Below are 115,343 nucleotides of genomic sequence, written 5' to 3' on the forward strand. Positions count from 1 at the left end.
CCGGCCTCGTGGACGTCCTGCCCCGGGCGCACCACCCCGTGGGCCCGATGACCGCCGAGGAACTGCGGGCGGCGATCGTCCGGCCCGCCGCCCACGCCCGGCTGACCGTCGAAAGCGCCCTGCTGACGACCCTCATGGCCGACGCCCACGGCCGGCCGGGGGCGCTGCCCCTGCTGTCGCACGCCCTGCTGGAGACCTGGCGCCGCCGGCGCGGCAACGCCCTCACGCTGGCCGGGTACCGGGCCGCGGGTGGCTTCGAGGGCGCGCTCACGCAGACCGCCGAGGCGTTCCACCACGCCCTGAGCGACAGCGGGCGGCTCGCCGCGCGGCGCCTGTTCCTCAGGCTCGTCGCCCTGGGCGAGGGCACCGAGGACACCAAGCGCCGTGTGCCGCGCCACGAACTCGACGACGGCCCCGACACGGCGCCGGTCCTCGAACAGGCCACCCGCGCCCGCCTGCTGACCGTCGACGGTGACCACGTGGAGATCGCCCACGAAGCGCTGATCCGCTGCTGGAACCGGCTCGGCGGCTGGCTGGACGAGGACCGCAACCAGCACCGTCTGCTCCGCGCGCTCACCGAGGCCACCGCACTGTGGGAGTCCCTGGACCACGACGACGACATCCTGTACCGCGGGGCGCGCCTCGCCGCCGTGAAGGACATCCCGCCGCAGGCGCTCACCGCCCGGGAACGCGCCTTCGTCGACGCCAGCGAGTCGGCGGCGCAGGAGGCGCACCGCCGCGACCGCCGCAGCCTGCGGCGCCTGCGCAGGCTGGTCGCGGCCCTGGTCGTCCTCCTCGTGTGCGCCGTGGCCGCCGCCGGTTTCGCCGTACAGGCACAGAGCACCGTCACCCGGCAGCGCAACGAGGCGGTGGTCCTCCGGGCCGCCGACGAGTCCGTGCGCCTCAGCCCCCACGATCCGTCACTCGCCGCCCAGATCGCGCTGGCCGCCTACCGACAGGCCCCGCGGAAGCGCACCCGGGACGCCCTGCTCAGCACCCTGTCCGTCGCGTCGGCCGACCCCCGGGCGACCGGCCCCGAACCGGCCGGGCACACCCCGGCCGTGGCCCCCGACGGCCGCACCCTGGCCATGGCCGACGGCTCACAGGTCTCCCTGTGGGACATCGGCGATCCGCGCCGCCCCCGCCGGCTCGGCATCATCGACGGCGACGGCACCGGCATGAACAGCATCGAGTTCACCCCCGGCGGCCGGACGCTCCTCGGCGCGGGCGGCGACGGCACACTCCGGTCGTGGGACGTGACCGATCCCCGCCACCCGGTGCTGCTGTCGAAGCGGCCCACGGGGCACTCCGACGCCATCTACTCCGTCGCCGTGCGCCGGGACGGCCGTATGGCCGCCACCAGCAGCTACGACGACACCGTCCGCCTCTGGGACGTCACCGACCCGGCGCGCCCCCGTCCACTGGGCACGCTGAGGGGGCACTCCGCCAACGTCAAGCCGCTGGCCTTCAGCCCCGACGGAGCGACCCTGGCCTCGGGCTCCGACGACCGGTCCGTCCGCATCTGGGACGTGACCCGCCCGCGGCACGCCGCCACCGTCGCCGTCCTGAAGGGACACCGGCACTTCGTCGACGCCCTGGCCTACAGTCCCGACGGCCGCACCCTGCTGAGCGGCAGCGACGACCGTACGGCGAAACTGTGGGACATCGGCGACCTCCCGCACCACCGTGAGCTGGGCGAACTGGCCAGACACGCCGACATCGTCGCCGGTGTCGCCTTCGCCCCCGACGGCCGTACCGCGGTGACCGTGGGCGTGGACGGCGCGGTGAACACCTGGGACGTGACCGACCGCGCACGCCCCGCGCCGCTGGCCTCCCTCACCAACCCCGGCGGGTCGGTCAAGGAGGTCCGCTACCTCAGGGCGGACGGCACGATCCTCACCGTGACCGCCCACCGCAACGTCCAGGTCTGGTACACCGACCTCGCCCGGGTCCTCGCCGACGCCTGCGACCGCTTCCCCGGCACCATCGGCCGCGCCCAGTGGGCCCGTCACTTCCCCCGCCTCGACTACGACCCGCCCTGCCCGCGCCACGCGAGGGCCGACCCGGCCTGAGACCCCGTCAGCGCCGCACCCCGCCGGCCCCGCACCCGCGACACCGACAACGGCACCGCCCCGCCCGGACGCCGCCGGTACGGACCGTCCCGCTCGACGGTCAGCGCCCCGGCCCGGGGTCCGGCCGTACCGCGGTGGCGATCCCGGCGCGCGCCGCCTCCAACTGGGCCGCGAACGCGATGCCGAGGAAGAGCGCGACGGCGGTCAGGTTGGCCCACAGCAGCAGGGCGACGAAGGCGGTGAGCGGCCCGTACAGGGCGCCGAACGCGCCGCTCCCCTCGACGTACAGTGCCAGCAGCCACGTCGCCGCGACCCACAGCAGGATGTGAACGGCCGAGCCGAAGGCGAGCCATGTGTAGCCGGGCTGGACCCGCCGGGGCGACCAGCGGAAGATCACCGCGGAGGCGATCCACGCCAGCGCCAGCCCCACGGGCAGGTCGAGCGCGCCCCACCATCCGGTACCGCTGCCCGGCCCCCCGGCCACGCGGGCCACCGCGTCACCGACGGCGTCCCCGGCGACCAGCACGACGAAGCCGAGCACCAGCGGCAGACCGGCCGTCAGCGCGAGGACGACGGCCCTGCCGTACTTGCGGGGGAAGGGGCGGTCGCGCTCGATGCCGTAGATGCGGTTGGCGCCGCGTTCGATCTGGCCCATGGCCGAGGCCAGGTTCAGCAGGGCGAACCCCAGACCGAGCCACAGCGCCAGCGTGCCCCAGACGTCGCCGTGGGCACTGCGCCGCGTCCCGTCGAAGGCCTCCTCCACCAGGTCGGCGCTGGCGCCGGGCACGATCCGGCCGAGGGTCAGCTCGATGACCCGGCCCACCCCCTCGGTGTGCACCGAGGTCGCCAGCCCCACCAGCGCCACGGTGCACGGCACCAGGCCGAGCACGACCTGGAAGGCGAGCGCCCGGGCGTTGGTGAAGCCGTCCGCGTAACGGAAACGGGCGAAGGAGTCGATGAGCAGCCGCAGGCTCCCGTAGTGCCGCAGCGCGGCGAACGCCTCGTCGCCGGAGAGTTCGTCCCCGATCATGTCCCGGGTCTGCGGGACGTGGACGACGGTTCCCATGCGCGCACTCCTCGCCACAAGAGGGTTCTGCTCCAGCTATTGATCGCCCCTTTTTTTCACCTCACACCTCCCGCGGGGTGAGGGAGGGGGCGGTAGAGGTGGTGCGTGCGGCCCGCCGGTCGCGGACGGCACGGCTCAGCCGCGGCCGACGGGCGGCACGGCGCGCGGGCGGAGGACCATCCGCGAGTCCTCCGGGGCCGCGACCATGGCGAAGGGGAACCGGTCGAGTTCGAGGCAGAGCGCGACGTCGTCGGGATGGACTCCTTGACGCACACCCTCCCGGAGCTCGGCGGCGGCCCGCGAGGCGCCGGCGCGGCGGAGGAACCCGGCCGCGTCCGTCCCCGCCCCGGTGGTGCTCCGGGCGATGTACTGGGCGCACGCCAGATCCTCGTCGGCGCGCCCGTCTTCGCCGGTGACCACGAACGTGACCCGGTCGCACCCGTGTGCGCGCAGGAGCCGAGCCGTTGCCCCCGCCACCACGAAGCCGGCGCACAGCACCAGCGACGCCTCCTTCACCGCGAGGGCGCCGACCGTCCCCGCCGTGGTCTTCTGCACGACGGTCCGCCCGCCCAGGTCGAGGGACCGCAGCAGGCCCGGTGAGTTGACCAGGTCGAACCCGGGCGCGAGCGGACCGTCCTTGAGCGCCGCCCACTCCGGGTGGCGGGCTTTGAGCTCCAGGGCTTCGTCCAGCGACTCCGCGAGCACGATCTTCTCGGCCCCTCGGGCGAAGGCCCAGGCAGCCACCGTGAAAGCACGCATGACGTCGACCACGACCGCCACGGCCGGGGCCTCGGCCAGCTCCGCGATGCCGAGGAAGCGAGTCTCCATGCCGGTCATGATCGCGGATGCCCGCCCCAAGGAACGCCGACAGTGACGCGGACCACATGCGGCCCGCTGCTGCGGACCGGAAGCGGCCCTGTGCCCCAGGGCGAGCGCTTCCGGCCCGCAGCGCCCGGCGGGCGGTGGGCGCTGCCAGACCCATGGCCGGCCCGTCGAGCACGGCGGCACCGTTCGACGCGATCCACCGCCCGGACGCTCGCCCACTCGCGTGTTCGATTTAGTGTTCGATATCGTGAGGGTGGGAGGTGGCTGTGATGACCGCAAAGCGAGGACCGGCGCGCGAGGTGCCGACGGTGATGCATGTGCGCTGTCCGGACCGGCTGCCGGAGGAGATCTACCGGCAGGTCCTGGAACAGCTGGCGGACCTGTCGCCGGTGGTGCAGGCGCTGCCTCCGTCGGCGGCACTGGTGGAGCTGAAGGGCGCCCTGCGCTACCACGGTCCGGACACCCGGCGGCTGGGCGAGACGCTGAGGGTCCGCACGATCTCCCGCCTCGGCGTCGACGTCCGCGTCGGCATCGGCCCGACCGTCACCGTGGCGGCCACCGCTTCCGCCCAGGTCCCGGAACCGGGAGGCGTCCTCGTCGTCACCCCCGCCCAGGCCGCCGACTGGCTCGCCGCCCTGCCCGTCCAGGCACTGCACGGCATCGGCCCGCGCCAGGCAGAGGCCCTGCACGACTACGGCATCCACACCGTCGGCCTGCTCGCCGCCGTCCCGCCGGCGACGGTGCAGCGCCTGCTGGGCGGCACGGCCGGCCGGGTGGCCGGTGAGCGGGCCCGCGGCATCGACCCGCGCCCCGTCGTTCCCCGCTCGCTGCCGCCCTCCGCGGCCGTACGCCGGACCTTCGACCAGCACGCCCTGGACGGCGCCACGGTCCGCGCCGCCCTTCTCGACCTGGTCGTCCAGCTGGGGCGGCTGCTGCGCCGCCGCGGTCAGGCCGCCCGCGCCCTGACCCTCACCCTGCGCTTCGCGGGCGGGACCGGTTGGGAGAAGTCCCGCCGCCTCGTGGAACCGTCCGCACACGACGAGGACCTGCGGACCCTCGCCTACCAGCTGATGGACGCGGCGGGCCTGCAACGAGGCCGCCTCACCGGGCTCGCGCTCCGGGGCGAGGACCTCGTCGACGCCGACCGGGTCGCCCAGCAGATCAGCCTGGACACCGCCCGCGAGGCACGTCTGGTCGCCGAAGCGGCCGTGGACCGCATCCGCGACAAGTTCGGCCCCGGAGTCATCGGCCCCGCCGCCACCCGCCACGCGTCCTGAGCATCGCCCGCTGCACCCTGCCGGGCCCGGGCGCCTCACTCAAGCCGCGTTCACGGCTTCCCGCGTACTGGGTACGGCGGGGCGGCAGTGCCCATACGATGATCGCATGACCGCCCGCCGCACCCTCGGCTCCGGCCCCGACAGCTCCGCGCCCATCGGCGCGGCCCAGGCCGATCTGCTGGACGACCTCCCCGGTATCCGGCTGCCCGACCTGGCCGAACTGCGCGCCAGGGGAGTCCTCGCAACCCACAGCGCCAGGCCCCCGGCCGCCCGCCGGGTGCTCGGTTCGGGCGGCCACCCGGACACCCGGCCCGGCGACACCCCCGCCTGACGTTCCGGGGGTGTCGTACTCACCCAGGGCCTGAGCCCGCGCGGAAGGTCATCCGTCAGCGCCGCGCTCACCGCACTGAGCGCCCACGCCGAGATGCCGCGGAGGCGTGAGCACTGCCTCCGACGCTCGATCCGTTGCCGAGGCGGCTCAGGCGGCGGTGCGTGTCCGAAGGACTCCTTCGATGCCCTGGAGCAGGGTTTCGCAGACCAGTTGAGGGTCGAAGAGGCAGCCGGCCGCCATGGCGCCGTCCCGGAGCATGACGACGAGCCGGGCTGCCTCGTCGGCGGGGGAGCAGCCGGTCCGTGCCATCAACTCCGTGACGGTGTCGAGGAACCATTGCCGGTGGGCCAGTACGGCTTGATGGACGGGGTGGGCCGGATCGGGGTATTCGGCCACCGCGTTGAGGAAGGCGCAGCCGCGGAATCCCGGGGATTGGATGCCTTCGGCGATGGACCGTCCGACGGCCCTGACCTTGTCGACCGGTGACTCGGCGCTTCCCTGGGCGGCCGTGATCTGTGCCCGGATTCCCCGGTCGGCCAGGTCGAGGTAGGCGAGGATGAGTTCCTCCTTGCCCGAGAAGTGCCGGTAGAGGGTCGCACGGGTCACCTGCGCCTCCGCGATGATCCGGTCGACGCCGACGGAGTGGATCCCTTCCGTGTAGAAGATCCTCGTCGCCGTACTGAGCAGCCTGGCCCGCGCCTCGGACGTGCTGCCGTTTCCTGTGCCCCGACTCATGGACCCGAGGGTACCAAAGGCGTGAGGGAGAACGTTCGGTCTTGACAGTGACCGCGGCCGCCCTCTTGGATACTCACGAAGAGACCGAACGTTCTCCCTCGGTCGTCACCGTTCCTCAAGGCCGGCGGTGTCCTCCTCACCACCGCCGACGGCACGTCACCGACATCCACGCACGGCTACGTCACTCCCTCCGCGCACGGTTACTGGAAGGCACCCTCATGGACACCGCCCTCATCGACCCGACGACCCCCACCAGCGTTCCCGCCGCCCTGCGGAAGCTCTACCTCACGCGTTTCGCGTTCGCCGCCGTATGGGCCCTGCTGCTGTTCGCGACCGCCGACACACTCGGCCGGTTGAGCGTGGCGCTCCTGGTGATCTATCCCCTGTTCGACGTGGCCTGCGCCGTCGTCGACGTCCGGTCCGCCAAGGCGAACGACGGCCCGGTGCGCCACCTGTACCTGAACATCGCGCTCAGCGCGCTCACGGGCGTCGGCCTCGCCGTCGCCGCCACCTCCGGCATCCCGGCGGTCCTGAGGGTCTGGGGCGTCTGGGCCGTCACCGCGGGCCTCGTCCAGCTCGTCGTCGGTGTCGTCCGACGCGGGCTGGGGGGACAGTGGGCGATGATCGCCAGCGGTGCCATCTCCACCGTCGCCGGCGCGTCCTTCTTCGCCCAAGCGGGCAAGGACGACGCGTCCCTGGTCAACCTGGCCGGCTACGCCTTCCTCGGCGGCGTCTTCTTCCTCGTCTCCGCTCTCCGCCTGAGGCGCGCCGACAGGACCATGTGATCCGGCTCCGCTCAAGCTCCCCGCGTCCCACGGGAGTTCTCCGGCGCCGACCGCCCCCGCCCAGGGCTCCCCGTAGCGCGAGGCCAAGCAGCCGCGCTGCGGGGAGCCCTTGTGGCCGAGGGGCGAGGTCGTGCACGGGCCCGCCGCTCCGTCGGTCAGCCTGTCGTCGGGTCCTGCGGACCCTCCCCTCGCACGAACCCATGACTCCGCTCCACTTTCGCCACGTGCAGCGTGTAGCTCTGATACCACTCGGCCCGCCCGCGCTTCTGCGCCGCGCGGTGCTCGGCGTTGGACCGCCACTCCGCCAGGGCGTCGGCGTCGCGGAAGTACCCGACGGTGATACCGAGCCCCCCGGGAGTCTGCGCGTGGTCCATCCCCAGGTACCCGGGGACGTCCTTCACCAGGTCCTCCATGCGGGCGTTCGTCTCGCTGTAGCCGCCCTGCTCCTGGCTGCGCACCGTGGTGAAAACCGCTACGTAGTACGGAGGTTCATAGGCCCCGACGGGAGTGACAGGTGCTTCTGCGTGATCGCTCATGGCGTCACTGTAGGGCGGGAGGTGCCCGACGACTCGTCGCCTTTCCTGAACGGATACCTCGGGACGCCGACTCCTGACCAAGGCGTCCGAGCCGGCGTCCTCGGGCCGCTTCACGGTTGGCCCGGCCTCCCGTTCCTCTGGTCAGCGCAGGGCGATGCCGTTCGGCCGAGGATGTCGTCCCGCGCCGGCGGCGTCGTCGGCAGGCGGCTGTAGCCGATCCGCCGGCCGACGGCCCGTGTCGAGATGGGCGGCCGCCGGGTCCGGGACCGGAACGGGAAGCGCGACCGGGGCGGGGTGCACGGGACCGGCTCACTGAGGAGCCGAACAGCGTGACCCCGTCCGGCTTCTGACGGTGGTGCTCACCGGCCCGCCGTGAACGGTCGCCCCCGCCGGCCGCCCCGGGCGCTCACAGCATCCCCGCAAGCATTCCGCATAGTTGCAGACGCAACAAGATTCACTTCAATGTTACGTTCTCACCAGCCGGTCCGTATACACACGGTAGTAGGTTGCATACACATGAGCACCACCTCGCCCGACAGCCGCCGCGTCACCGCCTTCGCCGATTGGATCGACAGAAGTCCGGAAGAAGTCGCTGACATGGTGTTCAGAGCCTGCGTCGCGGCCGTCCCCTCCTTCGTCACCAACGGCCCCGAGGTCGAGCGTGCGTTCCGTACGACGTGCTCAGCGTTCCTGCCGTTCGTCAGCAAGGCCGTTGCCACGGGCGAAATCACCCACGGAGCCGCGCTTCCCCCGGAGGCGGAACATCTGACGCGCCGGCTTCCCGCGGCGGGGATCAAGCTCGTCGATCTCGTCCTCACCTACGACGTGGCCGGCAACGAACTGCTCGACGCCTTCGGCAAGGAACTGCGCGCCGGCTCCTGCCGGCCGGAGGGCGACCGCGCCGACACGCTGTCGGTGGTGATGGGCCGGCTGTTCCGGTTCCGTCAGGCCGCGCTGTCCCAGGCGATGGCGGTCTACCGCCAGGAACAGGAAGTGCTGCGGCGCTGCGAGACCCCCGACGTACGGGAAGCCGTCCGGCAGACGCTGACCGGCGAGCTGGGCGACGCCGAGGCGGAACAGCGACTGGGCTACCGGATGAACACCCGGCACGTCGGATTCGTGGTGTGGGGCCACGAAGCCACCGAAGCCGCTCTCAGGCAGGTCGCGGCGCGGTTGTGTGCCTCACTGCGTGCGGGAGCGGACCTGATCGTGCCGTCGGACGGACACGCTCTGCACGGGTGGCTCAGCGTCCCGGAGAACGCCCCCGGTGTGGACGTACTGCGGGCCCGCCTGTCCGTGCCCGAGGGCATCCGCATCAGTCTGGGCATGCCCCACTACGGCAGCGACGGCTTCCGGATCACCCATCGTGAGGCGCTGGAGACCCAGTCCCTCGCCGATCGGGCCATGCCGCAGCCCGCGCGTCCCGACGCCCCGGCCGAAGCCAGAAGTATCGTTTCTTTCTGCGACGTCGTCGCGCTGGTCTTCGCCAGCCGCGACGTGGAACTCGCTTCGCACTTCGTCCGCTGCCAGCTCGGCGGCCTCGTCGAGCCGCGCCACTCGGTCCTGCGCGAGACGCTGCGTGTCTGGTTCGAGGAACTCGGCAGCCCGACCCGGGCCGCCCGACGCCTCAATGTTCACGTCAACACCCTCGTCAAGCGCCTCAACCGGGTGTCGGAGATCGTGGCCCGGCCCCTGGACGCCGGTGACTTCGCCTTCCGCTTCGCCTTCGAGCTGTCCAGGACCCACCACGCGAACGGTGTGAGCGAGCCCCATGCGAGGGGCCACCGAGGCACCGGCCCCGGCCGGTGACGCGGAACTCCTGGCGGGAGCAACCGCGTCACCGGCCGGGGCGCCGGCCGTACGGGGCCGGCACGTGCCGTCCGATCGCGTCGCTCACCTGCCCGGGCGTCGCGCCCTCAGCAGGGAGGCGATGTCGTCGTCCACGGTGAGGTACTGGCCGGACAGCGGATCGGCTTCACCGGCGGCCAGGCGGACGAGCATCCGCGCCGAACGACCGGGGTCGACGAGCCGCCGGCTCTCGCGCTGGGCCAGCAGCCATGCCCTGACCTCGTCGCTCCACCGCTCCCCGGTCACCCCGCCCTCGATCTGCCGCTGGGTGATGCCGAGGTCGACCAGACCGGGGTGGTAACTGAACACCGACACTCCCGTCCCCTCCAGTTCGGGCGCGAGGTTCTCACCCAGCTTGATCAACGCGGCCTTCGACACGGAGTACCCGGAGACGAGGGGCCACCGGTGCTTCCCCGCCGAGCTGACGATGTTGACGACACGGCCACCGCGCCGCTCGATCATGCCCGGCAGGACGGCACGGCACGCGCGGGTGCTGCCGCGGAGGTTGACCTCCATGGCGTGCCACCACGCGTCGTCGTCCGTCTCCCACAGGGGACCTGCCGGGCCGGTCACTCCCGCGTTGTTCACCAGGACGTCGACCGCGTCGAACCGTTCACCGACCGCCGCCAGCAGCCGCGGCATCGCGTCGCGGTCACCCAGATCCGACGGCAGCGCCAGGACGTCGGCCTGCCGCTCCCGCAGCTCGTGCGCGAGGCGGTCGAGCGTGCCCGCGTCCCGCCCGGTGACCACGAGGTTCGCCCCGGCCTCCGCCATCGCCGTCGCGAAGAGCTGCCCCAGCGCTCCGGTGGCCCCCGTCAGCAGGACGGTCCGTCCCCTCAGGGGGAGCACCGGCTCGGGCACCGCGGGTGCCTCGTGCACGCGCTCGACGACGCCCACCGCAGGCCGCGGCGTCTCGGCCGGCACGGTGATCTGCGTGTGCAGGTACCGTGCCAGGGCGTCCGCCGTGGGGTGGTCGAAGACCACGGTGGCCGCGAGGGGCTGTCCCATCAGCTTCTCGACCCGGTTCCTGAGTTCGAGAGCGGTCAGCGAGTCGAACCCGATCTCGAAGAAGTTGCGGTCCGCCTCGACGTCCTCCGTGGTGGTGAACCCGAGGACCGCCGCGACCTCCTCCGCCACCGCCGACTCCAGCAGCTTCGCCCGCCCGTCCTCGTCCAGCGGGGCCAGCAACTCCCCGAGCGGCCTCACGGCTTCCGCGCGGCCCGACGGCCTCGCCGCGTCCGCCGTCTGACGCACATGGTCGCGCAGCAGCGGCGTGAGGGGCGACGCCTCGGTGTCCGACAGGTTCCGGGTGTCCAGCCGCAGCGGCAGCAGGACCGGGTTGTCCGCTTCCAGCGCCGTGTCGAAGGCCGTCAGCGCGTCGGCGGTGGCGAGGGGAGCGATGCCCAGCCGGGCGAGCCGGCGCAGGTCGCCGCTGTCGAGATGGCCGCTCAGTTCGCTGCGGTCCTCCCACAGCCCCCACGCCAGGGACAGTCCCGCGTGTCCCGCCGCACGGCGCCGCTGCACGATGGCGTCGACACACGCGTTGCTCGCCGCGTAGTTCGCCTGCCCGGCGCTGCCCCACCAGCCCGCGGCCGACGAGCACACCACGAACCACTCCAGCGGGAGATGCCGGGTCAGCTCGTCGAGATGGTGCACGGCGTCCACCTTCGACGGCAGCAGGTGCTCCAGCCCCTCCCACACCAGCTGGCGGAAGGTGCCGTCCCGCGTCGTGCCGGCCGCGTGGACGACACCGCGCAGCGGACGGTCCGCCGGTACGGCCGACAGGACGCTCGCCAGCCGGTCGCGGTCGCCGACGTCACCCGCCTCGACCGACACCGTGGCACCGAGGCCACGCAGTTCGTCCGCCAGCCCCGCCATGCCGGGAGCCCGCTCGCCGCGCCGGCTGAGCAGGACGACGTGTCCCACACCATGTGCGCGGACCGCGTGCCGCGCGAGCGCCGAACCCACCACGCCACCCGCTCCCGTCACCAGCAAGGAAGCGGTCGCCCAGTCGGTGCCGGGGTCCGCCGCGCGGGCGCCGGCCGTCGCCTGTCCGGGAGCGTCCGCCGCCGCCGTGACCAGCCGGGGAACGTACGCCTCGCCGGCCCGGAGAGCGATCTGCGGCTCGTCGTCCGCCAGGAGTGCCGCCAGCCCGTCGGCCGACGCGGGGTCCGCGTCGACATCGGCCAGCAGCAGCCGCCCCGGGTGCTCGGTCTGCGCCGTGCGGAGCATGCCCCACACCGCGGCCTGCGCGGGGTCGGCGCCCCCTGACTGCCCGTCCGTCATGACCGCGTCCCGCGTGACGACGACCAGACGCTCCCGCGGATCCCGCTCCTCGGCCAGCCACGCCTGCGTCTCCGTCAGGACGGCGGCCAGCGCGGCGCGTACACGGGCGGGGACCGGCGCGTCACCGTCGAGGCACCTCAGGACGCGCACGTCCCCGCCGTCCCGCGCCACGCGGGCGGCGACCGTGTCCGCCTCGGCGTCCCCGGCCAGCACGAGGTACCGGTGCGCCGGACCGTCGGCCGTCCGCGGCGCCGCCGGGACCGGCACCCACCTGACTTCGTGGAGGAACTGCTGGGACGTGCTCCGCAGGGCCCCGAGTTCGTCCGGCCCCATCACCCGCAGGGTCAGGCCCTCGGCCGTCATCACCGGATTGCCGTCCGGGTCCCATGCGGTGAACGCCACGGTGTGGTCACCGGTGCGCACGAGCCTGACGCGCAGGCGTGCGGCGCCGTGCCGGTGGATCTCCACACCCGTCCAGGAGAACGGCAGCCGCAGTCCCGCGGCGTCCGGCAGCACTCCCGGCACCGCCAGCGGATGGAGGGCCGCGTCGAGCAGGGCCGGGTGCAGCAGATAGGTGTGCGCTTCCTGCCTCACGTCCTCCGGCAGTTCGACCTCGGCGAAGACCTCCCCGTCACCGCCCAGGACGGCGCCGGCGCCCCGGAAGGCGGGTCCGTAGCGCAGGCCCTGCCATGCGAGGTCGGCGTACGCCCCCTCCAGGTCGAGGGGCTCCGTTCCACCGGGCGGCCAGGCCGGCATCGCGCCCGCCTCCGGAGTCGTCCCGTTCTCCTGCGCCGTGAGCCGGGCCGTCGCGTTGTCGGTCCACGGCACGTCGTCCCCGGCCGCGGCGGGCCGGGAGTGCACGCTCACGTCATGCGGCCCCTGACCGTCGGACGGCGACACGAACAGCTGGACGTCCAGGTCGTCGTCCGGGGGAATCACCATCGGCGCGCGCAGGACCAGTTCGGCGACGCGCGGCGCCCCGGCCCGCTGACCTGCCACGGCCAGCATCTCCAGGATCGCGGTGCTCGGCGCGACGACGGCATCGCCCACCTGGTGGTCCGGCAGCCATGCGGCGCCCGCGGTGGACAGCCGGCCGGTCAGGGCCACTGCCCCGCCCGCGAGGTGGATCGCCGAGCCCAGTACCGGATGTCCCAGCTCACCGGGCAGGTCCGCGGCGCGGCGGGCGGCGGGGGCGGGGGAGGGGTCGAGCCAGTACCGCTCGCGCTGGAAGGCGTAGGTGGGCAGTTGCAGCGGCGGCTGGGCCTTCCCCGCCTCACCGAGCACCTCACCCCACTGCACGGGGGCGCCCTGCACGAACAGCCGGGCCACCGCCTCGAGCAGCGCCCTGTCCTCGGGGCGGTCCTTGCGCAGCGCGGGGACCAGCGTGGCCGCGGACGGCTCCCGCAGGCACCCGGCGGCCAGGGCGGACAGCGTGCCGTCCGGCCCCAGCTCCACGAGCGTCCGCACCCCCCGCTCCTCCAGCGCGCGCACGCCGTCGTGGAACCTGACGGGCTCACGCACGTGCGTCACCCAGTACTCGGCCGAGGTGAAATCACCGGGCCCGGCCTGCGCGCCGGTGAGGGTGGAGACCAGCGGGATCCCCGGCACGCCGAAGTCCATCCGGGCCACGACGGCGCGGAACGCGTCGAGCATGGGCTCCATGAGCGGCGAGTGGAACGCGTGGCTCACACGCAGCGCCCGGGTCCTGCGGCCGCGCCGCTCCAGTTCCTCGACGATGTCCGCGACCTGCCCGCTGTCGCCCGACACGACCGTGGAGGCGGGCCCGTTGACCGCCGCGACACCGACGGCGTCATGACCCGCCAGCAGGGCCCCGACCTCGTCCTCCGGAGCCCGGACCGCGACCATGGCGCCGCCGTCGGGCAGTTGTTGCATCAGACGGCCGCGCGCCGTGACCAGTTCGGCGGCGTCCGGCAGCGACAGCACGCCGGCCACGTGCGCCGCCGCGATCTCGCCGACGGAGTGGCCGGCCAGGTACGCCGGACGCACCCCCCACGAGGTGATCAACCGGAAGAGGGCGACCTGAAGGGCGAACAGACACGGCTGCGCGTACTCGGTGCGGTGCAACAGCGCGGCCGCCTCGGCGTCGTCGGCGTCCGCGAACACGACGTCCGACAGCCGGCGGTCCAGGTGGACCTCCAGGGCCGCGCTCACCGCGTCGAACGCCTCGGCGTACGCGGGGAACGCCCGGTACAGCTCGCGGCCCATCGCCGGCCGCTGACTTCCCTGACCGGAGAACAGGAACGCGGTCTTCCCCGCCTCCCGGGTGTCGTCCGGGAGAACGGCGTGGGGATGCCGGTCCCCGCGCGCGGCGGCGGACAGCCCGCCGACGAGCTCCTCGTGACCGGCGCCGAGCACGACCGCGCGGTGCCTGAAGACCGCGCGTCCCGACGCCAGCGTCGCGGCGACCGCGTGGTCGTCCGCCTCGGTCCGCCCGTCGGCGAAGTCGAGCAGACGGGAAGCCTGGGCCGCGAGGGCGTCGCGCGTCGTCCCGCTGAGCACCCACGGGAGCACACCCGTCGCCCGCTCCTTCGGTACGGGGTCCACGGGGGCGGTGTCCGCCGGATGCTCCAGGATCACGTGGGCGTTGGTTCCGCTGATGCCGAAGGAGGAGACGGCCGCCCGCCGCGGACCGTGCTCCGCCGGCCACGTCCGCTCCTCGGTCAGCAGCCGGACCGCCCCGGAGCTCCAGTCGACGTGCGGCGTGGGCTCGCCCACGTGCAGCGTGCGCGGCATGACACCGTGCCGCATCGCCATGACCGTCTTGATGATGCCGCCCACCCCGGCGGCCGCCTGGCTGTGCCCGATGTTGGACTTCAGCGTGCCCAGCCACAGGGGCCGTTCGCGGTCGCGTCCGTACGTCGACAGCAGCGCCTGCGCCTCGATCGGGTCGCCCAGGGCGGTGCCCGTGCCGTGCGCCTCGACCACGTCGATGTCCTCGGGGGACAGGGCCGCGTCGGCGAGGGCCCGCCGGATGACGCGCTGCTGCGCGGCACCGCTCGGGGCGGTCAGTCCGTTGGAGGAACCGTCCTGGTTCACCGCGGAGCCCCGCACGACGGCCATGATCCGGTGGCCGTTGCGGCGGGCCTCCGACAGCCTCTCGACGACGAGCACCCCCACGCCCTCGGCCCATCCGGTGCCGTTCGCGTCGCTCGAGAAGGCCTTGCAGCGCCCGTCCGGGGCCAGTGCCCGCTGCCGGCTGAAGTCGATGAACGTGCTGGGCACGGCCATCACGGTCACCCCGCCCACGAGGGCCAGCGAGCACTCCTCGCGCCGCAGTGCCTGACTCGCCAGGTGCAGGGCGACCAGAGAGGACGAGCACGCGGTGTCCACCGTCACCGCCGGCCCCTCGAACCCCATGACGTACGAGACCCGGCCCGACGCCACGCTGCCCAGGCTGCCGTTGATCAGATAGCCCTCCATGCCGTCCGGGGTCTCATGGAGGCGGGAGCCGTAGTCGTGGTACATGATGCCGGCGAACACGCCGGTCGGTGAGCCCTTGAGCGTCTGCGGATTGATGCCCGCGTGCTCCAGCGCCTCCCAGGACGTCTCCAGCAGCAGCCGCTGCTGGGGGTCGGTGGCGAGCGCCTCGCGCGGGGAGACACCGAAGAACTTGGCGTCGAACAGCGCGGCGTCGTGCAGGAAGCCACCGGTCCGCGCGTGGCTGGTGCCCGGCAGGTCCGGATCGTCGGCGAACAGCGTCTCGAAGTCCCAGCCGCGGTCCGTGGGGAACGGCGTCACGCCGTCGGAGCCGCTCGCCACCAGGTCCCACAGGTCGTCGGGGGACTCGACGCCTCCGGGGTAGTGGCACGCCATGCCCACGATGACGATCGGATCGTCCTCCTCGGCCGTGGCGGTCTCGGCCCGCGGCACCCGGGCCGCGGCCGGTTCCTCCGGTTCCTCCTCTCCACCGAGGGTCCGCACGAGGTGGTCGGCCAGCGACGGAAGCGTCGGGTGGTCGAACAGGAGGGTGGGCGGCAGCCGGAGCCCCGTGGCGGTGTTCAGGTGCTCGCGCAGTTCGAGCGCCATCAGCGAGTCCACGCCCAGCTCCGAGAACGCCGCGTCCAGCTGGTCCTCACGCAGGTCCCGCCGTCCGAGGACGGTGGCGGTGCAGCTGCGGACGAGGTCCGCCAGGGCCTGACGCCGCTGCTCTCCCGGGGCGGGCTGTGCCGTCGGCGAAGGACCGGCGGGGGCGGCCACGGGGCGCGTCGGCTGCGCCTGTGCCGTCTGCGTACGGGCCGGGACGCGCGCGCCGGCGGCAAGCGGCGCGAGGAAGGGCGGAAGGGAGCCCGGGACGGCACCCGGAAGGCCGGCCGCGCCCAGCCGGACCGGCGCGAGGACCGGTTCCCGCCGCGCCAGCGCACGGTCGAAGGCCCGCAGCGCGTCCGCCGTGGACAGCGGCTCGATGCCCACGCGTGCCATCCTGCGGATGTCCACGTCGCTCAGGTGCCCGGAGAGTTCGCTCCGCTCCTCCCACAGCCCCCAGGCGAGCGACAGCGCGGGGTGGCCGGAGCGGTGCCGGTTCTCGATCAGCGCGTCCACGCACGCGTTCGCCGCCGCGTAGTTCGCCTGGCCGGCGGTTCCCCACCAGCCGGCCACGGACGAGCACGTCACGAACCAGTCAAGCTCCAGGTCGCGGGTGGCCGCGTCGAGCACGTGCACCGCGTCCACCTTGGCGTCGAGGACGGCGTTCAGCCGCTCGACGGTCAGCGAGTCGAAGATGGTGTCCGCCAGCGTCCCCGCGGCGTGGATGACACCCCGCAACGGGTGCGTGGCGGGAAGGTCCGCCAGGACCGCGGCGACCTGCTCGGGGTCGGCCGCGTCGCAGGCGGCGACGGTGACCGTGGCCCCCATCTCCCGGATGTCGTCGGCGAGTTCGGTCACACCCGGCCCCGCCGCGCCGCGCCGGCTCACGAGGACCACATGGCCAATCCCCCGGGTGGCCACGACATGACGGGTGAGTGCCGAGCCCACCACGCCTCCCGCGCCGGTCACCAGCACCGAGGCGTTCGCCCGCCCGGGTCCGGTCTCACCGCGCGGGGCTTCGGCCGGTGTCCCGACGTGCTCCAGCAGCGGAACGAGAAGCTCGCCGCCGCGCACCGCGAGCTGCGGTGCCGCGGCGCCCACCGCCGAGGAGAGCCCCTCGGGCACGTCCCGCGTCCCGTCCACGTCGATGAGCCGCACCAGCCCGGGGTGCTCGGTCTGCACCGTCCGGACCAGGCCCCAGACGGCCGCGTGCAGCGGATCGACCGCCGCGTCGGTACCGGCCGAGGACGCCTGCCGGGTGATCACCACCAGACGCTCGTCCTCGGGCCGCGGCCCGGCGAGCCACGACTGGATCCGCTCCAGCACGGCGGCCAGCCCGGCACGCACCCGCTCCGGTTCCGCGCCCGCGAAACCGCCGACACGGTCGGCCACGGCGGCGGTGCCGGCCAGGTGGCCGAGCACCGCCTCGGCGACGGGACCGTCGCCGACCACCAGGCACCGTTGCGCCGACGGAGCCCGCTCACCGCTCGCGGCAGCCGCCCCGAGAGGTCCCCACACCATCCGGTACAGCGGCTCCTGCCGGCCGGCCGACACCGCCGACCGCAGCTTCTCCGCCGGCACCGGCCGCAGTACCACGCCGGCCTCGGCCACGGGAGCGCCCTGCGGGTCCCAGGCCGTCAGGTGAACCGTGTCGGAGCCTTCCCTCCGCATCCGCACCCGCAGGGCCGGGGCCCCGTGGGCGTGGTGGCGTACGGCGGACCAGGAGAACGGCAGCCGCGCGCCCTGCGCGTCGGGCAGCAGCTCGCCGGCGGCGAGCGGGTGCAGCACCGCGTCCAGCAGGGCGGGGTGCAGCAGGTAGGCGTCGCACCGCGCCGCACCGGCGTCCGGCAGCCGCACCTCGGCGAACAGCTCGTCGTCGGCGCGCCACACCGCCCGGACACCGCGGAAGGCCGGACCGTACGCGAGGCCGCGCGCCGCCAGTTCGTCGTAGTGGTGCGCGACGTCCAGCGCCTCGGCGCCGGCCGGGGGCCACGCGGTCAGGGGCTCCGCGCCGGCGGGCTCGGCGGCCGGTTCCCCGCCCAGTGTGCCCGTGGCGTGCGTGGTCCACTCGTCGCTGCCGTCGCACCGGGCGAGCAGGCGGAGCGCGGAGACACCGGGGGTGTCCGTCGGCTCGACGCGCACCTGGACGTCGGCCGCCCCGCCGTCGGGGACGACCAGCGGAGTGTGCAGGAGCAGTTCCGTGACCCCGCCGTGGCCGGTCTGTGCGGCGGCCCGCGCCGCCGTCTCCAGCAGCGCGGTACCGGGCACCACGACGGCGCCGCCCACCCGGTGGTCGGCGAGCCAGGGCAGGCGCCGGGTGCAGAACCGGCCGGTGAGCACCGTTTGGTCGTCCACCCGCACGGCCGCCGCCAGCAGCGGGTGTCCCACCGGGACCAGACCGGCGGACGCGAGGTCCGCCTCCCCGGCGGGCGTCTCCAGCCAGTACCGCTCGTGCTGGAACGCGTACGTCGGCAGTTCCACCACGCGGGCGCCCGTGCCCGCGAAGCAGGCGGCCCAGTCGATCTCCGTGCCCGACGCGTGCAGCTGCCCGACGGCGAGGGCCAGCGCCGTCCGCTCGGGCCTGTCCCCGCGGAGCACCGGCACGATCAGCTGGTCGGTGTCGTTCAGGCAGCCCTGTGCCATCACGCTGAGCACGCCGTCCGGGCCGAGCTCCAGGAAGCGGGTGACGCCCCGCTCCCTGAGGTGGCGGACGCCGTCGGCGAAGCGGACCGTGTCCCGCACGTGCGCGACCCAGTGCCCCGCGTCGCCCAGTTCCCGCGCGGACGCCTCGCGCCCGGTGAGGTTGGACACGAGGGGGATGGCCGGGGAGGCGTAGGTGAGGCTCTCCGCGACGGTGCGGAAACGTTCCAGCATGGGTTCCATCAGAGGCGAGTGGAAGGCGTGGCTCACCGCCAGCCTGCGCGTCCTGCGACCGCGCCGCGCCCACTCGGCGGCGAGCGCGAGGACCGCTTCCTCGTCGCCGGACAGAACGACCGACTCCGGACCGTTGACGGCCGCGACGCCGACCCGGTCGGTGAGGTGCGGAAGCAGCTCCTCCTCCCGGGCCTGCACGGCGACCATCGCTCCTGCCGCGGGCAGCGCCTGCATCAGACGGCCGCGCTCGGCCACCAGCAGCGCCGCGTCCGGCAGGGACAGCACCCCGGCCACGTGCGCGGCCGCCAGCTCCCCGACCGAGTGGCCGGTGACGTAGTCCGGCCGGACACCCCAGGCCTCCAGCAGCCGGTACAGCGCCACCTCGACGGCGAACAGCGCCGCCTGGGTGTGGACCGTACGGTCCAGCAGCTCCCGGTCCGTACCCCAGACCACCTCGCGCAGCGAACCGTCCAGATGGCGGTCCAGCTCGTCCACCACGGCGTCGAACGCGGCGGCGAACACCGGGTACGCGGCGTGCAGTTCCCGGCCCATGCCCAGGCGCTGGGCGCCCTGGCCGGTGAACATGAAGGCCAGTTCGCCGTCCGGCAGGACGTGTCCCTCACCCACACCCGGGGCCCCGCGGCCCTCCGCCAGGGCCTCCAGCCCGGACAGCAGCTCCTCGTGGTCGCGGCCGGCCACCACGGCGCGGTGCGGGAAGGCGGTACGCGCGGTGGCCAGCGAGTACGCCACGTCCGACGGCCGCAGTCCGGGCCGCGCCGCGACGAAGGCGCGCAACCGCTCGGCCTGGGCCGCCACGGCGGCCGGGGACTTCCCACTGATCACCCACGGAAGGGCCGCCCGCGCCGCCGGGGGCTGCGCATCGAGGCCGTCGGCCGGCTCGTCCGACGGCGCCTGCTCGACGATGACGTGGGCGTTCGTGCCGCTGATGCCGAAGGAGGAGACCGCGGCACGCCGGGCCCGCTCGACCTCGGGCCAGGGCTGCGCCCGGGTCAGCAGCGCGACGGCGCCCGCACTCCAGTCGACCTTCCGCGAGGGCTCCCGCACGTGCAGCGTCCGGGGCAGTACGCCGTGCCGCAGCGCCATGACCATCTTGATCACGCCCGCGACGCCCGCCGCCGCCTGGGTGTGACCGATGTTCGACTTCAGCGAACCCAGCCACAGGGGGTGCCCGGCGTCGCGTCCCTGCCCGTAGGTCTCCAGCAGCGCCTGCGCCTCGATCGGGTCGCCCAGCGCCGTACCGGTGCCGTGCGCCTCCACCGCGTCGACCTCGGCCGCCGACAGGCCGGCGCCGGCCAGCGCCTGCCGGATCACCCGCTGCTGCGAGGGACCGTTCGGCGCGGTCAGGCCGTTGGAGGCACCGTCCTGGTTGACCGCGGACCCGCGCAGCACCGCGAGGACGCGGTGACCGTTGCGCCGGGCGTCGGACAGCCTCTCCACCACCAGGACACCGACGCCCTCCGCCCATCCGGTGCCGTCGGCCGCCTCCGAGAACGCCTTGCAGCGGCCGTCCGCGGCGAGCGCCCGCTGACGGCCGAACTCGGTGAACATCCCGGGCGTGCTCATCACCGTCACGCCGGCGGCCAGCGCCAGGGAGCACTCGCCCTGACGCAGCGCCTGGGCGGCGAGGTGGAGTGCCACGAGGGACGACGAGCACGCCGTGTCCACCGTGAGGGCAGGGCCCTCCAGCCCGAGGCTGTACGCCACCCGGCCCGACACCACGCTGGACGCCAGGCCGGTCAGCAGATGTCCCGCGACGTGGTCCGGGCCTTCGTGCAGACGTGTCCCGTAGTCCCCCGCCATGGCCCCGGCGAAGACTCCCGTCCGGCTGCCCCGGAGGGTGTCCGGCACGATGCCGGCCGCCTCCAGCGCCTCCCACGACGCCTCCAGCAGCAGTCGCTGCTGGGGGTCCATGGCGAGCGCCTCGCGCGGCGAGATGCCGAAGAACTCGGCGTCGAACCCGGCCGCGTCGTACAGGAAGGCGCCCTTGCGGGGCCCTCCCTCTTCGGCCGGACTCCCGGCGAGGGGGTCCAGCACGTCCCAATGGCGGTCGTCGGGATAGTCGCCCAGGGCTTCTCCCTCGTCACGCACCAGCCGCCACAGGTCCTCCGGGGAGCGGACGCCCCCCGGGAAGCGGCAGCTCATGCCGACGATGACGACGGGGTCGTCCTCGGCCGGTGCCGCCGGGGCCCGTACGGCCTCGGCCACCGCCGCGGAAGCGCCGCCCGCACCGCGACGGGCCGCTATCTCACCGGCCAGGCGTTCGGGGGTGGGGTGGTCGAAGACGACGCCGGACGGCAGGGTGAGTTCGGTGGCGGCGTTGAGCCGGTTGCGCAGCTCCACGGCCATGACCGAGTCGAACCCCTGGGCCTTGAACGACCGGTCGACCAGGACGTCCGCCGGATCCGTGCGCAGGACCAGAGCGGCCTGCGCACGGACGAGTTCGAGCGCGGGGGCCCTCGTGTCGGTTTCCTGCCGCTCCGGCCCGGCGCCGTGCTGCCGCGGTGCGGCGGCGGCCGGGGCGGGTCCGGGGCGCGCGGGCCCGGCGGTGATCCAGTGCCGCCGCCGCTGGAACGCGTACGTCGGCAGCTCGTGCGCCGGCAACGGCTCGACGCCGGCGGGAAGGAACTCCGCCCAGCGCACGGGCGCGCCTCGCACGTACGTCTCCGCGAGGCAGGTGAGGAACCGCTCCGGCCCCCCGTCGTCGCGCCGCAGCGAGCCGGTCGTGAAGACGTCCGGTACGGCTGCCTCGTCGGCGATGTCGGCGACGGCCGCCGTCAGCACGGGGTGCGAACTGCACTCGACGAAGTTCGTGTGCCCCGCGGCCAGCAGCTCCCGGACCGCCGCGCTGAAGCGCACCGGTTCGCGCAGGTTGCGCACCCAGTACCCGGCGTCCAGGGTGGAACCGTCCAGCCAGGCGCACTCCACCGTCGACATCAGGGGCACCCGCCCGGCGACCGGCGCGATGCCGGCCAGGCCGCCGAGGAGTTCGTCCCGCAGGGAGTCCACCTGCGGGCTGTGCGAGGCGTAGTCCACGGCGATGCGCCGGACCTTGGTGCCGGCCCGCTCCCACTCGGCCTCGAGGAGCGCGAGAACCTCCGGATCGCCGGAGAGCACGGTCGACCTGGGGCCGTTGACCACGGCCACCGAGACGCCCGGGTGGGACCGGATCCGCGCGCGCACCTCGTCGGCCGGCAGGCCGACCGAGGTCATGGCTCCCTTGCCGGCCAGCCGGCCGGAGATCAGCCTGCTGCGCAGCACCACGACCTTCGCCGCGTCCTCCAGGGACAGCGCGCCGGCGACGACGGCGGCCGCGATCTCCCCCTGGGAGTGGCCGATCACGGCGTCGGGTGCCACGCCCGCCGCCTCCCACATGGCCGCGAGGGACACCATGACGGCCCAGGAGACGGGCTGGACGACGTCGACCCGCTCCAGTCCCTCCCCGCTGCGCAGCACATCGCGCAGCGACCAGTCCACATGGGCGCCGAGGGCCCGCTCGCAGCGGGCCACGCAGTCGGCGAACACGGGGGAGGAGGCCAGGAGTTCCCTGCCCATGCCCGCCCACTGGGCGCCCTGGCCGGGGAAGACGAAGACGTGGCGGGCGTCGCGCGAGGAGTCCGCGCGCCCCACGACGGCACCCGCCCCCGGGACACCGCGCGCCATCCGGTCGAGGTCCGCCAGCAGCGCGTCCCGGTCCGGTGCCAGGACGACGGCCCGGTGGTCGAAGAGCGTACGGGAGGAGAGCAACGGGGAGGCGACGGCGACGGGGTCGACGCCGGGCTGCCGCCGAAGGAACGCGTGGAGTCGCGCGGCCTGGCCGCGCACGGCCGCCGCGCTCGTGGCGCTGAGCACATAGGGCACCGGCGTCCCACCGGCGGCCGCCGGAGCGGCAGGCACCTCGGCCGGGGCGGGGGGCGTCGTCCGGGGCGCACCGGCCAGGACGACATGGCAGTTGGCCCCGCCCATGCCGAAGGAACTCACGCCGGCCAGCCGCTCGTGGGCCGGGTGGCCCCAGTCGGCGAGCTCCGTCTGGACGCGCAGCCCGAGTTCCGCGAAGGGGATGCGGGGATTCGGCCGCTCGAAGTTGAGGCTCGGCGGAAGCTGCCCGTACCGGATCGCCAGCACCGCCTTGAGCAGCCCGGTGATGCCCGCGGCGCCCTCCAGGTGGCCGACGTTCGTCTTGGCCGACCCCACGGCGAGCGGTGCGTCGTCCGCCCGCCCGGGGGCGGTGACCGCGCCCAGCGCGGCGGCCTCGATCGGGTCGCCGACCTTGGTGCCGGTGCCGTGCAGTTCGACGTACTGCACCCTGCTCGGCTCGACGCCCGCCCGCTCGTACGCGGTCCGCAGGACGGACTCCTGCGCCGTGGCGTCGGGGGTGGTGAGACCGTCGCTCGCCCCGTCGTTGTTCACCGCGCTGCCGCGGATCACGCAGTACACGGTGTCGCCGTCGGCCAGTGCCTTCCGCAGGGGCTTCAGGACGACCAGGCCGCCGCCCTCGCCCCTGACGTACCCATTGGCCCGCTCGTCGAAGGTGTGGCAGCGCCCGTCGGGCGACAGCCCGCCGAACTTGGCGGCGGCGGCGGTGCTGTCGGGCGCGACGTTCAGGTGCACGCCGCCGGCCAGCGCCAGTTCGGATTCGCCCGACCGCAGGCTCTCGCAGGCCAGGTGCACGGCGACGAGCGAGGAGGACTGGGCGGAGTCGACGACGAAGCTGGGGCCCCGCAGTCCCAGCGCGTAGGACACGCGGTTCGCGATCAGGCCACGGCTCAGGCCGGCCATGGTGTGGTGGTCGACGCCCTCCGGGCCCTGCTGCCCGGTGAGCGTCGCGTAGTCGGTGCCGATCGCGCCGGCGAACACGCCCACGGGCGCTCCGCGCAGCGTGCCGGGCACCACCCCGGCGTTCTCCAGGGCCTCCCAGCCGAGTTCGAGCATGAGCCGCTGCTGCGGGTCCATGGCGGCGGCCTCACGGGGGGAGATGCCGAAGAACTCCGCGTCGAAGTGGCCGACGTCCTCCAGGAAACCGCCCCGGTGCGAGGAAACGCCGTCCGGACGGCCGGAGTCGGCATCGCGGAGCGACGACGTGTCCCACCGCTCGTCGGGGGTCTCGGTGACAGCGGTCTCACCGGCGCTGAGCAGGCGCCAGAAAGCCGAGGGATCCTTCGCGCCGGGCAGGCGGCACGAGAGTCCGATGACCGCGATGTCATCGCTGGGGCCAAGGGGTTCCGGAGACGCGCTCATTGCACTGTTCCCATCTTGCGGCAGTGACGAAATGCTGGCGGGTCGGTGACCCGCGGTGTGGAGAAGCCCAGCGCGAAGGAGGGCACGAAAGGAGGTGCCCATTTCGTCGTGGGAAAAAGGGGACGGCGGGACGAAGGGACGGGTCCGCGTGTCGTTTTCCGTTCGTTCGCGGCGACGTCATCCAGGAACACGTCATCCAGGAAACGGACACGGACATCACGCGCACTGCCCCATTGCCGTGCCGTGAGAAGAACAGCGGATTCCGAGCGAGCAACGCATCACAGCGACGCATCACCCGAGAGGTGAGCTTCCCCCTTCAGGTGTCGTGCCGGCCGAACGGCTTTCCGGTGCGTGCGTGATCAACGTTAGGCATGCCGGCGATACGTCATCAAGGGGCTCTCCCTACACCGCTGGGTGGTGTCAGCCGCCCCCCTGCCTCGGTGTTGTGGAGGTTGCGTGGACGAGGCACCCGGCACTTCTCACGTCGTCCACGGCAGGACGACCGGCTGTCCCGGACAACTGGACAGACCGGCGGAGCCGTGTGAACAATGACCCGTCCCCGCGTCGCCGGACACTGTCGGCCACTCCCGAAACGCCGGCAATTCGGTTCGGACAGCGCTGTCCGGCCGGGTCGACACCCCCAGCCGCCCGACTTCCTGTCCGCATGCGTCGAAGCACGATCTGCGTTCGTCGCAATGCACCGTCGGTATCGCCGCCGTCCGGCGCAATGCCGGTGCGAAGGAGAGGGAACGCGGCGCCCCGACGATCCTCCCGCCGGAGAATGCCCTCGGGCGGGTCTTCAGCCGTCACGGACCCACCGTCGAGGAGCAACATGGTGAGCCACGCCGCCCGCGTCACGAGCAAGGCAATACAGCGGTTCTCTTCGTCCCCCGGCGCGGAAGCGGCCCTGGTGTGCTTTCCGCACGCCGGCGGTGCCGCGAGTTATTACCGGCCCTTTTCCACCGAGCTGGGGACCGACATGGACGTCTTGGCCGTCCAGTATCCCGGGCGCCAGAACCGCAGAAGCGAGCCGCTTGCCCGCACCGTCGACCAGCTGGTCGACGACAGCGTGGAGGCACTGCGACCGTGGGCCGACCGGCCGCTCTCCCTGTTCGGGCACAGCATGGGAGCGGTGGTCGCCTACGAGGTGGCCCGACGGCTGACCGCGGCCGGCGGTCCGCCCGTCACCCTCGTCGTCTCCGGCCGTCGCGCCCCCGGTGACGAGCAACGGGGCGAGGTGCACCTGCGGGACGACGACGGGGTCCTGGCCGAGATCGGGAGGTTGGGCGGCACGGACCTGCGTCTGCTCGAAAGCCCGGACATGCGCGAGCTGTTCCTGCCGGTCCTCCGCGCCGACTACCAAGCCGTCGAGACCTACCGGCACACCCAGGGACCGCCGCTTCCCTGTCCCGTGCTCGCCCTGGCCGGCGAGAGCGATCCGGTGGCGTCCCCGGCCGAGATGCGTCACTGGGCCGGGCGGACATCGGCAGGGTTCGACGTACTCGCCTTCAGCGGGGGCCACTTCTACCTTGCGGAGCACCCCGCGGCGGTGGCGTCCGCGGTACGCGCCCACATCCTCGCGCTGACCCGCTGACCCGCTGACCCGCTGACCCGCTGACCCGCTGACTTGCTGACCCGCTGAACCCGTCAGCGAACCGCCACCACGACCGACCACCCCCGTATCGAAAGCACCAGGCCGTCCCCCCTCTCTTCCTGCTGCCTCCGCCGCGTCAATGCCCGCGCGACCTGCATGCGATCGCAGTACCTGATCAACGGTCCCGCAGATCATTCGCCCCTCCCGGGCCGTGACGATCTTCCGATGGGTCGTTCCGTCGTGGTGCTCCGGGCATCAAGGCGGTCGCCCGCATGCTGCGGATCTCCCAGCGCACCGTCGAGCGATCCGTGAAGGACCAGATCAAGAAACCCCGCCCGGACCTCGCCGCGCGCCTGGAACGGGAGGTGAAGAAGCGGTGGCAGCCGCAGATCCGGGCCAGTGCCAAGGAGCGCGCGGCGACGACCGGCGGCATCGTCATCGACACCCGCGCCCGGATCGGCTGTACCGCGCCGATCGGCTCGACGCCCGGCTCCGGCACCTGACCGTGTGCCGGCGGGCGCGCGACGCGGCGACGACGAACCCACCGTCCGGCAGGCGGTCCAGGTCCGGCTGCGGGCTCGCACGGCGCTCAGCTCGGTGAGTTCGACGCTGCCGCCCGGATCGACGGAGCCGACCAGCGCGTCGAAGGGCAGGACATCGCCGCCGGGCTGCGGAGCGCGCTCGGCAAGCAGCCAGTGGGCTGCGCCGAAGACGTCGACGGTACTGGTCAGCACGTGGCGGTCGTGGTGCGCTCGGGGCAGGTGGGCGTAGGGAATGAGGGCTGTCTTCTGCACGGGCGGGCTCTCCTTGGTGGGCGGTCACGGCCATCGGTCGCTGCGGTGAGTTGCGGTCGGCGGCGCGCGAGCGGTGGAGAGCGGAGCGGGGTGCCTAGAGGGCATGGCCCTTTCTGGTCGTCATGAGGTGATCGTCGTCGACAGCCAGCCTCATGACAAACCCTTCCGGCGCACTGCCCTCGTTGAATGAGCGCGGGCCGGCGCCCTCCGCGCGAAGACCGGCGCGTAAGATCACCGCCCGAGGGGTGGTGGCATGACCATGAGGAACTACCGGTGGTGCGTGGCGACCGCGGCGGCACTGCTGCTGACCGGCTGCGGCGGCGCGGAGAGCGACACCGGGAACGCCAAGGCGGTGGCACTGACGAAGGATCAGGTACGGGAGACACTGCCGGACGGCGAGGCCATGGGCGGCTGGAAGGAGTCCGCTCGGCCCACGGCCGTCGAGATGGACAAGCTCTACCGTTCGCAGGCCTGCCCCATCAAGGACAACGCGGGCTGCGAGAACTCCCGCTTCTACGGCGCCTCGACCTTCCGGCACGACGACACTGCCGCCACCGCCACCTTTCTGGTCGTCGCCTACGACAGCGAACAGGCCGCCCGGGAAGCGTACGACGTGCTCTGGGACGGCTACTACGGCAAGAGGGCGGGACAGAGGGCGAAGACGTTCGAGCTCGGCCCGATCGGCGACGAGCGCGACGCCCGGTTCGGTTCCTCCGGCTTCCGCGGCGAGCCGGGCGCCGTGACCCAGACCCGGGTCGGCACAACGCTGCTGTGGACCCTGGCGGCTTCTGCGGACAAGGGCGGCATCGACGAGGACGGTGTCCGTGACCTGGCCACGGTGCTCGCGGAGCGGGCCGAGCAGGTCCGGAACGGGGACGCGCCCACCGCCGCGCTCGGCGACTGACCGCATCCGGTGACCCTGATCGTCGACTCCCCGTCGGTCAAAGGCGCATCCACCGTCGGCGAGAACTGCTGCGGCTACGAGAGGAGGCGAGCAACCCTGCGAGTCGCTCCTCGGCCGAAGTCCATCTGTCTGCTGCCGCGTGTCCGTTGGCGGTCCAGCCGTGGGACCATCCCCGTGGTGTGAGTCATGACGAGCATCCTGGCAGCCGCCGTTGACATCACCGTTGGCCATCACCCATTCCCGGCAGGCCGGACTCTCGTCCGGCCGCCAAAATTCCCCGGAAGACGCTCTTGTGTCGGGGGACGCCACCCGCTGACGACAGTGCCCCGGTCAGCGGGTGATCAGCGCGGCGGCGAGGGCGGCAACCGCGACCAGCGACGCATCACCGGCCAGCCGGAGCCGCGTCATCTTCCACAGCACGACCCGGCTGAGAACCTGGACCCGGGCGAGGCGCCGGTCCTCCTGCATCCCGGCCTGGATCTCGTCCTGGGTCGCGGTGGCCCAGTAGGCGAAGCCGGCCCGGTCCTGGACCCCGGGCGACCCGAGACGGGGCCGGATCGCCAACAGGGCCAGCACCACGGAGACGACCAGGGCTACCGCGCTCACCGCGACCAGCGCCAGCGTCACGCCGGTGACCGAACCGAGGAGCCCCAGCGCCGCGACCAGCAGCCCATCCAACGTCAGCAGTACACCGGCCTTGCTGTCGGTGCGGCCCAGCTCGCTCAGCGTCTGGTCGATGGCGGCCACGAGATTCGCGTCGGCCTGAGACATGTGATCCTCCTCGATCCGAAGCGCGTCTCCCGCGGCTCCGGTTCCCCCTCGTGCGCTCCGACGGCCTGTTGCGCGTCGCGGACGCCTGCGGTGTACTTCCCGCCCTTCCCGGGCGGGGAAACCGCGCGGCTGGACCGGGCAGCCCCATGACACTGAGTGAGCTGTCAGGGGCGGCCGACCGCGGTCTGGGATGATCGCGCGGTGAGTGATGCGAGGCTGCTGGCCGCGGAGGCTGTCGAGTCACATGTCCGGGTGTTCTTCGAGGGGCACTCGGTGGAGGTCGTCGACTACGACCTCGGACCGGCACGGCGACAGGTGGCGCCCGATCTGCGCATCCTCGTGGTGGGGCCCGGCCCCCGCAGCGACGGTTGGGCCTATGTGACCGCCGGGTGCTGGGCCGCGAGGGAGAAGGACGGTCGTGGACTCGAGTTCGTCATGACCGCCCATGTCCGTGACCGGCGGTTCATCGATCTCATGGCGATGATCGCCCACTACCACTGCGGAGGACATCAGCTCGACCTGGAGCACAGCATGCCGATCGGTGAGCCGTGGGTGCCGGGTTCGACCTGCGATCACCTACTGATCAGCCTGCCCTACCTCCACGGCCCCGATCTTGAACACTGCCCGCTTCCTGGGGGACACGCTCGGATCCTGTGGACGCTGCCTGTGACGACCGCCGAGATCGAGTTCCGCAGGCGTCACGGGCACGAGGCGTTGGAGCAGCTCTTCGACGAGGCGCAGATCATCCCCACCGATCCTTTCAGGGCGTCGGTCGCCTGAGTTTCCGGCCTCCGGCGGTTACTGTTTGTGGGTTCACCTCGGGCCGCTGTCTGACACCGCTGCCGCGGCCGAGGACCTCATGAGGCAAGCCGGAGCCCGCGCATGGATTCAGCACCTGTCCGGTGGGTCAGGAACAGGGGCGCCCACACCGGCCGCCATGAGGCGCTTCAATGACCAGGTGGTGAACTGGGCGCCTGTGCGCGACTGCTACGGGGAGGTCGACCGCGTCCCCGCGCTTCTGGAACAGGTGGAGCTCCAGGACAACCTGGAAGCCTGGCAGGAACTGGGATACCGGCTGGTCCTCGAACACGACCTCGTCTTCCCCGCCGGCTTTGCCGCCCTGCCGCGCCTGATACGGCTCGCTTCGGAGAGCGCACCTGCGCGGGGACTGGCCGGGTCGATCCTGCGGTGCGCGGCAGGGCACCACGGCTGCGACGACTTGCTCGCGGACTGCGCCGACGCGATCGCGGAGTTCCGCGAACTGCTGGACCGGCACCTGCAGACGCGGCCGGTCGACTACCTCACGCCGTTCCGCGATCTGCTCGCGGCAAAGGAGCAGTACCACTGGAGCGCCGTTCTGGGGGACTTCACGGACGACTGCTACCACCTGCCCTGCCCCCACTGCGCCGTGGAAGTGACGATCGCCGTCGGGGACTACGGGCGCTATTCAGCGATCCGGGACTGGCACCAGGGCGACGTGGACCGCCGTGGTCTAAGGCCGGCGCCCTCCGAGGAACTCTCCGGCATCGGCCGATGGATGCATGAGACCGCCGTCCGCGATGGGCGCGAGGCCCTCGCCGACGGAATCGCCCACCTCTTCGGCAGGGCCGAATGCCCACGCTGTGCCAGTGTGTTCAACATCGCCGACGAGTACACGTCCGCCAACTGTCCCGTCCTGCGATAGTCCGGGGCGAACCGGAAGCAAGTGGGAAGGGCTCAGGAGCGGAGTCACAGCCAGCCAGTGAACCCCCTGGTCGACCTGAACCGGGCGGCCCCGGGCGAGCGCCGGGAAGCCCTGCTTGATCACCGGGGTGCACCCGACGTTGCGTCCCGTCAGCGACGCGGAGTTCGGCGATGGCGGTGCGGATCACCAGCGTGGTCGCGATCACGGCCGCCGGAAGGATCAGCCCCGTGTCCCTGCCGGCGCCTCCCGGTCGCCGGTCCGGTCGACCAGGCGCCGGTGGTGGCGGCTGCGGCGTCCCAGCACCATGGCGGCGATCAGGGCGGCGGCGGCCGAGGCGAGGAGGACGGCGCCCTTGGCGTCGGTGAGGTGCACGTCGCTGCTGTAGGAGAGTTCGGCGATCAGCAGGGAGACGGTGAACCCGATGCCGCCGAGAATGCCCGTGCCGGCGATGTCAGGCCAGGCCAGCCGCGGGTTGAGGTGAGCACCGGTGAACCGCGCGGTGAGCCAGGTGGCACCGAAGATGCCGGCGAACTTGCCCGCGAGGAGCCCGGCGAGGACACCCCAGGTGATGCTGGACGTCCAGAAGCCGCCCGCGCCGGACAGGGAGACACCGGCCGACGTCAGGGCGAAGACCGGCAGCGCGATCCCGGCGGAGAACGGCCGCAGGACCTCCTCCGCCCGGTGCGACGGGGAGACCGTCTCGCCGTCGCGGGCCCGGGTACGCATGAGCAGGCCCATGGCGACGCCGGCGATGGTGGCGTGCACACCGGAGGCGTGGGTCAGCGCCCAGATGACCACGGCGAGCGGCCCGAACAGCAGTCGGCCCGGCACTCCCGACCGCAGCCGGGTCACAGCGCGTCCGGCACCGTTCTGCAGGTAGCCGAACACCACGAGGCCCGCCGCCGCGGCGGCGAGGGCGGCCATGTTCAGGCCGGTGGTGTAGGCGACGGCGATGACCAGAACGGCGCACATGTCGTCGACGGTGGCCAGGGTGAGCAGGAAGGTCCGCAGCGGGGCCGGCAGGTGCCGGCCGACCACGGCCAGGACGGCGAGGGCGAAGGCGATGTCGGTGGCCATCGGGATGCCCCAGCCCCCGATCGCCGCCCCGCCCGCGGTCGCGTTCACCGCCAGGAAGACCAGCGCCGGCACTGCGACGCCACCGAGCGCGGCGGCGATCGGCAGCGCTGCCCGCCTCGGGTCGCGCAGCTCGCCGTGGACGAGCTCCTGCTTGAGCTCGGTGCCGACGATGAAGAAGAACACCGCCAGCAGTCCATCGGCGGCCCAAGCTTCCACGGACAGGTCCAGGTGCAGGGCGGCGGGGCCGACGGTGAACGAGCGCAGAGCCTCGTACGAGGGGGAGAGGGGTGAGTTCGCCCAGATCAGCGCGGTGAGGGCGGCGCCGATCAGGAGCGAGCCGCTGACCGCGTCCGAGCGCAGGGCAGCGGTGATCCACGAACGAGCAGACATGGAGAGACGTCTCCGGAACTGGTGCGAAGGGGCATGAGAACGCACCGGCGACGGCCGGTGGTGTGCCTCCGCGGAACGCGCGGTGGGCTCAGCAGCCCTTCGGTGGGCAGACGCTCGTCACAGCGCCCCACGTGCTGACGTAGCCGTTCGTACCGATCGGCCGCCGCTCCACGGGTCGCAGGACACGGACGCGGGCGGCCGCCAGCCGCGAGGCGGGCGAAGTGAAACGGTCGGTCACGGCGACGCCTCCTTCGCTTCCGGTCCGCGGTGCTCTCGACGACACCCTAACAAGGCCCGGCCGCTCGTTCGGCGGGCCGCAGTCGGAGCAGCGCTACCAGGCACCGGTGCCAACCGTCGATCGCCGGACCATGCCTCGTCACGCCGGAACGCGTCCGACGGTACTCCCTACTCCTGAGGCGGACGATCCCCACCGGGAAGCCCCTGCCAACCCGCCATCACGACGCGTCCTGGGACGCCATCCGGAGCTGTTGGACCAGCTGACCGAGGGCATGTCCGGCAGTGAGTGACCTGACCACACTGCTGCTCAAGGTGTTCCGGCGCCGGGCGGACCGGCTCTCGCCCGCAGACGTGATGCGGCGCGCCCTGGCCGTGCCCCATCCCTTCGCCCTCCATCCCCGCCGCACTCGACGGGCACCCCGGTCCACAGGTGGTGTCACCGGCAGCATGGCGAACCGGACGGGTGGGAAACCGGGCGCCCGTGTCCTCCCCAACCGCTCAGAAGAGGCCTGCGTACCTGTGCTGCGTGAGGTTCGCGAGGATCTCGCGCAGCCACGGGCTGCGGGCGGGCGGCAACCGGACCAGGGTGCGCTTGAAGACCGCTGAATCGATGCGGAACGCGTCGTCGACACTCGGCGGGGGCGGGTCGTCGCGAAGGATTGCGCGGGGCGCGACGTTCGACGCCGGGACAGGCAGCGGCGTCTCAGGGAAGACGAGCCGGAGCCACACCCCGAACGGCAGAGGTGCCACGTACGGCCGGGCGGCCGGGCCCGCCGGGGCCGTCGGGGTCCAGACCGTCCCGGTCTGTGGGTGGGACGGCACGAGGAGGATGTCGGCATCGGGGACGGACAGCCCCGGTCCGGCGAAGCCGGCGCGCCGTGCCGGCGGACCGACCGGCAGCAGGGCGTTCAGGGTGGGTTGGAACACCTTCGCGGGCAGGCCGTCCGGGACGGCCACCGGCCGGCCTTCCGAAGCCGCCAAGAGATGGGCGAGCGCCTGCCCGGCTGCCGCCTCCCACTGCGGGCTCCAAGCCCACCGGTGGCTCGCCCCGTACAGCGATCCCCAATGGGTGATCGGCTCGAACGGTGGCACACCCGTGCCCTCCGCCATGAGGTCGTCCCAGGAGAGCGGTACGGCGTCGGCGTCGACGCGGAGCCGGCGTACGGAGTCCGGGGCGAGCCACACCGCCTGCCAGAGCGAACAGTCGTCGATCCGGATCGCCACCGGCAGACCGCATGCCTCGCAAACCATGTTGGGACCGTCGGATCCGGCCAGGCCGCAGCAGGCGACGCCGCGCTTCTCCGGAATCAGCACGGCGCCACGGGTGTCTCCGGGTGCGATGACGATCGCGCCGGGTGCGCCGTCGGGCAGGGCGTGGACCGGCGCGTAGATGCCGCGGGCCTCAGCCTCCCGCGGACCGATGTCCTCCCACCTCCGCCACGGCGGCCCCCAGCGCTCCGGCTCCACGGCGAACGTCCCCGACTCCATCAACACCGGGAGCTGGAGCCCGTTCCCGTACGACTGATGGGCATGGACCGGCAGGGCCACCTGGGACAGCGGTGCGGTCAGCTCGGCGTCGCACCCCGCACACACGAAAACGAACAAATGCCCTCCGCTCGGGAAACAGGGGCATCCTCGCAGCTCGACGGCGGTCGGCCAACGCGTTTTCCGCACGCTCCTCACCCGCCCCTTGGCCGTCGTCTGCCTGAGCGACGCGCCAGTCGTACGTGACCCCCTCGGCCCGTACCACGATGAAGTACCTGGTGCGGGAGAGCGAGGCCGTCGCGTCGACACGGACTGGCCCGCCCGCGTCCAGGCCCTGGTCGAACGGGACATCGCCGCGGGGACCGCCGGGACCAGCTACGCCAGTCTCATCGAGGTGTTGTGGAGCCTTCGGTGGCCGGCCGGCCTGCCGTGCGGGCACCGTTGAACGGCTGGTGCCGGACGAGCTGCGGGGAGTGGTTCCGGCGGGGGTTCCGGAGGCACCGACCCGCCACCGGGCCGACGGACATGCGGACGGACGCGGGTGCCGTCGCCGCGGCAGTGCCCCTGAGCGTGTGTCGTCGGCCCGACCTGCCGACGCAGGCGCGCGTTCCGTCGCGCGCAGCTGCCGTGCCCCGGGCTACACTGCTCCGTTCCATCGCGACTGGAGGTCGTCCGGGTGTTCACCGTACGGGTACTCGCCGCTGTTCCACTGACTCTGGTTGTTCTCGCCCTGTCCGGCTGTTCTTCCCTCTGGAGCTGCACCGACACGGTGGCGCAGCGCGGTGAGGCCGGTGTCAAGGTGCAGGTCGAGGACACGTCAGGGCGGCCTCTCGGCGTCACCGCCGAGGTGGTCGACTGGAGCCTCGAGCCTCACCCGCAGGTGCCCGCCGAAGGTGACCGGGTCCGCTTCCACTACCGCTTCGACGGCGCCGACGCGACGTCCGGCCCTGCGGTGGACGCGTGCGCGGTGGACAAGGAGCGCGTGGCGTTGGGGTGCCAGACGGTCCATTCGTCCACGGCGCTCGGGCAGGACGGTGACCTCACGGGTGACGACTGGCTCGCCGTCGAGCACCCCGAGCGGGTGGCCGGAGTGCTGTTCATCCCCAACGACCAGTCCTACGACGGGCGGACCTGCGAGCAGGACATCAAGGACGGCGGCGGGCCGCATCCTCCGGTACCAGCCGGCAGGGGAGACCAACTGTGAATCGTCATTCAGCCCGTCGGTGAACAGGCGGCGGCAGTTGATTGTAGGTGCGGCGAGGTCAAGCCGTCCGTTCCGCCCGCGCACTGACCTGACGGACATGCCGGAGGAGAAGGCACCGTATGAGCAGGCTGCTGGAAGCGGTGTGTGCGCTGACCGTGGGCGTCCTCGTTGCACTCCTTGTGTGGGGTGCTGACCCTGGCGCCGTGCGGGTGGCGTGGCGGGAGGGCGAACTGAGCGGTGTGACAGTCGTGTTCGTGGCGGCCTGTTCGCTGTGGCTGGTGCTGTGGCGCAGGCGTACCGGGCGCGGCCGGCCGGCATGGCCGCTTGTGGTGCTGCTGTGCGGTGCGGCTGTCGCGCTGGTCGTGGCGGCCATGGCCGGTTGACCGGCGCAGGCAGGCAGGTGGGTTTCTCGTCCCGGTGGGCGGGAAGCCCCGCTACCCAGCACCCGCTCGCCCACTCGTCCGCTCCCGACGACGTCGCGTCACCGCAGTTTGGCGAAACCGCTACGCGGACGGACTGTCCGTGGCCGGGGACGGATCCGCTTCCGTCGTGGGCGCCGGGGCATGCCCGGTGGAGAGGTGTGCCTTTCGCCATGGCAGAAGGAGCGCGCTTGCCATGCACAGTACGCCGGCCATGAGCAGGGCACCGCGTACCCCCACTGCGGCGCCGATGAGACCACCGGCGACCAAGAAGACGGCCTGGCATGTCTTCGCACCGACGGACCACGAGGTGCCGACGCGAGACATGAAAGCGTCCGGTGTGGCCGCCATGCGATACGTGGTGAACGACGGGTTGAAGACCCCCGGCGGAGAAGAGCAGGCCGAAGTCGGCGGCCACGACGACGGTCACGCCGAGGGCACCGGAGGGTGCCAGCGGCAGGAGGACCGTCCACAGGGTGCGTGCCACACCGGACAGCAGCAGAATGCGACGCTGCCCGAATCGGCGGGTGAGCAGCGGGGTCAGGCGTGAGCCCAGCACGCCGCCGAGGCACGGCAGTCCCAGAGCGAGTCCGTACTGCCACGGTGCCAGGCCGAGTTCGTCCAGCATCAGGACGGCTATCAGCGGGGAGGCCATCATGACGGATCCGCCGAAGAGCAGAGCGTTGAGGAACAACGGCCGCAGCCCTGGATGCCGCAGGAGGTACTGCCAGCCGGCCGCGATGTCCCGGCCCGGACGAGAGGTGGCGGCTCGTGCCGGTGGCGCGGGTTCAGGCTGCCGGATGCGACGGATGCCCAGTGCCGATCCGAAAAAGGACAGCGCGTCGACCACCATGGTGGCGGCCGCGCCCAGTGCCCCGATCAGAAGCCCACCGACGAGCGGGCCGGCGCTGACACAGATCCAGTTGGTCGTCTCGAACAGGCTGTTGGCGCGAAGACGCTGCTCGGGCGGGACCAGTGCCTTCAGATGCGCCCCGCTCGCCGCATCGAACGCGACAGAGGCCGCTGTCTGGAGAACGCCGACGACACACAGTTGGTTGAAGGTCAGCCGGTCGAATGCCATGGCGACGGGAATGCTCACCAGCGTCACGCAGCGAGCCAGATCGGCGGTGATCATGACCGGCCGCTTGTACTGGTGCTCGATACGCACACCGAGCGGCAGAGCGATCACCGCACTGGCCATCGCAGACAACGCGGCGAGTACAGAGACCTGCAACGCAGAGGAATCCAGCACCAGGAGGGCGATCAGCGGCAACGCCCCCATGCCGACGGCACTGCCCGCTGCGCTGACCGCGTAGGCGGCCCACAACCACCGGAAGTCCTGCCCGAGCGTGCTCCGCCCTACCAACCGAACCTCCCGAGCAGCGAAGGCGCTCAGCGTAGTGACTCGAACCAACCACCGCCCCATGATCAGGCCACCACCGGGCGCACCTCGAAGCTGAGATCGAAAACAGGTACTGAACAGGTCGTCCTCGGCTTCCACCGCGCGGGCTGGCTCTGTGTGGCGCGAGGCCCGGCGCCGCTGGAGCACCAGGCGGCCCACACGCCGCACCTGCGAGAGGTGGGGGTCAGCAGCCGGCTGCTGGACCGCTCGGCCGTGCGCGCCCTCGAACCCGCCCTCGGACCCGCCCCGGGGCCCGGCGTCCATGGCGGAGTGCACTACGTCCATGACCAGTCGATCGACCCCGACCTGGTCAGCCGCACGGCGTGAGGCGGCACGTCCGCACGGTTCCTCGATGCCCGCGTCGTCGAGGTCGTCCGCGACGGCCGGCACGTCCGTGCCCTGCGCACGGCGAGCGGCGAGGAGGTCACCGCGTCCGCCTTCGTCGTCGCCGCCGGGGCCGAGAGCAGGGCCGTCGGGCGGCTGTTCGGTGCCCGCCTGGACGTCGAGCCCGGCTGGGGGTTCAGCGTGGTGCCGTCCAGCGCCGACCCGGTCTGCGACCACCCCTTGATGTCGATCGAGGACCACGTCGTCGTCAACCCCGTCCCGGGCGCCGTGCGGCAGACCGGAGGCATGGCGTTCGGCGGCGGCACCTTCCGAGTCCCGGACCAGCACGAGGCACGGAAGCCGCGGGACGCGGCGAACCGGCTGCTCCACGGCCTGGTCAAGATCACGGAAGCGGGCACCGTACGGCGCAGCGCACGTCCGATGACCGCCTCGGGGCTGCCGATCGCCCGTCCCCTCGGCCCCGACAGGGTCGCCCTCACCGGCCACGGCACCCTGAGGATGACCCTGGCGCCGAGAGCGCCCAGGTCGCCGCCGGGCTTGTCGACGACATGAGCGGGCGACGTAGCCCTGTGCGCACCCGCTGGTCCGTTCGCCGCCGGTCACGGCACGGACCGGGACGGCACCCCCTCCGTCGCCGCGATCAGTGCCTCGGACGGGGCGGAGGCGACGCCGCGGCCGCGGGCGGCGGGGCGGACGTAGGCGGAGTGCTCGCAGACATGTCCGCGTACACCCACCGGTCCGAGTCCCCGCTCGCCGCCGCCCAGCCGGGCACCGCCCCGCCTCGCCGTGGACGGTGAAGCGGCACTCCGGCGGTTACGCGGCGTCGAACGGCCTCCCGGGACGGCGGGTCGGTCTCGAAGACGGTGCCGCCCTCGCCGGTCCCCGCCTGCCGGTCATGGTGCCGGGGCCAGGCGCCAGAGGGAGGTTGTTTCCGCACGTCGTGCGGTGTGGAGTGGGTCGGCGGCGTCCTTGGCGCGTGGGTGACGGGGCTTGGTATCGATCTTGTCCACGACGCGGAGCCGTGCTGCCCGGACGGCGTCGAGCAGTTGCCGACGTGTCCGGAGTCCGAGGTGTTCTGCCAGGTCGGACAGGATGAGCCAGCCTTCCCCGCCCGGCCGGAGATGGGCGGACAGCCCCGCGAGGAAGCCGTGGAGCATGGTGCCGTCCGGGTCGTAGACGCCTTGTTCGACGGGGCCGGTCGGGCGGGCGGGGAGCCAGGGCGGGTTGCATACGACGAGGTCGGCGCGGCCTTGGGGGAACAGGCCGGGCCCCGACACCTCGATGCGGTCGGTCAGCGCGAGCCGGCGGACGTTTTCCGTGGCGCAGGTCAGGGCGCGGGGACTGATGTCGGTGGCCACGACGTGCTGGATACCGCGGTGTGCCAGGACCGCGGCGAGGACACCGGTTCCCGTGCCGAGGTCGAATGCCGTACTGGTGGCGAGGCTGTGCCGGGTCGCCGGTGGCAGTGGCGCGTGGGCGACCAGGTCAACGTACTCGTCCCTGATGGGTGCGAACACGCCGTAGTGGGGATGGATACGAGTCCCGAGCGCCGGCACGACGAGTCCTTTCAGGCGCCATTGGTGAGCGCCGATCACTCCCAGCAGCTCGCGTAGGGAGACGGCGGTGCGCCCCTGTGGGGGGCCGTACGCCTCCAGGCATGCCTGTCGGACGTCGGGGGCCCGGCGCAACGTCAGTGTGTAGTCGTCGTCCAGCAGCACCAGGAGCTTTCCGAGGACACGGGCACGGTGGCTGCTGCGGCGTCGGTGCAGGTGGAAGCTCTCGCTGGGAGACGTACCGGGCCTGGGGGGCTTGCGGTCGAGGCGACGGCCCATCGCCCGCATCAATTGCCGGGCGTTGTGGAAATCGCCGCGCCAGAGCAGGGCCGTGCCTTCGCACGCCTGTCGGTAGGCGTCGTCGGCTCTCGTACGGTCGTCGGCGACGACGGTTAGCCGGGGCACAGGGGCGGCGTTCTCGGAATGCCAGCGGGCGGACTGGGGGGTGCTGTTCTCGGTCCAGTGGATGGTGGACACCACGTACTCCTCGTGGTCGAGCGTGCGGGGGCACGAAGAGCACTTCGACGAGGAGCAGACCGAACCGACGCCTGTCCGTCGGACAGGCGTGTGCGTTGAAGCAGGTGGCCGTTACCGCTCTCGCGTCGAAGCGCGAGAGCGGACGTCCCAGACGACCATGCCGAGCATCAGGTGATCCCTTTCGGAGGAGTGGCAGAAGGTTCGCACAGGTGTTGTTCTGCCGCCAAGAACACACCCCGAGGCCGGATTTCGCAGAGGGATGCGGTGATCGCGGATCTACGGGTGACGAGCCGGTATCAGGGTGAGGCGGCGCTGTGGATGTCCCGGTTCTCGAGGACGCGGCGTACGTATCCCCGGCGCGTCAGATTCAGTGCCGCTTGGCCGAGCTGGGCGGTGTCGGTCACCAGAACCGGTCCCAGGCGCAGAAGCTTCAGCAGCGGAACGATGGGGGTGACCGCGGCGCCGGCCCATCGGTAGGCAGCGGTCTTGGAGCGGGCCCGGTGGGAGGGCAGAACGAAGCCGGGGCGCAGAGCGTACCCGTTGGGGAAGGTGGAGAGGATCGCGTTCTCGGTGCGCCCCTTGACGCGGGCCCACCGGAGTCGGCCCCGTTCGGTGCCGTCCGTGCCGCCGCCGGAGACGTAGACGAAGGTCAGGTCCGGATTGACTTCGTGGAGGGTCTGCGCGGCAGCCGTGGTGTACCCGTAGGTGATGCGTTCGTAGTCGTCGGGGTCCATGCCGGTGGAGCTGACACCGAGACCCCAGAAGCAGGCATCGGCGCCGGCGAGGTCGCCCTTGATTGCGGTGAAGTCCAGGAAGTCGGCGTGCACGATCTGACGCAGCTTCGGGTGCGTCAGATCCAGCCGCGTCCGCCCGACGGCGACGACCTGGGCGACATCGTCGGCGCGCAGGCACTCCTGGAGGAAGCCGTCGCCAATGAGGCCGCTGCCGCCGAAGACGACTACTTTCACGGTCAACTCCAGTCGTCGCCGGTGTGCCAACGCCGTACCCACTCCTCGAAGCCCCATGCCTGGTCGCCGGGCGTCGGGACGGCGCCGACGTCGGCGACCATCCACACCTCGCCGCGGCGGGGGCCCGTGGTCAGCAGGAGCCAGAACGACTGCCCGTCCTCGGACCCGAGAACAACGGACCCCTTGTTGAACGTGGCGTCGATCCGCGGGTCCTCGAATCCGACACTGTCATCGTCCTCCCAAACCCAAGCTGCCTCCAGGGGGAACGGTTCCCCTGGCTGACGCGGGCCGGGATCGGGCCACGTGTCGGGCAGCCAGCCGAGCGGCTGGAGACCGCCGTCGCCGGCGGGGCCCAGGCTCGATCCGTTGCTGACCTCCGCGATGAAGGTCCTGTACGGCTCCGGCAGGACCACCCCGTTCTCCTGCTCCCACTCCGCGACCGCTTCATGCCCGAGCGCCGGCTCGCGCCACTCCGGCGGGAAGACGGAGCGCAGGAAGTCGAGAGTGGCTTCAGCGGGACGCTGATCACGTGTGTCGGTCACGGCAGCATGCTGCCAGAAGGGGCTGACAGCCATCGCGGCCGCCTTGCATACGACAGCCCACCAGGAGGGAGAAGGCCACGTGCTGGGGCGGAGGCGGGCCGGCAGGTGGGGCGTCGAGCAAGCCCCCGCACGGAGACCGGGGCATGGAGCAGCCGGGCGAATGTGACCAGCCCGGCCCCGGCCGGCAGCTCGGAGCTGAAGCGATTGCGTACGCCGCCGGTGAAGACGACGGAACCGCGATGGCGCGGATTATGGAGCGGGTGAAGGGCATCTTGGCGTTCGCGCTGAGGCGGTGAACCTGTCGCGGGCGCCGGTGAACCGGCTGTCCACGCCGGCCCGGTACGGGCAGCTGAGCAAGGCGCAGAGGACTGAACCTCAAGTCCCCCCGCGTCGCCTGTCGGGCTGTCCCGTCCATCCGCGCGTCGGCCGACTCGTCGGTCAGTCTGTCGGATGGGCGCCTGGTGTGTGGCCGAAGGCGCGCCGGAAGACGTCGATGAACGCGCTGGCCGATGACCAGCCACACCGGTGTGCCACCACGGTCACCTGTTCCTTCTCGGCCAGAAGGATCAGCGCGCGTTGCAGCCGCAGCTGGGTGCGCCACTGGGGGAAGGTCATGCCAAGGTCGCTGCGGAACAGCCGGGACAGAGTGCGATCACTCGCGCCGACCTCGCGGCCCAGCTCGGCAAGAGTGCGGGGGTCGGCCGGATCGGCCAGCAGGATCTCGCACAGGGCGCGCAGTAGGGGAGTGGTCGGCGTGGGCAGGTGCAGCGGCTCCTGGAGGGAGGCCCGCAGCTGGTCGAGGAGTACCGCGCGCAACCGGGTCCGTTCCGGGCTGTCGTCGTCGGGTGTCTGGGTGTAGGCGATGATCAGTTCACGCAGCAGTGGGCCGACGGCCAGCACGGTCGGTGCGTCAAGACCGAGGGGATTGTCGGTCGCCGGCAGCCCCACCAGATGCAGTTCGAGTTCCCCGTGGGCCTGGTGGGCATGGACGACGCCGGCAGGCACCCAGATGGCGCGGGTGCCCGGGGCGACCCAGGAGCCCGCGCTGGTCGTGGCGGTCAGTACTCCCCGGCCGGCATAGACGATCTGGTGGTCGTCGTGCCGGTGGGCGTCGATCGCGCTGCCGGGTGCCAACCGCTGGGTCCGCGTCGGAGCGGTCGGCGCATGGCGGATTCGCGTCATCATCCGGCAGATTATCGGAAGCGCGACACGTGGGCGGGTCGGGACCATGGCGGGGTGCGAAGGAAATCCACCGATCACTTTGCTGTCCGTCGGGCAGGCCTGCGTCGACATCTGTCAAGGCGCCGTGGCGGCCCTGGTGCCGTTCCTCGTCGCCGACCGCTCCTACACCGACGCGGCCGCATCGGGTGTCGTGCTGGCCCCCTCGCTGATGTCCTCGGTGGTGCAGCCGGTGTTCAGCGTGCTCACCGACCGCTGAGCCATGTCCTGGCCGCTGCCCGTCGGCACGTCGCTCGGCGGTGTCGGCATCGCGCTGAGCGGCTCGTACGCGCTCACGCTCGTGCCGCTGGACACACCTCAATCACCGCCGTGCCATCGCGGGCGCAAGGTGGGTGCCGGGCCCAGACATCCACCTCTTCTCGCCCTCGCCTCGGTCAGCCTATACATGCCCTTTTCGCTGCGGGTCGCACTCGACCAGGACCACCTGCCCTCCCAAGTCGGCACCGTCGGCGGGATCACCCTCGGTCTGACCGTCAGCATCGGCGGCCCGGCCAGCCCGTCATCGGCGGCGTCACCGACGCCACGTCCCTGCACACCGCGCCGGCGCCGCTCGTCCTGATGTCCCTCCTAAGCCGGCTGCTCTTCCGCGCCAGCGCTGCAACTGACATCTCATTGATCACCGAAGGACGATCCGATGGACACCGAGACCCTTCTGATTCACGCCGCCCGGCAGACTGCTGCCGTCGCACATTCGGTGAACCCTCCGCTGGTGCGCACGTCGACGACCGTGTTCGACTCGTTCGACGCCTACAAGCAGGCGCAGGGCACGCTGGTGTTCGACGGTCCGCGTTACGGCCGATCAGGCACGTCGACGACGTTCGAGCTGCAACGCGCCATGGCGCTGCTCGCGCATACCGAGACGTGCGTCGCGACCAGCAGCGGGCTGTCGGCGATCACCGCCGTGCTTGCCGCACACGCCGGTCCCGGACGCCACATCCTGGTGAGCGGGGGCGTGTACGGGCCCACACGGGTCTTCTGCGACAACGAGCTGATCCCGTCCGGGACCGACGTGGAGTACTTCGCCCACGACGCCGACATCTTGTCTCTGCTGCGCGACACCACCAGTCTCGTGTTCATCGAGACGCCCGCGTCGCTGACGATGGAGATGTGGGACGTGCCCGCCGTCTGTGCGGCGGCGCACGATCGCGGCGTTCCCGTCGCATGCGACGCGACCTGGGGAACACCGATCTTCTTCGACGCACACGCGCTCGGGATCGATATCTCCATTCATGCCGCGACCAAGTTCATCAACGGCCACTCCGATCTGCTGCTCGGCCTCATCACCGGAACCCTCGCCGCCCTGGCAGACATTCGTACGTACTGCGACCGCAGCGGCACCCATGCCGCCCCGGACACCTGCTGGCTGACACTACGGGGGCTGCGCACACTGGCCGTGCGCATGGAACGCCACCAACGCTCAGCTCTCACCGTCGCGCAGTGGCTTCAGTCACGGCCCGGTATCCAGCGTGTCCTCTTCCCCGCCCTCGCTACCGATCCCGGCCACAAGCTGTGGCGTTCGCAGTTCTCCGGTGCGGCAGGTCCGTTCACCGTCGAGCTGGCCCCATGCAGCGAAGAGGCGTTCACCCGGTTCATCGACGGTCTCTCACTGTTCAGCCTCGGCACGAGCTGGGGCGGGTTCGAGAGCCTGGTCATGCCCGCCGTGCCCCATCACCTGCGAGCCCTGGCCGCCCCGTCGTACGCGCCCCGACCGGTCCGCTTCCACATCGGGTTGGAAAGCCCCCAAGACCTCTGCGACGACCTGGCCGCAGCACTTGCCGCCGTGCAAGGCGACGGAGACATGGATAGCCAGCTTCAGGAAACGCCCGCACCCTCAAGTGATCAACGCACCACCCACGGTTGATCACGTGATCGTGGAGGCACAGGTGCGTGACTACGATGTCTCGTACCAGCGCGGAGGCATCCACCTCTGGAAATAGGGCCCGCTGGCCCCACGGACACCGTCGAAGAGCTCGAGCGGGAAGCACGAACGGCCCTCGATGTCGCCGCCGTAGCGGTCGGTGCGGCGGTTGAACCGGCGGGAGAGACGTTGGGCGATGACGAACCCGAAGGCGCCGTGCGACTCGACACCGTCGAAGCCTGCCTGCTGGGCACGGCGGGCGCCGGTGACGAAGTCCTCGCGGCCTTGCACGTGCGCGAGGCAAGCACGCGACCGACGGACGAGTGGAGACAACGGGCTCGGACGCGCACAACAACGCGGGGCGCGTACAACGACGGAAACAGAGCCTCTTGGTGCTGCTCGGTTCAGTTCGCACCTCCGGGCTACCGCGAGGCCCTGTCTTCGAGCGCCGGCCACACTGCGACCACCCGATCAGACCCCGTTCGACCAGCCAACCCCGCTGATCGGCGGGCGGACGACGGCCCGAGTCCGGCCGGAAAGTCCGCGGACAGCTGCTGTTCCCAGGCGTGGCTGACTACCACCAGGGCGTGCAGGTGATGCCGGTGTCCCTGACAGGGATGGCCGCCATCGCGCAGACGCGGAACGCCCGGCTCGTCGAGCTGCTGGTCGGGTAGGCCGGCGTCGTGATCCTGCCGTTGGCCGACGACAGGTAGAAGGGGCCGCACTGGATCCACGACTGCTTGTTGTCGTTGGTGACATCCATCCAGACCTGGCCTGTGGCACCGGGGCCCCAGATGCTGCCGCTGCTCAGGACGCCCCACCCCATCTGCCTGCCACCGACGGTGCCGGTCTGCATCGCGTACGAGACGACGGCGTACGGCACGTTGACGGGGAACTCGACCACCAGCGCACCGGCCCCCGCCACCCCACGGCCGCTGAGACTGTCGGGGATGTCGGTGAAACCGTTCCTGCCTCCCGTGCAGTCCGATGCCGCCGCCTGAGCCGCACCGGAAGAGCCGGCCACGAGCCCTGCCCCGAGCATGAGCGCGGCCGCTCCCACACTGAAGATCCGGCGGATGCTGCGCATGTCTACTCCTTATCCGAAGGGCGGACGGCTCCCGCAGATTGGCTCTTTGCCGTGATGCCCGCCTGCCTGATGCTGTTTCCCGAGCCAGCGCCTCGAACTGTAGATCGCGCCGGGGACGTCGCGTCCCTGACAGATGTCAGGGTGGCATTCGGCCCTCACCTGCTCGACCACGCCGCGAGGACCGACGAGAGTCGCGGGGCGTCATGGTGGCCTTGTCGGTCAGTAGCAGTAGTGACGTCGTTTGTCGACGAGTTGGGAAGGCGCCACCTTCCACGGACGGGTCGTGTGGATGAGCTCGGGAGGCACCGCCTCCTTGCACTGGTAAAGGGTGTGTGCCCGTCAGCCAGTGGCCGAGGGGCACACACCCTTACGCAGGTTCAGGCGTGTCGTCGTCGAGCCCAAAGGGGAGTGACGAACGCGATGAGGAGGGCTGCGACACCGATCTGGAAGATGTGACGGATCCAGTCGATGCCGCCGGTGTCACGCACGCCGAAGGCAGTGGCGAGTGCGTTGCCGGCGACGGCCCCGATGATGCCGAGGATGGTCGTCAGCCACAACGGGATGGGCTGGCGCCCGGGAACGACCAGCTTGGCCAGCAGGCCGATGATGAGTCCCGCGATGATGGCCCACAGAAACGACACGGCCTCTCCTTCCATACAGTGCTGCCGATATTTGGCTTGCCCCACGCGTGCCCCTAGGACACCGTGATACGCCTGCCCGAAGCGCGTAGTGTGCAGGAAGCCGCGAACCTGGCAGGCACATCGTCGCGTTGCTGGGTGAGGAGTACTAACTCTCCACCGAGCGCACCCCGGGCGGTCCTGGACGGTCCGGATCGTCGGCCACGGCCACAACTTTGTCTCGGTCACCAGTAGCACGGCGGCCTGCCCCTGCCGGATGCCGGCCGCTTCGAGGACCTCACCGCGCTGCGTGCTTTCGCCGTCCGGCACGCCGCCGCGCACGCGAAGGCGGCCAACGTCCGCCCCAACGCCTGGTACCACTGCGGCTCCCAGCACTGCGGCGCCCACCCTCGGCGAGGCGCTCAGGCTCGTCAAGCACATCGTCAGCACGGGGTCCTGGCCTGTGGACGCGCGCTGGGTGGCCGACCGCTGAGACAGCGGTCCACTCGGCGACAGCCCGTGTGGCGCTCGTAGGATGCCTAGATGCCCAAGCCGTTACGGATGAGCCGCCGCACGTGGGTTGCCGCGTGGGCGGTGCTGTGCGCGGCCGGTATCGCCGCCACTGCCGCACTGAACGCCTCCCCGGCGCCTGACCCGCAGCCTGAGAAGCCCGTCAGAGCGGAGTGCGCCGAGTACATCGCGGACATCGGGGCGCAACTGGCCAAGGCCAAGGCAGAAGGCAACGACGACGGAGTGCTGGCCTTCAAACGAACCCGGGTCGGCGCGGACGACTGCAGCGAAGAAGTCCTCGACCACTTCAGCGGCGACCGGTGAGCCGCCGTACAGCGCGCGCCGCGTTAGCGGGGTTGATCTACGTCGGTGCCGTGGCGATCATCGCCGCGGGTGTCACCGCCGACAGACCGAATCGGCTGTGGACCACCGACTCACCATGATCCCGCCCCAGAGGGACCTTGTAGCTGTCGGCGGTCGGAGACGGGTTCTCCCGCCGGGTGGTGGCCTGGGAGACCTCCGCCCACGTGGACGCCGACCTGTCATCGCCCCGCCCGGCCAGCCTCACGAGGTCCTTTGTAAAGTTCGTGCGGTGTGCACTTTTCCGGTGAGGGCTCGTTCAGGAGCAGCGTGGTGAACCGATGGACCAGCCTGGCACTCGTACTGGCCCTGGGAGGATTGCTGGGCGCCTGCGGCACGGCTCCGGCGGAGAGGCACCGCCCGGCGTCGGCCGCGGAGAAGCCCTTCTGGCAGGCCGAGTTCGACGGAGCGGCGGGGACTCGCCCCTCGGAGAGGTTCTGGAACACCGAGACGGGGAACCGGGAGGCCGAGGGATGGGGCAACAACGAGTTGCAGTACTACACGGACGACGCGGCCAACTCCGCCCTCGACGGCGAAGGTCACCTCAAGATCTCGGCGCGACCGGCTCCAGCGGGGGCCGAACTCCCTTGTTTCACCGGGGAGTCCTGTCCCTGGACGTCGGCCCGCCTGACCACGGAGGGAAAGGTCGCACTGACCCGTGGACGGGCGGAGATCCGCGCGAAGCTGCCCACGGGCACGGGGCTGCTGCCCGCGGTCTGGATGCTGGGCGACAACGGAGTCGAATGGCCAGGACAGGGTGAGATCGACATCTGCGAGGTGGTCGGAGGCGAACCGCGGACGGTGTACGGCACCGCCCATGGGCCGACCTACTACAACGAGGACGGGATCGGCGAAACCGCCACCCTGACCGCCGACGCCTCGGCGGCCTTCCACACCTACGCGGTCGACAAGCAGCCGCACCGCATCACCTGGTCCGTCGACGGCAAGCCGTACTTCACCCTGACCCCGTCGAAGCTCCCCTCACCACGCGACTGGGTCTTCGAACAGGACATGCACCTGCTGCTCAACGTCGCCGTCGGAGGCGACTGGCCGGGCCCGCCCGACGCCTCGACGCCGTCCCCCTCGACGATGACCGTCGACTACGTCCGCTTCTACGGCGAGGGCCACGCCTGAAAGCCCGAGGACCCGCCGTACCGGCGTGAGAGGTCATTGTCGCCCGACGTTCCATCCAGTAATCAGCTGTTCAGGCTGCGGTGTCGGGTCGCGCCAGGATGAGCCGTTCACGCCGACGCGGCGGCGGGCTACCGCGCAGTGCCGTGGCTGCTTGCGATGCCACAGCGGCACGCCGACCGGCTGTCAGTGGGCCTATCTCCCGCACGACCTGCCACAGAAGAGCGCGACGTACTACTACTTCGCCGCCTGGCGTGACGACGGGACCGACCAGGTGATCCATGAACTCCTGCGATGCCAGGTCCGCGAGCGGGCCCGGCGATTGGAGGACCCAACCCTGGTGGTGCTGGACACCCAAAGTGAGGGACGTCAGCCCACGCACCTCCTCTCGAAAGTTGTCAGTGTCTGCGGGGGACCGTCACAGACCAGGCTGGTCAGCGGGCCGTGGGTGCGCCAGCCCAGGGACTCGTACAGGGCCTGTCCCTCGGTCGTCGCGGCCAGCACAGCAGTCGAGGAGCCGGCGGCAACGGTGGCGTTCTCAAGCGTCCGCATGACGAGGCCGCCAAGTCCCCTACGGCGGTGGGCCGGAGATGTCTCGACCTGGTCGACGACGGCAGTGCGCCCGGGGCTGGGCACGGCGACCTGGCCACGGGCGGCGAACTCGCCGTCCTCGGTCAGAACGAGAACCCGTGTGACGCCGCCCCGCGCCCAGGTGCGCACCTGGTACCCCTCGGGAGCTTCGGCGGCGGTCGGGTGCAGCGGTGCCGACATCAGAAAGCCGTCGTCGTCGAAGCGCCAGCCGGGCGCCACCCACGGGGCGACAGTCTGCGGCGGCAAGAAAAGCTTGAGCCAGGTGCCCGGGGCGGTGGCAGTCTCGGTAAGTTTGCGGACCAGCGACTCGTTGGCATCAGGCAGCACGTGCCGGGTGACCTGGCCGGTCAGTCCCACGACGACGGTGAGGCCCCAGGCTTCGGCCACTGGCGGCGCGGCTCCGCGTGAGACGACCCAGCCCTCCACCCATGAACGTACGAGTTCGGCGTCCACGCGGATCCCTCCGTAATAAGTGGAGAACATGACTGCACATTACGCGGGCGGCTCTGCCGGGAAGTAGTAGTCGGCGACGCCCTGAACAGTTGTCCTGCCCCACCCTCACCCGGAAAGGGATATCTGCTCGCGATCCGACCTCTCGGTTCGGTGTCGGACGACGATCAGGCCCCCGGCGTAGGCAAGGCAGCCAAGCGCCAGTGCGGGGAGTGCGACAAGGACCGGGTTCACCCAGGCCGGCACCAGGTCGTAGCCCGCGTGACACTTGTCGTGCAGCGGGAACCAGCGCGTGTACTCCTCGAAGTTCGCCCTGCGGTACGCCCGGTCATAGCTTTCGCCTGCTCGATGACATGCCTCCTCGGGGTCCAGCGACGCCCCGGCCAGAGACCCCACGAGGTAGGTGACGCCCGCGCACAGCAACAGGAGCAGCGCGCTTGAGGCGAACCAGGCGGGGCTGTGCCGCCACGACCCGGAGAACAGCGGACGGCTCCACAACCACGCACCGAGGAGGACAGACGAGAGAATCGCGATGAGTATGACGACCATGTGTCAACTCTGCACCTGACCAACGACCCTGTCGCTCGCAGGGGTAGCGCAGGTAGGCGGCGGTTGGCCTCGTGTGTGGAGTGGGTCCGGGCTCGTTGGAGGTTGTGCCAGCGGGAAAGTGTCAGTGCGCCTGTGCGACCGGACAGAATGCGCGGCTGTGCCTGTGCCTGTGCGTGTTCCCGTGCCCGGCCGGAGCTGTGTGAGGGGGCTGGCCGCGGGTATACGGAGACCGGCTGCGGGGTGGAACGCGAGGGCTGCGCGTACTGGTGAAGGGTACGCGCAGCCCTCGCCTGTGTTCCGGTCCTCAGGAGGCGGAGCCCGCGGCGGTAAGGGAATGGCCTCCACGGGGCGGCAGGCCGTCCTGCCGGGCACGGCTGCTGGGGGAGTGAGGCTTGGCTCGCGGCAAGTGCGTCATGTGCAACGACCGCCCACGGCTGTCAGCGCCGCCGTGATCAATGTGCTCGAGGGCACGGGGACAGTGGTCGACTGTCTTGTGATGATCGACGGCTCGGCCGGTTCATGCCCGGAACTCGGTGAGATCGATGGCGTGAACGCGCAGTGGGTAGCCGTACACCGGGTGTGTCGTCTCCCGCTCGGGCACCATGCCGAGCTTGCGGATGACGTTCTCGGAGGCGTTGTCCCCCACCCGGTTGATGCTGATGACGCGGTCCAGGCCGCGGTCCTGGAGCGCGAACTCCAGTGTGGCGTGCGCGGCTTCGGATGCGTATCCCTGGCCCCAGAACTGTGAGCCGAGCCGCCAGCTGATCGCCACGGCGGGCATCACCTCCGGCAGGAACTCGGGCACGGTCAGCCCCGTGAAGCCGATCAGTTCGCCCGAGGCCAGCAGCTCGACGGCGAAGAGTCCGAAGCCCTCCTCGTCCCACTCCTCCTCCCATCGCTCGATGGCCTCGGCCGTGTGGTCCAAGTCGCGCACCGAGCCGTCGTCGACCCAGCGCATAACCCGTGGGTCCGCGTTGATGTCCGCCATCGGCGCGAGGTCGTCGTCGTGCCAGCCACGGAGGAGAAGACGGGGTGTGCGGATTTCGGTCATGTGCCCATCCTGTCGAAGGCAAGCGCCGTACCGTTAATCCGGTGCTCGCCCGCGCTGCCGCTCCGGAACCACAACGCGGAAGGCCGCACGCGGAAGGCCGCACGCGGCAGCCGCCTGCACCGCACATCGTGACGGGAAACGTCTGGCCGCCGGCCGGCCAGACGACATGCCTCTCGTCAGCGAGGTCAAGAGGCGGAAGCAATCCAGCGACAGCCTGCCGCAGCACCAGAACCGATCACGGCTTCGCAGGCACAGCCGTATCCAAGAATCCCCATCACCTGACCACGTCCAACGGAAAGGCACCGGTCGCTGAGACTCGCGCACCGTCATGACCTCGTCACCGCCACTGTGTAAAGTGGCCTCACCGACGCGGGGTGGAGCAGCTCGGTAGCTCGCTGGGCTCATAACCCAGAGGTCGCAGGTTCAAATCCTGTCCCCGCTACTGACCGAAGGGCCCGGATCCTCATCCGGGCCCTTCGCCGTATCCGCATCCGCCACGTCCAGGAGGCCAGGGAAGCTCCCCTACGTCAGAGGGGCCGACGTTGTCTGAGGAGCCGTTCACGTGCTCCGAACGCTCGGCGGGCCAGCGTTCGAAAGCGTGTCGGCCCAGCTCACCGCACACCGGGCACGTCAATGCGAACCGGCCGGCCCCGGCGTCACCCTTTTCAAGGCGCCAACGACGTCCTCGCCTCCTCCCGGCGCAGCTGACCGACCCTCCCCGCGAGCTACGGTCACTGCGGCGTCGGCGGAGGCCAGAGGAGGCGGCCCGGCCGTACCGGGCCCGGGCCGCGCCGCGCTCAGCCCGTGCGGGCGCCCGATCTGCCGCCAGGGTCGTACCGCCGCACTGTCAGACCCCGCACCTAGGCTGTGACTGAAATCGATCAAGGAGCAGGACAGTGCGAATAGAGCGTCACCAGGTGGGCCAGGCGGCCCTGTCGGCAGCGCGCGAGGACTTCACCAACCGGATCGGGCGCCAGGTGCACTCCATGTCGAGGGGCGGCCGGATGGCGACCCACGCATGGCAGTCGATCGCGGAGGAGTTCCTCGACTACCTGGGCGCCCTCTCCCTCGAGACACCCGACCTCGACTCCCCGGAGGCCAAGGCCGCCCTCAAGGACGCCTCCGAAGCCGCGGCCGGTGCCGTCGCCTACGCGGCGTACCACCCGCACTGCACGTTCAACGTCTTCCTGGAGTACGTGAACTTCGGCATGAGCTACGACCCGGGTGACGACGCCCCTGAGGAGAGGGTCACGCCGGGGGACTGGATCGATGCGCTGTGCCTGGCGGTGCTCCGGGACAAGGCCAAGTGGCACGGTGAGGCCTTCCACTTCGCCCGGCAGAAGTTCGCCGAGCAGGCCGAGGGAACGCCGCTTGGCGAGCTCGCCACAGGCCTGACGGCCGTGGTCCTGGACGACACGGGCGACGACGAGGAATACCCGCCGAGCGCGCGGGCCAAGCTCGCCGCCGTCGACGCGGCCCTGGACCGGATCCGGGTCCGCGGTGAGGAGACGGGTGAGCCTCTGCTGGACCAGCTGAACAGCGCGGCGCTGCGGACACTGCGGGCCCTGGCCGCCGAGGACAAGGAGGCGTTCGACAGCGCCCTGGCGGGCCTGCTGGCCCGGGAGTCCACCCTGCACGGGCCCAAGGCTTCCCCGAGCAGCCTTCTCCCGCTCGTCCCCATCGCCTTCGCGGCGCTCGCGTACCGGACGCTGGGCTGGGCGCCGGCCGTCCGCAGCGACTACCTCCCGCACGCGCTGGTCACCGGCTTCGAGACGAGCGGACCGCGGGTGGCGGGGTTCGGCCGGGACCGGCGGCCGGACGCTGTCGCCGCGCTCGCCGCGGGGCCGCTGGTGGTGGAACGGCCGGCCTGCGAGCGGGAGGGGATCCAGCGGATCGAGGCCATGTACGAGGAACACCTCCAGGAGGCGTTCACTCCCGTCGACGGCAAGCCCCTTCCTGTCTGGCGTCTGGGCAGCGTCCTGGAGGACCGGCAGCGCCTGTTCCGGTGGCGGTCGGGGAACCCCGGCGATATTGCGGACGCGCAGCTCGCCACGCTCCGGCTGGCCTCTCAGACGGGGGCGGCCCTGTTCCGCATCGCGCTGGCCGAGCCGGACACCGAGGTCGAGGTGTCCATCGGCGGCCGCACCCTGCGCTACCCGGCCCAGCGGGGGAGGGAAGCCGGCGCCGGGTACTGGCAGATGGCCGTCGCCTTCGCCCTGATCACCGGCGTGCGCGAGGACCTCGCCCCGCTGGTGCTCACCGGCCCTGCCTTCGCCGGCCCGGACGGCTCCGCGTATGCAGCGTACCGCGAGGCCCTCCACGCCTACCTGAAGGGCGCCGAGCCCGAAGTGGCCGCACAGCGGGCGCTGCACGAGGCGGAGAAGGCCGAGGACTGGGGCTTCGCGATGCCGCCGGCCGTACTGCTGTCGCAGCTCGTGGAAGGCGACGAGGAGAGCTTCAACCTGGCCCTGGCCGACGCGCTCGAAGCCCACCGCGCCTACTACGAGGTCGCCGACCGCGCCGACGGCCCCGAAGTCTCCGTCGACCTCGACGTCCTCGCGCTCGCCTGCCACGCCCGTCGCCGCGGCTGGACCATCCGCGTGGAGTCCCCCTACCTGCCGCAGTACCTCCTGGCGGCCGCCGAACCCTTCTAGAAGCCCCGCGAACGAGCCCGCGGACCGGGACATCGAAGCCGCCGGCACACCCGCAACCGTGCTGACAACGCCTGTGTCGTGGAAGGCCGAGGCACCGCCTTCCACGTAGATCCTTGGACACAGGGGACGCGCCTCGGGACGGCCTCGCGGCCCGAGTCGAAGCACATCTGCACGGCATTCGGCCGCTGTAGCCCTTCGGCCCTTTCCGGAAGGCCGGATTCTCCCGCGTGCGCGGGTACGAACCACGCCCCGTACCGCCGCGAAGGGAAACACCACCATGGCCGACGTCCAGCACCGAGCTCACCTGACCTGGGTGGAGGGCCCGCAGATGCATCTCACTGTCCTCGCCGACGAACGCGCCGGCGAGGACGACCCGAACCCCGCCTCCGAGGGGTACTGGGAAGCCGACGGGGGAGTTCGGCCCCTTGGCATGTGCCGCAGCGCAGTTTTCGCACGGCGTCGTCAGGCGTCGTCCGCCGCCGACTTCCACCACTAGCCCGGGCTCGGCCAACGTGACGTTCAGTTGCTCCCGGCTGCCCCATCCAGCGGAGAACGTCCAGCCTGCCACGGGTGCTCGTTCGCGGCCGGGGCCAGCGGATCGGCGAGAGCGCGGCCGGCTGTGGAGGGCATGACCTCGCGGCGGACGGCGCCGTAGGAGCGGAGCTTGCCGGTCACGATCACCCGGGCGTTCACGTGCACGCGGTGATGGTGAGCTCGGTGATGCGTCCGTCGTCGTCGAGCGTGAAGGTGTGGGAGAGGTCGACGGTGCCGCCGGGGAAGTCGCCATCGAGGCGTTGGGTCACCGTCCAGCGCCGGTCTTCGTGCGGGACCGCGGTGAGGGGGGTAGTCGTGTAGGTGTACTCGGTGGAGGTCCTGTCGAGCCAGGCCCGGACCGCGTCGCGGCCGCGGTGAGTACGGCCGTCGTCGACGACCACTGGGGCGGGGCCGAAGCAGTCGGCCGCCGTGGGCACGTCGTGGCGGGTGTGGGCGTCGAGGTACGTCCGGATGCGGACGGGCAGGCCGGGGAAGCCGTTCGGGGTCATGCGGGTGCTCTCCTGGGTGCGGGGTGAGGTCAGAGGGTGGGGACGGTGCCGCCGTCGATGGTGTGTTCGGCGCCCGTGATGGCGGCGGCACGGTCGGAGACGAGGAAGGCGACCAGCTCGGCCACCTCCTCGGGGCGTGCCGGGCGGCCGAGGGGGATGCCACCGAGCGAGGCCAGCACCTGGTCCCAGGCAGCAGCCCGGTCGATGCCCTGTGCGTCGGCGATGCGGGCGACGAGGGCCGTGGTGCCCTCCGTCGAGATCGCGCCAGGAGAGACGACGTTGACCCGTACTCCGTGCGGGGCCAGTTCCCGGGCGAGGCCCTTGCTGTACGTGGTCAGCGCGGCCTTGGCGGCGGCGTAGCCGAGCGTGGCGTCGGGCAGGGGCAGCCGGCGCTGGATGGAGGAGACGTGGATGACGGCGCCCTGGCCTGCGTCCCGCATCGCCGGGAGCAGTGCGCGATCGAGGCGTACGGCGGCCAGCAGGTTGAGCGCGAGCTCGTCCTGCCAGTCGGCGTCGGTGTGGGCGGCGAACCCGCCGGCCGGCGCGTGTGAGCCGCCGAGCGTGTGCACGACGACGTCCGGGGTGCCGAGCCGGTCGCGCACAGCCGAAACCACGGTGTTGATGCCGTCCGGCGTGGTCAGGTCGGCCGTGACGAAGAGCGGGTCGGCCGCCGCGGTCGCGGGCGCCGTGCGGGCCGTCGGGAGCACGATGGCGCCGGCCGCGCGCAGGCGGGCCGTGATCGCGGCGCCGGTGCCCCGTCCGGCGCCGGTGACGACGGCGAGACGGCCTGCGAGGTCGGGGGAGACGAAAGGAGTGCTGGTCATGTGCCGGAGCGTGCTGCCTCCCGCGGCACCCGGGTCAAGCGCTGCACTCTCCCCCTGGGGGAGGGTGCACAGTGGGAGCGTGTTGACGATCGGCGAATTCTCCCGGCTGACCCACCTGAGCATCCGTACGCTGCGCCGCTACCACGAGGCCGGGCTCCTGGAGCCCGTGCACGTGGATCCGTCGAGCGGCTACCGCTACTACGACCCCGGCCAGATTCCCAGCGCACAGGTCATCTCCCGGCTGCGGGAACTCGACGTACCGCTCGCCGACGTCCGGCGGATCCTGCTCGCCCCGGACCCGACCGTGCGCGCGCACCTGGTGGGCGAGCACCTCCAGCGGCTCCAGGACCAGCTGTCGCGGACCCAGGCGGCCGTCGCGTCGCTGCGACGGCTGCTGCGCCCCGAACCGGCCGCTGTCGCCGTCGAGCTGCGCCACATGCCTGAGCGGCGTGTGGCCGCGGTGCGGGGCACGGTCACCCACGAGGAGGTGCTGTCCTGGTACGCGGGTGCGATGGCCGAGCTGGACGCCGTCATCGACGCGCCCACGGGCCCCGCGGGCGGCCTCTACGACAACGCGCTGTTCAGCGAGGGGCGCGGGGACGTGCTCGTGTACGTCCCGGTCGCCGAGCCCGTGCCGGACCTGGGGCGCGTCCACGGCACCGAGCTGCCGCCCGCCGAGCTGGCGGTCACCGTGCACCCGGGGTCCCACGACACCATCGACGTCACCTACGGCGAGCTGGGCAGGTGGGTCGCCGACCACGCCCTCGCCGTGGCCGGGCCGGTGCGCGAGACGTACCTCGTGGGCCCGCGCGACACCCCGGCTGCCGAGGAGTGGCGTACCGAGATCGGCTGGCCGGTGTTCCGGGTCGTCGGTGCAGGCCCCCGCCCGGTCTGACTCCGGCACGGCCGGGCGGGCTCGCCGGGTCGCGCCGGCACACCGTGCCGTTAGCGCCGCCCCATGGTCACAGGGAGTGTCGCGGGGCGCGCAGTTTGATCCGGCCGTTCCATGTGACGTCCCCGGCCAGGGAAGGACGCGGGGAACGGTCGAGCAGCCGCTCGAACACGACTCGTCCTTCCAAGCGCGCCAGTGCCGCGCCCAGGCAGTGGTGGGGGCCGGCCCCGAACGAGACCTGGTGGCGTGCGTCCTGTCGGTCGACGCGCAGCTGCGCGGCGTCGTGGCCGAAGTGCCGCTCGTCCCGGTTGGCCGAGCCGAGCAGTGCCATGACGAACGAGCCTGCCGGGATCTCGACGCCGCTCAGAACGGTCGGCTCCAACGTGACACGACCGCTCGCCTGAACAGGGCTGTCGTAGCGAAGGTTCTGGGGTCCCAGGGCCGGTCACGTTTCGCAGCTCAACGGAGGCGCCTGAGCGCAGCAACGTCGATACGTCGTCGTAGGTGGACGCCACCCAGAAGCCGAGCGGGTGCTCATGTACGGGGGCGCTCCGTCGTATGCGCGCGTACTGCGGGGCCGGTGGTCCGTCCGTGCGGTGCCTTGCGGATAGTTGGGGCCGGCGGCCCGGAAGATGGAGCCGTTGGCGGCCGGTGTGGGGGTGTCGTCACTGCCCGGCGTCGAGGCGCGCTGCTACTTCGGTTGCTGCGCGCTGGCCCGAGAGGATGGCGCCGTTCATGCTGCCGGATGTTTCATCGGCTGTTTCGGTGCCGGCCCAGTGGACACGTCCGACCGGCTCACGCAGGAACGGTCCGAAGGTGGTCCACGTCTTCGGCCCGACTGCCGGGTTCGGCCCGCCGGGTGCGAAGACGTCGTTGCCCCAGGAGAAGTCGGTGTAGTCGATGGTGTGGCGCGCGGGCTCACCGTACAGATGAATGAGGTGCCGCACGACGCGGCGGCGGCGCTCGTTGTCGTCGTACGCGTCGAAGGCGCGTCCGTCACAGAACACCATGAGGATGCCGGGGCCGTCGGCGTCGGGGCTGACGTCGAAGGTGAGGAAGACGGTCTCGTCGTCGGACATTCCCTCTCCCGACAGGCCTTCGTCTCGCCAGAAGGGGCGGTCGTAGGCGGCGAAGGCCTTGCTGAGCGCTCCCAGCCTCCAACTGCGGGCCAGTCCGTAGTGGCGCTGCGGCAGTACGGGCGTGAACTCGATGGTCGAGCGGTGTGTCGGTGACGCCGTCACGATGACATACCGGGCTTCGATCGTGTGCTTACCGGTTTCGACCGTGACGCGGTCACCGACGGTGGTGATGCGCTCCACCGGGGAGGCGACGAGCAGGCGGTCTTCCAGCGTGGCGGCGAGCCCGCTGACCAGCGTGTGTGCTGTTCCCAGCACCCGGTCCTGCTGGTCGCCGCCCTCGACGGCGAGCATGTGCTCGATGCCGCCCAGGTTCTTGATGTACCGCATCACGTTGAACAGTGACACCTCGCCGACGGGCGCCCCCCAGTGCACCAGGCTGAACATGTTCAGGAACTTCCGGGTGTCTTTCAAGGCGTGCTTCGCGGTCAGCCACTCACCGAGCGACTTCGAGTCGAATCGCGCGGCATGGGGATGTTCCCAGGGAGAGGAGACGGGAAGGCCGTCGACCATCTTCTGCAGCTCGCTCATGATCCGCGTGAGGTCGAGCATCACCCAGGGCGCCATGGAAGTGGCGCTCTCGATCTTGCGCTTGCCTCCGAAGGACATGACGCCCTTGCCCTGGTGGAACTGGGGCACGAACTCGCAGTCGAACCGGCGTGCGAGATCGCGCACTGCTGTGTGACCCGGCGCCACCCAGGTCGCTCCGGCGTCGACGGGTACGCCCGCGACCTCGACCGTGTGGATTCGCCCACCGACGCGGTCGCGGCCCTCGACGATGACGACGTCGTGCCCGGCTCGAGAGAGCTGGTCCGCTGCCGTGAGCCCTGCGAGCCCGGCTCCGACGACGACGATGTCGGCGGATCGGGTACTGGCACTGTTCATGGTCGCGCTCCGTTCGTATGCGGCCTGTCGGCCGTCTGGTTCATCCACTAATAACTGTACTGACATGTCAGTACAGTTTTCAAGGTGGTGAGGTCCCACCGGTACGAAGGGGCGAGGCGCCGCGACGGAGACGGCCCCGGCTGCGGGCGATACGCCTGCGGGGACAGGCGTATCGCCCCGACGACGGCGGGCGGTCGTCGCCGTACTGAGTGGGGGCCTGCTCATGCTCCGCGGATCGTGGGCGCGCCTTCGTCGTGGCCGGGGCGGTGTGCCTGCCCTTGGCCGTGGTCGCCGACCGCTCAGGGCGCAAGCGGACGCTGCTGGGCTGCACCGTCTTCGGCGTGGTGTCGGCCGGTGATGCTTGCCGATACCGCCGGGGCCGTCATTGCGATCGGCGTGCTTCTCGGACTGGGCGAGGCGATGGTCATGCCGACCGCCTCATCGTTGATCCGCCTCATCGTCACGGACTTCTCGATGACCGCCGCTTTGGTCCTGCTCGTGCAGCGGCTCCAGATCGTGCACGGCGCCTTGCCCGTCATGAGGCCGGCTTGGCGCTGACTTTCGAAGCCATCGCCGGTGCCCTCTTCGCCGTCACCGCACCACAGCTGTTGAAGGATCGTCGGTACCCAGGGCGTGGTTGCTACCGGCCTCGCCACCGCCGGGGCCATGCTCGTCCTCGGCCCGGGCCATGGCGGGAGTTCGGCCTCGTCCGCGTCGGCGCCTGCCCGCTCGCATCGGGCCCGTCATGATCGTGCCAGCTCGCCCGAGGGCAAGGGCGGCGGTGAGGACGCCCTGAAGAGACCCTCTGCGAACCCGGCGCCGTGCTTTTCCTGCCAGACGTAGGTGCGCCTTTGTGACGTTCTCGGCCGGCCGCGCAGCGCGGTCGGCCTGGGAAGGCAACCGAACATCGACTTCCTGCGCCTGCACCACCCGGTCAAGGCCCGCCGTGCACGACGTCATCGCTCGACGAGCGGACAGGCCGGGCGTTTGCATAGCCAGGCGGCGCCGGGCTGGGCGTCGACGCAGTTCTAACCGCCGGGAATGGTGAGCTTCTCCAACTCGGTGCGTAGGGCAGCCAGTTCGGAGCGGTCGGGCTTGAGCCCCCATCCGGTCATCAGCCCGGCGCCTTCGACGGCGTGGAGGATGACGGTGTGCGCTCCCACGAAGAGTCCGTCTTCGGCCATCTCGGCCTTCCAGCGTGCACCGTCCTCGGCGACGATGTCGGAGACCCCAGGGGCGACAGCGAGGGCGGCCAGGAGGAACTGCCGTTCGCCGACCGAGTCGATCTCATCGCCCTCCAGCGATGCGCGGATGTAGGCGCGCGCCAGACGCCCGGCCTCCTGGCCGTCCTCGATGCGGTCCTGCACGGCCTGACGGAACTGGGCTAGCACATCGTGGGCCAGGGCGATCCACATCGCGTTCTTCGAGCTGTAGTGGTAGATCACTGCTCCGCGGGTCAGTCCGGCCGCGGCCGCCACGTCGTCGAGGGTCGCCCGGGCTCCCTGGGCCACGACGACGCGCCTCGCGGCATCAAGGATCAACCGCTTGGTGTTCTCCGGTCCTCGTCCTGCTGTGCGTCCCATTGCTCTCTCTCATGTGCGGTAGCGACATCGTCCGGCGACCAGTGTGCCCGGCCGCCACGCGACCTCGTGACGGTTGGTGACCTGCCAGGGGTAGGGGGGCTCATGCCCGCGGGGCGGCCTGTCTGCGATTGCTGCGCCGCGTCAGCGTCGCCGGGATGGTGGCCAACAGGTCACCGACCCCTCCGGCGAGGGTGGCCACACGGCTGCGTCCCTGAGCCCTGGTACTGAACTCCACGGCCCGTGCCGTGATGCTCTGCGCCGTGCTGGCGAAGGGCCGGACCTCGGCCTCGAACCGCGCGAAGGCCACGGTGACGTCATCGGTGTCCCGCAGGGACTCGGCCAGCACCTTGGCGCCCGGCAACGACGCGTGCGCCCCCATGCCGGACACCGGGTCGATGCAGTGCGCGGAGTCGCCCAGGAGCACGACCCGGCGGGTGTGCCAGCGTGGCAGCCGCACCTGCGAGAACCGGGTCAGCTTGGTGTCCTCGGACTTCCGTGCTGCCGCCGCGACCGCGCGCATGTCCGGGCCCAGGCGCTCGACCATGTCACAGACCCGTTTGACCAGCATCGGCTCGTCCGGCCTGGTCGAGGCCGGCACGGGAACAACCGCCATGACCGACGTCTGGTCGGTGTCCAGGAACGGGTAGATCAGCGACAGCATCCCCTCGCGGGACGCGATCACCGCCCGCCCGTCGGGCAGGGGCACGTCGGCGTTGATCCACACGTGCGTGAGGCCATTGCGGTACACACTGTGTGCTTCGGACGCCAACGTCAGCCGGCGCACCGTCGAGTGCAGCCCGTCCGCCCCGACCACCACGTCGAACGACTCGGTCGAACCGTCATTGAACCGGGCCAGGACGTCGTCGCTGCGGTGCTCCAGCGCTTCGAGCCCGACGCCCAGCCTCGTCCGGACCGTGGCCGGCAGATGCGCGAACAGCCTCGACAACAGCGCCGAACGGCGCGCGAGGCGCCACTCGTCGTCGCCGTCGATCTTGAGCTCGCGGACCTTGCGCGTGCCCCACCGCACCGACATCGCCGGCGCCGCGTAGGTCACCTCGTCGATGATCTCCTGGCCGCCCATGAGCCGCAGAACCCGCGTCGCCGGAGCGTCCAATTGCAGCAGGTAGCTGCTCGGGTACGGCTCGACCTCCTTGTCGACGAGCACGACCTCCCATCCCTCGTGCTCCAACCACCATGCCGCTGCGCATCCGGCCATCCCGCAGCCCACCACAAGAGCCCGTCGGCGAACCGGCTCCACGGTCTCGGATGCCATACACTCCTCCAAAACTAGTCTGACTTGTCAGTACAGTAAACGGGGGAGGGTGATGGCGTGTCAATCCGGGTGGGGCGGCCTCGGCTGGATGTGCAGTTCCCGCCGAGGCGTGCCGGGACGGATGCGGGTGCGGTGTATGGGGTGGAAGGCGGGCGGCCGGATTCCCGCGAGCGAGGCCTCGCGGGAGTGCAAAGGCGGCCGAAGACGGGCGGGTGGACTCGGCCAGGCTGTACCCGTACGGGACGGCTGGCGGCCGCATGCTTGAGAGGGCCCCGCGTGCGAAGGCCGACAGGGGTGGCGCCCGGCGATGCGCAGCCATCAGTGTCCCGGTCGGACCGGCGGGCGCCTGCCGGATCCAGGACGGGATCCGATCGCAGCGGCGCAGGTCATGCGAACTGTTCGCATCTTTCAGCCTCTCCAGGAGGCGCTCATGTACCAAATGAGACATCAATGTCTTACCTGGGTTAGTGTTGACTCATGAGCTTCGATCGTGATCATGTGTTGCGTGCCGCTGCCGATCTGCTGACGCGCAAGGCCACAGCGACCACGGAAGAGGTCGCCCGGGCCGCCGGCATCAGCAGGGCGACGCTGAACCGTCACTTCCCCGGGCGCGACGCCCTGGTGCGCGCGCTGGAGGACCTTGGCATCGCTGAGTGCGAGGCGGCCCTGGACGCGGCCCGCCTGGAGGACGGGACGGCAGAAGAAGCGGTGCGCCGCTTGGTCCGCGCCCTCGGACCCTGCACAAGCCTGCTCGCCTTCCTCTACTCCGAGAACCAGCTCTTCGAAGGCGAGGAGCAACACGCGGGCTGGTCCCGCATCGATGAGCGGCTCACCGCCCTGTTCCGCCGGGGCCAAGAAGCTGGCGAGTTCCGCGTCGACCTGAGTGCGGTGTGGCTCGCCGAGGCCCTCTACGGCCTGTTGGCCGCCGGCCGCTGGGCCGTCATCGAGGGCCGGGTGGCCCGCAACGACTTCACCCACATGATCGTCGAGTTGCTGCTCGGCGGCACGATGCGAAGGGACGCATCATGACCTCTTCCCTGCACACTGCCGAGAAGGCCGGCACAGAACGGGCTCCGGGCCGGTGGATCGCCCTGGGTGTCCTGGTCCTGGCCGTGCTGCTCGTCGCGGTGGACGCGACCGTTCTCGGTCTGGCCACGCCCTACCTCAGTGAAGACCTGCAGCCCTCCGGGACCCAGCTGCTGTGGATCGGCGACGCCTACTCGTTCGTGATCGCCGGCCTGCTCATCTCCATGGGCAGCCTGGGCGACCGCATCGGCCGCAAGCGCCTGCTGCTGATCGGAGCGACGGCGTTCGGCCTGGTCTCGATACTGAACGCCTACGCACGGACCCCCGAGATGATGATCGTCGCCCGGGCGCTGCTCGGTGTCGCCGGTGCCACACTGATGCCGTCCACCCTCGCGCTGATCCGCAACCTCTTCCAGGACCCCCGTGAGCGCAGTCTCGCCATCGGTATCTGGAGCGCCGCCGCCTCGGCGGGCATGGCGGTCGGCCCGATCGTCGGCGGTGTGCTGCTGGAGCACTTCTGGTGGGGCTCGGTCTTCCTGATCAACCTGCCGGTGATGGCGCTGCTGGTCGTCGTCGGGATCAGGATGCTGCCGGAGTCGCGCAACCCCTCCCCGGGACCGTGGGACCTGCCGAGTGTCTTCCTGTCGCTGGTCGGCATGGTCGGCGTCGTCTACGCCATCAAGGAGGCCGCCGCCGACGGGTTCACCCGGCCCATCCTCGCAGCCGGCGTGCTCGGCGCGGCCGCACTCTACGGGTTTGTCCGGCGCCAGCGCGCCCTGCCCGTCCCGCTGGTGGATGTCCGGCTCTTCCGCAACCGCGGTTTCAGCGGTGCCGTCGTGGCGAACCTGCTGACCATCCTCGGGCTGTCCGGCCTGCTGTTCTTCCTCTCCCAGTACCTGCAACTGGTTCAGGACCGGCGGCCCATCGAAGCGGGCATCGCCGAACTGCCGGCCGCCGCGGGCGCGGTCGTGGCCGGACTGATCGCCGGTGCGGCGGCGCGACGCTTCTCGGTGCGCGCGGTGGTCTCCGGCGGTCTGGCCGTCATCGGCCTGTCCCTGGCCGCCCTGACCACGCTCACCCAGTCCACCGGCTATCCCCTGATCGGCACCACCCTGCTGGTCGTCGGTTTCGGCGCCGGGCTGTCCTTCACGGTCACCTCCGACATCATCCTCACCGCCGTCCCCAAGGAACAGGCCGGCGCCGCCTCCGCAGTCTCGGAGACGGCGTACGAACTGGGCACCGCCCTGGGCATCGCCCTGCTGGGGTCCGTCGTCACCAACATCTACCAGGACTTCACCGGACCGGCCGGTACTCCCGAGGCAGCACACGAGTCACTGGCCGGAGCCGTCGTGGCCGCCGCCCACCTGCCCGCCGACACGGCCGCCGCGCTGCTGCAGGCGGCACGCGAGTCCTTCGTCGACGGCGTGGCACTCGCCGCCGGCGTCGGCGCCGGCCTGCTGCTCCTCGCCTCCGCCGTCGCCTGGTTCCTGCTGCGCGGCCAGAAGCTGACCACCGAACCCGTGCAGCACTGAGAAGCGAGAAGAACAGTGGACGCAGCACCTGCTGCCGCAGGCAGAAGCTGCACCGGCAAGGTGGGCCCTGGTGGTCAGGGCCCACCTTGCCGACGGCTCCGCGGCATGGTGGCTGGAGCGGACCGGCTGGGACGTCGTCCTGATCGAGGAGAACCGCGACACCAACCGCGGCGCCTGCCTCATCCAGCTGGACCAGACCGCGCTGGGTGCCCCTGCACCGCGGGGGCACGCACCCACGGCACCGTTCTCGGCGTGTCACCCCCGGCACGCGAACTGCAGACCACGCCCGACATCGTTCAGGCCTTCGCCCGCATCCCTGGACGGGATGCCTTGGTGCGGACTTTCAGCGACACCCGCATGACCGCGCGTGCAAGACGGCCCCGAAAAGCGGCCCAACGCCCGCGAACAACCGCCTCCAGTGCCCTGCCAACAGCAACCCGCTGAGAGGAAGACAATGAGCAACCGCCCCGCCGACATCACACGGCCCCGCACCGACAAGGCCGGTCCGCACAGCATGTGGCTGTGGTTCCTGGCCCGCACCGGCGACCCCGTGGCGAAACTTCTCGAACCAGGTTTCCGAGGCGATGCCTACGCGCTGTACGAGCGCATGCGGTCCCGAGGACCAGTCCACCGCAGCCGTACCGGGATGCTTGCCGTCCTCTCGTACGACCACTGCAGCCAAGTTCTCCAACATTCCCGCTTCTTGATAAGGGAGCCCTCCGCTGGCCCGGACGGGAAACCCACGTCCACGCCACAGGCGGCCCTTGACAGTCCCGGCGGACCACGGGTGAAGGGATCCGATCAGGCATACGCAGTCGCCGCTCCGCTGTTGCGGCCTGCACTGAACCAGTCCGCTACCCGCGTCGACACCACTGCTCACGACCTGCTCCGCCGGCATGCTGATGCCGACGCCCTGGACCTGATCAACGACTTGCCTTCCCGCTGGCCGTTGCGTGCCTCAGTGAAGTGTTGCGCATTCCGGCGGCCTACTCACCACGCTTCGCCGAGATATGCGACGTCATCGGCAAACCCATTCACGGCTCGCCTTCCAGGACCAGAGCCGAAACGGCACACGATGCGAACGAAGACCTGGCGGCCCTGATCATCCGGCTCGAACATGAGCGGCGACAGAGTCCGGGAGACGACCTGATCAGCCGACTCACCGCTCCCCGCGACGGAGACAAGACAGAGATTGATCTACGCAGCCTGCTCGAATACGTTCATCGGCATGGTGACCGTCAGGAGGCACAGGACACGGGTGTGGCCGGGCGGCCGGGCATCACCTCCGGCAAACTCAATCTGGAGGAGATCGCCCAGGTCTGCTGGACCCTGGTTGTCTCCGGCCTCGACACCGCGGCCTGCCTCATTGGCAACGCAGTAGCCGCACTCGCGGCCCACCCGGACCAATGGCAGGCGCTCCGATCAACCCCGCAGCTTGCGGGCAAGGTAGTCGAAGAGACCTTGCGCTTTGATCCTCCGCACCAGTTCACCCTGTGTACTCCCACCGCGCGAGTGCAAATGGCAGGTCACGCGGTGCCACCCGGCAGTGACGTTCTCGTGATGCTCGCTGCGGCCCAGCGCGACTCGAACCGGTTTTCCCACCCTGCTCGCTTCGACCTCACACGCAGCTCCCAACCCAGCCACCTCACGGCTGACGACTCCGTGCAACTCGCGATATCACTGGCCCGGCTGACAGGAGAGGCCGCCCTCCGGACCCTGGCGAGCCGATTGCCGCAACTGCACCCAGCGGGGCGGGCAGTCCGCAGGCCCGGTGGAGCGGTCAGCGGCTTCACCCATCTGCCGTTCCGCACATCCACCACTGCATGAAGTTTCGTTCCTACTGCCTCACTTTCGCCTACCGGCCTATCGACCCCCCAGTCACACCGAACGTTTGACAGACTCCGGCGCAGTCACTGCCCAGGGGACGTCCAGTGCAGCGAGGGCGGCCTGCTGCTGTGGCGGCGGCGGTTCAATGAAGCACGCATGCGCGCCGGATCCTCGCAGACCGGGTACAGATGGGTGCCCTCACCCCCACGACGGCCGACGCCGCCCGCCCGGGCCTGCTTTCCCGCCCCCAGAGCTGTGGCTCAGATGGAGGGAGCGTTGCCTGGGCTTCCTTGTCGGTTTCCCCAGCCTGCCCATCCGGCTGGATACGGAGGTGCCACGTCCGCTGGCGAACCGGGGCGGCCGTGGCATCGCCCTCGCCGCCCGGGGAAACACTCCGCTCGGGCTGAAGCGGGGGAGGTCCTGGTACGGGAGCATCATCGACGATCTTCCATGGGGCTGTGCGAGTTATCAGAAGCTGGCCGGATGCAAGGTTTTGGGCCGCCGGGGGCGTCTCGGCACAGGACCTTTCACACGGCGTCCTGCCTCGGGGCCGGAACAAACTGTCGCGGGCGCAGAGAGATTCGATGTACCTGGCGACCTGGAGTCCTAGATCTGGGAGGCGCGGGTGTGACCGGCCGAAACCCGTCCTCACGTGACCGGAGTGGTCGTAGTGTCGTGCCATGACCACTGCTGGCGACACGCCTTACCGGTACCGCGTCGCCGCTCCCGAGGACACCGAGGCCGTCAGGGCCTTGGATGCCTCCTTCACCACCGACACCGTCTTCCAGGTGACCGTCACCGAGGAGGGGTTCGCGCTGCGGGAGATCCGGATGGAGCTGCCCCTGACCAAGGTGTTCCCCGAGGACGAGCCGGACGACGACGCCGAGGACGACGCGGACTCCCGCACGTTCATCGCCCACGACGCGGCCGGCGACCTGGCCGGGTTCGTCACCGTCGCGTACTCCGGCTGGAACCGCCGGCTGACCGTCGAGGACATCGCAGTCGTCCCACAGCACCGGGGCCGGGGAGTGGGCCGCGCGCTGGTGGGACTTGCGAGGAAATTCGCGCGCGAGCGGGGCGCCGGCCACCTCTGGCTGGAGGTCACCAACATCAACGCGCCGGCGATCCACGCATACCGGCGGATGGGTTTCGCCTTCTGCGGACTCGACACCACCCTCTACGAAGGCACCCCCTCCAGAGGTGAGCAGGCACTCTACATGAGCATGCCCTGCCATTGAGCCGACCCCAGGCGGCACAGACGAGGAACGGAGCCCGTCGCCCGGCGCGAGGACGACGGCCAGCAGGCAGGCCGGAGTCTGCGTCCGAGGCCACGGCCCGCTCACACCACCCCGTGTACGGGTCCGAATGGAAGGGCGCGGTGGTGCGCCGTCGGAGGGCCGGGCCAAGGAGTGAGGTTGCGCAGTGGCGGAGGACTGCGCGCTCCGCGCCGGACAAGGCGGCTGGGGGCCGGACCAGGCAGCGAAACAACGCGCCGAAGCCGCGTCGTCCCGGCGAGGAGGTCTCTCAGGCGTGCGTGCTCACCCGTGCGCCCAGCTGGCGGCCGCGCAGACGACAGACAGTGACATCCCGGTGGCCTGTGTGGAATGGGGCACCACCACGTCGGCGGAGGAGCTGCGCGCGGCGGTCGATGCATGGCCGGTGCCAAAGTGGTGCGACGACCACGGAACCAACGGCCAGTGGTACGTCAACCGGTGCCGTCACGTTGGTTGACTGGGTACCGGGAGAAGAAGGAAAACTCCAAGTGCGCCGACCCTGAGGAACTTTCTCGCGGTGCGGTCAGACGGTTTCAGAGCGCTTGCGCCCGCCGCTGCCCGGATTTGGTCGCGCAGTACATCTTTCGCGGCACGGACGCGCTTGCCGTCGAAGACAGAGCGTAAAAGAACCCACGAGTGGACGACGCCGACTCCTTCTACGCAGATGGCTGCCGCCCCTTCCCTCGCCACCATCGCCACGCCCTCCATCGGTGCTTCGTACGAGAGAAGCGGGTTACGGATGAACAGGGTTCTGCCATCGCTGCGGATCGTCGGCTGGACGCCGACCCTGGCGAAGAGCCAAATCGCCAGTGATCCGATCGAAGGTGCTCGCCGCGGCCGGCCTGAAGTGCTGGGCGGACCGGGCCTACCAGGGTCCGGCCGCACGGTCCGGGTGCCGTTCCGGGGGCGCAGGCTCAAGCGGTGGAAGCGTCGACACAACAGCACCCACGCCAAGGTCTGCTGCATCGGCGAACAGGCCATGGCCACGCTCAAGGGCTGGCGACTGCCGCGAAGGCTCCGCTGCAGCACCAACCGGATCACCGTCATCGTCAAGGCCGTCGTCGTCCTTCATCACACCTCGTCGTGAGGTTGACAAAGGGCTCAGTCTGCCCAGATGCCGGGCCCGCTGTGAGCGGAGGGACTCAGCGTAGCCGTCGCGCACGCAGCACCAGGTCGTCGGTGTGGTGCGCGCCGGCGCCGCCGTCGGGTGCCACGCGTGGTCGCTGCTCGTTCACCTCCACCTTCCAGTCGTCGGTGAGCAGGGCGGCGACCATCGAGGGCCAGACGTAGTCAGCCGGGTCGAAGCCGCTGTCGTGCGCCTGTTGGGTGTCCATCCCCGCGTGGTGTACGAGCAGCAGCACGCCGCCGGGCGCGACGGCCGCGAGCAGCGCTCGCTCGGCTGCGGCGTCGGGGGTGCGGAGCAGGGCTGGATACTGCGCGGAGACCAGGTCGAAGGAGGCCGGCGGGAGCGCCGCTTCCGTCAGCGCGGCGTGTACCCAGCGAACGGCGACGTCTGCGTCCCGCGCGTGCCCGGCCGCCCGCTCCAGCGCCACGCCCGAGACCTCGAGCGCGGTCACGTCCCAGCCGCCGCGCGCGAGCCAGACGGCGTCCGCGCCCTCGCCACAGCCGACGTCGAGCACCCGCCCGGGCGTGAGCCCGGCGACCTCGGCCACGAGCGCACCGTTGGGCTGGCCGCTCCACAGCTGTTGTCGGTCGGCGTACCGGTTGTCCCACTCCGCCCGCACCGCGGGGTCTCCGACGTATCCGTTGCCAGGCAAAAATGTGTCAGATGTGGGCGATCCCACTGTGATGTTGTCGGTCACGGGCCCAACATCACCCATCGTGGCCCGGTCACGCCACTCCTGTTGCCGTACCGGCAAAACGGAATCCAAGGGGCGAGGAACAGCCGGGCGTAGTCGCACTGGACGTCATCGAAACAGGCCGGCCGCGGCATCCTTGACCTGCTGGAGGATGCACCGATGACCAGTGAGAACGTGACCGCAGCCGAGGCCGTCGAGCAGTCTGAACCTCGGCCGGCGAAGGCGGTGGACGGGCATTGTCACGTTGGCTGACCGGCCTGGGATGATCTTGGAGTTGATCGTGCCGGGGAGGGGATCGCTCGTGTCGTCCGCGCCGCCGTCTTACAAGGGTCACCGGTACCCGGTGGAGATCATCGCGCACTGAGTGCGGCTGTACCACCGTTTCCCGCTCGTGGGGCTGCAGTCATCGCCCTCTCGTTCAGCGTCATCGGCGGTTTCGCTGAGCTGTCCGGACCCTCATCAGATCCGTGCCAGCGGGCACGCGACATCGCTGACGAGGCCCGCCCCGCTGACGGAAAAGTGGACTCCGGCATTGAACGCGAGCGAGCCATCAAACCAGCAGGTGATTGGCTCGATGCTGCCACGGAATGCCAACAGGCCGGCGGCGACCCAGGACCCGGGTTTTAATCACCCACACCGCAGAGCACCCGGCGCCGCCCTCACATGGCATCTCAAGTAGTGACCCGGGAAAACTGCGCTACACCCAATAAACCTGCATACAGCACATAAGTGCAGGTCGGATAGCTACTGCCGCGCACATCCCCGCACTCCGAGAGCCCCGCCCACCAGGAACACCACCCACGAAACTGAGAAACCCCAGCTCGTAGCCACAGCAGTCATGCAAACGACTGGGCGACGACAACTCCCCTTCACTCCGGGGAACTGGCGGACGGCATCCCCGGCGCCCGGCTGGCGACCCTGGACTGCGGGCACGCCATCGCCGCCGAAGAGCCGGCCGCGTGGACGGCGTTGATCCGGGACTTCCTGATGTCCGTGGAGGAGACCCGGGCCGCGTACGGGGGTGGCGCGCGCCGGGGAGTCGAAGCCGGGCCGTCCGAGCAGCCCGGCCCGGCGGTCCAGGCCCGGCCCGGAAGGTCCGAGCGGGGCCGGCCCGGTGGTCTAGCCGAGCCGGCCGCTCTCCGGGGCCCGGCCCAGGGCGGCCACCAGCAGGGCGGCGAGCGCCAGGCCGCCGCCCAGCCACATCACGGCTTCGATCCCGGGACCGTCCGCGGTGAGACCGCCGATCAGGGCTCCCAGCGCGATCGCCCCGTTGAAGACACCCACGAAGAGCGAGGACGCCGCCTCGCGGGCCTGCGGCGCGGCAGCCAGCAGCCAGGTCTGGGTGCTCACCGACACGCCGCCGTACGAGATGCCCCACACTGCGAGCAGCACACCGGCTGTCAGCACCGAGCCGCCGACCAGCGGCAGCAGACCCACCGTAGTCGCCAAGACGAGGGCGATCACCAGGAGCGTGCCCCGCGGGGCGCGGCCCGCCCCGGCACCGGCCGCGAAGTTCCCGAGGACACCGGCAACGCCGTAGACGAGGAGCAGGGTACCGATCAGCGTGGGGCTGACCCCGGAGATCTCCTCCAGCGCGGGCCGTACGTACGTGTAGGCGGCGAAGTGCCCGGTGACCAGGAACGCCACCATGGCGAGCCCCGTCGCCACCTGTGGGTTGCCGATCAGCTTCAGCACGCCGCCGAGCCGGATGTCCTGCTCGGCCGGGAGCGGCGGCAGCAGGGCCGCGAGTGCGATCAGGACCACCACTGCGAGGGCGGCGATGACAGCGAACGCCGTTCTCCAATCCGCCAGTTCCCCGATGTACGTACCGGCCGGGACGCCCAGCACCGAGGCCACCGCGATCCCACTGAAGATGAGTGAGGTGGCCGGGCCGATGGCAGTGCCGGACACGAGCCGTACGGCGAGGCCGGCGGCGACCGCCCAGACCACGCCCATGCCGATGCCGACGAGGACACGGGCGACCACCATCACCCCGAAGTTGGGGGCCCACGCCGCGAGCAGGTTGCCCAGCACGAGCAGCGCCATCATGGAGCACAGCAGCACCCGACGGTCCAGCCGGCCGAGCAGCGGCGTCAGCAGCGGCGCGGAGACCGCGCCGACCAGACCCGTGATGGTGAGGGTGAGCCCGGCGGTCCCCTCGCTCACATGGAGCGCGTCACCGATGGGGGTGAGCAGCCCCACCGGCAGCATCTCGGAGGTGACTACCGTGAACGTCGCCCCGGCGACCGCGGTCCAGCCCCCGCGTCGTGCGGACTGCCCCTCTCCGGGCGCCTTGCCTGCGATGTCCTCTGTCTGTGCCATAGAACCAGCCAACCCGCGGAGCCGTTCGGGAACAACTGCCAATCCCTCATCCTTCTATGAGTGGGATTACTCGATCGGGTGGAGGGGGCCGGGATTCCGTGGGCGGCATCGAGATCCGCGAGTTGGAGGCGTTCCTCGTCCTCGCCGAGGAGCTGCACTTCGGCCGAGCGGGCGAGCGACTGTACGTCTCCCAGAGCAGGGTGAGCCAGCTGCTGCGTGCTCTGGAGGGAAGGATCGGTGCCCCGCTGGTCGAGCGCACCAGCCGGCGGGTGCGGCTGACTCCGCTCGGGGAGTCTTTCATCGGCAGCCTGCGGCCCGCGTACGACGGGCTGCGCGCCACCCTGGATGAGGCGCGGGCCGCCGCCCGGGCGGAGGTGGGCAGAGTGCTGCGGATCGGCTTCCAGGGCACCGTCGACGACTACCTCGCCCAGGCGATGGCCCTGTTCGAGGAGGAGTGCCCGGGGTGCGTCCTGGAGCTGACGGAAATCCCGCTGTCGGACCCGTTCGGGCCGGTACGCCGCCAGGAGGTGGACTGCGCGGTGGTGCTCCTGCCAGTACAGGAGGAGGACCTGGTGCTCGGACCGGTCTTCTCCCGGCAGCCGCAGACCCTCGCCGTCTCCGTCCGGCACCCGTTTGCGGCCCGGGAGTCGGTGTCGGCAGAGGAGTTGTCCGACTGCCGGCTCATTGGCGTGGGCGCGGGTGGGACGCCCGGCCCCGCGCCCACGTACTGGCGCCTGGCTCAGACCCCGGACCACACCCCTGAGCTGCGGCCGATCCCGGCGGGCCCGCTGGTCAACACCCTTCAGGAGGGGTTGAGCCTGACGGCGGCGGACCGGGGCGCGATGCTGCTGTGCCGGTCCACGGCCGACTACCACGGGCGGCGCAGCTCCATCACCTTCATCCCGGTCAACGGATTGCCCCCCTCCGAGCTGGGGCTGATCTGGCACCGCTCCCATGTCCCCCCGACCGTCCTCGCCCTCGCGCGGGCAGTGAAGGGCGTCACGCCGGGGCCGTGACCGTGACCCTTTTGGTGGGGGCCTCGCAGAAGGGCGAGCCCGGCCCAGACCACCTTCGTGGCACAGGCCCAGTCGTCTCCTCGCTTCCCCCTGACGGCGTCTCGACCAGCAGCAGCCCGTTCCCGACTGCGACGGGGACCCCGTCATCCCAGGTGTTCATCACCTCGACAGGAAGGGCGGTCCAGTCGCAGTGGCCACCAGCAAGGTGCTATGTCCTGCGGCGACTTGTCCCGACACGCGGCCTCCCCCGAGTTTCGCCGGTGCTCGATCATATCCACTCCCGGTGGATCTTGGCAGGTGCTGAACCGAGCCGCCGGGCCGCAAAGGACCACTTGCCGACCTCGCTCATCTCTTCGGCCAGTTCGGCTTGTCCTGTCGTTCGGCCGGTGGGATTCGTGTGCCTGCCTTGGGCGGTTCGGCGCATTCGATGGTCCTGCACAACCGCGGATCGGCGGCTCTCGGAGGCTCCACGGTCCTGGCTGTCCACACGAGGGCGCCTGCACGGTGTCCGGCATGACAAGCTGTGCTTCCACAGCCTGACCTCAGGAGGTCACCATGACTGCAGAGATTCCATCGCGAGAGGGTTCGGAGGCGGCTGACACCGAGGGCCGTGCCCTGGCGCCTGACGATGAGGGCCAGTACGACCTGAAGGGCAAGTTCCGGGAGGCCCTGGCGCGCAAGCGAGAAAAGCAGGCGCAGGCCGCGGCCCTCGCTGCGAACACCGACGCGTCGAAGGTCCGTGGCGCGCACGGCCCGGCTGCGAGCCAGCGGTCGTTTCGACGAAAGAGCGGCGGCTGACCTCAGCGGCATTTGATGATGCGGCGGACGATCGGCTTGAGGTAGTCCGTGCGGGCCGGCCAATCCGGCCGGCTCGTCCGGTGAGCGCGCCAGGAGTTCACGTTCACGGCCCTGGACGCGCTCGGCCGCCGCGACAGCGGCGACGTCCGCGCGCGGTGTCGCTCGGAAAGGGTCGGGGCGAGGTAGGTCAGGCCGACACTGCCGTTCTCGCCGTGGGTGAGGCCCCACAGCATCAGGTCCTCGTCGGCCGCGCCGACCTCGAGCTCCTCGGCGGCCTCGCGCGCGGCCCGCCCGGTCAGTGTCGACTGGTCCAGCACCGTCCCGTCCTGGGGGGCGATAGCCCCCGGGGCAGCTGCCAGCGACGGCTCCGCAGCCTCGGTCGGCAGGAGCCGTTCAACGTCGAGGGGGCCAGGTCGACCCAGAGACACCTCGTCCACGACTTGTTCAACGGTCTGCCACGGCAGAAGGGGAAGCGCTCCGGCAACGGCGTCCCACGGCCCACGCGCCGGACGGGGGCACTCCGACGGCCCAGTCCACGTGGCCGGCTCCCCGGCGCCAGCCTAGTTTTGGGCCGTAGCTCCGACGTCGAAGGAGAGAGACGTGGCCGACACAAGCCTTTCAGCGGCCTTGGCCGGACTGACCGCCGACGACATCAGTGTCGATGAGGAGGGTCGAGTCTCCGTAGAGAATCCGGAGGTCGCCAGGAGGATTTCGGAGGTCGTCACCGGGACGGCCAGGGCGACCCCCACCAATTCCGGATGCAACTCAGGATGCAGGCCCAACGGTTCGCGGTGCCGTCCGACGTGACCTCGAACTCTCAGTCCCCTCGTGCCTGAGCGCTGAGCCCCGGACGCGATGACCGGTTCTCGGCGCGAGGGCATTCCGATGCACCCACGAGAAGAGGGAGTGCGGTGAACAGCAGCACGGAAGCCCCCAGCAAAAGCGCGGAGCTATTCGCGGACGAGCTCACTTCTTCGCTGCGCGACGACAGCCTGCACCTCATTCTGCTGCCCACAGAGAAATGCAACTTCAGATGCACATACTGCTACGAAGACTTCTCGATCGGCAGGATGGGGCCTCAGGTCATCGAGGGCGTCAAGCGACTGATCGACCGGCGCATCGACGGCCTGCGTTCCCTCTCCGTCTCATGGTTCGGCGGAGAACCGTTGTTGGCCCTGCCGGTGATCGAGGACATCTCCGCTCATATCATCGAGAGAGCGGCCGCAATGCCGGACCTGACGTATTCGGCCGACATGACGACCAACGCCTATTTGCTCGACCGTTCGACTGCGGAGCACTTGAGTCGACTGGGGATCACTGAACACCAGGTGTCGCTCGACGGACCGCAGTCCCTGCACGACCGGACGCGTGTGCAGGCAAATGGCGCTGGATCGTTTCGTCGGATCTGGGAGAACCTGTTGGCGGTCCGCGACAGCGACCTACGGGTCGGTGTCGTCCTTCGGGTACACGTGACCCCGGCCAATGTGCACTCGATGCCGGACTTCTTGAGCGAAGTCCGGGAGGTTTTCCTCGGTGACTCGCGATTCTCCGTCCTCCTCAAGCCGGTGGAGCGACTCGGCGGGCCGCGCGACGGAGAAATGGAAGTGATCAGTCACGACAGGTGGCCGGCCGTCCTGGAAGACTTGGAGAGGATTGTTTCACCCGAGGGAAGCAGGCTCCCCCTCCATCCGACTCCGGAGGTCTGCTACGCCTCCCGCCCCAACTCGCTCATGATCCGCGCCAACGGCGTCGTCGGAAAGTGCACCGTCGCACTGACCGACCCGAACAACGCCGTGGGGAAGATTCACCCGGATGGCACGGTAGAAATTGACAATCATCGTTTCCGCACCTGGCTGCGCGGGTGGGAAAGCGGCGATTGGGATGCCCTGAGCTGTCCTGCGGACGGGCTCCCCGGAACGGGCAGCACGCTCCTGGGGATCGGCCCCACCCGGCTCGTATCGGACACGTAGGTGTACATGGAGAAAGCACGTTCCCAGCGGGACGGTACGGTCGACGTCGACTTCATGACCGACTGTGAGCGCCAGCTGCGGACGCCCCTCGACGTCTGGGCGGGCAACCTTTCCTCCAGCCTGGAGTCCATCAGTCGTGACGGATGGAGCCAGAGTCGTGTGAGGTCGGCCGCGGCACATATGAACCTGGCCGCTCTCGTGGTGGCGAACGCGGGCGACCTCCCATCCGCCGAGCGACTCTGCCGAACCCAGTTGACCTGGCTGGCACAGGTGGCATCGGAATCCGGAGACGTATCCGTTCTGGGAAGCGCCGTGCAGCCGTGGGTCAACCTCGGGAGGCTCCACGTACTGACCGGAAGCATCGAAGAATCCCTTCCGCACTTCCGGCTCGCCGAGCACTTGCGCGACAGGAAACCCGTGCGCCTCGGGCCGTGCCGCATTCAAGCCGACATGTGGCAGCCGCTGGTGGCCGCCGAACCGGACCTGCCCGATGTCCTCTGGAACGTCTTCGTGCTGGACCAGCTGAAGGCTCATTTGCGGACCGGTGACCCCGCCCGCGCACTGTCCGCCGCGGTCACCCTTCGTGAGGCGGCGCCGGCAGGGACGTACCGGTACATCGTCGAGGGTGAGATCATCGCCCTCCTCCGCTCCAGCCGAGCCGAGGATGCACTTCAGTTGGTGGCCCAGGCCGGTCCTGCGACGACATCCGACGAGATCGCGTTCCTCCTGCATCAGATCGCTGCCGCGACCAGCCTGCGGCGGTCGGAGGACGCGCGACGACTCGCGACCGGCCTTTCGGCTTTTGTGACACAGTCGGATCTTCCCTCTGCCGAACCCGCCACCTTCCTCCGCCAGCTGAAACAGTTGGCATATCTCCTTGAGCGGCTCGGAGAGCCGCATTACGCGCTCGCGGTACATCTGCACGGGATGAGGACCTGCCACGAGCGGATGGACGAGCCCCTGTTCCTGAACTTCATCGAGGGTGCGTTGCGACTGGCTCCGGAACACGGCTCCGCGAGTCACTGGCGATCCGCGCGAGAGGACCTGCTCGCATCGTCTCTGTATGCCGAAGTGCGCAGGAGACGGGGCGCAAGTGCCGCACTCGATCACCCGTCCCTACGCGAATTGGTCGTTTCGGTGGAAGCGACTGCTGCGAGAGTCGGGCCGTACGTGCCCGCGGTCTGAAGCCTGCCGGCACCCACGCCGGGGCCGTCTCCGTGGTGTACAGGACATGTTCCTCATCCCCCGAAGCCGCGCTCAGGGCACGGAGACAGCGAGGCCCGACGCGGCAGGCCGGTGTGGTTGCTGAGTTCGGACCAGTGTGGCCGCCGCTGCGGCGATGAAAACGATCTGCAGCAGAGTGCGCCGGCCAAGTGGGTCCCCCTGGGCCACCCCCCTGCGGGCGGCCGACACGTTTGCCGGGAACATCGCGATCATCAGCAGGATGAGCCCGCCGGCTGCCCAGCGAGCGGTCGCCGGAATCAGCAGGCCGACCATACCGGCCACTTCGAGCAGACCGGTGACGGTCACCAGCAGGTCCGCACGGGGCATCCACGGCGGCACCATGCCGATGAGCTCGGACCGCAGCCGGGGTGCGAAGTGCGCAAGCGAGGTGAGCAGGAACATCGCCACCAGCCCAGCTCTCAGAGCGGGCTGCCACCCGTCGAGGGCGTCCACTCCGATCAACCCCGCAAGACGGGCCGCCGTGAATCCCACCACCAGCGCGATCAGTGGCTCCACAGAGGCCTCCCTTCCCTGCGCACGCAGGACCCTCGTCGGCCGGAACGCCATACTCAACCGTGTCCCACTTCACCATCACGACCGGTCTCCCGCCACTGGACGCCCCCGGGGTCCCAGCAGCGGCCACTGAGTTCTTTCCAACCTATGGGGCTGGAGGGCGAGTTGGGCTGACAGGTGAAGCCCCTGGTAGATGGGTTCTCGCCCAAGTAATCCGTCTCCGCCAGAGGCTTCGCGTGCTGGTCTACCCGTCGGGCGTCGAGGTGTTCAGTTCTGTCCGCATCGTCGACGCCCTCGCCCAGGCCAACATCACATGCTGGGCGACGAGGGCTGCCGCGGTGCCGGCGGCACGGTCCGCACCCCGTGCTGGGGAGGGTGGGAGACCCTGTCCATCGGTCAGCAAGCGGTAAACCGGTCAGACGCGAAGATCCGAACCTTCGTCGAGCAGGCCATGGCCACCCTCAAGTCCTGGCGACTCCTCCGCAAGCTCCGGTGCTAACCACCCGGATCACCAGCCTCGTCCAGGCCATCCTCACCCTTCATCTGACCAGCTCAGACCGATGATGGGGTGATCCTCAGTGCCCCTGTGCTTCCGGGACGTTCATCGCCCGGTTCAAAAGCTCCAGGTCCCAGGCAGGCTCCCGCAGGTCGAGCCGGTTCGACGCCCGGAATCCATCCATCGCCAGGTGCAGGTGCCGACGCCACATCGACGGTGCGACGTGCTGCGTGGTCTCGGAGACACGGTCGCTCGCCCACAACAGCACGAGCAGGTCGGCGCCGGTGACGTCGGGACGCACGATGCCCGCACCCTGTGCGCGCAGCAGAACCTGTTGTGCATGTGCACAGATCTCATTGTGTGCGGCCTTGGTGCGGTCGTCGCCGGGGAACCTCCGCGCCAGGAAGTCACCGAATGCCCGATCTCCGGCCTGGGCCGAACACAGAACTTCCAGCAGGCCGCGAAACGCCTCCCACGGGTCCTCCTGGTCGAGTGAGGCCGCCACCTCGTCGATCACGCGGCGCAGCTTCGGTTCGAGCACAGCGCACAGAAGGTCCAGGCGCGTGGGGAAGTGCCGGTAGAGGGTGCCGACCACCAGGCCCGCCTCCCGGGCGATGCCGTCGAGAGCGGCTTCCGCGCCTCGTTCGGCGAACGCGCGCCGGGCGCACTCGAGAAGCCGCTGACGGTTGCGGTGGGCATCCCTGCGCGCGGGCGGTGGGTTCTCTCGGGAAGGCATGAGATCACGGTAGCAAAAGTGCGACATGCCTCAACTTTGAGTCCTGCCTCATCTTTGCTACGGTCGTGAAGCATTGAAAATGAGGGTGTACTCATTTTACGGAGGGGATCCGGGATGGCGAAGCTCAGCGGGAAGGTCGCGGTGATCACCGGCGCGACCTCGGGACTGGCACTGGCGACCGCCAAGTTGTTCGTCGCGGAGGGCGCGCACGTGGTCATCACCGGCCGGCGACAGGAGCAGTTGGACGCCGCGGTGGCCGCGATCGGCCACGAGGTGACCGGTGTGGTCGGTGACGTCGGCGAGGTCGCCCACGTGGTCCGCCTGGCCGATGTCGTGGCGGCCGAACTGGGCCGGGTCGACGTCCTCGTCGCGAGTGCCGGGGCCTGGACGTGGAACGAGCGCATCGGCGACGTGACCGAGGAGTCGTTCGACGCCGTGTTCGGCGTGAACGTGCGCGGGACGTTCTTCACCGTGCAGAAACTCCTGCCATTGCTGTCCGACGGCGCCTCGATCGTGCTCATCGGGTCGGGCGCCGCAGAGAAAGGTGATCCGGGAACCACGATCTACGCGGCGAGCAAGGCTGCGCTGCGGTCGTTCGCGCGGACCTGGACCACCGACCTGAAGGAACGGGGGATCCGCGTCAACGTCCTCAGTCCCGCCGCGATCGACACCCCGGCGTTCGCGAACCTCCCGCCGGGATTCAGGGATCAGATCGCCTCGCTGGTGCCCCTCGGCCGCCTTGGCGCCGAACGGGAGATCGCCACCGCGGCGCTCTTCCTCGCGTCCGTGGACTCGAGCTTCGTCAGCGGAATTGACCTCCCTGTCGACGGAGGGATCGGCCAGGTCTGACACCACACCGGCTCACGGCCGCCATGCGGCGCGGAGTCCACACTGAGCCCTCTCCAACCTGTCGTCTACGCTGGTCAGCGGATTACAACCCGACCTTGACCGTAGCTGGGCCAGGCTGTTGACCAGCGATCCCATCATCCGACAGGCCGGCCGTCGGGCCACTCCGTCTGAGGGTCCCGCAGACCGGGAACCGTACGACCTGATCGGTCTCCTCTGCTCGCCTCCTCGCCTCCTCGCCAAGGTGCTGCTTCAGCTCGTCGTACGGTCTCTCACGCGCATCCCCAAGCCTTCCTCACTGCTTCCCGGTCCCTCCCGGACGTCGGGCCTTCCCGGGGTGCAACGACCCCGTGGCCGTCTGGCAGCGGGAAGCGGCCTGCCGACTTCCGACTTCCGACTGCCGCTGTCAACGAGCCTGCCGGTGAACGGTGTTGGAGTCACCGAACCGAGACTTTCGCGACAACTGCGGTCTCATGCCTGACCAGCAGAAACCGCACACGAGGTTCGGAAGGAGAACGACCTCTGACCTTGTCGTTCATCATCCGCCGGCGAGCGAGCCTCGGAACTGTCTCGCGTCCTCGGCTTCGTCGTCTGTCCGATGCGCCGAGATTTCGTGCCCTTCTTGTGGTGGGTGGGAGGGCTGTAAGCCTCGCCTCGCCTGTGGCCAGGACGCGTCCTCGACTTCGACGGCTACGAAGACCTCGATGCCCCCATGAAACGCGAGCTCGGCGATGCCGGCTGGTGGTTCGACACTTCAGCCCTCACACCTGAGGAGACCGCAGATCGGATCATCCGTGAAGCTCGCGATCACGCGCTGGTGAACTGACCGCGACCCCGGCGAAGAACACGGCGGCGTCACCGGGCGGCGTGCGGCCTGTGCGTCGTCCACCTGTTGCTGAAGGGGGGACCCGCCCGGTCCTGGTGTCGTTCGAGAGGAGGAAGCGACGGCCACGTCGCTGGTCCGCGCTGGTCTGGCGTGCCGGTTCCTGAGCCCGGTCAGGATCTGAGTTCGCCGGAGTCATGTGGTGCGGGTCTGTGTCGCCCGCCAGAACGCGTCGACGCGGGCGTTCCACTCGTCGGGGATCTCCTGGAAGGGCTGGTGTGCTTCCTCTTCCATGACCGCGAACCGGGCGCCGGGGATCGCGTCGGCGACGGCGCGGCCGAGTTCGGGGCGGCTGGTGGAGTCACGGCCACCGGCGAGTACGAGTGTCGGCACGTCGATGTCCGGCAGACGGTTCGTCGTGTCGTGGTCGAGGACGGCGTCGAGGAAGCGGTTCAGGTTCTCGGTCGTCTGCTTGTGGGGGAAGGCGAGTACGTCCTCAATGAACCGGTCCACCGTGCCGTCGTTGTGAGCCCGGGGCGTGTAGATGTCCAAGTAGAAGCCCTCGAGGAAGGTGCGTTCGGCGGGGGCGGTCTCGGCCAGCCAGCGGATGAACAGGCCCCAACGGCGCAGATAGGCATCCGGCACCGGCCAGGTGCTCTGCAGGACCAGGCTGCGCACCAGCCGGGGGTGGCGAAGAGCCAGCTCCTGGCTGATGATGCTGCCGCCGGAGAAGCCGGCGACGTGGGCGGACGGAATGTCCAGCGCCCGCAGCAGCGCGGCGGCGTCGTCGGCCATCGTTTCGATCGAGACAGGGTCCTCGGGCATGGCGGTCCGGCCCGCTCCCCGGTTGTCGAAGGCGGTCAGCCGGTAGCGGTCGGCGAGCCCGTCGAGCTGGAAATGCCAGGACTCGACGGTGTCACCGAGCCCTCCGACCAGCAGGACGTCCGGCCCGGTACCGACCTGTTCGGTCCAGATGTCCAGTCCGTCCGCGCGAACATACCGTCCCATCGGCCGTCCTCCTCCCACGGTTCCTTCAAGGGTCCGCCCGTCGGGCATGGCACGCCACCCACGCTCCAGCTCACCGGCCCTGGCGTGAGGAGCCTGCCCAGTAGCAAGGGCACCCGGACCCGTCCGCCGCGGCGGCGGCCATACAGGCCTGTGCCCTTGCCAGGGACTCGGCCGGGCAGAGCCCGTTCCTCGCCTCCGCCTGGGTTCCCCGTGCGGCGGCGAGGGACGGCTGCCCGCTCGCCCCCGAGCGTCCGGAAGCGTGGCAGCAGGGCGGCCGCGTGGTTGGAGGAGTACCCGGCGCGGGCGGCGTCGTCCGCGCCGCCCGCATCCCAGGCCGCCACGCAGAGGTCGGCGGCGGTGTCGGGGGCCTCTGCCCGGCGGGGCGCCCGGGGGACGAGGACCGCTCGAAGCGGTCGGGCAGGGCGTTGTCCAGGTCCCGTACGGGGTGCGCGCGTGCCGCGGACGGTACGGGCGCGGTGGCCAGGGCGCCCAGCGGGGCGCGGATCGCGTCGTCGAGGCCGTCACCGGCCGGGGCGGTGACGAGCTTCAGTTCCCAGGGGCGGCCAGGGATCCCGGCCCGCTGCGGGTTCACGTCTGCCCCGGCGCGGTGGGCGGCTGGAGCAGCGGAGGGTCGGGCCAGTCGAAGGTGACCGGTGACATGCTTCGCTTCGCCAGGTACTTGCTCAAGTCCCGGCCTTGGTTCCGCTCGTGCTGGGTGGTGGTCGGGAGCGGAAAGCCCAGCGCGCGGTAGAGGCCGGCCCTGTGGACCAGGAAGGTGTCCTCCGCGGCGTCGCAGTACGCGTCCACCGCCCCCGCGACCGCCCGGCAGGCGAGCAGCACCAGGAGCAGGCAGCCGACCGCGTACGCGCCCCGGGCCCACCAGGTGGGCAGCAGCGGGGTCCACAGCAGCAGTCCCGCGGCGAACGGTACGGCCTGTGTCCGGGCGACGATCAGACTGGACGCGGTCTCCAGACGCGTCCGCGCGGTCTGGTCGACCACCTGGACGAGGGGCCGCCAGCACAGCTCCAGATCCAGCCCGTGCCGCTCTTCCACCCGCTGTTCGGTGGCGGCCAGGGCGTTTCCGATCCGGGTGGGCTGGAGGGTCGTGCTGCCCTTGGGATAGTGGCGCCGGGCGACGGAAGCGGCTGCGGCGCGGCGCATGGCGAGGACGTCGTTCGTCGCCGGCCCCATGGCTTCGACCAACTTCCTGCGTAGCTCACGGTGTGCCTCGACACGCCGCCGCGCCCACCACCGCAGCGGGGGCACGTCCGGCCAGGCACCGCTGAGCAGATTGAGCACCGCGGGCGCGCACCAAACGGTGAGCAGGGCGGATACGACGACGATGCCCAGGGCGACGGTGGTGGCGACCCCGGCGCCGAAACCGCCGTGCCGCGTCACCAGGCAGACGAGGTGCGCACCCGGAGCGTCGTCACGGCCGCAGTCGATGCGGCGCGGCGGTGTGCGGGCCAAGTAGAGGACGACGCCCAGCAGCCAGAAGCACACCACTGCACCGCCCATGGCCCGGCTCCATCGGCGGGCGAGCGGTTCGACAAGTCCTTTCGCGAGGTCTCCCATGGCTGGTCCGGCTCATTCCATGCGTTCGAGGGCGAGAGCGGGGTGGACGGGACAGCACTCGTCCTCGAACGGGCCTTCGTCGTCGCCCAGCGCCTGGTGCGTGCACTGGGGGTCCGGGCACTGCCAGTGCTCCATCTCCGCCGGGGCGCGCCGGGTCGGAAAGATCCGCTCGCCCGGGGCGGACGGGGTGACCGGCGCGGTGCCGTCGTCGGGGCTCTGCGCCGGTTCGCCCTCGTGCGGCTCCGGTGCCATGAGTTCTCCTCTGCCGTGGTGGATGAAGGCTGCCCACACATAGGGATCGGCGGGGTCGGTGTCGTCGGTCCCGCGGCTCTCCTTCCCGGAGCCGCACCCATCCGCCGCCGTCAGGGGCGCGTCTCGGGGCGTGCGCAGCGCGGCGAGCTGCGCCTCCCGCAAGGCGTCGGCGGCAGCCATGTCCCGCTCCCGCAACCGCCGGTGGAAGTCCAGCATGAGGTCGGCGGTGCGCCGGTCGTCGACGAGCCAGAGGGAGCCGACGACGGCGGACGCGCCACCGGCGAGGAAGGCGGTGGCCAGGCTCAGCGCCTCGTCGTAGTCCCCGGAGGTGACCCCCGTGGCGCAGGCGGACAGGACCGCCAGGGGCCCGGGTTCCTGTCCTCCCCGCTTGGACCGTTGGAGCGGGCGCTGGAGCCGGGGCGCCAGCAGACGGCGGACGGTCAGCCGCTGTCCGCCCGCGAGCAGCAGATGGGATGCGGTCGGCGGCTGGACGAGGGCTCCGTGGCACGCCAGATGCAGCAGGGCGCACGGAACGGAGCCCCGGCCGGGGAGGGCCGACAGGACGCGGTTCGGTGTGGCCGGGTACGCGTCGGCGGCGCCCTGGCCGCCCAGGAGCGTGACGGGCCCGGGCCAGCCTGCCCGGACGCCTTCGGCCTCCCTGCGGGCGTGCACCAGGTCGCCGGTGGGGTCCTGTACGACGAGCGCGGCGCCGTCCCCTCCCGCACACCGTCGGTCGGCTGCCTGGATCAGCTCGCGGCCCGAGGCCGCGTACGAGAAGGCGGCGTCCTGCACCGCGTACCGGTACTGGCCGGGCCTGCCGGGGTCCGGCCTGCGCGCGGCGTGCCAGGGCACGAGTCCGAGCGGCCCGGTGGGAACCAGGTAGAGCCGGGGGCAGTTCCCCGCTGCCGCGCCGTCGGCGCGACCGCGACGCGGTGCGTGGTCTCCGCCGGTTTCCCGGCCGAACTCCTCGAGGACCGGGCTCACGACGGCGGGCCAGGCCCAGTCGCACGCCGCGTGCAGGGCGGAACGCCACGCGGCTCTCGACCGGATGCGGTCACCGTCGGTCCCGGCGGTCACGTGGGCGTCGTGTGCGCTCAGGAAGGCGGCGAGCGGTCCCGTCCGGACGAGTCCCCGGAGAGGGAGGATGCGGCCGCTTCCGTCGGGTCGTACGAGCAGCGCCCAACCGGAGCCGCCCTCCTCACCGGCGACGAGATAGACCAGTCCGTCCGCGCCGAGTCGCGCGAGCGCCTTGCCGATACGGATGTCGGAGGGGGCACGTACCAAAGGCGCCGCCGCTTCGCCGCCGACGTGGCGGTACACCACCTCCAGCGCCCGGTGCCGCACGTCGTCGGGGACGACGGGCAGGTCCCCAGGAGAGGCGCCGCCGACGGTGATCGGGACGACGCCGGGTGTCTCCGTGCCGTCGCCTTGCGAGCCCGGGACGCCGCCCGCCCGCGCGCCTGTGCCCCCTCCCGGACCCGCGCCCGCCAAGGTGAGGCCGTCGGCCGGGGAGCCCGCAGCGTGCGGGAGGCGGACGAACCTGCGGGCCGTGTTCCGCCGGGAAGCCTGTCGCCAGGCTTCGGCGAGTCCGGGTTCACCGGCCTCGTCCAGCAGCTCCGGCACGGTGGCGGACGCGCTGCCCGCCAACAGCACGAGCGCCCGCGCGGACTCGGCCGCGGCCACCGCGTCCTGCGGCGCGCGGTCCTCCAGGCACCAGTGCAGGACCTGGGTGGCGGTCTCCGCCGCCCGCCGGGCGGCCAGCAGCCCATCGTCCGTCCCGGACTGCAGCAGCACGTCCCAGGCCCGGTCGGCCAGCATGCTCAGCCCGGTGGCACGGCTGAGCGCAAGCTTGCCCTGGGCGCGCTGGGCCACCGCGAGCCGATGCCGTGCCATGGCCCGCCGCGTGTCGCCGAGGGTGTCGCCGAGCCGGGCGACGGCTTGCTCGAGCACCTCCTCCGCGCGGCGGAGATCGTCGGGATCGGCGGCCGCCTCGTACCGCTGCAGGAGCACTGCTCCCTGCAGTTCGAGTGTCATCGCCTGGTCGGACGCCATGCGGCCCCCGACGCTCAGCGCCGTCTCCAGGTCCGCCCAGGCCCGGTCCAGCAGTGCCGTCTCCCCGGATCCCTCCCGCGCCCCGGCGAGGTGGGCCTGCAGCAGCACCTGGGCCCGGTTCTGTGCGAGCGCCGCCCTGGCCGTCTCGCCCTCCGCGAGCGAGCCCACGGCCTCGTCGAGCACGGCTCCGGCCCGCTGCAGATCGGCGGTGTCCCCGGTGTGGGCGTACCGGGTGGTGAGGAGTGTGGCCTGGTTGTTGAGGCAGCCGACCCGGTCCGCGGAGCCGGCCGGCAGCATGGTCAGGGCCGCTTCGGTGTGCCGGAGCGCCGCATCCAGGTCGGGCCGGTTCCCCAGGTGGACGAAGCGAGTGTGCAGGGCGGTCGCGAGGTTGGCGTGGTACTGGCCGCGGACGAGTCCGCTCGGAGGCAGCCCGTCGAGCGCCTCGGCCATGAGGCGGACACCCGCGTCCAGGTCCGTAAACGCCCCGTGGACCTCGAAGCGCAGCACCATGATCAGCCCGAGGTGGGCTCTACGGACCGCTGTGTCGCGGTGCCCGTCGGCGGCGGCCTCGACGGATCGCCGGTAGCCGTCGACGGCCGCGTCCAGGTCCGCGGGGTCGCCGGCCAGCCCGAAGCGCTGTTCCAGGGCGGAGGCGAGGTTGCCGGTCCACAGGTCCCGGTGCGGGTCGCCCGGCGGGCCGAGGGTGGTGGCGCGGCGCAGGTGTTCCACCGCCTCCTCGAGGTCGTGCGGGTGGCCGCGCCGCTGGAACCGCAGCAGCAGGCTGTTGCCGAGGCTTCCGTTGAGCGTCGCGGTCTCCGGGTGATCGGAGCCGGCCGCGCCCACGGCGTGGCGCAGGGTGCCGATCGCCCGGTCGAGGAGGTCCAGGTCGCCGTCGAGCCAGAAGACCTCCGCGTACGCCACGCCGAGGTGGCGCAGCCGCATGACCAGGTCCGGGTGGTCGCCCGGGGTGCGCTCCACCGCCGCCGCGAGGACCCTCACGCCCTCCCGCAGGTCCTCCGGACGGCCGCGCTCACCGAACCGCATCACCAGGACGTTGCCGAGGATGGTGGCCCACAGGGGGCCGGCAGGGTGGTCCGGCCCGGTCAGCCGGTACGCCTCGGCGACGGCCTCGTACGCCCGGTCCAGGTCCGCCGGATCGCCGTACCGCCCGAACCGGGTGCACAGCGCGTTGGCGTAGTTGCCGGTGACGGCGTGGCGTGCGGGGGCGGCGGCCGGCGTCCCTTCGGCGGCGCCCGCCAGGCAGCGCACCGCCTCCTCGAGGGTGTCGTCCCCGCCGTCGTGCTCGTACGCGAACAGCAGGGCGTTGCCCAGACTGCTGAGGTACCGGGCGTGTTCCGGGCCGGACTGCGCCAGACCGGCCGCCCGGCGGTAGTGCCGCAGCGCTTCGGCCAGGTCGCGCGGATCACGCACGTCGCGGGTCCCTGCCGGATCCGTCTCCTCCGGGCCGGGCGTGCGGGGATACGCGTTCAGGTCCCCCGTGCGGGATCCGGCGAGCAGCCCCTCGGGCTGCCGCTCGGGCGGTTCGTCATCCCCCGGGCCGTGCGCGAACTCGAATCGTGCGAGCAGCACGTGCCCGGCCAGCTCGTGGAGGGGTGCCCGCTCTCCGCCCACCACGGTCAGGGCGCTGCGCACCGCTGCCAGGGCGAGGTGACCGTGCTTCCGCTCGGCGAACCGCTCGTACGCCTCGAGGGCGTCCCGCGCGAGGTCCTCCAGTCGGGGGCCGCGGTCCTGGTGGTCGTACGGCGTCAGGTCCAGCGCCCGCAGGCGGGCGACGACCGCCGCCTCGGCGAATCCCCTCTCCTGAAGCCGCCCGAACTCCGCCCCGTACGTGTCGGCCAGTTCGTCCCACACCTGCTCGGGCGGGCCGCCGTGCCGGCGCGACGCGGCGGCGAACTCCCTTGCCAGATCCGGAACATGTCCCTCCTCCGACGGCGCGTCCTCGTCCCCACCTGCGGCCCCGCTGCCCGTCCCCATGGGGCAAGCGTGGCTTGCGTGCGCTTCGTGCAGCAAGTGGACGTTCGCATCTGACCGTTGTGGTGCGGATGCCGACCGGCTGCCATGGTGTTTGCGGTACGAGGTGGCGCCCACCTGCCTTCATCGTCCTGCGCGCCCGCGTGAGGCGCTGCCGAGGGTGCCGGGGTCGGCGGCTTTCCGCGGCCACCGAAAACCTTCCGGGGGTGGCTCAGGCCGCCACCAGGGTGGCGGGCTCGTCCGTCTCGTCCAGCAGGTCGATCAGGGACGCCTGGGCGCGCTTCCATGTGCTCCTTCGCCGCCTCAATGACTACCCTGCGTGAGATCCGCCACGGCATCCTTTGGAGGCTGATGGGTGGGATCGCTGTCGTGGGGCTTTATCGCAGGGCAGCTGATGTTGTCTCAGGTTCGTCAGTTCTTATTCGGTGAGGTGGGCTGGGCCGGTGTGATCGTGGGGTGGACCAAGAGGTAAGGGCTGGCCGTGGGGCTGTGCTGCCGAGGGGGTTGGCGGTGCGGCGTCTGCTGGAGCGGCAGCAGGCGGGGGAGCTGGCCACGCGGCATGTGCGTGCGGTCGCTGAGACGGTGGGGTGGGTGGACCAGCATGTAGGACACGGCAACTGCCGGACCTGGGCGAAGCTGCCCTCGCACCTGACCGCCGAGACCTATGGCAAGAGCCGGGCGGGAGTGGACCGCCAGATCCTGGAGCGGGCCTGCGCACGGCTCCTGGGGCCGCTGTGACCGGCGCGGTCCGGCCGACAGGGGGCGCTTCCCGCTCCGGCATCCACGGGGAGGACAGGGGTGTGCGGGGAGGCCTGCCTTCTTCCTCTCTGTCGGCGCTGCGCGGCCCTGCCGTGGGCAGGCTGCCTCGCCCTGCGGCAGGAACAGTGACTGACGACCCGACACGTACGGTTGGTGGCGGCGTCGTTGGAAGTGACCGAGCGCACGGTGTGGCGGGGTCTTGCCGCTGCCGAGCGTGAGGAGTCCGCGGCCGCGGAGCCCGGGGCGGGGGCCCAGAGCAAAGACTGTTCTGCCCGCTGCCGGGCCGCGGGGATACCCGACAACGACTCCTTCCCCACAGCCTTGCCGGCCCAGGGCCTTACGTGCCATCCGTTCCTGGCTCACCACCGCCGTCACCCATCAACCGATGGTGGCAAGCCTGGACGGACAAGGACCCGCCCGCTGAGCTCCAGGCCCTGATCGACGCGGTCGCCACCGGACACGGCATTGATCTCTACCGCCGGATTCAACGAACTGCCGGTAAAGGCCGACCGCCGCTCCGAGGACCGCGGCTGTCCCTGAATCCATGAGTTCGAAGAGAAGCACTACGCCGAGCCGGCAGCGACCGAACGAGCGAACCTGAAACCCCGCCAACCCGCTCTGGCCGGCTGATCAGCCCTTCCGGGCAACGGGGAACCTCAGACAAACAGGGTCGGAGTTTCCTGTCTCGGGCCGCAAGCGTGATGAGCGCGGCTACTCGGGAGTTCGTCGGTCCGGATCGGCCAGCCAATGGTGGACCGCCAGCGCGGTGGTACGGGCATGTTCTTCCAGTACGGTGAAGTGGTCCCCGGGCACGGTGACTTCGGTGTGTGGCAGATCCCAGACCGGGGCGGGCTCTGTGCCGGGCAGCGAGTCCCGGGCCCGTACGAAGAGGGTGGGGGAGGCGAGCCGTGAGGGCTTCCAGCCGGCGAAGAGCTCGAAGTACCCGGCCATGGCGGTGAGCCGGGTCGGGTCGGCCGGGAGGAACTCCGCTGCCCGGTGCAGCATGTCCGACGTCATCGCGGAGAGTACCTGCTCTCGGTCGTCACTGCTGGGATAGGTGTCCACCAGGACAACGGCGAGCGGGGCGGAGCCTTCGGCCCCCAGTCGCTCGGCCACGGCCTGGGCCACCCAGCCACCGGCCGAGCGGCCCAACAGGACCAACGGTCCGTCACCTGCGGCCGCGCGGACGGTGGCGGCCTGGGCGGTGACGAGGGCGTCCAGCGTGGCCGGCAGTGCTTCCCCGTGCCCGAAACCCGGGTGCCGCACCGCCGAGACCGGCCGCAGGCCCCGCAGTCCGGAGCCGAAGCGCGCGTATTCCTGGGGCCCCGAGAGCGCGCTGAGGGCGGGGAAGCAGATCAGCGGGGGCCCTGCGCCGTCCGGTGCGAGCATGACGGGGTCGAGCGCCGCACCGGGCGCCCCGGCGCTGTCGAAGACCGGGCGGAGGCGTGCGGCGATCGTGAGCAGCGCCATGCCGTCCCAGGTCCGCCCCCGGTCGCAGGTGGCGCGGAAGAGCGCAGCCAGGGAATCCGAAGCACCTTCGGTGTCCGGTGCGTCCCCGGCCCGCACCGGGGCTTGCGCTGGACCGGCCGTCCCCGGGCCGCCGGGAACACCGTTGTCCGCCCTTCGGCCGGTGCTGCCCGGGTGGCCGATGGCATCCGGCCGTTCGGGGGCGCCGAAGCCGCCGGGAGCGCCGGTGAGGCCGGGAGGAGCCGCTTCCCGGGCGTACCGCTCCGCCAACTCGGCGGCGACCGTGCGCGGGGTCGGGAAGTCGAACAGCAGCGTGGGCGGCAGCGTCAGCCCCGTCGACGTCACGAGCAGGTTGCGCAGGTCGACCGCGGCCAGGGAGTCGAGCCCCAGGTCTGCCAGCAGGTCGTCCCCGTCGATCGCGGCCGCCCCCTCCGGGTGACCCAGTACCGAGGCCGCCAGGGCCCGCACCTCCGTGAGCAGCAACCCGCCCCGCTCGCCCGGGGAAGCGGCCGCCAGCCGTCGGCCGAACAGGGCCCCGCTCCCGCCGCCCGTGCCCGTTGCGCCGGGGACAGGCGGCCGGGACCGGGCCGCCGCTGGATCGCCGCCGCTCAGGGCGGCCGGGGCGAGGCGGGCCGCCACCACCACCGGGTCGTCACCGGCCACGGCGGCGTCGAAGAGGGCCAGGCCCTCATCCGCCTCGAGCGGGCCTAATCCCGAGCGGGCCATCCTCCGCAGGTCCGTGTCGGTGAGGTGCGCCATCATGCCCTCGCCCTGCCGCCAGGGACCCCAGGCGATCGACGTACCGGGCAGACCGAGCCGTCTGCGGTGCCGTGCCAGGGCGTCCAGCGCGCAGTTGGCGGCCGCGTAGTTGGCCTGACCGGCGGAGCCGAAGGTACCCGCCACCGAGGAGAACAGCGCGAACATCGCCAGGTCGCGTCCCCGGGTCAGCTCGTGCAGGGCGAGGGCCGCGTCCGCCTTGGGCCGCAGCACCCGCTCCAGACGGTCGGCGGTGAGCGCCGGGACGATGCCGTCGTCCAGCACCCCCGCGGTGTGCACCACACCGGTCAGCGGACGGTCCGCAGGCACTGAGTCGAGCAGGGCGGCGAGCGCCGTCCGGTCCGCGACGTCGCACGCCCGGACGGTCACCTCGGCGCCCGACCCGCCCAGTTCCGCGACGAGTTCGTCCACCCCTGGCGCGTCCGGTCCGCGTCGGCCGGCGAGCAGCAGACGCCGGACGCCATGCGCGGTGACCAGGTGCCGTGCCACCAGCATGCCCAGGGAACCCGTACCGCCGGTGACCAGGACGGTGCCCTCCGGATCGAGCCGCCGCCGGGACCGCCGTTCCTCCGTGGCCCCGGCCACCCGGACCAGCTCCGGCACGTACGCGGTTCCCCGTCGTACGGCCGTCTCCGGCGCCGCAGCGGCCAGCAGGGCGGGGAGGAGGCGCACGGAGTCGGGGTGGTCGTCCATGTCGACCAGGGCGAACCGGCCCGGATTCTCCCGCAGGGCCGAGCGGACCAGCCCCCACACCGGCGCGTGGGCCGGTGGGGAAGCGTATCCGCTGGATGCGCCGGAATCCCCGGAACCGGTGCCACCGTCAACCGGACCGCCATCGTCCGGGGTGACGGCACCGGAGGTGACGAGGACGAGACGGGAGTCCGCCGGGCGGGGTTCGGCGAGCCACTGCCGTACCAGTTCCAGTGCCCAGCCCGCCGCCCACCGCATCCGAGCCGCGGGGTCCTGTGCTCCGTCGGCCGTGTCCGGTGGGGGCGGGCAGGGGGCAACGAGAACGGCCGGTGACGCGCCGTCCGCCGCCGGGTGGGCGTACACCGGAACGCCGGAGCCGCGGGGCGCGAGCACATCCACCGGTCGTGTGCCCACCGCGCCCAGGACGCCCCACGGGGGCACCACCAACGGCACGGGCGGCTCGGGCAGCGGCACCCAGTCCATCCGGTGGAGAACCCCGGTGACCGGATCCGCCGTTCCCGATCCGGTGCGCGGAAGGGGCCGGAGCGTCAGCGAACGTACCGCGGCCACCGGCGCGCCCGCCGGGTCGGTCAGCTCCACCCCGACCCGCCCGTCCGGCCCGGGAGCGATCCGCACCCGCAACCGCCGCGCGCCGGCCGTGTACAGGCGCACCCCGCCGAAGGCGAACGGCAGGGACACCTCACCACCAGCCGTCCCGTCCGTCCCGGCACGGTCCGCCGCGCGCCCGTCGAGTGCCAGGGCGTGCAGCGCCGCGTCCAGCAGCGCCGGATGCAGGGCGAACCCCGGGCCACCCACACCCGGGAGCGGAGCTCCGGCGGCCTCGGGCAGCGCGACCTCGGCGTACAGCTCCTTCCCGAGCCGCCAGGCGGTGCGCAGGCCCCGGAAGGCGGGGCCATAGCTCAGCCCGCTTCCGGCCAGCCGCTCGTACGGGTCGGCATCCGGACCAGCGGCGTGCAGCGGCACCGCGCCGGGCGGAGGCCAGGGCGTGGCCCCGGACCCGGTCGCGGCCGCTCCGCGGTCCGTCGGCTGCTGCTCCGGTACGAGCGTCCCGGAGGCATGCCGATGCCAGGGCCGGTCACCCGCCGGTGTGTGCGGCCGGGCGTGGAAGAGCACGGTCCGCCGTCCCGTGCCGTCCGGCCCCGATACCTTCACCTGCAGCTCGACCGTGCCGTCCGCAGGCAGCGACAGCGGCGCGGTCAGGGCGAGTTCGTCCAGGACGGGAGCGCCCGCCGACTCACCGGCGTGCAGGGCCATCTCCACGAAGGCGGCCGCCGGCAGCAGTACCGTCCCCGCCACCACATGGTCGGCCAGCCAGGGCTGGTCGTGCACCGAGAGCACCCCGCTCAGCAACAGCCCGTCGTCGTCGGCCGTCACGGTACGGGACGACAGCAGTGGATGGGCCGGAGCGTCCAGCGGGGGAGTGGACCGATGCCGCGGGGTGGCGTCGAGCCAGTACCGGCGGCGCTGGAAGGCGTAGGTGGGCAGGGCGACGCGCCGCCCGCCGCGCCCGGCGAAGACGGCCCGCCAGTCGACGGGCACTCCATGGGCGTGCAGCGTGGCCACGGTGTCGAGCAAGGCGTCCGCCTCCGGCCGCGCTCCGCGCAGGGTCGGCAGGACCAGCGGCGTCGGGGCCCGCTCACCGGCGGGCGCTCCGGCCGTCCCCGGGTCCGCCGGAGCCGCTCCGGTCGCGGCGAGGCAGCTGCGGACCAGGCCGGTGAGCACTCCGTCCGGCCCCAGCTCGACGTAGTGTGCCGCGCCCCGGTCCCGGAGGTACGCCACCGAATCGGCGAAGCGGACCGGGCGGCGGACATGGCCCACCCAGAACTCCGGTGAGCTCAGCTCCTCTTCGGTGGCAGCCCGGCCGGATACGGCGCTGACCAGGGGTATCCGCGGCACGGTGAAGGAGAGGTGCCGCACCACGTCCGCGAAGTCGGCCAGCATGGGTTCCATCAGCGCGGAGTGGAAGGCGTGGCTCACCCGCAGTGGCGTCGTGGACCGGCCCCGCTTCCGGAAGTACGCGACGGTCTCCCGCACCGCGGCCCCGTCCCCGGAAACGACCACTGAGGCGGGCCCGTTGACGGCGGCGATCTCCACCGCACGCCCTTTCCCGGCGAGTCGGGCGACCGCTGCGGTCACCTCGTCCGCGTCGGCGGCCACGGCAGCCATCGCACCGCCCGAAGGCAGCGCGTCCATCAGCCGGCCCCGGGCCGCCACCAGGGTGCAGGCGTCCGCGAGGGACAGCACCCCGGCGACATGCGCCGCGGTCACCTCGCCCACCGAGTGCCCGGCCACCAGATCCGGGCGCACACCCCAGGCCTCGAGCAGCCGGAACAGGGCCGTCTCCAGAGCGAAGAGCGCCGGCTGTGCGAACCGGGTCGTGTGCAGGAGCACGCCCGTCTCCGTGCCGGAGCCGGCGAACACGACGTCCCGCAAAGGCACCGGCAGCATCGCATCGAGCAGGGAACAGCTCTCGTCGAACGACTGGGCGAAGCTTGGATGCAGTTCCCGGGACTCGTACAACTCACGCCCCATGTCCACGCGTTGGCTGCCCTGGCCGGTGAAGAGCAGGGCCAGCGGGCCCTGGCGACGGGACGTGCCCGTCCGCACCCCGGGCCGGCTTCCCCCCTCCGCCACCGCCCGCAGGGAGGTGAGCAGTTCCGCACGGTCCCGGGCCACCACCACGGCCCGGTGCTCGAAGGCCGCGCGGGTGGTGGCGAGCGAGTACCCGATGTCCACCGGGGCCGCGTCCGGGTCGGCGGCCACCCGGTCGTACAGCCGCCGCGCCTGGGCCCGCAGCCCCGGCTCGCTCCTCGCCGACACCGGAACAGCCACGGACGCCGGCACCGCCCCGCCATCGACACCGCCGCTCCCGGCCCCGTCGTCCGCCACGGAGACCGGCGACGGGGTGTCCCGATCCACCGGAGCCTCCTCGAGCACCACATGCGCGTTGGTGCCGCTGATGCCGAAGGAGGACACCCCCGCCCGGCGCGGGCGGTCCGCCCTCGGCCACTCCACCTCCCGGGTCAGCAGCGCCAACCGCCCCGACGACCAGTCGACCCGGCCGGTCGGTTCATCGGCGTGCAGCGTACGCGGCAGCACGCCGTGCGCCATCGCCTGCACCGTCTTGATCACGCCCGCCACTCCGGCGGCGGCCTGGGTATGACCGATGTTCGACTTCACCGAGCCCAGCCAGAGCGGACGCTCCCGCGGCCGGCGCCCGTACGTCGCCAAAAACGCCTCCGCCTCGATGACATCGCCCAGCCGGGTACCGGTGCCGTGTGCCTCCACCGCGTCGATGTCCCCGGGGGCCAGCCCCGCGTCCACGAGGGCCTGCCGGATCACCCGCTGCTGCGCCGGGCCGTGCGGTGCCGTCAGCCCGTTGCTCGCCCCGTCCTGGTTCACCGCCGAGCCGCGCACCACGGCCAGCACCGGAAGCCCGGCGCGGCGCGCCTCGGACAACCGGCTCAGCAACAGCATGCCGGCCCCCTCGGCCCATCCCGTGCCGTCGGCGGACGCGCCGAACGCCTTGCAGCGGCCGTCCGGGGCCAGCGCCCGCTGCCGGCTGAACTCCACGAACGACGAGGGCCCCGACATCACCGTGACTCCGCCGGCCAGCGCGAAGGAACACTCGCCCCGGCGCAGCGCCTGGGCCGCCAGGTGCAGGGCCACCAGGGACGACGAGCACGCCGTGTCCACCGTGACGGCCGGGCCCTCCAACCCGAAGGTGTAGGCGATACGGCCCGAGGCGACGCTTCCGGCGCTGCCGATGCCGAGGTAGCCCTCGACATGCTCGGGTACCTCCGTGATGCGGCCGGCGTAGTCGCTGTACATCAGCCCGACGTACACCCCGGCCGACGAGCCGCGCAGGGTGCGGGGAACGAGACCGGCGTGCTCAAAGGCCTCCCACGCCACTTCGAGCAGCAGCCGGTGCTGCGGGTCCATGGCCAAAGCCTCGCGGGGGGAGATGCCGAAGAAGCCGGGGTCGAAGCGGTCCACACCGGAGAGGAAGCCGCCCTCACGCACATACGTCCGGCCGGACCGCCCGGGGTCCGGGTCGTACAGCGCCTCCGTGTTCCAGCCCCGGTCGGCGGGAAACGGACCGATGGCGTCCGTCCCGTCGGCCACCAGCCGCCACAGCTCCTCGGGGGAGGCCACGCCCCCGGGATAGCGGCAGGCCATCCCCACGATCACCACAGGATCGTCGTCCGACCGGGCCACGCCCCGGTGCGCGATCCCGGCGCCCGACGGCGCGGCGGCGCTCCGCGCATGGAGGTGGGCGGCGAGCGCGGCGGCCGTGGGGAAGTCGAAGGCGACGGCCTCGGAGAGCGGGAGGCCGGTCGCCGCCGACAACCGCTCCCGCAGCACCGTCGCCGCCAGCGAGTCCATGCCCAGATCGCGGAGCGCCGTTCCGGACTCCACCGCCTCCGCCGTACAACCGAGCACGGCCGCCACCTCGCTCCGCACCAGGGCCAGCAGTTCCGCCGTCGGCTCCCCGGCCGCCCCCGTACCCAGCGTCCGCGCGGGCCGATCGGCGAGGGCACGCCGCCGCACCTTTCCGGAGGCGGTACGGGGAATACTCTCCACCTCGTACAGTTCGACGGGCACCTTGAAAGCGGACAGTTCCGCACGACAGGCGGCGAGTATCGACCCTCTGTCCAGTACACCGCTGCCCGGCGCGGGGACCAGATAGCCGACGGGCACTTCACCGAAGACCGGGTGTGGGCGTCCGGCCACGGCGGCGTCCGCCACCCCGGGCAGCCGCCGCAGCGCCGCCTCCACCTCCGAGGGGTGGATGTTGGCCCCGCCCCGGATGATCAGCTCACTCGCCCGGCCGGTGAGCACGAGTTCGCCGGAGGCCTCGATCCTGGCCAGGTCGCCGGTGCGGAACCAGCCGTCGCGCAACACCTCTGCGGTGGTCTCCGGCCTGCCGTGGTAGCCGGCCATGACTCCGGGCCCGCTCACCCACAACTCGCCCTCGCCGGCGTCCTGTCCGTCCGGGCCGCCGCCGACCCGGACCCGGGTGCCGGGCAGCACCCGGCCGCACGACCCGGCCGCCGCTGTGCCGCCCGGTGCCGTCATGGTGACCGGACCCGCCTCGGTACTGCCGTAGTGCTCCAGGTAGGGGGCCCGGCAGATCGCCTCGAAGGACCTCCGGAACTCGGACCCCGCCGAAGCGCCCCCGCTGACGCAGCCCCGCAGCGCGGGCGCCCCGAGCCCGCCGCCGTCCCCGTCACCCTGTTCGCCCCGGACCGCGTCGAGCAGGGCCGAGTACGTCGTCGGCACCCCGCCGAGGAGGGTGTAGGGGGTGTCCGTACGGCGCAGTTCGCCGAGCACCTCCGCCACCGAGAACCGGGGCGGGAGCACGGCGCTCGCCCCGGTCGCGGTCACTCCGAGGACGCAGAACACCTGACTCATGGCGTGGTGGAGGGGTAACGGCCACAGCACCCGGTCCCGCTCCGACAGACCGAGAACACCGACGAGGCCCGCCGCGATGGGCGCGAGGCGGTTGCGCTGGGTGGACAGCACTCCCTTGGGGGTGCCGGAGGACCCGGAGGTGTAGAGCAGCCACGCCGTCTCGTCCAGCCCCAGATCATCCCGGGCGGGCGTCCCCGGCTCCGTACACGCCAACTCCTCGTACCGCAGAACACCGCCCGCCGCCCCGGCCCCGCCCGCCAACGCCCCGGAGTCCCCGGACGGCGGAGTGTCCCCGCCCTCCTCACCGCCCTCGGCCACCACCACGATCAGCCCGGGACGGGACAGCAGTCCCCGCCGACGCGCCAGCCCGGCCTCATCCGTGACGAGTACGCGCGCGCCACAGTCGTCCAGCAGACGGGCCAGCTCCGCCCCCGAGCTCCCGGGATCCAGCGGCACGCCCACCCCGCTCGCCCGGGTTACGGCGAGCAGGCTCTCGACCGCCTCGACGCGGTTGCCGAGCAGGATGGCCACCCGTTCGCCCCGCGCCAGGCCGAGCCCCGCCACATGACCGGCCAGCCGTCCGGTCCTGCGTTCCAGGTCCGAGTAGGTCCGCCGCGTACGGCGGTCCTGGAAGGCGACCTTCTCCCCGAGGCGCCGGGCGTGCTCTCGGAGCGTCTCCGGCAGTGGCCTGATGATGTCCGTGTCTGTACTCACTCGCGCGACCCCTCCCGTGTACTCCTGGATGAGGATGATGGCGCGGTTCGCCCGGTTCCTCTGCGGCAGCGGCGGCGCACGGTACGGGTTTGTCAAATGTGCGGTGTGATCGCGGTGGTCGGGGTTACTGAAGAGCCGCCGACAGGCGGCCGTCGAAGGTGATGCCGAAGGCGTTCAGTGCGGTCTTCCGGCGCATGGTCCAGCGGGCCTGGCCCCTTGCCCGTGGGATCGAGGGACATGAGGGCCGTGCAGACGCACTTCAGGGCGGCCTGCTCGTTGGGGAAGTGTCCACGGGTTGGAGGGGAGCACCCCACTGAGTGGCCCCTCGGCACGGGTCGGTCCGCGCCTTCCCGCTCGGTGTCCGCGAAGCAGATCGAGTCGACTCCGCTCACCGGTGATGTCCACCCCTTCCCCGAGCACGCGAACGCCGGCGAGGAAGGCACGGTGCCCCCGGCGCCCGGCCGCTTTGGGGCATCACCCTCCCGGTTCCCCTCGTCGGCCTGTAGCCGCGTCCGGCGCGGCCACCGGTCACTCAGCCAGCGTGGCCGCCCACTGGGTGAAGATCTTCACGTACCGCGCCGGGTCGAGCTGGTGCATCACGTGCAACGCGTCCGGCACCGACACGTAGTCGACCTTCACCCCTGCCGACTGCATCAACCGCCGGGCCTGCGCGGCCTGCTCGTCAGAGAGCGCCCCGAGCCGGTCGCCGGTCTCCGGGTCGATGCCGCGCGTGTGGTGCGTGAGGAGTACCGGCGTCTTGACCTGGCTCAGCATGCGTTCGTGGGGGCAGTTCAGTGCGACGGTTCCCTCCCAGAAGGCCCGCGCCCACTCCGGGTCGTACTCTTTCATGTGCTGCGGGATCTCGTCTGCCACGAACTGCCGTGCCATCGGCGACGACGCGGCGCCGGCCGCGCGGCGGTAGCCCTCCCAGTCGCCCACGCTCCACTGGTCGCCGAGGTATGTGCGGAAGAGTTCGAACAGGGGGCCCGCCCCCTGGCGGACCGAGTGGCCGTACATGGGGACGAGTTCGGACGCGAAAAGCGGGGGGTCCTCGCACAGCGCACCCCGGATCTGTCCGGGCATGGCGTACGCCGACAGCCAGGCCGCGAGGACGCCGCCGGAGGAGTTGCCCGCGACGACGACGGGTCGCTGCACCACCAGGGCGATGAACCGGACCAGGTCGTTGCCGAAGTTGTCGAGGCTGTAACGCTTCGGCGTCCAGCTGCTGCGTCCCTGGCCCCGCAAGTCGACGGCGTAGACGTGGAAGTCCTCAGCGAGGAGGCCCATCGCCTCCTCGTACCCCCACCAGGAGCCCGTCTGCTCGGGGATCAGCAGCACGGCGGGCTTGTCCGGATCACCGGCCTCGGCGTAGTTCATGGTGATCTCACCGAGGTCGGCCTGCTGTTCGGGGTAGGCGTGCGGGACGTAGACGTCGCGCAGCGCGGGATCGGCCGTCATTGCTGTCTCCTTGGTCTTTGAGCCCGAACCCGGCCGGCACCGGCATCACCGGCCGTCGGGTGGGTGAGTCACGGAGCTAGTATTCGAACCATGGCCGGCGACGCGCACCGACGATTCCGATGAGTGGAACGCCAGTACAGACCCCTCGCTCGGGACGGCCGCCCCGCGGCGAACCGATCCTGGAGCGGGCGTTCAGGGTCCTGGGCGCCTTCGCGGAGGCCGGGGAGGGCCTGACCCTCCACACGCTCGCGGCTCGGGCGGGGCTTCCGAAGAGCACCACGTCCCGGATCGCGGCCCAGCTGACGGGTGTGGGCGCCCTCGAACGCCGCGACAACGGCGATTTCGTCGTCGGCCTGCAGCTCCTCGAGATCGCCTCGCTGGCGCCCCGCGGTCACGGACTGCGCGCCGCCGCGCTGCCGTTCATGGAGGACCTGCACCGGGTCACCGGCCAGCACATCCTTCTCGCAGTGCGCGACGGCGACGAGGCCGTTCTCGTCGAGCGTCTGTCCGCACGGGACGCGGCAGCGGTCAAGTACCGGGTCGGCGGTCGCCTCCCCCTCACCGGGACCGGCATCGGCATCGCCCTGCTGGCGCACGCCCCCGAGCGGGTGCGGGAGGAGGCGCTGGCCGACGCGAACGACGCGGCGCTCCTGCGCCGGCTCATGGCCGCCGTCCGCACGGAGGGCGTCTGTGCCATGACGGTGCCCAACCCCCTGCGTTCCGGGCCCACCACCATGTCAACCGTCGCCGCCCCGATCCTGGACCGTCACGGTGACGCGGTGGGCGCGCTGTCCCTGGTCGCCCCCGACGAGGCCGCAACCCGGGCCGCCGCCGCTCGGACGGCGCTGCGGACGGCGGGCCTGGCGATCTCCCGGGCCGTGGCGCGGTGAACCGCGACTTGGCCATGCGGCAGACTGGCGCCCACTGCGCCGAACTCACGCGCCTGACAACGCCCCGTGAAGCCGTCAGCGGATCACGACTCGACGAACTTCTCCGCCAGGCCCCGTTCCAGGTAGTTGTCCGGCAGGTTCCGGACGGCCGGCCCGGCTTCGGTGTGTTCGGTGTGCAGCCGCCAGTAGGCGTCTGCCATCGTCTGAGGCTGGGCGTCGTGGCCGCCCTGGCCGATGAAGGCCCCGGCCGCCACGACGAGCACACCGACCCCCCTCGTGGCCGCCGGGGACCTGGGCGCGCTGGTCCTGCGCCTTCACGCCCCGGTCGATGCCCTGGCAGGCTCGTCCGGCCGAGCATGCGTGGCACGTCGCGGTTCGTCACGCCCCCGGCGACCGTCTCCTGACCGACACCGAGTGGGCCGAGGTCGCGGCCGGGATGGTCTACGCCGCGGGTGTCGCCGAACACGGTGACGCGCAAGCCTGCCGATGGCTCGCGGTCGGAGCCCCCCTTTTCGGGCCCCTGCCGCATGCTGGTGAGCCCAGACGGCCGTGGAGTCGACCGACACCGCCCACATGCGGAAACGGGTGTGGAGCGTCGCCCAAGGACTGTACCGGTCGGGCACGTCCCGCCAGGCGGTGCCGGTCCGGAACTTCCACACGATTCCGTTCAGGACCCTGCGGTCGTCCAGCCGCTTCCGCCCCCGCAACGACACGGGCAGCAGCGGCCGGACGAACTCCCACTCGGCATCGGACAGTTCATGGCGGCGTATCACGCACCATGATCCACCATCCAAGATTTTTTGAAGACACCGCCTAGAACTGCGTCACCGGCAGCGGGCCCGGGCCGAGAACCGCATCCGCGCCGCCCGCCACCGGGCTGTGCAATCCGCCACTGCACGGCGCCGGGCAGGTGTTCCTGTCGACCGAGGACGAGCAGGGCATCGACGCGGTCACCGACCTGGTCAAGTCGACCGGTGCGGGCGGCGTGATGATGTGGGAGCTCGGCGGCGACTACGCCTGCCCGGCGGACGTCCAGCCGGACACCCCGTGCGGGATGGGGTACACGCTGACGACGCGTCTGAACGAAAGGCTGGGCAACACGGGCGCGTACGACAACAATCTCCGCACCGGCAGCAGCGCGGCAGCCCCGACGGTGTCGGCGAACGTGAGCGTCGAGATGGTCAACTACCCGACCGCCACGGCGAACCTGTGGCCGTTGCAGCCGACCGTCCGGATCACCAACAACACCGGGCGCACACTCGGCGGTGGCAAGGACACGAAGCTGTCGTTCGACATTCCGGCCTCGACGTCACCGCTGGTCAAGGACGCCAACTGGCAGACCGGTGCCCAAGGTGGCCAGTGGAAGCTGACGCCCGGTACGACGTTCCACCGGGTCAGCACGACGCTGGAGTACTGCCAGACCATCCCGGCCGGGAAGTCGCTCGACTTGCCGATCATCTACTTCCTCCCGATCACCGGTCAGGTGAACACGAGTCTGTCGATCGGCGGTACGGCGTACGCGCCGGTGACCGACAACCTCAAGGGACTCGGTACGGCGACCCCGCCGGCCGGTGGCTGTGGTGCCGCGAACTGGGACGCGACCAAGATCTACTCCCCGGCCAGCCAGCCGATCGAGCAGACCACGGTCAAGTACAACGGCAAGGTCTGGAAGGCCAAGTGGGAGACGAGGGGCCAGTGCCCCGGGCACCGGGGTCGACGCCGACCATGAGCCCTGGAAACTGATCGGAGACGCCAGCTGACCGTTCTCCGCCACCCAGCCCGACACTCCACGTCCTGATCAAATAACTGGAGAGTGCTTCTGAACTGCAACGATGGGACCCGTCCAGGGTCCTGTTGGCTGCACGGGAAGAAGCACTCTCCAGGTGAGCGCGCGTATCGGGTCGTACCCGCGTGTTCGTGTCGAGGGCGGTGGCAGTGGGGTGGTCTCGCAGGCCGGGGCGGTGCCGTTGGCCGAGACGGTCCGCAAGGCGGGCCTGGACACCGCGAAATCGGCGGCGTCGGCGCCGTGGCGCAAGCCGCAGACGGTGCACGACCCGGGCAAGGTCCTGCCGGACATCGCGCTCGCGACGGCTCTGGGCGGGGACTGCCTGGCCGATGTCACCATGCTGTGGGCCGAGCCTCACCTGTTCGGTCGGGTCGCGTCCGCCCCGACGGTCTCGCGGCTCGTCGACGTCCTTGCCGCAGCAGGGCCGAAGGCGCTCACCGCGATTCGCACGGCGCGAGCCGAAGTGCGCCAGTGCGTCCGGGAGTTGGCCGGGGCGGACGGTCCGGCCGCCAGCAAGCACCACGTCCTTGTCGACGGGCAGGGCATCCCGCTCGCGGTGTCGCTGACCGGCGGGAACCGCAACGACGTCACCCAGCTGATGCCCCTGCTCGACAAGGTTCCACCGGCCGCCGGCGTCGTCGGCAGGCCACGGCGGCGGCGGGAAACGCTCTTCGCCGACCGCGGTTACGACCACGACAAGTACCGGCGACTGCTGTGGAAACGAGGCAACCGGCCCGTGATCGCCGAACGCGGCCAGCCCCACGGTTCCGGCCTGGGTATCTTCCGCTGGGTCGTCGAGCGAACGATCTCCTGGCTGCATGGCTTCCGCCGCCTGCGTATCCGCTGGGAACGGCGCGATGACATCCACGAGGCCTTCCTCGGCCTCGCCACCTGCCTCATCACCCACCACCACGTCCAACGCCTTTGTTAGGACCTCTAAGGCGTCGTACGGTTTCATCGAGGGCTCTTCTTCGGCAGTGATTCGTTTTGGTTGGCACCTACGCATTTACGGAAAAGAGCCCCTTGGTCACCGGGATTCGGGCCGGTCGGCGCCCGGATCACGACGAGCGGGGCTGAACCGTCCCGGCGCGTCCTCGTCCAGCCATCCGCGCTTTACCAGACGCTTGAGCTTCGCTCGCGTGCCCTCGATCTTCCCGGTCGTCGCCGGCAGCCCGATCCGCGGCACGATCTGCTTGGCCTGCAACGGCCCCGGTGCGTCGGCGACGACCTCCATGATGTCCCGGCACACATCAGGCAGCACCGTTGCCGCCAGGCCCTCCCGCCACGGCGGGACCATCATCGCTCCCACCCCGTGCGACTCAGGCTCCGCCGGCCCGTCCGACTCGACGTCAGCATCCGCGGCCGACAGCTCGGCCAGTACCTTCGTGACGGTCTCCCGCGTGATCTCCAGCCGTGACAGGTCCTCGCGAGCAGCCTCCAGCCTGAGCGCCAGTTCCGCGGCCTCGGCCTGCAGTTCCTCCACACGCCGCCGAGCCGCCGCCTCCCGCACCTCAAGCTCCTCCGGCAAAGACACCATCGCGCCCCACCTCCACCCCGCCACGGTAGAAGTACGACAGCACCGCCCACACGTCAATCAGCGTTTCCCCAGCTCAGCGCCTTCCCTCGAAAGATTCCGCACCTATCAGGCATAGCCGCGGAAAAGACGCAGCGGGGATGGTTGGTCAGCAGCTGAGTGGCCTTCTCCACGATCGGCTTCGGCTGCGCTGCGTGGATGAACAGCGGAAGCACCGCGTAGCGGTCGTAGCGGGTCGCCCGGCCCTGCCGCCGTCAGCGGTGGGCCGGGCGCCGTTGATCAGTACACGGTCAGACCGAACGCGCCGAGGACTTCCGTGACGGGCTGGTAGTAGGAGACTCCCCCGGAGGCGCAGTTGCCGGTGGAGGCGACCAGGAAGCCGACGGCCCGGGTGCCGGAGTAGGCCGGGGCGCCGTCGTCGCCGGGCTCCGCGCAGGTGGTGGACCGGATCAGGCCGTGGACGGTGCCCTCGGCGAAGTTGACCGTGACGTTGAGCGCGGTCACAGTCCCGCAGCGGACCCCACTGGCCCGGCCGACATGGCACACCGACTGGCCGACTGCCGGGGTCGCGGCCCCGGTGATGTCCTGGAGTGCGCCCCCGCCCAGGGAGAGGTCGCCGGGCAGGGCCAGCGTGTTCGAGGTGTAGCGGACGACGCCGTAGTCGTCGATCGGGTAGGAGGCGCCGGCGGTGACCCCGACCGGCACGGTGCGCGCCGCGTCGGCATACCAGGTGGTCCTGTAGGTGCCGGAGCAGTGGCCTATCATCACCCCGTAATAGGTGGGCGGGGTGGTCGCGCTCCTCGCGTTGAAGCCGATGACGCACTGGGCGCCGGTGGCGGCGTGAAGCACGGTGCCGCCCCGGATCGTCACCACCTGCAGCGCGGCGGCTGGCGGTGCGGTGCCCAGAAACAGGGTGCTCACCACCATCAGGGCGGTGGTCAGCATGGCCAGGCAGGTGAACGGACGTCTCACGGCCCCTCCCGGGGTCCTCGGTGGCGCGTACCGGCAGTGCCTTCATGGTGGCAACGCGGCGGGCCCGGAGACAGGCGTGCTCCGGCCGCGTTCGCCGGGGAACAGCCGGGCGCCCCGAGCACGGTCCACCCTCGTCCGGGCGCTTCGGAACGGTCGGGCCGGTGAAGGCCGATGCGGTCGGTGGCCGGTCGCGGTGAGACCGTCCCGCACCGCGAGGCCGTATTCCGGCACGACCCCTACTGAGTTTTTCTTTAGTTCTTTGGTGTTTCGGGATGGATTGTCAGTCCGGTGTGGGTGAGGAGGGACCACGGGAGCTGTTCGTTGGAGCAGACCCGGTGGATGCCGCATTCGGCCGCGTCGGCGACGCCGGCGAGGTTCGCCGGCTCGTGGGTCCAGATGGCTGACCACAGCCCTTCCACCGGGTTGAGTTCGGGTGCATAGGCCGGCAGCCGTTCCAGCGTCAGCCAGTCCTGCCCGGCCGTCCATGCAGGCATGCTTCGGCTCCAGTGGGCCGCCAGTCCGTCCCGTACCAGCACAACCGGCTCACCGGCGTAGATGGTCTTGACCTGCTCCAGCACCTCGGTCAGGGAAATGGTGTCGTAGCTGCCCGGCTTGAGGTGGAAGCACAGCCGCGGGCCGCGTCCGCCGTCGGCGGCGTGGTAGCCCAGCGCGGCGGCCATCCCGGCTCGTTTCCAGTTCAGCTGCCTGAACCCGGCCCTGCTCCCACAGGCGCACACTCTCGGGATGCATTCCCACGGCCCGGGCCACCTCGGGTGAAGGACGTCTCTGCTCGAACAACTCGGCCGCGCGCATGCGACGGGCTTCGGCCAACTGCGACCGCGTCAGCGGCAGAACGAGACCTCGGGAACAACGACCCGCGACTTGCTCACACCGCCGAAGCCTCTGCCCCTGCCCTCACAGAACTAACGAAAAACTCAGTAATCACTCGTCCGGTCATAGGCCCAGGACCGTCGCCACCAGTTCGCTGCGGCTGCGGACACCGGTCTTCGCGAACACACTCTTCAGATGGTCCTGCACGGTCGCCGCGGTGATGTGCAGTTCCACGGCGATGGTCCGCGACGGCAGACCGGCGACGACTCGCGCCAGCACGTCCCGCTCGCGCGGTGTAAGCCCGTACGCGAGCAGCAGTATCTCGGCCACGTCGGCGGCCGGCGCCGGATGTACCGTCACGGCGATGGCCGCCGGGTGCGGGCCACCACTCAGCGGCGAGGCCTGGACGGAGAGCCACCGGCCCGAGCGGCCGCGGATGCGTCCGTACGCCGGCAGCTCAGCGCCTCTTCCCCGTGCGGCCACCTCCAGGATCGCGGACGGCAGTTCCGCCTGCGACGAGCCCAGCTCGTCCCGCCAGAGTTTCGCGGCCAGGTTCTCCGAAAACAGCCGCAAGTCCTGGTCGAGCAGGAGCACTCCGGCCTCGGACTGGCCCGCAGCGGTGTCGTCGGGTGCCCGGTGGGCGGCCCGGCGCAGGGCCGCACCGACCGGGGCGGACAGCCGCCGCAGGACGCCGACGTCGGCCGGGGTGAAGTCGGGCCGCCGGCCGCCGCGGAAGAGGGCGACGACGCCCCAGCAGCGGCCGTCCACCACGAAGCCCGCCCGCAGCTCGTGCCGTGCGTCGATCATCGGCAGCACGGTCCGGTAGCGGTGGCTGGATTCCGGATCACCGCCGGTGGCCGCACCGAGCGTGCCCGCGGACACCTCGGAGCGGGCCAGCGCCGCGAACTTCAGGACGTCGTCCACCAGGTACTCGTTGTGCGCGGCGGCCGCGGCCGCCTCCGGTACGAGCCCGGCGCTGACTTGGTCGGCGGTCAGCAGCGTCATCGGGTCGATCGTGCTGAAGCAGTAGGAGTCGGCCGGGATGAGGCGTGTCAGCCGGTCGGCGATCCGGCGGCGCAGTATTCGGGAGTCGAGGTCGAGATGGCAGATCGCCTCGATGTCGCGCACGGTCTCGCGCCGGACCATCGGGGAACTCACCCTTGCCACGGTATCCCAGAAATGTGGGAGGGCCGCCCGACCTCCAGGCGCCTACCGTGGGTCCGAGAAACCCCAGGTCACCGGAGGTACACCGACATGTCCCCGTCCATGCTCAACGTCGGACTGGATCCAGCGCTGGTGGACGACGCGCCCTCGTCGCGGGCGGCGTTCCCTGAAATCGACGCCGAGGCGGTCCGGGCCGGAATGGCCGCGGGCCGGGCTCGGCTCGAGGAGCTCGGCCTCAGTGTCGATGTCTGCCTGCTCGACTACGGCCGCACGGCCGAGGCGGTCTTTCGCGCCGCGTTGACCGCCAAGGACTACGACATCGTGCTGATCGGCGCCGGCGTCCGGCTGGACCCGGAGCTGACCCCGCTGTTGGAGGTGCTGGTCAACACCACCCACGAGCTGGCACCCGGCGCGAAGCTCTGCTTCAACGTCAGCCCGACGACGGCTGTCGAAGCCGTCCAGCGGTGGTGGCCCGAACACAAGCCGCTGGTCTAGGCGCTCCACAGCACTCAAGAGACGATTCGATGAACGGGAGGCGGTCTTCCGCCATGTCTGCAAGAGCACTCGAGGAAAAGGTCGCACTGGTCACCGGCGGCAGCCGGGGCATCGGCCGGGCGATCGCGAAGCGGCTCGCCCAGGACGGCGCCGCCGTCGGCGTCACCTACGCCCGCGACGAGACGGCGGCGAGCGAGACCGTCGAAAACATCCGCAAGAACGGAGGACGGGCCTTCGCACTCCAGGCGGGGCTGGGCAAACGCGGCGACGCGGCCCGCCTCTGGGCCGCCTTCGACGCCGCGGGCACGGAGCACGTGCCCGACGGGAAGCTCGACATCATCGTCAACAACGTCGGCATCGGGGATTTCGCATCCCTGGAGTCGTTGACCGAGGACGCCTTCGACAAGGTCTTCGCCGTGAACGTGCGTGCACCGTTCTTCGTCACGCAGCAGGGACTGCCGCGCCTGCGCGACGGGGGCCGGATCATCAACATCTCCAGCTCCGTGGCCCGCCTGGCCACGCCGGGAATGATCGCCTACGGCGCCACCAAGGGAGCCCTGGACAACTTCAGTCTCGCCCTCGCCAAGGAGCTGGGCCCCCGGAGCATCACGGTCAACTCGGTGGCCCCCGGAACCGTCCTCACCGACGCCAGCGCGGCCACCCTGCTGGGCGATCCGCATGCCGAGGCGCAAGCGGCGTCTCTTGCCGCCCTCGGCCGGATCGGGCGGCCGGAAGACATGGCCGACATCGTGGCCTTCCTCGCCTCCGACGACGCACGCTGGGTAACCGGCCAGGTCATCGACGCAACGGGAGGCATGGCCCTCTGACGTGCTTTTACTGTAACGAATCCTATCGAAGGGCGGGGCTTCTCAGCCGTCGCCATCAGATGATGCTCCAGGCCAGGCTGAGGAAAGCTCCGCGGATGCCGTCGCGGATCTCCCAGCGGATGCTGTCGGCGTACGGGCTTTTCTGGCCCCGGCAAGATTTCCGTGAAGCCGGGGTGTGCCACCGTGCGCCGGTGACAGTCCGTCACGGGTAGCGGCGTCGGAGGTGGGCCATGAGGATGACGCGTTGGCGAAGGAGCGGGACTCCCGCTCTTCCCGCCATGATCCGCTTCTGGAGCTTCAGGTCCGTGATCCGGCCTTCGCTGACACCGGAGTCGAACAGGGTGGTGATCCCCTGCACGACCGCGGGCTGGTCCTCATGGAGGGCCTTGCCCAGGCCGGCCAGGGCTGGGAGGCGGGGAGGCCGCGAGTTGCTCCAGCCACCTCTGCAGCGGGGCGGCATCGCGGGCGTCGAGCATGGCAGCGAACTGCCGTACCAGGTCGTGGGTGCGGTCCAGGCCCAGACCGAACACCTACCCGCCACCCGGCGCGACGCCGTCACCACCTGCGCCCGCTACCTCACCGGCCACCGCGACCAGCTTCACTACGACACCGCCCTGAAGAACGGCTGGCCGATCGCCACCGGCGCCGTCGAAGGCGCCTGCCGGCATGTGATCGCCGACCGCCTCGACATCACCGGCGCCCGCTGGGGACTCGTCGGCGCCGAAGCCGTCCTGCAACTCCGCGCACTGATCACGAACGGCGATTTCGAGGACTACTGGATCTTCCACGCGGCCCGCGAGCACCAACGTCTCTACCCCGGTCCCGACCAGCAGAAGTACAGCCTCACCGCTTGATCCCTGCCATCACTTCAAAGGATCCGCACCCAAACGGGAACGGCTCTCCCTGGAAGAGAAGGGCAAGCGAGGACGGATCGTGCCGCTCTCCGGCGCCGACGCCGACCAGTGGTGGCTCCGCCGGGCCACCGAAGCCGGCCTCGACCTCCACGTCCTGACCCCCACCAGCATGGAACCGGCCCGCCCCCGCGGCCGGGACGCCCCCCACATGCGGCACAGCCTGCTCCGTTACGACGGCACCGCCACCGTCACCGACCCCGACGCACTCAAAGACGCCGTCATCCACGGCATCGGACGCGGCAAACCCTACGGCGCAGGCCTGCTCAGCCTCGCGCCCCAACAACCGCGTGAGCACGCCACGCCGGGGCGGTGATGCGCGCAGGCGCCTGGCCGCCCCCACCCTGGCCATGCTTCCTCGCGTCGCGGACTCCCTGTCCTTCCTCTATCTGGACATGGTCCGCGTAGTGCAGGACGACACCGGAGTGTGCGCGCAGATCCAGGTCGACGAACACCGCACCGACCTCGTCTACATCCCCACAACCGCCCTGTCCTGCCTGCTCCTGGGACCGGGCGTGTCCATCACCACCCCGGCCCTGACCACCCTCGCCCGCGACGGCACCAGCGTCGTCTGTGTCGGAGCGGGCGGCGTCCGCGCCTACGCCGGCATCCTCCCGGACTCCCTCACCACCCACTGGCTCGAACAACAGGTCGCGACGTGGGCCGACCCTGCGCGCCGCCTCGAGGTCGCCGTCCGCATGTACCGGATGCGCTTCAAAGACGCCGACCTACCGGCCGCCGTCACCCTGGACCAGCTCCGCGGCATGGAAGGCCAGCGCATGAAGGCCTTCTACAAAATCCTCGCGCACCAGCACGGCATCGGACGCTTCCGCCGCAACTACCGGCCCGACCAATGGGACACCCAGGACCCCGTCAACCTCGCCCTGTCCGCCGCCAACACCTGCCTGTACGGCGTCGTCCACGCCGCCCTCCCCGCCCTCGGCTACGTCCACACCGGCACCCAGCACGCCTTCGTCTACGACATCGCCGACCTCTACAAAGCCGACATCACCCTCCCCCTCGCCCTCCACAACTCCCACAACCCCGAACAGGAAGCACGCCGCCGCTTCCGCGAAGACCTCCGACTCCTACGCCTCCTGCCCCGCATCGTCCAGGACGTCCAGTCCCTCCTGACCCCGCCCCACACGACCACAGCCGACGACGGCACCGACGAAGAACACTCCGAACGGCGTGACGCGCGCATGGTCCACCTCTGGGACCCCAAAACCGGAGTACTCCCCGCAGGCGTCAACTACGCCAAGGGAGACAACTGATGCCCGCCATGATCGTCATCGCCACCACCGCGGTCCCCGACCACCTACGCGGTGCCCTCAGCCGATGGACCAGCGAAGTAGTACCCGGCATCTTCGTCGGCAGCGTCTCAGCCCGCGTCCGCGACGAACTCTGGCACACCGTCACCGAAGTCGTGGGCAACGGCGCAGCCCTCCTCATCCACCCCGCCCCCACGGAACAGGGCTACGCCATCCGCACCGCGGGAACCCGCCGCCGGGTCCCTGTCGATTTCGACGGCCTTACCCTGATCCGTATGACCGCCGCATCGAAGGTAAAGGAAAATGTAAACCCTCTCTTAAAGTGCAGGTCAGAAAGCGTCCTCCCCGCCGACGCGGGGGTGTTCCGCTAAGAGGTCACGCGGAGCGGCGGGTAAGTTCTGGTCCGAGGGCGCTGGCTCGGTCGGGCGTGACGGGGGACAGGGGCTGGGTGTGGTGCGGCGGTGGTTGGTGGGTCTGCGGCGGAGTGACGTCAAGGGATCACTTGCCGTCGGCTCCGGTAGCATCGGCGACGTGTCTGGTGCTTCGTGCGCGGCTTGTGCCGCGGTGACGAGGACGCTCCGCTAGCGGCGGGGCGTTCGTCTCACTTCTGTTGAACGTTCTGCCGCTGCGTGGTTGAACCGGAGCGGCACGTTCGTGCTGCTCGGAACTTCTTCTGGGCAACGGAGCATTCGGTGTTTTCAGGCATTCTCTCTTCGCGCCGGGATGGCTCGTCCCCGGTGCGCGCGTGGCTGGTGCTGTGCTGCATGGCCATGCTGCAGTTCTTCATCGCGGTTGACGTGACCGTGGTCAACGTCGCCCTGCCCTCGATCGGCGCCGACTTCGGGGTCGACGGTCACGCACTGACCTGGGTCGTGGTCGGGTACACGATCACCGGCGGCGGGCTGCTGATGCTCGGCGGCCGGCTGGGCGACGTGCTCGGCAGGCGCCGCATCCTTCTGCTTGGCACCACGCTCTTCGGTGCCGCGTCCTTGCTGGCCGGGCTCGCGCCGTCCTTCGCCGTGCTGGTGACAGCCCGGCTGCTGCAGGGTGCCGGGGAAGCGATCGCGCTTCCGGCGGCGATGGCGGTGATCGTGCTCATGTTCCCCGAGGGGCCGCGCAGGTCGCGGGCGCTGAGCGTGTGGGCGGCCGTCGCGAGCTGTGGCCTCGTCCTCGGGTTCGTGGTCTCCGGAATCATCACCGAGCTGCTCGGCTGGCGGTGGATCTTCCTGGTGTCCGTGCCGTTCATCCTGGTCGTGCTCGCTGCTGCGGCCCTTCTCGTGCCGAGCGAACGGCCCGCCGGGCCCGCACCTTTGGACCTTCCCGGTTCGCTCCTGCTGGTCGCGGCTCCGCTGCTGTTCACCCTCGGCGTCATCGAGGCGGGAGAGGCGGACAGCACGCTGCCCTGGCTGCCGCCGGCGGCGCTGGTCGGCGCGGTGGCAGCCGGAGTTCTGTTCGTCAGGGTCGAGCGCCGTTCACGGAACCCGCTCGTGCCGCTGCGGTTCTTCCGCAACCGGCCGCGCGTCCTGGCCAACCTCGCCACCGCTCTGCTGAGCGCGGCACTGTCCACCTCGTTCCTGCTGTTCACCTACTACCTACAGGACCGGTCGGGCGCCGGCCCGCTCCAGTCCGGTCTGACGATGCTGCCCCTGGCGGTGTCCCTGATCGCGGCCTCGGTGCTGGTTCCCCGGCTGCTCGGACGGTGGGGTGCCCGGGCCTGTGTCCTGGCCGGCATCGGCTTCACCGCGCTGGCGATGGCAGCCATCGCCCTGGTCTCCTCCCTCGGTGCCACCAGTCCGACGATGATTCCGGCCATGGTGCTCATCGCGGCCGGGATGGGGTTCGGGATCGTCGGGCTGCAGTACGTCGCGGTGACCGGCGTGACCGAGGACGACGCCGGCATCGCCTCCGGCGTCCAGCGAGCCGCCGACCAGCTGGGCGGTTCCACCGGTGTCACGCTCTACGTCGGCACCGGGTTCGCTCCCATCCTGGACGGCACCGACCCGTTCCTCGTCAGTAGCTTTCTGGCCGTCGCCGGGCTCGCCGCGGCCGGGTACGTCGCCTGGCGGATCTCCCTGCCCGCCGCGGTGACGGAGGAAACGCTCGGGTGATCTTGGGCAGGGCTGCGCCCGGCCGGACCGCCGGACGGGCGCAGCCCTGGAAACAACACGTCCACGATCACCACCGGTCAAGCGGAAGGTCACGTGCCCGTCCTGCCTTCCTCCATCACCGACCCTCTGTGGGGCGGTTCCACGCGCTGATCCCGCGCCGCCAGGTCGCTCATCCGCTGGGCTGTCATCGGCCCCGCGTCCCGGACAGGGTCGTGTTCGACAAGCTCCTGGCCCGGCTCGTGCTGGACGGCACCTACCAGCAGCACGTCGACCACCGGGTCTCCGCGACCACGCTGCGGTCCCGGCGGGACGAGTGGATCGCCGCGGGAGTTTCGAAGCCTTGCACCAGGCCGCGCTGGAGGCCTATGTCCAGGCCATCGGCCTGGACCTGGATGACCTCGCCGTGGACGGGTGCATCGTGAAAGCCCCCGGCGGCGGGGAGAACACCGGCCCCTCGCCTGTGGACCGCGGGAAATCGGGGACCAAACGGTCGCTGCTGGTCGAAGGCGGCGGGCTCCCGATCGGGTGCGCGCTTTCCGGTGCCAACCGGCACGACTCGCCGCTGTTACGCCCCACCTTGGAGACTCTTGGGCGCTTCGGCTTCCATCTGCCCGACCGGATCACGATGCACCTGGACCCGGGCTACGACCCGCGCGTGACCCGCAACCTGCTGACCGAGCTGGGCTGTGGATGGCGGATCACCCCAAAGGGCGCGTTCCTGCCGATCAACCACACCCGCCGGTGGGTTGTCGAACGGACGAACTCCTGGCACACACGGGGCTTCAAGTCGCTGGCGATCGTCACGGACCGGCGTGCGGTGGTGCAGGCCGCGTGGGTGGCGCTCGCCAGTGCGGTCATCGTGATCCGGCGCCTGATCCGCAAGGCATGGACGGCCTACCGATGGGACACACGGACCGCCCGACGCCCGTGACCTATCCGCGCGAACTCTTAGGTAAGGGCATCGTTGTGATGCCCGGTGACGACCCATCCCTCCACGTCCTTGAGGGCGATCACCCCAAAGTCTCCTGCCGAAGATCCGGCATGCGCCGGCCGAACCTCGGGGAGGCGCTCCACGCCCTCCGCGAACAGCCCTCCGCGCGGGGCGGGCGCATCCAGTCGGGCAGTGCGGTCATGGCTTTCGCCGTACCGGTACGTCGGGTCCGAAAGGCGGCGCACGGCGGGGCTGTCCTACTCGGCCGGCAGACGGAGCATCGGTTTGAAGGCCGCGTCCTCCTCGCCCTCGACCGAAGGGAGGAAGCCGTCCGGGACGGTGCGGGCCGCCGTGGTGAGGAGGCGGGCCAGGACCTCGGCCTCGGTGGCCGGGGGGAGGCGGAGGGCGGCGAGGAGGCGGTCGCGGACCTCGGGGTGGTCCGGGTTGTCCTCAAGGTAGTCGGCGTTGAGCGCGGGGGAACGGAAGCCGGCCAGGGCGTCGTGCCAGGAGGGGAGGACGATGGCCAGGGTCAGGGCCTCGGCGAGGGACTCCGCGATGAGGGAAGCCTGGCCCTCGGAGTCGGTGTAGAGGACGGGGCGGACGCGGTCGGAGCCGGCCGGGCCGCAGAGGTAGTAGGTGCCTCCCGCGTTGCAGCCGGCCACGGGCTCCACCGGGAGACCGGCCGGCAGGGCGATCGACTCGATGGGGTCGGTCCGCGTGAGGTCGAACTCGCCGTCGCAGGCGAGGTATCCCTCGACCTCGGGGTCGGCGGCGATCCGGCGAAGCAGGGCCTCGTCGGAGAGGGCGGCCGGGTTGAGACCACGGGCGGCTATGGGGGTCAGGGGGTGGCCCGCGAGGACGTGTCGGACGGTTTCGAGGGGGACGGGCCGCCCGTAGTCCTCCTCGAAGTGCGCCTGGACGGTCTCGGGGGAGCGATCGGTGAGGAGGCGGAAGAGGTGCCCGGAGCCGTCCGGGTCCGAGCTGCCCGAGGGGAACGCGATGCCCGAACCGGTGCGCCAGGCGCTGCCGCCGGTCTCCCACCACAGGCAGGCGGTGACCCGCGGGGCGCCGAGGCCCTCATCGACGAAGGCCGGATCGTCCAGGAGCGGGCGCAGCGCGGCGGGCACCTCGTCGATGACACCGGGCCAGACCCGTTCGTCGTCCGTGGCGTACGGGCTCATCTCCGACTCGTGGTCGAAGCCGCGGACGAGCACACCGACTGGGGTGAAGAGGACGGAGAAGTCGTCACCCGAGCCGTTGTCCATCAGGGCCGCCTCCGTCCCAGGCCCCCAGGCAGTGGAGAAGGAATAGCGGGAGAACTGCGGGTCGCGGCAGATCGCCTGGTCCAGCACGGCCAACGCGCGCAGGTGAGCGCGGACCCCGGCGGGGTCCGGGAGGAGGGCGGCGGTCGTGTGCACGGTGTCCATGGGCTCATGTAAGCAGCCGGCACTGACATCCAGGGCGGCAGTTCGGTCACACCCGCTCTCTCACTCAGGGAACGCAAAGCCCAGCTCACGCAGACGGGGCAAGCACACTGCGAGGCATTGCTCCACAGACGCGGCTTCGGTTCGCACAAGGACGTCCTCACGCAACGGCGCTCCACTGGCGACGAAGGTCCAAGCCTTGCCCCTCTCTGCCATCCGCTCAGCGTCGGCCTTGAAAAGCACCGTTACGCCCTGTTCAGCCAGTGCTTCCATAATCGCGACGACGTCCACCGGCGCTCTCCCCTCCCGAAGCGCTTCGAACGCACCGTCGGATGAACATACTCACTCCGGGCCGGACCCTGGACACCCGCCCGCATGACCCGAAACGACCGATCGGGGCGCTCTGAGCTGGAATACGCGACACCTCAACATGCGAGCTCACCAATCCCGAGGCTGGGCTACTCGGGACGCCACCAGCCCTGGCCGACATGCCAGTCCCGGATCCAACCATGGAAGCCGCCCCCGAGCTGCGCGGACGGGGCATCGGCGTAGGGAGCTGCGCATCCGTCGCGGAGCCACCAGACCTGACCGCACCGCGGACCGGTCACCACCAGCGTCCAGTACTCACCGGGCCGGTCGCTGCCCAGCAGCACCGAGCCGCACTGGTAGATCTGATGCAACGTGTCGGAGTGCAATGCGTGGTCGTAGTAGTCGTACTCCCACTGCCATTCCTCTTCGAGCGGGAAGGGCTGACCGAGCCCGCGCACGGCTGTGCCATCGAACGGCTCAGGACTCATCCAGCAGTCCGCTTCCCACCTGACCCAGCTGGCTGGCTTCTCTCCCAGGGGCAACAGACCGCCTTCGTCAGGGGGTCCCTCGTCTGTCCCGTTCGCGATCTCAGCAACGAAGGTGCGATATGGCTCAGGCAACACCACGCCCTGCCGGTCCTCCCAGGAGCGGAGCGCCTTCCAACCCAGAGGGCGACGGCGGACCTGTGCGGGAAAGGCGTCGTGCAGGAGAGCCAGCGCATCCGGGACCGTGTCTTCCACGTCCTAATACTCCAGTCTGACTTCGCGAGCTTGCAGCGGGTCCGGCTGGGAATGGGTACGGCCACCGCGTGATCATCGGTTGGTGTGTGGACAAACGAAGATCGTGCGGTGGCCGCGGGCCATAGCGTAGACCCTGCCCGCTGGCGGATGATGTTCGACCAGGTCATGGCCCGGATCGCGGGCCGGTTCGGCCGGGTCGAGCCGCGGGCGAGTGCCCGCGCCTATCTGCTCGGGCTGCTGTCGAAGGCGGAGCGGAAGAACTGCTGGCAGCTGGCCGAACAGGCCGGCCTGGCCCGGCCGGGGCCGATGCAGCGGCTGCTGCGTTACGCCCGCTGGGACGCCGATGCCGTCCGTGACGACCTGCGTGCCTATGCCGTCGACCATCTCGGCGCCGACGGCGCGGTGCTGATCGTGGACGAGACGGGCTTTGTGAAGAAGGGACGCTCCTCGGCGGGCGTGCAGCGGCAGTACACCGGCACCGCGGGACGCATCGAGAACTCCCAGGTCGGCGTGTTCCTCGCCCTGGCCACCAGCCGGGGCCGGGCCCTGATCGACCGCCGGCTCTATCTCCCCGAGCACTCCTGGTCCGATGACCCCGAACGCCGCCGTGCGGCCGGGATACCCGAGACGGTGCAATTCGCCACCAAGCCCCGCCTGGCCTCGGAGATGATCGCCGCCGCGCTGGACGCCGGGGTGCAGGCACCGTGGGTGACCGGCGACGAAGCCTACGGCCAGGACCCCCGGCTCCGCGCCGCCCTGGAGGCCCGCGGCACCGGCTATGTGATGGCCGTCGCCTGCTCGACGACAGTGACGATCAACCAGGGCCGCACCCCCGTCCGCGCAGACACCGTCGCCGGCCGCCTGCCCGCCACGGCCTGGCAGCGGCACAGCGCGGGCAACGGCGCGAAGGGCCCGCGCCACTACGACTGGTCCTGGATCCACATCGGCACCGGCGAACACCGGCACCTGCTGATCCGCCGCAACCGCACCACCGGGGAACTCGCCTTCTACCTGTGCTGGTCACCCACCACGGTCGCCCTGGCGGAGCTGGTCCGTGTCGCCGGCGTCCGCTGGAGCGTCGAGGAGTGCTTCCAGGCCGCCAAGGGCCAGGTCGGCCTCGACCACTACCAGGTCAGGCACTGGACCTCGTGGCACCGGCACATCACCCTCGCCATGCTCGCCCTGGCCTTCCTGGCCGCCCTCGCCGCCGACGCGGCACCGAAGCGGCCCACCGATCCCCACCGCCCAGCCCGCAGCAGTGAACAGATCTCTTTGACCGTCCCGGAGATCCGCCACCTGCTCACCGCCGTCTTCGGCCCACCGGCCATGACCGCTGCCAGGCTGCTGCAGTGGTCAACCTGGCGCAGGCGCCACCAGGCAACAGCCCGACACAGCCACTACCGACGTCGATCCGTCGGCAAACGTGCTGGATAGATCACGAAACCGCACTGGAGTACTAACAGGTATCACCCGCCACCGACACCCCGACTGCGGCCGGTAGAACACAGCAGTTCCGACGTCAAGCTCAGGGTTTCGGCGTGTGCCCCTGCCGGACCTCGATGATCGGCAGGAGCTGGCGTGGCGTCACGCCGGACGGAGTGGGGACGTCCGCCAGACGCTCCAACAGTTGATCCAGCGCGGCCTAGGGCCTGTTGTGAAAGTGCTGGTCGCAGCCACTCGTTGATGGCTGCGACCAGCACTGTCGCTTCGTAGCGGACGGCGAGTTTGTCGTACCGAGTGGCGACGGCCCGGTGGCGCTTGAGCCGGTTGATCCCGCACTCGACCGCGTGCCGTTGCTTGTAGTCGTCTTTGTCGAACTTTGGCGGGCGCCCGCCCTGCGATCCACGCTTGAGGCGGTTGCGGACTCGGTCCGCCGGAACCGGAATGGTGGCCTTGATGCCGCGTCTGCGCAGGTAGGAGCGATTGCCGCGGGAGTCGTACGCCTTGTCGGCCCGCACTCGGTCCGGGCGCTTGCGCGGCCTGCCGGGCCCCAGCCTCGGAACCCGGACGGCTTCCAGGACCGCTTCGAACTGCGGGGAGTCGCCCCGCTGCCCGGCCGTGATCACGACGGACAAGGGCTTCTGCCCTTGCTCGACCGCGATGTGGATCTTGCTGGTCAGTCCGCCGCGGGAGCGTCCGAGGCCGTGATCGGCTGGCTCGACGAAGATCCCGCCGGGCGGCTCCTTCTGGAGGTCCCCCTTTTCGCCGCTCCGGCGGCGTACTGGTGGGCCCGGCAGACGGTGGAGTCGACGTTGACCTCCCAGGTGATCAGGCCCTTCGCGTCCGCCTCGGCCTGGAGCTTGGTGAGGATCCTCGCCCAGGTGCCGTCCCGCTGCCAGCGTCGGAACAGGTCATAGACCCGATCCCAGGGCCCGTAGCGTTCGGGCACGTCCCGCCAGGGAGCACCGGTCCGGGTCCGCCACCGTATGCCGTCTATCAGCTGCCGCCGCGTCCACACCTGCGGCCGACCCGGCTTGATGCCCGTCGGCAGCAGAGGCTCCAGCCGGGCCCACTGGCCGTTCGTCAGATCCCCACGTCCCACAGGACGTGATCATCAACGAACAAGATCTACTTCCGCAACAGACCCTAGTCGTGCGGCGTGCCGGCGCGTCCGAGGGCTTCGGCAGCCCGTTCCTGGTGGGCGCGGTAGCGGCGCAGGTACGACCGTGCCATCGGGCCGGGCGGTACGCCCCGGGCGAAGGCACGCATGTTGCGTTCACCGGTGTTGTAGCCCAGGGCCAGGAGCTCGTCACGGGTGTAACGGCGCACATGCCCCTTGGGAAGGCTGTGGTCGAGGTCCTTGAGGTGCAGGGCGGCTGTGCGGATGGCGAAAGCGGGGTCATCCCGCAGGTCCTGCCATCGGCCCGGCAGACGATGCGTGTGCCGGACCCGCTCGAACGTCGCCCGGTGCATGTTGGCCAGACCGAAGGACGCCTTGGGTTTCCACCACTGCCACAGCCGCTCCAGCAGGGGATGGTGCGGTTTGTAGGCCTCGTTGTGGAGCACCCCCATGACCAGCAGCGGCGAAACCCCGGCCTCCCGGGCAGCGCGTACCACGACTGCCGCGTAGTCGGCCGGATCGTAGCCACCGGGCCGCAGCGGCGGCGTCCGAGCATCCTGACGGCCCGCCGTCCGCGCCCCTTGCCCCGCTGCCGCTGCCGCTGCCGTTTCCGCTGCCGGTCGTCCGGCCATCGTCGATCACCCCTCCACCACTGTGAGGTGCATGTGCCCCC

Annotated in this window: 87 protein-coding genes, 1 tRNA gene and 13 pseudogenes (1 of these 101 only partly in view); 51 read left to right on the forward strand and 50 right to left on the reverse strand. The window is 71.1% G+C overall.

Going from position 1 to position 115,343, the window contains the following annotated elements; all coding sequences use genetic code 11:
• On the forward strand, window positions 1-2,072 hold the 3' portion of the coding sequence (locus FHX78_RS34905) for an nSTAND1 domain-containing NTPase (protein WP_145871378.1). 856 nt of this gene lie to the left of the window's left edge; the window shows 2,072 of its 2,928 coding nt (coding positions 857-2,928); its start codon lies off the left edge, out of view; its stop codon occupies window positions 2,070-2,072.
• A 100-nt stretch (window positions 2,073-2,172) separates the two neighbouring features.
• On the opposite strand, the gene FHX78_RS34910 is transcribed toward FHX78_RS34905, so the two are convergent.
• Both FHX78_RS34910 and FHX78_RS34915 read right to left on the reverse strand, forming a co-directional pair.
• Complete coding sequence (locus tag FHX78_RS34910; protein WP_145871380.1) at window positions 2,173-3,138, reverse strand: YihY/virulence factor BrkB family protein; 966 nt, start codon at window positions 3,136-3,138, stop codon at window positions 2,173-2,175.
• Between the two features lie 135 nt (window positions 3,139-3,273).
• Window positions 3,274-3,966 carry a 2-phosphosulfolactate phosphatase gene (locus FHX78_RS34915; protein WP_308439688.1) on the reverse strand — a complete coding sequence of 231 codons (693 nt, stop codon included), beginning with the start codon at window positions 3,964-3,966 and terminating at the stop codon, window positions 3,274-3,276.
• A 266-nt stretch (window positions 3,967-4,232) separates the two neighbouring features.
• On the opposite strand from FHX78_RS34915, the gene FHX78_RS34920 reads away from it, so the two are divergent.
• A complete protein-coding gene (locus FHX78_RS34920; RefSeq protein ID WP_145871384.1) occupies window positions 4,233-5,240 on the forward strand; it encodes a DNA polymerase Y family protein in 1,008 nt (335 codons plus the stop codon).
• A gap of 106 nt (window positions 5,241-5,346) precedes the next feature.
• Window positions 5,347-5,571: a hypothetical protein gene (locus FHX78_RS34925; protein ID WP_145871387.1), complete on the forward strand. Its 225-nt coding sequence runs from the start codon at window positions 5,347-5,349 to the stop codon at window positions 5,569-5,571.
• Window positions 5,572-5,718: 147 nt separating this feature from the next.
• Here the strand turns inward: FHX78_RS34925 and FHX78_RS34930 are convergent, their stop codons facing one another.
• Window positions 5,719-6,306, reverse strand: a complete 588-nt coding sequence (locus tag FHX78_RS34930; protein ID WP_145871389.1) for a TetR/AcrR family transcriptional regulator — start codon at window positions 6,304-6,306, stop codon at window positions 5,719-5,721.
• A 218-nt stretch (window positions 6,307-6,524) separates the two neighbouring features.
• On the opposite strand from FHX78_RS34930, the gene FHX78_RS34935 reads away from it, so the two are divergent.
• The gene (locus tag FHX78_RS34935; RefSeq protein ID WP_145871391.1) at window positions 6,525-7,091 is read left to right on the forward strand and encodes a hypothetical protein; all 567 of its coding nucleotides are present in this window, start codon (window positions 6,525-6,527) and stop codon (window positions 7,089-7,091) included.
• Between the two features lie 155 nt (window positions 7,092-7,246).
• Here FHX78_RS34935 and FHX78_RS34940 read toward each other — a convergent pair whose 3' ends face one another.
• On the reverse strand, window positions 7,247-7,627 hold the full coding sequence (locus FHX78_RS34940; RefSeq protein ID WP_145871393.1) for an antibiotic biosynthesis monooxygenase family protein: 381 nt from the start codon (window positions 7,625-7,627) through the stop codon (window positions 7,247-7,249).
• Between the two features lie 516 nt (window positions 7,628-8,143).
• Here FHX78_RS34940 and FHX78_RS34945 point away from each other — a divergent pair.
• A complete protein-coding gene (locus FHX78_RS34945; RefSeq protein WP_167531931.1) occupies window positions 8,144-9,436 on the forward strand; it encodes a PucR family transcriptional regulator in 1,293 nt (430 codons plus the stop codon).
• 84 nt (window positions 9,437-9,520) lie between these two features.
• Here FHX78_RS34945 and FHX78_RS37230 read toward each other — a convergent pair whose 3' ends face one another.
• Complete coding sequence (locus FHX78_RS37230; RefSeq protein ID WP_189908724.1) at window positions 9,521-23,935, reverse strand: type I polyketide synthase; 14,415 nt, start codon at window positions 23,933-23,935, stop codon at window positions 9,521-9,523.
• Window positions 23,936-24,767: 832 nt separating this feature from the next.
• On the opposite strand from FHX78_RS37230, the gene FHX78_RS34955 reads away from it, so the two are divergent.
• From FHX78_RS34955 to FHX78_RS34970, 3 genes and pseudogenes are all read left to right on the forward strand, one after another.
• The gene (locus FHX78_RS34955) at window positions 24,768-25,529 is read left to right on the forward strand and encodes a thioesterase II family protein (protein WP_145871398.1); all 762 of its coding nucleotides are present in this window, start codon (window positions 24,768-24,770) and stop codon (window positions 25,527-25,529) included.
• A 251-nt stretch (window positions 25,530-25,780) separates the two neighbouring features.
• Window positions 25,781-26,014 (forward strand): annotated as a pseudogene (gene tpg, locus FHX78_RS34960) (telomere-protecting terminal protein Tpg); the annotation flags it as partial.
• A 562-nt stretch (window positions 26,015-26,576) separates the two neighbouring features.
• The gene (locus tag FHX78_RS34970; RefSeq protein WP_145871400.1) at window positions 26,577-27,227 is read left to right on the forward strand and encodes a hypothetical protein; all 651 of its coding nucleotides are present in this window, start codon (window positions 26,577-26,579) and stop codon (window positions 27,225-27,227) included.
• 330 nt (window positions 27,228-27,557) lie between these two features.
• On the opposite strand, the gene FHX78_RS34975 is transcribed toward FHX78_RS34970, so the two are convergent.
• A complete protein-coding gene (locus FHX78_RS34975) occupies window positions 27,558-27,998 on the reverse strand; it encodes a Pycsar system effector family protein (protein ID WP_145871402.1) in 441 nt (146 codons plus the stop codon).
• Between the two features lie 201 nt (window positions 27,999-28,199).
• Here FHX78_RS34975 and FHX78_RS34980 point away from each other — a divergent pair, with 201 nt between their 5' ends.
• Together FHX78_RS34980 and FHX78_RS34985 are read left to right on the forward strand one after the other, a co-directional pair.
• Window positions 28,200-28,778, forward strand: a complete 579-nt coding sequence (locus tag FHX78_RS34980) for a suppressor of fused domain protein (RefSeq protein WP_145871404.1) — start codon at window positions 28,200-28,202, stop codon at window positions 28,776-28,778.
• A gap of 157 nt (window positions 28,779-28,935) precedes the next feature.
• The gene (locus FHX78_RS34985; protein WP_145871406.1) at window positions 28,936-29,682 is read left to right on the forward strand and encodes a hypothetical protein; all 747 of its coding nucleotides are present in this window, start codon (window positions 28,936-28,938) and stop codon (window positions 29,680-29,682) included.
• Window positions 29,683-29,901: 219 nt separating this feature from the next.
• Here FHX78_RS34985 and nhaA read toward each other — a convergent pair whose 3' ends face one another.
• From nhaA to FHX78_RS34995, 3 genes are all read right to left on the reverse strand, one after another.
• Window positions 29,902-31,149 carry a Na+/H+ antiporter NhaA gene (gene nhaA, locus FHX78_RS34990; protein WP_145871408.1) on the reverse strand — a complete coding sequence of 416 codons (1,248 nt, stop codon included), beginning with the start codon at window positions 31,147-31,149 and terminating at the stop codon, window positions 29,902-29,904.
• Between the two features lie 88 nt (window positions 31,150-31,237).
• Window positions 31,238-31,387 carry a hypothetical protein gene (locus FHX78_RS37045; RefSeq protein ID WP_167531932.1) on the reverse strand — a complete coding sequence of 50 codons (150 nt, stop codon included), beginning with the start codon at window positions 31,385-31,387 and terminating at the stop codon, window positions 31,238-31,240.
• A 497-nt stretch (window positions 31,388-31,884) separates the two neighbouring features.
• Entirely contained in the window at window positions 31,885-32,991 is a 1,107-nt protein-coding gene (locus FHX78_RS34995; RefSeq protein WP_145871409.1) for a hypothetical protein, read from the reverse strand.
• A gap of 556 nt (window positions 32,992-33,547) precedes the next feature.
• On the opposite strand from FHX78_RS34995, the gene FHX78_RS35000 reads away from it, so the two are divergent.
• Both FHX78_RS35000 and FHX78_RS35005 read left to right on the forward strand, forming a co-directional pair.
• The gene (locus tag FHX78_RS35000) at window positions 33,548-34,075 is read left to right on the forward strand and encodes a hypothetical protein (RefSeq protein WP_189908725.1); all 528 of its coding nucleotides are present in this window, start codon (window positions 33,548-33,550) and stop codon (window positions 34,073-34,075) included.
• Window positions 34,076-34,194: 119 nt separating this feature from the next.
• Window positions 34,195-34,458 carry a hypothetical protein gene (locus FHX78_RS35005; RefSeq protein ID WP_145871411.1) on the forward strand — a complete coding sequence of 88 codons (264 nt, stop codon included), beginning with the start codon at window positions 34,195-34,197 and terminating at the stop codon, window positions 34,456-34,458.
• Between the two features lie 430 nt (window positions 34,459-34,888).
• Here FHX78_RS35005 and FHX78_RS35010 read toward each other — a convergent pair.
• Window positions 34,889-35,920, reverse strand: a pseudogene (locus FHX78_RS35010) (MFS transporter); the annotation flags it as partial.
• Between the two features lie 153 nt (window positions 35,921-36,073).
• Here FHX78_RS35010 and FHX78_RS35015 point away from each other — a divergent pair.
• Together FHX78_RS35015 and FHX78_RS35020 are read left to right on the forward strand one after the other, a co-directional pair.
• Window positions 36,074-36,223 carry an FAD-binding oxidoreductase gene (locus FHX78_RS35015; protein ID WP_145871413.1) on the forward strand — a complete coding sequence of 50 codons (150 nt, stop codon included), beginning with the start codon at window positions 36,074-36,076 and terminating at the stop codon, window positions 36,221-36,223.
• 27 nt (window positions 36,224-36,250) lie between these two features.
• Window positions 36,251-36,793, forward strand: a pseudogene (locus FHX78_RS35020) (FAD-dependent oxidoreductase); the annotation flags it as partial.
• A gap of 47 nt (window positions 36,794-36,840) precedes the next feature.
• Here the strand turns inward: FHX78_RS35020 and FHX78_RS38020 are convergent.
• The 4 genes from FHX78_RS38020 to FHX78_RS35035 form a co-directional block, all read right to left on the reverse strand.
• Window positions 36,841-36,975, reverse strand: a complete 135-nt coding sequence (locus tag FHX78_RS38020) for a hypothetical protein (RefSeq protein WP_268257233.1) — start codon at window positions 36,973-36,975, stop codon at window positions 36,841-36,843.
• Between the two features lie 159 nt (window positions 36,976-37,134).
• A complete protein-coding gene (locus FHX78_RS35025; protein WP_145871417.1) occupies window positions 37,135-38,271 on the reverse strand; it encodes a methyltransferase in 1,137 nt (378 codons plus the stop codon).
• Window positions 38,272-38,567: 296 nt separating this feature from the next.
• Window positions 38,568-39,239 carry a Rossmann-fold NAD(P)-binding domain-containing protein gene (locus FHX78_RS35030; RefSeq protein WP_145871419.1) on the reverse strand — a complete coding sequence of 224 codons (672 nt, stop codon included), beginning with the start codon at window positions 39,237-39,239 and terminating at the stop codon, window positions 38,568-38,570.
• 2 nt (window positions 39,240-39,241) lie between these two features.
• Entirely contained in the window at window positions 39,242-39,781 is a 540-nt protein-coding gene (locus FHX78_RS35035; RefSeq protein WP_145871421.1) for an SMI1/KNR4 family protein, read from the reverse strand.
• A 143-nt stretch (window positions 39,782-39,924) separates the two neighbouring features.
• On the opposite strand from FHX78_RS35035, the gene FHX78_RS37050 reads away from it, so the two are divergent.
• Window positions 39,925-40,077 (forward strand): hypothetical protein, encoded by a 153-nt coding sequence (locus FHX78_RS37050; RefSeq protein WP_167531933.1) that lies wholly within the window; start codon window positions 39,925-39,927, stop codon window positions 40,075-40,077.
• Window positions 40,078-40,219: 142 nt separating this feature from the next.
• Here the strand turns inward: FHX78_RS37050 and FHX78_RS35040 are convergent, their stop codons facing one another.
• On the reverse strand, window positions 40,220-40,963 hold the full coding sequence (locus FHX78_RS35040) for an AraC family transcriptional regulator (RefSeq protein WP_145872299.1): 744 nt from the start codon (window positions 40,961-40,963) through the stop codon (window positions 40,220-40,222).
• 46 nt (window positions 40,964-41,009) lie between these two features.
• Here FHX78_RS35040 and FHX78_RS38305 point away from each other — a divergent pair.
• Together FHX78_RS38305 and FHX78_RS35050 are read left to right on the forward strand one after the other, a co-directional pair.
• A pseudogene (locus FHX78_RS38305) lies at window positions 41,010-41,300 on the forward strand (MFS transporter); the annotation flags it as partial.
• A gap of 354 nt (window positions 41,301-41,654) precedes the next feature.
• The gene (locus FHX78_RS35050) at window positions 41,655-42,881 is read left to right on the forward strand and encodes a trans-sulfuration enzyme family protein (RefSeq protein ID WP_145871423.1); all 1,227 of its coding nucleotides are present in this window, start codon (window positions 41,655-41,657) and stop codon (window positions 42,879-42,881) included.
• Between the two features lie 30 nt (window positions 42,882-42,911).
• On the opposite strand, the gene FHX78_RS37825 is transcribed toward FHX78_RS35050, so the two are convergent.
• From FHX78_RS37825 to FHX78_RS35065, 3 genes are all read right to left on the reverse strand, one after another.
• Window positions 42,912-43,169, reverse strand: coding sequence for an oxidoreductase (locus tag FHX78_RS37825; protein WP_229924149.1), 258 nt, complete (start codon window positions 43,167-43,169; stop codon window positions 42,912-42,914).
• 283 nt (window positions 43,170-43,452) lie between these two features.
• Window positions 43,453-43,965 carry a hypothetical protein gene (locus FHX78_RS35060; protein WP_145871427.1) on the reverse strand — a complete coding sequence of 171 codons (513 nt, stop codon included), beginning with the start codon at window positions 43,963-43,965 and terminating at the stop codon, window positions 43,453-43,455.
• Window positions 43,966-44,342: 377 nt separating this feature from the next.
• A complete protein-coding gene (locus FHX78_RS35065) occupies window positions 44,343-44,606 on the reverse strand; it encodes a GlsB/YeaQ/YmgE family stress response membrane protein (RefSeq protein WP_145871428.1) in 264 nt (87 codons plus the stop codon).
• 519 nt (window positions 44,607-45,125) lie between these two features.
• Here FHX78_RS35065 and FHX78_RS35075 point away from each other — a divergent pair.
• From FHX78_RS35075 to FHX78_RS37830, 3 genes and pseudogenes are all read left to right on the forward strand, one after another.
• Complete coding sequence (locus FHX78_RS35075) at window positions 45,126-45,416, forward strand: hypothetical protein (protein ID WP_145871431.1); 291 nt, start codon at window positions 45,126-45,128, stop codon at window positions 45,414-45,416.
• A 309-nt stretch (window positions 45,417-45,725) separates the two neighbouring features.
• Entirely contained in the window at window positions 45,726-46,586 is an 861-nt protein-coding gene (locus FHX78_RS35080; RefSeq protein ID WP_145871432.1) for a glycoside hydrolase family 16 protein, read from the forward strand.
• 175 nt (window positions 46,587-46,761) lie between these two features.
• Window positions 46,762-46,944: pseudogene (locus tag FHX78_RS37830) on the forward strand (transposase); the annotation flags it as partial.
• An 8-nt stretch (window positions 46,945-46,952) separates the two neighbouring features.
• Here FHX78_RS37830 and FHX78_RS35090 read toward each other — a convergent pair.
• From FHX78_RS35090 to FHX78_RS35100, 3 genes are all read right to left on the reverse strand, one after another.
• On the reverse strand, window positions 46,953-47,657 hold the full coding sequence (locus FHX78_RS35090) for a GNAT family N-acetyltransferase (protein WP_167531934.1): 705 nt from the start codon (window positions 47,655-47,657) through the stop codon (window positions 46,953-46,955).
• A 75-nt stretch (window positions 47,658-47,732) separates the two neighbouring features.
• A complete protein-coding gene (locus FHX78_RS35095; protein WP_145871434.1) occupies window positions 47,733-48,173 on the reverse strand; it encodes a hypothetical protein in 441 nt (146 codons plus the stop codon).
• A gap of 517 nt (window positions 48,174-48,690) precedes the next feature.
• Complete coding sequence (locus tag FHX78_RS35100) at window positions 48,691-49,224, reverse strand: GNAT family N-acetyltransferase (protein ID WP_145871437.1); 534 nt, start codon at window positions 49,222-49,224, stop codon at window positions 48,691-48,693.
• A gap of 368 nt (window positions 49,225-49,592) precedes the next feature.
• Between FHX78_RS35100 and FHX78_RS35105 the strand changes: the two genes are divergently transcribed.
• Both FHX78_RS35105 and FHX78_RS35110 read left to right on the forward strand, forming a co-directional pair.
• Window positions 49,593-49,666, forward strand: a tRNA-Met gene (locus FHX78_RS35105).
• A gap of 475 nt (window positions 49,667-50,141) precedes the next feature.
• Window positions 50,142-51,878, forward strand: a complete 1,737-nt coding sequence (locus FHX78_RS35110) for an immunity 49 family protein (protein WP_145872301.1) — start codon at window positions 50,142-50,144, stop codon at window positions 51,876-51,878.
• Between the two features lie 689 nt (window positions 51,879-52,567).
• Here FHX78_RS35110 and FHX78_RS35120 read toward each other — a convergent pair.
• A complete protein-coding gene (locus FHX78_RS35120) occupies window positions 52,568-52,921 on the reverse strand; it encodes a nuclear transport factor 2 family protein (protein ID WP_145871439.1) in 354 nt (117 codons plus the stop codon).
• Between the two features lie 29 nt (window positions 52,922-52,950).
• Complete coding sequence (locus tag FHX78_RS35125; RefSeq protein ID WP_145871441.1) at window positions 52,951-53,745, reverse strand: SDR family oxidoreductase; 795 nt, start codon at window positions 53,743-53,745, stop codon at window positions 52,951-52,953.
• Window positions 53,746-53,824: 79 nt separating this feature from the next.
• Between FHX78_RS35125 and FHX78_RS35130 the strand changes: the two genes are divergently transcribed.
• Window positions 53,825-54,640: a MerR family transcriptional regulator gene (locus tag FHX78_RS35130; protein WP_145871442.1), complete on the forward strand. Its 816-nt coding sequence runs from the start codon at window positions 53,825-53,827 to the stop codon at window positions 54,638-54,640.
• A gap of 67 nt (window positions 54,641-54,707) precedes the next feature.
• Here the strand turns inward: FHX78_RS35130 and FHX78_RS35135 are convergent, their stop codons facing one another.
• Window positions 54,708-55,019 carry a cytochrome P450 gene (locus FHX78_RS35135; RefSeq protein ID WP_229924151.1) on the reverse strand — a complete coding sequence of 104 codons (312 nt, stop codon included), beginning with the start codon at window positions 55,017-55,019 and terminating at the stop codon, window positions 54,708-54,710.
• 283 nt (window positions 55,020-55,302) lie between these two features.
• Window positions 55,303-56,658 carry a flavin monoamine oxidase family protein gene (locus tag FHX78_RS35140; protein WP_145871446.1) on the reverse strand — a complete coding sequence of 452 codons (1,356 nt, stop codon included), beginning with the start codon at window positions 56,656-56,658 and terminating at the stop codon, window positions 55,303-55,305.
• A gap of 354 nt (window positions 56,659-57,012) precedes the next feature.
• On the opposite strand from FHX78_RS35140, the gene FHX78_RS35145 reads away from it, so the two are divergent.
• Window positions 57,013-57,216, forward strand: a complete 204-nt coding sequence (locus FHX78_RS35145) for a hypothetical protein (RefSeq protein ID WP_145871448.1) — start codon at window positions 57,013-57,015, stop codon at window positions 57,214-57,216.
• A gap of 470 nt (window positions 57,217-57,686) precedes the next feature.
• On the opposite strand, the gene FHX78_RS35150 is transcribed toward FHX78_RS35145, so the two are convergent.
• Window positions 57,687-58,241 carry a TetR/AcrR family transcriptional regulator gene (locus tag FHX78_RS35150; protein WP_145871450.1) on the reverse strand — a complete coding sequence of 185 codons (555 nt, stop codon included), beginning with the start codon at window positions 58,239-58,241 and terminating at the stop codon, window positions 57,687-57,689.
• 100 nt (window positions 58,242-58,341) lie between these two features.
• On the reverse strand, window positions 58,342-59,514 hold the full coding sequence (locus tag FHX78_RS35155) for an FAD-dependent oxidoreductase (RefSeq protein WP_145871452.1): 1,173 nt from the start codon (window positions 59,512-59,514) through the stop codon (window positions 58,342-58,344).
• Between the two features lie 477 nt (window positions 59,515-59,991).
• Here FHX78_RS35155 and FHX78_RS35160 point away from each other — a divergent pair, with 477 nt between their 5' ends.
• The 6 genes and pseudogenes from FHX78_RS35160 to FHX78_RS35185 all read left to right on the forward strand — a co-directional run.
• A complete protein-coding gene (locus FHX78_RS35160) occupies window positions 59,992-60,543 on the forward strand; it encodes a TetR/AcrR family transcriptional regulator (RefSeq protein ID WP_145871453.1) in 552 nt (183 codons plus the stop codon).
• Window positions 60,540-62,072 carry an MFS transporter gene (locus FHX78_RS35165; RefSeq protein ID WP_145871455.1) on the forward strand — a complete coding sequence of 511 codons (1,533 nt, stop codon included), beginning with the start codon at window positions 60,540-60,542 and terminating at the stop codon, window positions 62,070-62,072. The genes FHX78_RS35160 and FHX78_RS35165 overlap by 4 nt, the downstream gene beginning before the upstream one ends.
• A 969-nt stretch (window positions 62,073-63,041) precedes the next feature.
• Window positions 63,042-63,899 (forward strand): cytochrome P450, encoded by an 858-nt coding sequence (locus tag FHX78_RS35170; RefSeq protein ID WP_167531935.1) that lies wholly within the window; start codon window positions 63,042-63,044, stop codon window positions 63,897-63,899.
• Between the two features lie 680 nt (window positions 63,900-64,579).
• Entirely contained in the window at window positions 64,580-65,137 is a 558-nt protein-coding gene (locus tag FHX78_RS35175) for a GNAT family N-acetyltransferase (RefSeq protein ID WP_145871459.1), read from the forward strand.
• A 292-nt stretch (window positions 65,138-65,429) separates the two neighbouring features.
• Entirely contained in the window at window positions 65,430-65,630 is a 201-nt protein-coding gene (locus tag FHX78_RS35180; protein ID WP_145871461.1) for a hypothetical protein, read from the forward strand.
• A gap of 364 nt (window positions 65,631-65,994) precedes the next feature.
• A pseudogene (locus tag FHX78_RS35185) lies at window positions 65,995-66,260 on the forward strand (transposase family protein); the annotation flags it as partial.
• Window positions 66,261-66,315: 55 nt separating this feature from the next.
• Here the strand turns inward: FHX78_RS35185 and FHX78_RS35190 are convergent.
• Entirely contained in the window at window positions 66,316-66,996 is a 681-nt protein-coding gene (locus tag FHX78_RS35190; protein WP_145871462.1) for a class I SAM-dependent methyltransferase, read from the reverse strand.
• 1,116 nt (window positions 66,997-68,112) lie between these two features.
• Window positions 68,113-69,315, reverse strand: coding sequence for an MFS transporter (locus tag FHX78_RS35205; protein ID WP_145871464.1), 1,203 nt, complete (start codon window positions 69,313-69,315; stop codon window positions 68,113-68,115).
• Between the two features lie 98 nt (window positions 69,316-69,413).
• Here FHX78_RS35205 and FHX78_RS35210 point away from each other — a divergent pair, with 98 nt between their 5' ends.
• Both FHX78_RS35210 and FHX78_RS35215 read left to right on the forward strand, forming a co-directional pair.
• Entirely contained in the window at window positions 69,414-70,331 is a 918-nt protein-coding gene (locus tag FHX78_RS35210; protein ID WP_229924152.1) for a LysR family transcriptional regulator, read from the forward strand.
• 555 nt (window positions 70,332-70,886) lie between these two features.
• Window positions 70,887-71,129: a DUF5302 domain-containing protein gene (locus tag FHX78_RS35215; RefSeq protein ID WP_145871468.1), complete on the forward strand. Its 243-nt coding sequence runs from the start codon at window positions 70,887-70,889 to the stop codon at window positions 71,127-71,129.
• A gap of 2 nt (window positions 71,130-71,131) precedes the next feature.
• On the opposite strand, the gene FHX78_RS35220 is transcribed toward FHX78_RS35215, so the two are convergent.
• Window positions 71,132-71,446 carry a hypothetical protein gene (locus FHX78_RS35220; RefSeq protein ID WP_145871469.1) on the reverse strand — a complete coding sequence of 105 codons (315 nt, stop codon included), beginning with the start codon at window positions 71,444-71,446 and terminating at the stop codon, window positions 71,132-71,134.
• A gap of 283 nt (window positions 71,447-71,729) precedes the next feature.
• Here FHX78_RS35220 and FHX78_RS35225 point away from each other — a divergent pair, with 283 nt between their 5' ends.
• The 3 genes from FHX78_RS35225 (at window position 71,730) to FHX78_RS35235 (ending at window position 74,284) form a co-directional block, all read left to right on the forward strand.
• Window positions 71,730-71,936: a hypothetical protein gene (locus FHX78_RS35225; protein ID WP_145871471.1), complete on the forward strand. Its 207-nt coding sequence runs from the start codon at window positions 71,730-71,732 to the stop codon at window positions 71,934-71,936.
• 104 nt (window positions 71,937-72,040) lie between these two features.
• Entirely contained in the window at window positions 72,041-73,099 is a 1,059-nt protein-coding gene (locus FHX78_RS35230) for a radical SAM protein (protein WP_208766204.1), read from the forward strand.
• A gap of 6 nt (window positions 73,100-73,105) precedes the next feature.
• Window positions 73,106-74,284 carry a hypothetical protein gene (locus FHX78_RS35235; protein ID WP_145871473.1) on the forward strand — a complete coding sequence of 393 codons (1,179 nt, stop codon included), beginning with the start codon at window positions 73,106-73,108 and terminating at the stop codon, window positions 74,282-74,284.
• A gap of 72 nt (window positions 74,285-74,356) precedes the next feature.
• On the opposite strand, the gene FHX78_RS35240 is transcribed toward FHX78_RS35235, so the two are convergent.
• Window positions 74,357-74,839, reverse strand: coding sequence for a DoxX family protein (locus FHX78_RS35240; RefSeq protein ID WP_145871474.1), 483 nt, complete (start codon window positions 74,837-74,839; stop codon window positions 74,357-74,359).
• 278 nt (window positions 74,840-75,117) lie between these two features.
• On the opposite strand from FHX78_RS35240, the pseudogene FHX78_RS35245 reads away from it, so the two are divergent.
• Window positions 75,118-75,400 (forward strand): annotated as a pseudogene (locus FHX78_RS35245) (IS5/IS1182 family transposase); the annotation flags it as partial.
• Window positions 75,401-75,411: 11 nt separating this feature from the next.
• Here the strand turns inward: FHX78_RS35245 and FHX78_RS35250 are convergent.
• A complete protein-coding gene (locus FHX78_RS35250) occupies window positions 75,412-76,068 on the reverse strand; it encodes a TetR/AcrR family transcriptional regulator (protein WP_167531936.1) in 657 nt (218 codons plus the stop codon).
• Window positions 76,069-76,182: 114 nt separating this feature from the next.
• Between FHX78_RS35250 and FHX78_RS35255 the strand changes: the two genes are divergently transcribed.
• A complete protein-coding gene (locus FHX78_RS35255) occupies window positions 76,183-76,917 on the forward strand; it encodes an SDR family oxidoreductase (protein WP_145871478.1) in 735 nt (244 codons plus the stop codon).
• Window positions 76,918-77,932: 1,015 nt separating this feature from the next.
• On the opposite strand, the gene FHX78_RS35265 is transcribed toward FHX78_RS35255, so the two are convergent.
• The 3 genes from FHX78_RS35265 to FHX78_RS35275 all read right to left on the reverse strand — a co-directional run bounded on the left by FHX78_RS35265 (window position 77,933) and on the right by FHX78_RS35275 (window position 84,619).
• The gene (locus FHX78_RS35265; RefSeq protein ID WP_145871480.1) at window positions 77,933-78,745 is read right to left on the reverse strand and encodes an alpha/beta fold hydrolase; all 813 of its coding nucleotides are present in this window, start codon (window positions 78,743-78,745) and stop codon (window positions 77,933-77,935) included.
• A gap of 588 nt (window positions 78,746-79,333) precedes the next feature.
• Window positions 79,334-80,263, reverse strand: a complete 930-nt coding sequence (locus tag FHX78_RS35270) for a hypothetical protein (protein ID WP_145871482.1) — start codon at window positions 80,261-80,263, stop codon at window positions 79,334-79,336.
• A 69-nt stretch (window positions 80,264-80,332) separates the two neighbouring features.
• Window positions 80,333-84,619 (reverse strand): CHAT domain-containing protein, encoded by a 4,287-nt coding sequence (locus tag FHX78_RS35275; protein ID WP_145871484.1) that lies wholly within the window; start codon window positions 84,617-84,619, stop codon window positions 80,333-80,335.
• A 507-nt stretch (window positions 84,620-85,126) separates the two neighbouring features.
• On the opposite strand from FHX78_RS35275, the gene FHX78_RS35280 reads away from it, so the two are divergent.
• The gene (locus FHX78_RS35280) at window positions 85,127-85,354 is read left to right on the forward strand and encodes a hypothetical protein (RefSeq protein WP_145871486.1); all 228 of its coding nucleotides are present in this window, start codon (window positions 85,127-85,129) and stop codon (window positions 85,352-85,354) included.
• A gap of 732 nt (window positions 85,355-86,086) precedes the next feature.
• On the opposite strand, the gene FHX78_RS35285 is transcribed toward FHX78_RS35280, so the two are convergent.
• From FHX78_RS35285 to FHX78_RS35295, 3 genes and pseudogenes are all read right to left on the reverse strand, one after another.
• Window positions 86,087-94,459 (reverse strand): type I polyketide synthase, encoded by an 8,373-nt coding sequence (locus tag FHX78_RS35285; RefSeq protein WP_189908729.1) that lies wholly within the window; start codon window positions 94,457-94,459, stop codon window positions 86,087-86,089.
• Between the two features lie 124 nt (window positions 94,460-94,583).
• Window positions 94,584-94,752 (reverse strand): annotated as a pseudogene (locus FHX78_RS37835) (IS256 family transposase); the annotation flags it as partial.
• A 235-nt stretch (window positions 94,753-94,987) separates the two neighbouring features.
• A complete protein-coding gene (locus FHX78_RS35295) occupies window positions 94,988-95,917 on the reverse strand; it encodes an alpha/beta hydrolase (protein ID WP_145871488.1) in 930 nt (309 codons plus the stop codon).
• Window positions 95,918-96,036: 119 nt separating this feature from the next.
• Between FHX78_RS35295 and FHX78_RS35300 the strand changes: the two genes are divergently transcribed.
• Window positions 96,037-96,807 (forward strand): IclR family transcriptional regulator, encoded by a 771-nt coding sequence (locus FHX78_RS35300; RefSeq protein WP_145871489.1) that lies wholly within the window; start codon window positions 96,037-96,039, stop codon window positions 96,805-96,807.
• 83 nt (window positions 96,808-96,890) lie between these two features.
• Here the strand turns inward: FHX78_RS35300 and FHX78_RS35305 are convergent, their stop codons facing one another.
• Together FHX78_RS35305 and FHX78_RS38310 are read right to left on the reverse strand one after the other, a co-directional pair.
• Window positions 96,891-97,070 (reverse strand): hypothetical protein, encoded by a 180-nt coding sequence (locus FHX78_RS35305; RefSeq protein ID WP_229924153.1) that lies wholly within the window; start codon window positions 97,068-97,070, stop codon window positions 96,891-96,893.
• Window positions 97,071-97,121: 51 nt separating this feature from the next.
• Complete coding sequence (locus FHX78_RS38310; protein ID WP_189908730.1) at window positions 97,122-97,580, reverse strand: transposase; 459 nt, start codon at window positions 97,578-97,580, stop codon at window positions 97,122-97,124.
• A 137-nt stretch (window positions 97,581-97,717) separates the two neighbouring features.
• Between FHX78_RS38310 and FHX78_RS35315 the strand changes: the two genes are divergently transcribed.
• From FHX78_RS35315 to FHX78_RS37845, 3 genes and pseudogenes are all read left to right on the forward strand, one after another.
• The gene (locus FHX78_RS35315) at window positions 97,718-98,536 is read left to right on the forward strand and encodes a chitinase C-terminal domain-containing protein (RefSeq protein ID WP_145871491.1); all 819 of its coding nucleotides are present in this window, start codon (window positions 97,718-97,720) and stop codon (window positions 98,534-98,536) included.
• Window positions 98,537-98,639: 103 nt separating this feature from the next.
• A pseudogene (locus FHX78_RS37840) lies at window positions 98,640-99,029 on the forward strand (transposase); the annotation flags it as partial.
• 75 nt (window positions 99,030-99,104) lie between these two features.
• Window positions 99,105-99,524 (forward strand): annotated as a pseudogene (locus tag FHX78_RS37845) (IS5 family transposase); the annotation flags it as partial.
• 96 nt (window positions 99,525-99,620) lie between these two features.
• Here the strand turns inward: FHX78_RS37845 and FHX78_RS35325 are convergent.
• The 4 genes from FHX78_RS35325 to FHX78_RS35345 all read right to left on the reverse strand — a co-directional run bounded on the left by FHX78_RS35325 (window position 99,621) and on the right by FHX78_RS35345 (window position 103,088).
• Entirely contained in the window at window positions 99,621-100,103 is a 483-nt protein-coding gene (locus FHX78_RS35325) for a hypothetical protein (protein ID WP_229924154.1), read from the reverse strand.
• A gap of 303 nt (window positions 100,104-100,406) precedes the next feature.
• Window positions 100,407-101,099, reverse strand: coding sequence for a S1 family peptidase (locus FHX78_RS35335; protein ID WP_145871495.1), 693 nt, complete (start codon window positions 101,097-101,099; stop codon window positions 100,407-100,409).
• Window positions 101,100-101,350: 251 nt separating this feature from the next.
• Window positions 101,351-101,779 carry a transposase gene (locus tag FHX78_RS35340; protein WP_145871496.1) on the reverse strand — a complete coding sequence of 143 codons (429 nt, stop codon included), beginning with the start codon at window positions 101,777-101,779 and terminating at the stop codon, window positions 101,351-101,353.
• Between the two features lie 274 nt (window positions 101,780-102,053).
• The gene (locus tag FHX78_RS35345) at window positions 102,054-103,088 is read right to left on the reverse strand and encodes a helix-turn-helix transcriptional regulator (protein WP_145871499.1); all 1,035 of its coding nucleotides are present in this window, start codon (window positions 103,086-103,088) and stop codon (window positions 102,054-102,056) included.
• 96 nt (window positions 103,089-103,184) lie between these two features.
• Between FHX78_RS35345 and FHX78_RS35350 the strand changes: the two genes are divergently transcribed.
• The gene (locus FHX78_RS35350; RefSeq protein ID WP_056792618.1) at window positions 103,185-103,589 is read left to right on the forward strand and encodes a hypothetical protein; all 405 of its coding nucleotides are present in this window, start codon (window positions 103,185-103,187) and stop codon (window positions 103,587-103,589) included.
• A gap of 53 nt (window positions 103,590-103,642) precedes the next feature.
• Window positions 103,643-104,416 carry an SDR family oxidoreductase gene (locus tag FHX78_RS35355; protein WP_145871502.1) on the forward strand — a complete coding sequence of 258 codons (774 nt, stop codon included), beginning with the start codon at window positions 103,643-103,645 and terminating at the stop codon, window positions 104,414-104,416.
• A gap of 202 nt (window positions 104,417-104,618) precedes the next feature.
• Here FHX78_RS35355 and FHX78_RS37235 read toward each other — a convergent pair whose 3' ends face one another.
• On the reverse strand, window positions 104,619-104,774 hold the full coding sequence (locus FHX78_RS37235) for a hypothetical protein (RefSeq protein WP_208766205.1): 156 nt from the start codon (window positions 104,772-104,774) through the stop codon (window positions 104,619-104,621).
• Window positions 104,775-104,922: 148 nt separating this feature from the next.
• On the opposite strand from FHX78_RS37235, the pseudogene FHX78_RS35365 reads away from it, so the two are divergent.
• The 6 genes and pseudogenes from FHX78_RS35365 to FHX78_RS35390 all read left to right on the forward strand — a co-directional run.
• Window positions 104,923-105,270 (forward strand): annotated as a pseudogene (locus tag FHX78_RS35365) (ISKra4 family transposase); the annotation flags it as partial.
• 49 nt (window positions 105,271-105,319) lie between these two features.
• A complete protein-coding gene (locus tag FHX78_RS35370; RefSeq protein WP_268257234.1) occupies window positions 105,320-105,643 on the forward strand; it encodes a type I-E CRISPR-associated protein Cas6/Cse3/CasE in 324 nt (107 codons plus the stop codon).
• Window positions 105,644-105,677: 34 nt separating this feature from the next.
• A complete protein-coding gene (gene cas1e, locus FHX78_RS35375) occupies window positions 105,678-106,601 on the forward strand; it encodes a type I-E CRISPR-associated endonuclease Cas1e (protein ID WP_145872304.1) in 924 nt (307 codons plus the stop codon).
• Complete coding sequence (gene cas2e / locus FHX78_RS35380; RefSeq protein ID WP_145871505.1) at window positions 106,601-106,969, forward strand: type I-E CRISPR-associated endoribonuclease Cas2e; 369 nt, start codon at window positions 106,601-106,603, stop codon at window positions 106,967-106,969. The genes cas1e and cas2e overlap by 1 nt, the downstream gene beginning before the upstream one ends.
• A gap of 393 nt (window positions 106,970-107,362) precedes the next feature.
• Entirely contained in the window at window positions 107,363-108,706 is a 1,344-nt protein-coding gene (locus tag FHX78_RS35385; protein WP_145871507.1) for an MFS transporter, read from the forward strand.
• A gap of 93 nt (window positions 108,707-108,799) precedes the next feature.
• Window positions 108,800-109,637: pseudogene (locus FHX78_RS35390) on the forward strand (IS5 family transposase).
• A 257-nt stretch (window positions 109,638-109,894) separates the two neighbouring features.
• Here the strand turns inward: FHX78_RS35390 and FHX78_RS37240 are convergent.
• From FHX78_RS37240 to FHX78_RS35415, 3 genes are all read right to left on the reverse strand, one after another.
• A complete protein-coding gene (locus FHX78_RS37240) occupies window positions 109,895-111,064 on the reverse strand; it encodes a hypothetical protein (protein ID WP_189908731.1) in 1,170 nt (389 codons plus the stop codon).
• A 60-nt stretch (window positions 111,065-111,124) separates the two neighbouring features.
• The gene (locus tag FHX78_RS35410) at window positions 111,125-111,352 is read right to left on the reverse strand and encodes a hypothetical protein (protein ID WP_145871510.1); all 228 of its coding nucleotides are present in this window, start codon (window positions 111,350-111,352) and stop codon (window positions 111,125-111,127) included.
• Between the two features lie 167 nt (window positions 111,353-111,519).
• Window positions 111,520-112,110, reverse strand: a complete 591-nt coding sequence (locus FHX78_RS35415; RefSeq protein ID WP_145871511.1) for an SMI1/KNR4 family protein — start codon at window positions 112,108-112,110, stop codon at window positions 111,520-111,522.
• A gap of 147 nt (window positions 112,111-112,257) precedes the next feature.
• Here FHX78_RS35415 and FHX78_RS35420 point away from each other — a divergent pair, with 147 nt between their 5' ends.
• Window positions 112,258-113,544 (forward strand): IS701 family transposase, encoded by a 1,287-nt coding sequence (locus FHX78_RS35420; RefSeq protein WP_425282235.1) that lies wholly within the window; start codon window positions 112,258-112,260, stop codon window positions 113,542-113,544.
• Between the two features lie 233 nt (window positions 113,545-113,777).
• On the opposite strand, the pseudogene FHX78_RS35425 reads toward FHX78_RS35420, so the two are convergent.
• A pseudogene (locus FHX78_RS35425) lies at window positions 113,778-114,652 on the reverse strand (IS5 family transposase); the annotation flags it as partial.
• Window positions 114,653-114,696: 44 nt separating this feature from the next.
• Window positions 114,697-115,167 (reverse strand): lysozyme family protein, encoded by a 471-nt coding sequence (locus FHX78_RS35430; RefSeq protein WP_229924245.1) that lies wholly within the window; start codon window positions 115,165-115,167, stop codon window positions 114,697-114,699.
• Between the last annotated feature and the right edge of the window lie 176 nt (window positions 115,168-115,343).

It is taken from the genome of Streptomyces capillispiralis (genome assembly GCF_007829875.1).
In the GTDB taxonomy this organism is placed as follows: domain Bacteria; phylum Actinomycetota; class Actinomycetes; order Streptomycetales; family Streptomycetaceae; genus Streptomyces; species Streptomyces capillispiralis.

Coding starts and splice junctions, on each gene's coding strand:
- FHX78_RS35385 (WP_145871507.1), top strand. CDS start 107,363: ATGGCCATGCTGCAGTTCTTCATCGCGGTTGACGTGACCGTGGTCAAC.
- FHX78_RS35205 (WP_145871464.1), bottom strand. CDS start 69,315: ATGGCACAGACAGAGGACATCGCAGGCAAGGCGCCCGGAGAGGGGCAG.
- FHX78_RS35300 (WP_145871489.1), top strand. CDS start 96,037: ATGAGTGGAACGCCAGTACAGACCCCTCGCTCGGGACGGCCGCCCCGC.
- FHX78_RS35090 (WP_167531934.1), bottom strand. CDS start 47,657: ATGTTCTCCACTTATTACGGAGGGATCCGCGTGGACGCCGAACTCGTA.
- FHX78_RS34945 (WP_167531931.1), top strand. CDS start 8,144: ATGAGCACCACCTCGCCCGACAGCCGCCGCGTCACCGCCTTCGCCGAT.
- FHX78_RS34930 (WP_145871389.1), bottom strand. CDS start 6,306: ATGAGTCGGGGCACAGGAAACGGCAGCACGTCCGAGGCGCGGGCCAGG.
- FHX78_RS34920 (WP_145871384.1), top strand. CDS start 4,233: ATGACCGCAAAGCGAGGACCGGCGCGCGAGGTGCCGACGGTGATGCAT.
- FHX78_RS35140 (WP_145871446.1), bottom strand. CDS start 56,658: ATGAACAGTGCCAGTACCCGATCCGCCGACATCGTCGTCGTCGGAGCC.
- FHX78_RS35340 (WP_145871496.1), bottom strand. CDS start 101,779: ATGGCCGCCGCGCTGGGCTACCACGCCGCCGACGGCGGACGCGGCCCG.
- FHX78_RS35235 (WP_145871473.1), top strand. CDS start 73,106: ATGGAGAAAGCACGTTCCCAGCGGGACGGTACGGTCGACGTCGACTTC.
- FHX78_RS35050 (WP_145871423.1), top strand. CDS start 41,655: ATGGACACCGAGACCCTTCTGATTCACGCCGCCCGGCAGACTGCTGCC.
- FHX78_RS35250 (WP_167531936.1), bottom strand. CDS start 76,068: ATGCCTTCCCGAGAGAACCCACCGCCCGCGCGCAGGGATGCCCACCGC.
- FHX78_RS34925 (WP_145871387.1), top strand. CDS start 5,347: ATGACCGCCCGCCGCACCCTCGGCTCCGGCCCCGACAGCTCCGCGCCC.
- FHX78_RS35295 (WP_145871488.1), bottom strand. CDS start 95,917: ATGACGGCCGATCCCGCGCTGCGCGACGTCTACGTCCCGCACGCCTAC.
- FHX78_RS35155 (WP_145871452.1), bottom strand. CDS start 59,514: ATGGCATCCGAGACCGTGGAGCCGGTTCGCCGACGGGCTCTTGTGGTG.
- FHX78_RS35350 (WP_056792618.1), top strand. CDS start 103,185: ATGTCCCCGTCCATGCTCAACGTCGGACTGGATCCAGCGCTGGTGGAC.
- FHX78_RS37050 (WP_167531933.1), top strand. CDS start 39,925: ATGGAGCAGCCGGGCGAATGTGACCAGCCCGGCCCCGGCCGGCAGCTC.
- FHX78_RS34955 (WP_145871398.1), top strand. CDS start 24,768: ATGGTGAGCCACGCCGCCCGCGTCACGAGCAAGGCAATACAGCGGTTC.
- FHX78_RS35095 (WP_145871434.1), bottom strand. CDS start 48,173: ATGGTCGTCATACTCATCGCGATTCTCTCGTCTGTCCTCCTCGGTGCG.
- FHX78_RS35150 (WP_145871450.1), bottom strand. CDS start 58,241: ATGGGACGCACAGCAGGACGAGGACCGGAGAACACCAAGCGGTTGATC.
- FHX78_RS35420 (WP_425282235.1), top strand. CDS start 112,258: ATGATGTTCGACCAGGTCATGGCCCGGATCGCGGGCCGGTTCGGCCGG.
- FHX78_RS37230 (WP_189908724.1), bottom strand. CDS start 23,935: ATGAGCGCGTCTCCGGAACCCCTTGGCCCCAGCGATGACATCGCGGTC.
- nhaA (WP_145871408.1), bottom strand. CDS start 31,149: ATGTCTGCTCGTTCGTGGATCACCGCTGCCCTGCGCTCGGACGCGGTC.
- FHX78_RS35265 (WP_145871480.1), bottom strand. CDS start 78,745: ATGGGACGGTATGTTCGCGCGGACGGACTGGACATCTGGACCGAACAG.
- FHX78_RS34985 (WP_145871406.1), top strand. CDS start 28,936: ATGAGGCGCTTCAATGACCAGGTGGTGAACTGGGCGCCTGTGCGCGAC.
- FHX78_RS34970 (WP_145871400.1), top strand. CDS start 26,577: ATGACCATGAGGAACTACCGGTGGTGCGTGGCGACCGCGGCGGCACTG.
- FHX78_RS34910 (WP_145871380.1), bottom strand. CDS start 3,138: ATGGGAACCGTCGTCCACGTCCCGCAGACCCGGGACATGATCGGGGAC.
- FHX78_RS35120 (WP_145871439.1), bottom strand. CDS start 52,921: ATGACCCCGAACGGCTTCCCCGGCCTGCCCGTCCGCATCCGGACGTAC.
- FHX78_RS35270 (WP_145871482.1), bottom strand. CDS start 80,263: ATGGGCGGTGCAGTGGTGTGCTTCTGGCTGCTGGGCGTCGTCCTCTAC.
- FHX78_RS35175 (WP_145871459.1), top strand. CDS start 64,580: ATGACCACTGCTGGCGACACGCCTTACCGGTACCGCGTCGCCGCTCCC.
- FHX78_RS35125 (WP_145871441.1), bottom strand. CDS start 53,745: ATGACCAGCACTCCTTTCGTCTCCCCCGACCTCGCAGGCCGTCTCGCC.
- FHX78_RS35165 (WP_145871455.1), top strand. CDS start 60,540: ATGACCTCTTCCCTGCACACTGCCGAGAAGGCCGGCACAGAACGGGCT.
- FHX78_RS35255 (WP_145871478.1), top strand. CDS start 76,183: ATGGCGAAGCTCAGCGGGAAGGTCGCGGTGATCACCGGCGCGACCTCG.
- FHX78_RS34915 (WP_308439688.1), bottom strand. CDS start 3,966: ATGGAGACTCGCTTCCTCGGCATCGCGGAGCTGGCCGAGGCCCCGGCC.
- FHX78_RS34940 (WP_145871393.1), bottom strand. CDS start 7,627: ATGAGCGATCACGCAGAAGCACCTGTCACTCCCGTCGGGGCCTATGAA.
- cas1e (WP_145872304.1), top strand. CDS start 105,678: ATGCTTCCTCGCGTCGCGGACTCCCTGTCCTTCCTCTATCTGGACATG.
- FHX78_RS35060 (WP_145871427.1), bottom strand. CDS start 43,965: ATGCGCAGCATCCGCCGGATCTTCAGTGTGGGAGCGGCCGCGCTCATG.
- FHX78_RS37240 (WP_189908731.1), bottom strand. CDS start 111,064: ATGGACACCGTGCACACGACCGCCGCCCTCCTCCCGGACCCCGCCGGG.
- FHX78_RS35100 (WP_145871437.1), bottom strand. CDS start 49,224: ATGACCGAAATCCGCACACCCCGTCTTCTCCTCCGTGGCTGGCACGAC.
- FHX78_RS35355 (WP_145871502.1), top strand. CDS start 103,643: ATGTCTGCAAGAGCACTCGAGGAAAAGGTCGCACTGGTCACCGGCGGC.
- FHX78_RS34975 (WP_145871402.1), bottom strand. CDS start 27,998: ATGTCTCAGGCCGACGCGAATCTCGTGGCCGCCATCGACCAGACGCTG.
- FHX78_RS35005 (WP_145871411.1), top strand. CDS start 34,195: ATGAGCAGGCTGCTGGAAGCGGTGTGTGCGCTGACCGTGGGCGTCCTC.
- FHX78_RS34935 (WP_145871391.1), top strand. CDS start 6,525: ATGGACACCGCCCTCATCGACCCGACGACCCCCACCAGCGTTCCCGCC.
- cas2e (WP_145871505.1), top strand. CDS start 106,601: ATGCCCGCCATGATCGTCATCGCCACCACCGCGGTCCCCGACCACCTA.
- FHX78_RS35075 (WP_145871431.1), top strand. CDS start 45,126: ATGCCCAAGCCGTTACGGATGAGCCGCCGCACGTGGGTTGCCGCGTGG.
- FHX78_RS35215 (WP_145871468.1), top strand. CDS start 70,887: ATGACTGCAGAGATTCCATCGCGAGAGGGTTCGGAGGCGGCTGACACC.
- FHX78_RS35275 (WP_145871484.1), bottom strand. CDS start 84,619: ATGGGGACGGGCAGCGGGGCCGCAGGTGGGGACGAGGACGCGCCGTCG.
- FHX78_RS35040 (WP_145872299.1), bottom strand. CDS start 40,963: ATGACGCGAATCCGCCATGCGCCGACCGCTCCGACGCGGACCCAGCGG.
- FHX78_RS35160 (WP_145871453.1), top strand. CDS start 59,992: ATGAGCTTCGATCGTGATCATGTGTTGCGTGCCGCTGCCGATCTGCTG.